This is a genomic window from Mesorhizobium sp. B2-5-4, assembly GCF_006441095.1.
GTDB lineage: Bacteria > Pseudomonadota > Alphaproteobacteria > Rhizobiales > Rhizobiaceae > Mesorhizobium > Mesorhizobium salmacidum.
In genome coordinates, this window is record NZ_VFUR01000001.1 from 115,344 (window position 1) to 227,338 (window position 111,995).

The 111,995-nt window shown below is 62.0% G+C and carries 113 protein-coding genes, 5 tRNA genes and 1 pseudogene (2 of these 119 cut by a window edge); 76 read left to right on the forward strand and 43 right to left on the reverse strand.

What is annotated here, in order from left to right; translation table 11 throughout:
- Positions 1-273: the end of a PopZ family protein gene (locus tag FJ492_RS00535; protein WP_140508711.1), read on the forward strand. The gene continues 558 nt to the left of window position 1, outside the view; 273 of the gene's 831 nt are visible here — the last part of the coding sequence; its start codon lies beyond the left edge, outside the window; it ends in the stop codon at positions 271-273.
- 50 nt (positions 274-323) lie between these two features.
- Here the strand turns inward: FJ492_RS00535 and FJ492_RS00540 are convergent, their stop codons facing one another.
- Entirely contained in the window at positions 324-965 is a 642-nt protein-coding gene (locus tag FJ492_RS00540; RefSeq protein WP_140508879.1) for a VOC family protein, read from the reverse strand.
- A 378-nt stretch (positions 966-1,343) separates the two neighbouring features.
- Here FJ492_RS00540 and FJ492_RS00545 point away from each other — a divergent pair, with 378 nt between their 5' ends.
- From FJ492_RS00545 to FJ492_RS00560, 4 genes are all read left to right on the forward strand, one after another.
- On the forward strand, positions 1,344-4,127 hold the full coding sequence (locus FJ492_RS00545; protein ID WP_140768033.1) for a valine--tRNA ligase: 2,784 nt from the start codon (positions 1,344-1,346) through the stop codon (positions 4,125-4,127).
- 359 nt (positions 4,128-4,486) lie between these two features.
- A complete protein-coding gene (locus tag FJ492_RS00550) occupies positions 4,487-5,734 on the forward strand; it encodes an OmpP1/FadL family transporter (protein ID WP_140768035.1) in 1,248 nt (415 codons plus the stop codon).
- Between the two features lie 290 nt (positions 5,735-6,024).
- Positions 6,025-7,749 carry a dihydroxy-acid dehydratase gene (gene ilvD / locus FJ492_RS00555; RefSeq protein WP_140768037.1) on the forward strand — a complete coding sequence of 575 codons (1,725 nt, stop codon included), beginning with the start codon at positions 6,025-6,027 and terminating at the stop codon, positions 7,747-7,749.
- On the forward strand, positions 7,736-8,584 hold the full coding sequence (locus tag FJ492_RS00560) for a tetratricopeptide repeat protein (protein ID WP_027146788.1): 849 nt from the start codon (positions 7,736-7,738) through the stop codon (positions 8,582-8,584). Before ilvD ends, FJ492_RS00560 begins: the two co-directional genes overlap by 14 nt.
- Before the next feature lie 165 nt (positions 8,585-8,749).
- Here the strand turns inward: FJ492_RS00560 and FJ492_RS00565 are convergent, their stop codons facing one another.
- From FJ492_RS00565 to erpA, 4 genes are all read right to left on the reverse strand, one after another.
- Positions 8,750-9,067 (reverse strand): hypothetical protein, encoded by a 318-nt coding sequence (locus FJ492_RS00565; RefSeq protein WP_181166552.1) that lies wholly within the window; start codon positions 9,065-9,067, stop codon positions 8,750-8,752.
- Between the two features lie 90 nt (positions 9,068-9,157).
- Positions 9,158-9,952 carry an exodeoxyribonuclease III gene (gene xth / locus FJ492_RS00570; RefSeq protein WP_140711439.1) on the reverse strand — a complete coding sequence of 265 codons (795 nt, stop codon included), beginning with the start codon at positions 9,950-9,952 and terminating at the stop codon, positions 9,158-9,160.
- A 7-nt stretch (positions 9,953-9,959) separates the two neighbouring features.
- Positions 9,960-10,352, reverse strand: coding sequence for a VOC family protein (locus tag FJ492_RS00575; protein ID WP_140768041.1), 393 nt, complete (start codon positions 10,350-10,352; stop codon positions 9,960-9,962).
- Between the two features lie 7 nt (positions 10,353-10,359).
- Positions 10,360-10,707: an iron-sulfur cluster insertion protein ErpA gene (gene erpA, locus FJ492_RS00580; protein ID WP_140508725.1), complete on the reverse strand. Its 348-nt coding sequence runs from the start codon at positions 10,705-10,707 to the stop codon at positions 10,360-10,362.
- Positions 10,708-10,783: 76 nt separating this feature from the next.
- Between erpA and FJ492_RS00585 the strand changes: the two genes are divergently transcribed.
- From FJ492_RS00585 to FJ492_RS00645, 13 genes are all read left to right on the forward strand, one after another.
- Positions 10,784-11,998, forward strand: coding sequence for a deoxyguanosinetriphosphate triphosphohydrolase (locus FJ492_RS00585; protein WP_140768043.1), 1,215 nt, complete (start codon positions 10,784-10,786; stop codon positions 11,996-11,998).
- A 61-nt stretch (positions 11,999-12,059) separates the two neighbouring features.
- A complete protein-coding gene (gene argS, locus FJ492_RS00590; protein ID WP_140768045.1) occupies positions 12,060-13,817 on the forward strand; it encodes an arginine--tRNA ligase in 1,758 nt (585 codons plus the stop codon).
- 103 nt (positions 13,818-13,920) lie between these two features.
- Complete coding sequence (locus FJ492_RS00595; RefSeq protein ID WP_140768046.1) at positions 13,921-17,340, forward strand: SPOR domain-containing protein; 3,420 nt, start codon at positions 13,921-13,923, stop codon at positions 17,338-17,340.
- Positions 17,341-17,504: 164 nt separating this feature from the next.
- A complete protein-coding gene (gene nagZ / locus FJ492_RS00600; protein ID WP_140768047.1) occupies positions 17,505-18,524 on the forward strand; it encodes a beta-N-acetylhexosaminidase in 1,020 nt (339 codons plus the stop codon).
- A gap of 61 nt (positions 18,525-18,585) precedes the next feature.
- Positions 18,586-19,389 carry a ScpA family protein gene (locus FJ492_RS00605; RefSeq protein WP_140508733.1) on the forward strand — a complete coding sequence of 268 codons (804 nt, stop codon included), beginning with the start codon at positions 18,586-18,588 and terminating at the stop codon, positions 19,387-19,389.
- Complete coding sequence (gene scpB, locus FJ492_RS00610; RefSeq protein ID WP_140751263.1) at positions 19,386-20,141, forward strand: SMC-Scp complex subunit ScpB; 756 nt, start codon at positions 19,386-19,388, stop codon at positions 20,139-20,141. Before FJ492_RS00605 ends, scpB begins: the two co-directional genes overlap by 4 nt.
- A gap of 179 nt (positions 20,142-20,320) precedes the next feature.
- Positions 20,321-20,542 carry a twin-arginine translocase TatA/TatE family subunit gene (locus FJ492_RS00615; RefSeq protein ID WP_015317533.1) on the forward strand — a complete coding sequence of 74 codons (222 nt, stop codon included), beginning with the start codon at positions 20,321-20,323 and terminating at the stop codon, positions 20,540-20,542.
- A 30-nt stretch (positions 20,543-20,572) separates the two neighbouring features.
- Complete coding sequence (tatB, locus tag FJ492_RS00620; RefSeq protein WP_140768049.1) at positions 20,573-21,349, forward strand: Sec-independent protein translocase protein TatB; 777 nt, start codon at positions 20,573-20,575, stop codon at positions 21,347-21,349.
- Entirely contained in the window at positions 21,346-22,221 is an 876-nt protein-coding gene (gene tatC, locus FJ492_RS00625) for a twin-arginine translocase subunit TatC (protein ID WP_140508738.1), read from the forward strand. The genes tatB and tatC overlap by 4 nt, the downstream gene beginning before the upstream one ends.
- A 105-nt stretch (positions 22,222-22,326) precedes the next feature.
- Complete coding sequence (gene serS, locus FJ492_RS00630; protein WP_140508740.1) at positions 22,327-23,631, forward strand: serine--tRNA ligase; 1,305 nt, start codon at positions 22,327-22,329, stop codon at positions 23,629-23,631.
- On the forward strand, positions 23,631-24,389 hold the full coding sequence (gene surE, locus FJ492_RS00635) for a 5'/3'-nucleotidase SurE (protein ID WP_140508741.1): 759 nt from the start codon (positions 23,631-23,633) through the stop codon (positions 24,387-24,389). The genes serS and surE overlap by 1 nt, the downstream gene beginning before the upstream one ends.
- Positions 24,386-25,045, forward strand: coding sequence for a protein-L-isoaspartate(D-aspartate) O-methyltransferase (locus FJ492_RS00640; RefSeq protein ID WP_140508743.1), 660 nt, complete (start codon positions 24,386-24,388; stop codon positions 25,043-25,045). Before surE ends, FJ492_RS00640 begins: the two co-directional genes overlap by 4 nt.
- Before the next feature lie 166 nt (positions 25,046-25,211).
- Positions 25,212-26,744, forward strand: coding sequence for a peptidoglycan DD-metalloendopeptidase family protein (locus FJ492_RS00645; RefSeq protein WP_140768051.1), 1,533 nt, complete (start codon positions 25,212-25,214; stop codon positions 26,742-26,744).
- A 112-nt stretch (positions 26,745-26,856) separates the two neighbouring features.
- On the opposite strand, the gene FJ492_RS00650 is transcribed toward FJ492_RS00645, so the two are convergent.
- Positions 26,857-27,747 carry an NAD-dependent epimerase/dehydratase family protein gene (locus FJ492_RS00650; RefSeq protein ID WP_140768053.1) on the reverse strand — a complete coding sequence of 297 codons (891 nt, stop codon included), beginning with the start codon at positions 27,745-27,747 and terminating at the stop codon, positions 26,857-26,859.
- Between the two features lie 98 nt (positions 27,748-27,845).
- Here FJ492_RS00650 and FJ492_RS00655 point away from each other — a divergent pair, with 98 nt between their 5' ends.
- Positions 27,846-28,682 (forward strand): AraC family transcriptional regulator, encoded by an 837-nt coding sequence (locus tag FJ492_RS00655; RefSeq protein ID WP_246675843.1) that lies wholly within the window; start codon positions 27,846-27,848, stop codon positions 28,680-28,682.
- A 39-nt stretch (positions 28,683-28,721) separates the two neighbouring features.
- Here the strand turns inward: FJ492_RS00655 and FJ492_RS00660 are convergent, their stop codons facing one another.
- Entirely contained in the window at positions 28,722-29,597 is an 876-nt protein-coding gene (locus FJ492_RS00660; protein WP_140508750.1) for an ATP-binding protein, read from the reverse strand.
- Positions 29,598-29,881: 284 nt separating this feature from the next.
- Between FJ492_RS00660 and yajC the strand changes: the two genes are divergently transcribed.
- The 7 genes from yajC to FJ492_RS00695 all read left to right on the forward strand — a co-directional run bounded on the left by yajC (position 29,882) and on the right by FJ492_RS00695 (position 35,934).
- Positions 29,882-30,223 (forward strand): preprotein translocase subunit YajC, encoded by a 342-nt coding sequence (gene yajC / locus FJ492_RS00665; protein ID WP_010909882.1) that lies wholly within the window; start codon positions 29,882-29,884, stop codon positions 30,221-30,223.
- A gap of 51 nt (positions 30,224-30,274) precedes the next feature.
- A complete protein-coding gene (secDF, locus tag FJ492_RS00670) occupies positions 30,275-32,824 on the forward strand; it encodes a protein translocase subunit SecDF (RefSeq protein WP_140768055.1) in 2,550 nt (849 codons plus the stop codon).
- Positions 32,825-32,849: 25 nt separating this feature from the next.
- Positions 32,850-33,245 carry an Mth938-like domain-containing protein gene (locus tag FJ492_RS00675; protein WP_181166553.1) on the forward strand — a complete coding sequence of 132 codons (396 nt, stop codon included), beginning with the start codon at positions 32,850-32,852 and terminating at the stop codon, positions 33,243-33,245.
- A 1-nt stretch (position 33,246) separates the two neighbouring features.
- Positions 33,247-34,095 (forward strand): phytoene/squalene synthase family protein, encoded by an 849-nt coding sequence (locus FJ492_RS00680; protein ID WP_181166554.1) that lies wholly within the window; start codon positions 33,247-33,249, stop codon positions 34,093-34,095.
- Positions 34,096-34,167: 72 nt separating this feature from the next.
- Entirely contained in the window at positions 34,168-34,602 is a 435-nt protein-coding gene (locus tag FJ492_RS00685; protein WP_140768057.1) for a hypothetical protein, read from the forward strand.
- Positions 34,602-35,552: a sterol desaturase family protein gene (locus FJ492_RS00690; protein WP_181166560.1), complete on the forward strand. Its 951-nt coding sequence runs from the start codon at positions 34,602-34,604 to the stop codon at positions 35,550-35,552. Before FJ492_RS00685 ends, FJ492_RS00690 begins: the two co-directional genes overlap by 1 nt.
- 67 nt (positions 35,553-35,619) lie before the next feature.
- Entirely contained in the window at positions 35,620-35,934 is a 315-nt protein-coding gene (locus tag FJ492_RS00695; RefSeq protein WP_140768061.1) for a hypothetical protein, read from the forward strand.
- A gap of 153 nt (positions 35,935-36,087) precedes the next feature.
- Here FJ492_RS00695 and FJ492_RS29030 read toward each other — a convergent pair whose 3' ends face one another.
- The 4 genes from FJ492_RS29030 to FJ492_RS00715 form a co-directional block, all read right to left on the reverse strand.
- Complete coding sequence (locus FJ492_RS29030) at positions 36,088-36,441, reverse strand: type II toxin-antitoxin system ParD family antitoxin (RefSeq protein WP_140768063.1); 354 nt, start codon at positions 36,439-36,441, stop codon at positions 36,088-36,090.
- A gap of 38 nt (positions 36,442-36,479) precedes the next feature.
- The gene (gene trmFO / locus FJ492_RS00705) at positions 36,480-37,892 is read right to left on the reverse strand and encodes a methylenetetrahydrofolate--tRNA-(uracil(54)-C(5))-methyltransferase (FADH(2)-oxidizing) TrmFO (protein ID WP_140768065.1); all 1,413 of its coding nucleotides are present in this window, start codon (positions 37,890-37,892) and stop codon (positions 36,480-36,482) included.
- 567 nt (positions 37,893-38,459) lie between these two features.
- Positions 38,460-38,600, reverse strand: coding sequence for a DUF1127 domain-containing protein (locus FJ492_RS00710; RefSeq protein ID WP_019858543.1), 141 nt, complete (start codon positions 38,598-38,600; stop codon positions 38,460-38,462).
- 49 nt (positions 38,601-38,649) lie between these two features.
- Positions 38,650-38,790 (reverse strand): DUF1127 domain-containing protein, encoded by a 141-nt coding sequence (locus FJ492_RS00715; protein WP_013531315.1) that lies wholly within the window; start codon positions 38,788-38,790, stop codon positions 38,650-38,652.
- Positions 38,791-39,024: 234 nt separating this feature from the next.
- Here FJ492_RS00715 and FJ492_RS00720 point away from each other — a divergent pair, with 234 nt between their 5' ends.
- Positions 39,025-40,143, forward strand: a complete 1,119-nt coding sequence (locus tag FJ492_RS00720) for a DUF2157 domain-containing protein (protein ID WP_140768067.1) — start codon at positions 39,025-39,027, stop codon at positions 40,141-40,143.
- Complete coding sequence (locus tag FJ492_RS00725) at positions 40,140-40,724, forward strand: GDYXXLXY domain-containing protein (protein ID WP_140768069.1); 585 nt, start codon at positions 40,140-40,142, stop codon at positions 40,722-40,724. The genes FJ492_RS00720 and FJ492_RS00725 overlap by 4 nt, the downstream gene beginning before the upstream one ends.
- Before the next feature lie 25 nt (positions 40,725-40,749).
- Here FJ492_RS00725 and FJ492_RS00730 read toward each other — a convergent pair whose 3' ends face one another.
- Both FJ492_RS00730 and FJ492_RS00735 read right to left on the reverse strand, forming a co-directional pair.
- On the reverse strand, positions 40,750-41,454 hold the full coding sequence (locus FJ492_RS00730; RefSeq protein ID WP_140508764.1) for a class I SAM-dependent methyltransferase: 705 nt from the start codon (positions 41,452-41,454) through the stop codon (positions 40,750-40,752).
- A 143-nt stretch (positions 41,455-41,597) separates the two neighbouring features.
- Positions 41,598-41,682 (reverse strand) — tRNA-Leu (locus tag FJ492_RS00735).
- Positions 41,683-42,042: 360 nt separating this feature from the next.
- Between FJ492_RS00735 and tig the strand changes: the two genes are divergently transcribed.
- Together tig and FJ492_RS00745 are read left to right on the forward strand one after the other, a co-directional pair.
- Positions 42,043-43,518 (forward strand): trigger factor, encoded by a 1,476-nt coding sequence (gene tig, locus FJ492_RS00740; protein ID WP_027146817.1) that lies wholly within the window; start codon positions 42,043-42,045, stop codon positions 43,516-43,518.
- Between the two features lie 169 nt (positions 43,519-43,687).
- Entirely contained in the window at positions 43,688-44,188 is a 501-nt protein-coding gene (locus FJ492_RS00745) for a hypothetical protein (protein ID WP_246675844.1), read from the forward strand.
- 157 nt (positions 44,189-44,345) lie between these two features.
- Here FJ492_RS00745 and radC read toward each other — a convergent pair.
- Both radC and map read right to left on the reverse strand, forming a co-directional pair.
- Positions 44,346-45,108 (reverse strand): annotated as a pseudogene (gene radC, locus FJ492_RS00750) (DNA repair protein RadC).
- Positions 45,109-45,751: 643 nt separating this feature from the next.
- Positions 45,752-46,579 (reverse strand): type I methionyl aminopeptidase, encoded by an 828-nt coding sequence (map, locus tag FJ492_RS00755; RefSeq protein ID WP_027146820.1) that lies wholly within the window; start codon positions 46,577-46,579, stop codon positions 45,752-45,754.
- 358 nt (positions 46,580-46,937) lie between these two features.
- On the opposite strand from map, the gene FJ492_RS00760 reads away from it, so the two are divergent.
- The 6 genes from FJ492_RS00760 to FJ492_RS00785 all read left to right on the forward strand — a co-directional run bounded on the left by FJ492_RS00760 (position 46,938) and on the right by FJ492_RS00785 (position 50,263).
- Positions 46,938-47,234 carry a DUF982 domain-containing protein gene (locus tag FJ492_RS00760; RefSeq protein WP_140508771.1) on the forward strand — a complete coding sequence of 99 codons (297 nt, stop codon included), beginning with the start codon at positions 46,938-46,940 and terminating at the stop codon, positions 47,232-47,234.
- Positions 47,235-47,419: 185 nt separating this feature from the next.
- Positions 47,420-47,695, forward strand: a complete 276-nt coding sequence (locus FJ492_RS00765; RefSeq protein WP_246675845.1) for a DUF6074 family protein — start codon at positions 47,420-47,422, stop codon at positions 47,693-47,695.
- A gap of 196 nt (positions 47,696-47,891) precedes the next feature.
- Entirely contained in the window at positions 47,892-49,130 is a 1,239-nt protein-coding gene (locus tag FJ492_RS00770; protein WP_181166061.1) for a pilus assembly protein TadG-related protein, read from the forward strand.
- Positions 49,127-49,576: a TadE/TadG family type IV pilus assembly protein gene (locus tag FJ492_RS00775; protein WP_140508775.1), complete on the forward strand. Its 450-nt coding sequence runs from the start codon at positions 49,127-49,129 to the stop codon at positions 49,574-49,576. The genes FJ492_RS00770 and FJ492_RS00775 overlap by 4 nt, the downstream gene beginning before the upstream one ends.
- Entirely contained in the window at positions 49,566-49,970 is a 405-nt protein-coding gene (locus FJ492_RS00780; protein ID WP_140508776.1) for a TadE/TadG family type IV pilus assembly protein, read from the forward strand. The genes FJ492_RS00775 and FJ492_RS00780 overlap by 11 nt, the downstream gene beginning before the upstream one ends.
- Positions 49,971-50,187: 217 nt before the next feature.
- Positions 50,188-50,263 (forward strand) — tRNA-Cys (locus tag FJ492_RS00785).
- 102 nt (positions 50,264-50,365) lie between these two features.
- Here FJ492_RS00785 and FJ492_RS00790 read toward each other — a convergent pair.
- From FJ492_RS00790 to phaC, 4 genes are all read right to left on the reverse strand, one after another.
- Complete coding sequence (locus FJ492_RS00790; protein WP_140768073.1) at positions 50,366-51,505, reverse strand: hypothetical protein; 1,140 nt, start codon at positions 51,503-51,505, stop codon at positions 50,366-50,368.
- Between the two features lie 213 nt (positions 51,506-51,718).
- A tRNA-Glu gene (locus FJ492_RS00795) sits at positions 51,719-51,793 on the reverse strand.
- Positions 51,794-52,167: 374 nt separating this feature from the next.
- Positions 52,168-53,415, reverse strand: a complete 1,248-nt coding sequence (locus FJ492_RS00800) for a YcbK family protein (RefSeq protein WP_140711463.1) — start codon at positions 53,413-53,415, stop codon at positions 52,168-52,170.
- Positions 53,416-53,630: 215 nt separating this feature from the next.
- A complete protein-coding gene (gene phaC / locus FJ492_RS00805; RefSeq protein WP_140768075.1) occupies positions 53,631-55,466 on the reverse strand; it encodes a class I poly(R)-hydroxyalkanoic acid synthase in 1,836 nt (611 codons plus the stop codon).
- 98 nt (positions 55,467-55,564) lie between these two features.
- Between phaC and FJ492_RS00810 the strand changes: the two genes are divergently transcribed.
- The 8 genes from FJ492_RS00810 to recJ all read left to right on the forward strand — a co-directional run bounded on the left by FJ492_RS00810 (position 55,565) and on the right by recJ (position 62,670).
- Positions 55,565-55,957 carry a hypothetical protein gene (locus FJ492_RS00810; RefSeq protein WP_140768077.1) on the forward strand — a complete coding sequence of 131 codons (393 nt, stop codon included), beginning with the start codon at positions 55,565-55,567 and terminating at the stop codon, positions 55,955-55,957.
- Between the two features lie 44 nt (positions 55,958-56,001).
- Positions 56,002-57,219, forward strand: coding sequence for an LL-diaminopimelate aminotransferase (locus tag FJ492_RS00815; protein WP_015317568.1), 1,218 nt, complete (start codon positions 56,002-56,004; stop codon positions 57,217-57,219).
- Between the two features lie 37 nt (positions 57,220-57,256).
- The gene (locus FJ492_RS00820; protein WP_140711466.1) at positions 57,257-58,570 is read left to right on the forward strand and encodes a homoserine dehydrogenase; all 1,314 of its coding nucleotides are present in this window, start codon (positions 57,257-57,259) and stop codon (positions 58,568-58,570) included.
- 126 nt (positions 58,571-58,696) lie between these two features.
- On the forward strand, positions 58,697-59,056 hold the full coding sequence (locus tag FJ492_RS00825; RefSeq protein WP_140768079.1) for a hypothetical protein: 360 nt from the start codon (positions 58,697-58,699) through the stop codon (positions 59,054-59,056).
- A 75-nt stretch (positions 59,057-59,131) separates the two neighbouring features.
- Positions 59,132-59,299 (forward strand): Thivi_2564 family membrane protein, encoded by a 168-nt coding sequence (locus tag FJ492_RS00830; RefSeq protein WP_084637105.1) that lies wholly within the window; start codon positions 59,132-59,134, stop codon positions 59,297-59,299.
- Between the two features lie 201 nt (positions 59,300-59,500).
- Positions 59,501-60,484: a class II fructose-bisphosphatase gene (glpX, locus tag FJ492_RS00835; RefSeq protein ID WP_140711468.1), complete on the forward strand. Its 984-nt coding sequence runs from the start codon at positions 59,501-59,503 to the stop codon at positions 60,482-60,484.
- A 72-nt stretch (positions 60,485-60,556) separates the two neighbouring features.
- Entirely contained in the window at positions 60,557-60,781 is a 225-nt protein-coding gene (locus tag FJ492_RS00840) for a DUF6434 domain-containing protein (RefSeq protein WP_140508790.1), read from the forward strand.
- 107 nt (positions 60,782-60,888) lie between these two features.
- The gene (gene recJ, locus FJ492_RS00845) at positions 60,889-62,670 is read left to right on the forward strand and encodes a single-stranded-DNA-specific exonuclease RecJ (protein WP_140768318.1); all 1,782 of its coding nucleotides are present in this window, start codon (positions 60,889-60,891) and stop codon (positions 62,668-62,670) included.
- 23 nt (positions 62,671-62,693) lie between these two features.
- Here the strand turns inward: recJ and FJ492_RS29035 are convergent, their stop codons facing one another.
- The 5 genes from FJ492_RS29035 to folE form a co-directional block, all read right to left on the reverse strand.
- Positions 62,694-62,999, reverse strand: a complete 306-nt coding sequence (locus tag FJ492_RS29035) for a dihydrofolate reductase family protein (RefSeq protein WP_246675863.1) — start codon at positions 62,997-62,999, stop codon at positions 62,694-62,696.
- A gap of 128 nt (positions 63,000-63,127) precedes the next feature.
- Positions 63,128-63,250 carry a hypothetical protein gene (locus tag FJ492_RS29410; RefSeq protein WP_281408063.1) on the reverse strand — a complete coding sequence of 41 codons (123 nt, stop codon included), beginning with the start codon at positions 63,248-63,250 and terminating at the stop codon, positions 63,128-63,130.
- Between the two features lie 91 nt (positions 63,251-63,341).
- Entirely contained in the window at positions 63,342-64,313 is a 972-nt protein-coding gene (locus FJ492_RS00855; RefSeq protein ID WP_140711471.1) for a patatin family protein, read from the reverse strand.
- An 83-nt stretch (positions 64,314-64,396) separates the two neighbouring features.
- Positions 64,397-64,858 (reverse strand): phosphoribosyl-AMP cyclohydrolase, encoded by a 462-nt coding sequence (hisI, locus tag FJ492_RS00860; RefSeq protein WP_140768081.1) that lies wholly within the window; start codon positions 64,856-64,858, stop codon positions 64,397-64,399.
- A gap of 42 nt (positions 64,859-64,900) precedes the next feature.
- Entirely contained in the window at positions 64,901-65,536 is a 636-nt protein-coding gene (gene folE, locus FJ492_RS00865) for a GTP cyclohydrolase I FolE (protein WP_140768083.1), read from the reverse strand.
- Between the two features lie 240 nt (positions 65,537-65,776).
- Between folE and FJ492_RS00870 the strand changes: the two genes are divergently transcribed.
- Together FJ492_RS00870 and FJ492_RS28635 are read left to right on the forward strand one after the other, a co-directional pair.
- The gene (locus tag FJ492_RS00870) at positions 65,777-66,223 is read left to right on the forward strand and encodes an iron-sulfur cluster assembly scaffold protein (RefSeq protein ID WP_015317578.1); all 447 of its coding nucleotides are present in this window, start codon (positions 65,777-65,779) and stop codon (positions 66,221-66,223) included.
- Positions 66,224-66,265: 42 nt separating this feature from the next.
- A complete protein-coding gene (locus tag FJ492_RS28635) occupies positions 66,266-66,424 on the forward strand; it encodes a hypothetical protein (RefSeq protein ID WP_181166555.1) in 159 nt (52 codons plus the stop codon).
- Positions 66,425-66,474: 50 nt separating this feature from the next.
- Here FJ492_RS28635 and panC read toward each other — a convergent pair whose 3' ends face one another.
- Positions 66,475-67,326 carry a pantoate--beta-alanine ligase gene (gene panC / locus FJ492_RS00875; protein WP_140508797.1) on the reverse strand — a complete coding sequence of 284 codons (852 nt, stop codon included), beginning with the start codon at positions 67,324-67,326 and terminating at the stop codon, positions 66,475-66,477.
- Entirely contained in the window at positions 67,323-68,165 is an 843-nt protein-coding gene (gene panB / locus FJ492_RS00880; RefSeq protein ID WP_140508798.1) for a 3-methyl-2-oxobutanoate hydroxymethyltransferase, read from the reverse strand. The genes panC and panB overlap by 4 nt, the downstream gene beginning before the upstream one ends.
- Positions 68,166-68,391: 226 nt before the next feature.
- On the opposite strand from panB, the gene FJ492_RS00885 reads away from it, so the two are divergent.
- The 3 genes from FJ492_RS00885 (at position 68,392) to FJ492_RS00895 (ending at position 69,993) form a co-directional block, all read left to right on the forward strand.
- Positions 68,392-68,790 (forward strand): NADH:ubiquinone oxidoreductase subunit NDUFA12, encoded by a 399-nt coding sequence (locus tag FJ492_RS00885; RefSeq protein WP_140508800.1) that lies wholly within the window; start codon positions 68,392-68,394, stop codon positions 68,788-68,790.
- 138 nt (positions 68,791-68,928) lie between these two features.
- Positions 68,929-69,546 carry a DUF2155 domain-containing protein gene (locus FJ492_RS00890; protein WP_140508802.1) on the forward strand — a complete coding sequence of 206 codons (618 nt, stop codon included), beginning with the start codon at positions 68,929-68,931 and terminating at the stop codon, positions 69,544-69,546.
- A gap of 63 nt (positions 69,547-69,609) precedes the next feature.
- Complete coding sequence (locus FJ492_RS00895) at positions 69,610-69,993, forward strand: hypothetical protein (RefSeq protein ID WP_140768320.1); 384 nt, start codon at positions 69,610-69,612, stop codon at positions 69,991-69,993.
- Between the two features lie 10 nt (positions 69,994-70,003).
- On the opposite strand, the gene aat is transcribed toward FJ492_RS00895, so the two are convergent.
- The 6 genes from aat to FJ492_RS00925 form a co-directional block, all read right to left on the reverse strand.
- The gene (gene aat, locus FJ492_RS00900; protein WP_140508804.1) at positions 70,004-70,621 is read right to left on the reverse strand and encodes a leucyl/phenylalanyl-tRNA--protein transferase; all 618 of its coding nucleotides are present in this window, start codon (positions 70,619-70,621) and stop codon (positions 70,004-70,006) included.
- Positions 70,622-70,647: 26 nt separating this feature from the next.
- Entirely contained in the window at positions 70,648-71,991 is a 1,344-nt protein-coding gene (accC, locus tag FJ492_RS00905) for an acetyl-CoA carboxylase biotin carboxylase subunit (RefSeq protein WP_140768085.1), read from the reverse strand.
- A gap of 10 nt (positions 71,992-72,001) precedes the next feature.
- Positions 72,002-72,463: an acetyl-CoA carboxylase biotin carboxyl carrier protein gene (gene accB, locus FJ492_RS00910; protein WP_140508805.1), complete on the reverse strand. Its 462-nt coding sequence runs from the start codon at positions 72,461-72,463 to the stop codon at positions 72,002-72,004.
- 26 nt (positions 72,464-72,489) lie between these two features.
- Positions 72,490-72,924: a type II 3-dehydroquinate dehydratase gene (gene aroQ / locus FJ492_RS00915; RefSeq protein ID WP_140508807.1), complete on the reverse strand. Its 435-nt coding sequence runs from the start codon at positions 72,922-72,924 to the stop codon at positions 72,490-72,492.
- Positions 72,925-73,069: 145 nt separating this feature from the next.
- Positions 73,070-73,927, reverse strand: coding sequence for a DsbA family protein (locus FJ492_RS00920; RefSeq protein ID WP_140711476.1), 858 nt, complete (start codon positions 73,925-73,927; stop codon positions 73,070-73,072).
- A gap of 63 nt (positions 73,928-73,990) precedes the next feature.
- Positions 73,991-75,385: a M48 family metalloprotease gene (locus tag FJ492_RS00925; RefSeq protein WP_140768087.1), complete on the reverse strand. Its 1,395-nt coding sequence runs from the start codon at positions 75,383-75,385 to the stop codon at positions 73,991-73,993.
- 147 nt (positions 75,386-75,532) lie between these two features.
- On the opposite strand from FJ492_RS00925, the gene FJ492_RS00930 reads away from it, so the two are divergent.
- Both FJ492_RS00930 and FJ492_RS00935 read left to right on the forward strand, forming a co-directional pair.
- Positions 75,533-76,681 (forward strand): aminotransferase class I/II-fold pyridoxal phosphate-dependent enzyme, encoded by a 1,149-nt coding sequence (locus tag FJ492_RS00930; protein WP_140751218.1) that lies wholly within the window; start codon positions 75,533-75,535, stop codon positions 76,679-76,681.
- Between the two features lie 4 nt (positions 76,682-76,685).
- Positions 76,686-77,612: a glutaminase gene (locus tag FJ492_RS00935; RefSeq protein ID WP_140508812.1), complete on the forward strand. Its 927-nt coding sequence runs from the start codon at positions 76,686-76,688 to the stop codon at positions 77,610-77,612.
- Between the two features lie 97 nt (positions 77,613-77,709).
- Here FJ492_RS00935 and FJ492_RS00940 read toward each other — a convergent pair whose 3' ends face one another.
- Positions 77,710-80,640 (reverse strand): ribonuclease E/G, encoded by a 2,931-nt coding sequence (locus FJ492_RS00940; RefSeq protein WP_140768089.1) that lies wholly within the window; start codon positions 80,638-80,640, stop codon positions 77,710-77,712.
- A gap of 653 nt (positions 80,641-81,293) precedes the next feature.
- Between FJ492_RS00940 and FJ492_RS00945 the strand changes: the two genes are divergently transcribed.
- The 7 genes from FJ492_RS00945 (at position 81,294) to FJ492_RS00975 (ending at position 89,594) form a co-directional block, all read left to right on the forward strand.
- A complete protein-coding gene (locus tag FJ492_RS00945) occupies positions 81,294-82,556 on the forward strand; it encodes an N-acetylmuramoyl-L-alanine amidase (protein ID WP_140508816.1) in 1,263 nt (420 codons plus the stop codon).
- A 214-nt stretch (positions 82,557-82,770) separates the two neighbouring features.
- Positions 82,771-85,215, forward strand: a complete 2,445-nt coding sequence (locus FJ492_RS00950; protein WP_140711480.1) for a penicillin-binding protein 1A — start codon at positions 82,771-82,773, stop codon at positions 85,213-85,215.
- Between the two features lie 123 nt (positions 85,216-85,338).
- A protein-coding gene (prfB, locus tag FJ492_RS00955; protein ID WP_140508819.1) for a peptide chain release factor 2 occupies positions 85,339-86,470 on the forward strand; the annotation gives its coding sequence in 2 pieces (ribosomal slippage) (positions 85,339-85,404 and positions 85,406-86,470; 1,131 coding nt in all).
- A gap of 603 nt (positions 86,471-87,073) precedes the next feature.
- Positions 87,074-87,451, forward strand: coding sequence for a hypothetical protein (locus tag FJ492_RS00960; protein ID WP_140508820.1), 378 nt, complete (start codon positions 87,074-87,076; stop codon positions 87,449-87,451).
- Between the two features lie 116 nt (positions 87,452-87,567).
- Positions 87,568-87,936 (forward strand): GFA family protein, encoded by a 369-nt coding sequence (locus FJ492_RS00965; RefSeq protein ID WP_027146857.1) that lies wholly within the window; start codon positions 87,568-87,570, stop codon positions 87,934-87,936.
- Positions 87,937-88,087: 151 nt separating this feature from the next.
- Positions 88,088-88,738, forward strand: coding sequence for an OmpA family protein (locus tag FJ492_RS00970; RefSeq protein WP_015318025.1), 651 nt, complete (start codon positions 88,088-88,090; stop codon positions 88,736-88,738).
- Positions 88,739-88,988: 250 nt separating this feature from the next.
- Complete coding sequence (locus FJ492_RS00975) at positions 88,989-89,594, forward strand: hypothetical protein (RefSeq protein ID WP_140768091.1); 606 nt, start codon at positions 88,989-88,991, stop codon at positions 89,592-89,594.
- A 159-nt stretch (positions 89,595-89,753) separates the two neighbouring features.
- On the opposite strand, the gene FJ492_RS00980 is transcribed toward FJ492_RS00975, so the two are convergent.
- Both FJ492_RS00980 and FJ492_RS00985 read right to left on the reverse strand, forming a co-directional pair.
- Positions 89,754-91,331: a DEAD/DEAH box helicase gene (locus FJ492_RS00980; protein WP_181166054.1), complete on the reverse strand. Its 1,578-nt coding sequence runs from the start codon at positions 91,329-91,331 to the stop codon at positions 89,754-89,756.
- 192 nt (positions 91,332-91,523) lie between these two features.
- The gene (locus tag FJ492_RS00985) at positions 91,524-92,294 is read right to left on the reverse strand and encodes an NAD kinase (protein WP_140751212.1); all 771 of its coding nucleotides are present in this window, start codon (positions 92,292-92,294) and stop codon (positions 91,524-91,526) included.
- Positions 92,295-92,599: 305 nt separating this feature from the next.
- Here FJ492_RS00985 and FJ492_RS00990 point away from each other — a divergent pair, with 305 nt between their 5' ends.
- Both FJ492_RS00990 and FJ492_RS00995 read left to right on the forward strand, forming a co-directional pair.
- Positions 92,600-92,821: a hypothetical protein gene (locus FJ492_RS00990; RefSeq protein WP_246675846.1), complete on the forward strand. Its 222-nt coding sequence runs from the start codon at positions 92,600-92,602 to the stop codon at positions 92,819-92,821.
- 262 nt (positions 92,822-93,083) lie between these two features.
- The gene (locus FJ492_RS00995) at positions 93,084-93,653 is read left to right on the forward strand and encodes a DUF2569 family protein (protein ID WP_140751210.1); all 570 of its coding nucleotides are present in this window, start codon (positions 93,084-93,086) and stop codon (positions 93,651-93,653) included.
- Positions 93,654-93,752: 99 nt separating this feature from the next.
- On the opposite strand, the gene FJ492_RS01000 is transcribed toward FJ492_RS00995, so the two are convergent.
- A tRNA-Thr gene (locus tag FJ492_RS01000) sits at positions 93,753-93,828 on the reverse strand.
- 156 nt (positions 93,829-93,984) lie between these two features.
- Here FJ492_RS01000 and FJ492_RS01005 point away from each other — a divergent pair.
- From FJ492_RS01005 to FJ492_RS01015, 3 genes are all read left to right on the forward strand, one after another.
- Entirely contained in the window at positions 93,985-94,152 is a 168-nt protein-coding gene (locus FJ492_RS01005) for a hypothetical protein (protein ID WP_140508825.1), read from the forward strand.
- A 160-nt stretch (positions 94,153-94,312) separates the two neighbouring features.
- A complete protein-coding gene (locus FJ492_RS01010) occupies positions 94,313-94,534 on the forward strand; it encodes a hypothetical protein (RefSeq protein WP_140508827.1) in 222 nt (73 codons plus the stop codon).
- A gap of 285 nt (positions 94,535-94,819) precedes the next feature.
- On the forward strand, positions 94,820-95,125 hold the full coding sequence (locus tag FJ492_RS01015; RefSeq protein ID WP_140508829.1) for a BA14K family protein: 306 nt from the start codon (positions 94,820-94,822) through the stop codon (positions 95,123-95,125).
- 89 nt (positions 95,126-95,214) lie between these two features.
- Here FJ492_RS01015 and FJ492_RS01020 read toward each other — a convergent pair whose 3' ends face one another.
- Together FJ492_RS01020 and bhcR are read right to left on the reverse strand one after the other, a co-directional pair.
- The gene (locus FJ492_RS01020; RefSeq protein ID WP_246672579.1) at positions 95,215-95,634 is read right to left on the reverse strand and encodes a hypothetical protein; all 420 of its coding nucleotides are present in this window, start codon (positions 95,632-95,634) and stop codon (positions 95,215-95,217) included.
- A gap of 116 nt (positions 95,635-95,750) precedes the next feature.
- Positions 95,751-96,572 carry an HTH-type transcriptional regulator BhcR gene (gene bhcR, locus FJ492_RS01025; RefSeq protein WP_140508833.1) on the reverse strand — a complete coding sequence of 274 codons (822 nt, stop codon included), beginning with the start codon at positions 96,570-96,572 and terminating at the stop codon, positions 95,751-95,753.
- 208 nt (positions 96,573-96,780) lie between these two features.
- Between bhcR and gcl the strand changes: the two genes are divergently transcribed.
- The 3 genes from gcl (at position 96,781) to FJ492_RS01040 (ending at position 100,400) form a co-directional block, all read left to right on the forward strand.
- Positions 96,781-98,562 (forward strand): glyoxylate carboligase, encoded by a 1,782-nt coding sequence (gene gcl / locus FJ492_RS01030; RefSeq protein WP_140768093.1) that lies wholly within the window; start codon positions 96,781-96,783, stop codon positions 98,560-98,562.
- 72 nt (positions 98,563-98,634) lie between these two features.
- A complete protein-coding gene (gene otnI / locus FJ492_RS01035; protein ID WP_140768095.1) occupies positions 98,635-99,432 on the forward strand; it encodes a 2-oxo-tetronate isomerase in 798 nt (265 codons plus the stop codon).
- A gap of 50 nt (positions 99,433-99,482) precedes the next feature.
- Positions 99,483-100,400 (forward strand): 2-hydroxy-3-oxopropionate reductase, encoded by a 918-nt coding sequence (locus tag FJ492_RS01040; RefSeq protein WP_140768097.1) that lies wholly within the window; start codon positions 99,483-99,485, stop codon positions 100,398-100,400.
- Between the two features lie 120 nt (positions 100,401-100,520).
- On the opposite strand, the gene FJ492_RS01045 is transcribed toward FJ492_RS01040, so the two are convergent.
- Positions 100,521-101,369, reverse strand: a complete 849-nt coding sequence (locus tag FJ492_RS01045) for an RNA methyltransferase (RefSeq protein WP_140508841.1) — start codon at positions 101,367-101,369, stop codon at positions 100,521-100,523.
- A gap of 199 nt (positions 101,370-101,568) precedes the next feature.
- Between FJ492_RS01045 and FJ492_RS01050 the strand changes: the two genes are divergently transcribed.
- Together FJ492_RS01050 and FJ492_RS01055 are read left to right on the forward strand one after the other, a co-directional pair.
- Positions 101,569-101,653: transfer RNA gene (locus tag FJ492_RS01050), tRNA-Tyr, on the forward strand.
- Between the two features lie 196 nt (positions 101,654-101,849).
- Positions 101,850-102,062, forward strand: a complete 213-nt coding sequence (locus tag FJ492_RS01055; protein ID WP_181166063.1) for a hypothetical protein — start codon at positions 101,850-101,852, stop codon at positions 102,060-102,062.
- 105 nt (positions 102,063-102,167) lie between these two features.
- Here the strand turns inward: FJ492_RS01055 and FJ492_RS01060 are convergent, their stop codons facing one another.
- Positions 102,168-104,042, reverse strand: a complete 1,875-nt coding sequence (locus tag FJ492_RS01060) for a DUF4396 domain-containing protein (RefSeq protein ID WP_140751199.1) — start codon at positions 104,040-104,042, stop codon at positions 102,168-102,170.
- A gap of 195 nt (positions 104,043-104,237) precedes the next feature.
- Here FJ492_RS01060 and FJ492_RS01065 point away from each other — a divergent pair, with 195 nt between their 5' ends.
- From FJ492_RS01065 to FJ492_RS01090, 6 genes are all read left to right on the forward strand, one after another.
- Positions 104,238-104,669 carry a hypothetical protein gene (locus tag FJ492_RS01065; protein WP_140711492.1) on the forward strand — a complete coding sequence of 144 codons (432 nt, stop codon included), beginning with the start codon at positions 104,238-104,240 and terminating at the stop codon, positions 104,667-104,669.
- 205 nt (positions 104,670-104,874) lie between these two features.
- Entirely contained in the window at positions 104,875-105,369 is a 495-nt protein-coding gene (locus FJ492_RS01070; RefSeq protein ID WP_140508847.1) for a DUF1772 domain-containing protein, read from the forward strand.
- A 79-nt stretch (positions 105,370-105,448) separates the two neighbouring features.
- Positions 105,449-105,634: a hypothetical protein gene (locus tag FJ492_RS01075; RefSeq protein WP_140768100.1), complete on the forward strand. Its 186-nt coding sequence runs from the start codon at positions 105,449-105,451 to the stop codon at positions 105,632-105,634.
- A complete protein-coding gene (locus FJ492_RS01080; protein WP_140768102.1) occupies positions 105,631-106,527 on the forward strand; it encodes an alpha/beta hydrolase in 897 nt (298 codons plus the stop codon). Before FJ492_RS01075 ends, FJ492_RS01080 begins: the two co-directional genes overlap by 4 nt.
- Before the next feature lie 146 nt (positions 106,528-106,673).
- Positions 106,674-107,066 carry a DUF427 domain-containing protein gene (locus FJ492_RS01085; protein WP_246675865.1) on the forward strand — a complete coding sequence of 131 codons (393 nt, stop codon included), beginning with the start codon at positions 106,674-106,676 and terminating at the stop codon, positions 107,064-107,066.
- An 11-nt stretch (positions 107,067-107,077) separates the two neighbouring features.
- Positions 107,078-107,686: an isochorismatase family cysteine hydrolase gene (locus tag FJ492_RS01090; protein ID WP_140508853.1), complete on the forward strand. Its 609-nt coding sequence runs from the start codon at positions 107,078-107,080 to the stop codon at positions 107,684-107,686.
- Positions 107,687-107,784: 98 nt separating this feature from the next.
- Here FJ492_RS01090 and FJ492_RS01095 read toward each other — a convergent pair whose 3' ends face one another.
- From FJ492_RS01095 to FJ492_RS01105, 3 genes are read right to left on the reverse strand one after another with little or no spacing between them, the layout of a single operon-like run.
- Positions 107,785-109,386, reverse strand: coding sequence for a DHA2 family efflux MFS transporter permease subunit (locus FJ492_RS01095; RefSeq protein WP_181166556.1), 1,602 nt, complete (start codon positions 109,384-109,386; stop codon positions 107,785-107,787).
- The gene (locus tag FJ492_RS01100; protein ID WP_140508855.1) at positions 109,383-110,669 is read right to left on the reverse strand and encodes an HlyD family secretion protein; all 1,287 of its coding nucleotides are present in this window, start codon (positions 110,667-110,669) and stop codon (positions 109,383-109,385) included. Before FJ492_RS01100 ends, FJ492_RS01095 begins: the two co-directional genes overlap by 4 nt.
- Before the next feature lie 25 nt (positions 110,670-110,694).
- Positions 110,695-110,877 (reverse strand): hypothetical protein, encoded by a 183-nt coding sequence (locus FJ492_RS01105; protein ID WP_140508857.1) that lies wholly within the window; start codon positions 110,875-110,877, stop codon positions 110,695-110,697.
- Positions 110,878-111,042: 165 nt separating this feature from the next.
- Here FJ492_RS01105 and FJ492_RS01110 point away from each other — a divergent pair, with 165 nt between their 5' ends.
- Positions 111,043-111,660: a (2Fe-2S)-binding protein gene (locus tag FJ492_RS01110; protein ID WP_140508859.1), complete on the forward strand. Its 618-nt coding sequence runs from the start codon at positions 111,043-111,045 to the stop codon at positions 111,658-111,660.
- Positions 111,661-111,995, forward strand: partial view of a xanthine dehydrogenase family protein subunit M gene (locus FJ492_RS01115; protein ID WP_140768106.1) — the beginning only. Its footprint extends 688 nt past the window's final position; 335 of the gene's 1,023 nt are visible here — the first part of the coding sequence; it begins with the start codon at positions 111,661-111,663; its stop codon lies off the right edge, out of view. It abuts the gene before it with no gap.

The window sequence follows — 111,995 nt, forward strand, 5'->3', positions numbered from 1 at the left end:
GATGCTCCGGGCACGGCTCAGGCGCGCGCGGCGGCAAACGAAGCGCATGCGGTGCGTCCCGCGATTCTTTCCGAACATACGGGCCGGCAGGTTGCTGCCGCCTTCGGCGAGCTGTCCGACGCCTTTGCAAGCCGCAGCAAGAAGACATTCGACGAGATGGCCGAAGAAATGCTGCGGCCGATGCTGCAGGACTGGCTCGACAACAATCTGCCGACGCTGGTCGAAAGGCTGGTGCGCGAAGAAATCGAGCGCGTGGCACGCGGGGCGCAGTAAGGCTCGCGTCGGGATCAAAGTGCCGCCCTGAGCCCCCGCTTTTGTCAGGCTCAGCTCTCCGCCGATGTTGCGAACGCGAGCAGATTGCCGTCGGGATCGCCGACAATGAAGGTGCGGGCGCCCCAAGGCTCCGCGCGCAGCGTTTGATGGAAGCTGGCGCCCGCCGCTTGATACTCAAGAAACAACCGTTTGATCGCCTCGACGACGATCGTTGCCGAGAGCAGGTCCTCCTTCGCTCGTAGACCCACGTCGACAAGAGGCTGGTCGACATGGCGCAGGTTGAGCCGCGCACCGTCCCGAAACACCTGCGCGTAGAAGGGCGGTTCGCCATAGGTGAAGCGCGTCTTGAAGCCGAGTTTGTGTTCGTAGAATGAACAGGCGGCTTTGATGTCGGAAACGAAAAGCTGAGGCTCGGCCACGGCGAGAAACGGCTGCGAGGCATCGGCTGTGGTGCTGTCGATCATGGTCTGAAGGCCTTTCTTCAGCGCCTGCCAAGTCTCGAAACCCGCCTTCTTAGCGACCAGTTCCTGGGCGTCAGTGAGCTTGAAGCTGTGATCCAGGATCTGGCTGTCGGTCAGATGACGGAAGCGCGGCAACAGCGAGCCGATTGCATCGGCGACGGGATAATACCGCTGGCGATGCCATCTCAGGTAGAGTTTCGCCTGTTTCTTATGGTGCTCGAGTGTGGGCATGGGCGCGTTGATGTTGAGGGTAGCGTAGGCGGGCAATGCCCCTCCGGCCGGAAGCCGATGCGCTCTACAGCAGCGCTGGCAACTTACGCGCCGCTGCCATACGCGGTCAAGCTGCGGTACGCCGGATGCCGCTGCTGGCAAGGGCATTGGCCAGCGACGGCGCGCGTCGCGGGATGATGTCCGGCACCGTTGCCCCCGCTCCTCGCAGCCGCACCTGAACGAAATGCGCGGCAGCCGCTGACGCCATTGCCCGCGACCTGGAGGCCGTCTATCTCTAGGCCGGCGAGTGCCCGCCAGCCGTCCTCGCGGTTGACTTGGCCAGGACCTTCCGATTTACACCGAACCAGCAAAATTCCCGACAGCGCGGACCGTTTTCCCATGCTTGAAAAGACCTACGACGCAAAAACCGTCGAGCCGAAGATCGCCAGGGTGTGGGAGGAAGCCGACGCGTTTCGCGCCGGCGCTGGGGCGGAGGAGGGGACCGAGGCCTTCACCATCGTCATTCCGCCGCCCAATGTCACTGGCTCGCTGCATATGGGCCATGCGCTCAACAACACGCTGCAGGACATCCTGGTGCGCTTCGAGCGCATGCGTGGCAAGAACGTCCTGTGGCAGCCCGGCATGGACCATGCCGGCATCGCCACGCAGATGGTGGTCGAGCGCCGGCTGATGGAAAACCAGATCCATCGCCGCGATCTCACCCGCGAAGAATTCATCGAGAAGGTGTGGGAATGGAAGGCCGAATCGGGTGGGTTGATCTTCAACCAGCTGAAACGTCTCGGTGCCTCCGCCGACTGGTCGCGCGAACGCTTCACGATGGACGAGGGCCTGTCCAAGGCCGTGCTCGAAGTGTTCGTTACGCTCTATAAGGAAGGGCTGATCTACAAGGACAAGCGCCTTGTGAACTGGGACCCGAAACTGTTGACCGCAATCTCCGATCTCGAGGTCGAGCAGCAGGAGGTCAACGGCAATCTCTGGCATTTCCGCTATCCGGTCGAAGGCGTGGCCTTCGATCCGGAAAACCCGAAAACCTTCATCATCGTGGCGACGACTCGTCCCGAGACGATGCTAGGCGACACGGCTGTCGCGGTGAATCCCGACGACGAGCGGTTCCAGCATCTCATCGGCAAGAACGTCGTCCTGCCGATCGTCGGGCGCAAGATACCTGTCGTGGCCGACGAGTATTCCGATCCGGAAAAGGGGTCCGGAGCGGTCAAGATCACGCCGGCGCATGATTTCAACGACTTCGAGGTCGGCAAGCGCCACAAGTTGCCGGCGATCAACATCCTCACCGTCGAAGCCGCCATCAAGCTCAGGGATAATGAGGACTTCCTCGCCGGCCTCGAGGTGACGCCGGAGCGTCAGGCGGTATGGGACGAACTCGACGGCCTCGACCGTTTCGTCGCGCGCAAGAAGATCGTCGAACTGATGGAGGCCGGCGGCTTCCTCGACAAGGTCGAGCCGCATCGCCACGCGGTGCCGCATGGCGACCGCGGCGGCGTGCCGATCGAACCGTTCCTCACCGAACAGTGGTATGCCGATGCGGCCGAGCTCGCCAAGCCGGCGATCGCCTCGGTGCGCGAAGGTCGTACCAACTTCGTCCCGAAAAATTGGGAAAAAACCTATTTCGACTGGATGGAGAACATCCAGCCCTGGTGCATTTCACGCCAGTTGTGGTGGGGACATCAGATTCCGGCCTGGTATGGGCCGGACGGGCGCGTCTTCGTCGAGAAGACCGAGGAAGAGGCGCTGAGTGCGGCGATCGAATATTATTTGGCTCTGGAAGGGCCATGGAAGGCCTGGGTCGAGGACAAGCTCGAGAACTTCAAGCCGGGCGAGATACTGATCCGCGACGAGGATGTGCTCGACACCTGGTTTTCGTCGGCGTTGTGGCCGTTCTCGACGCTTGGCTGGCCGGACCAGACACCGGAACTGAAAACCTATTACCAGACCGACGTGCTGGTCACCGGCTTCGACATCATCTTCTTCTGGGTTGCCCGCATGATGATGATGGGCCTGCACTTCATGGACGAGGAACCGTTCCACACCGTCTATGTCCATGCGCTGGTGCGCGACAAGAACGGCGCCAAGATGTCGAAGTCGAAAGGCAACGTCATCGACCCGCTCGATCTCATCGACGAATATGGCGCCGACGCATTGCGCTTCACCCTGACCGTGATGGCGGCGCAGGGGCGCGACGTGAAGCTCGACCCGGCGCGCATCGCCGGCTACCGCAATTTCGGCACCAAGCTGTGGAACGCGACGCGCTTTGCCGAGATGAACGAAGTCGCGCGCAATGACGATTTCTGGCTGAACGACGCCAAGCTGGCGGTCAACCGCTGGATCCTGACCGAGTTGACGCGCGCCGCGCGCGAGATCACCGACGGCATCACCTCGTACCGCTTCAACGAGGCGGCTGGAGCGGCCTACCGCTTCGTCTGGAACCTGTTCTGCGACTGGTATCTGGAACTGCTGAAGCCGGTGTTCATGGGCACGGACGAGGCGGCCAAGGCTGAAAGCCGCGCCTGCGTCGCCTTCGTGCTCGACGAGATCTACAAGCTGCTTCATCCGATGATGCCGTTCATGACCGAAGAGTTGTGGGCGCAGACGGCGGGCGAAGGCAGGGAACGGGCCTCGCTGCTGTGCCACGCCGCATGGCCGTCGCCGGATTTCGAGGACGCGGAAGCAGCCGCCGACATCAATTGGCTGGTCGATCTCGTCTCCGGCATCCGCTCGGTGCGCTCTGAGATGAACGTGCCGCCGGCGGCCATTGCGCCGCTCGTGGTGGTCGGCGCCAACGACGTGACGCGCGAACGACTGATTCGCGAGGAGTCCGCGATCAAGCGGCTGGCGCGCGTCGGCGACATCTCGCTCGCCGATGCGGCACCCAAGGGGTCGGCGCAGATCGTGCTCAACGAGGCGACGATCTGCCTGCCGCTTGGCAGCCTGATCGACCTCACGGCGGAGGCCGTGCGGCTGCAAAAGGAACTGGTCAAGGTGACCGAGGAAATCGCGCGCCTGCACAAGAAGCTGTCGAATGAGAAATTCGTCGCCAGCGCGCCGGCGGAGATCGTCGAAGGCGAACGAGAAAAGCTCGCAGAATATCGCGACGCGCAGGACAAGCTTTCGGTGGCGCTGACCAGGGTTCGTGACGCCGGCTGAAGGGCAGATTCGCGGTCTCTTTGGGACGGCTCAATCGGGTTCTTTTGGCCTCGAAAACAGGCATTCCGTTGCGTTAATGTTGACGTAAACGGAAACTTTTCGCCCTATTGTTGCCTTAATGTAACAATGGGGCGTCTGATCCCTCAGAACTGGCTATTTTGAGCCCTTTTGCATGATTTCTGCTGCTTTTTGGGGCGAGATACGCCTGACGGGCCGTTTTTTAGCCTCGTGGCAGCGGTTTGCATTTTGTCCAAAATGCGTCCGGCGAACATGTACATGTACACCCCGAGAATTCGTTGTTGCACCGTTAACCTGAATTGGTTCTAGCTTCACGCACTCGAATTCGGGGAGGGACATCCGTGAACAATTTGCGTCTGAAAGCACTGCTGGTGGCAGGGTGCTTTTCGCTGGCTTTAATCGGAACGGCGACGAACCCGGCGCACGCCGGGGGCATTGAGCGCGGCGGCTACGATATCGACCTGCTGTTCGATCCGGCGCCGTTCGCCACGGAAGCGGAAGCGACTTACGTCATGCCGCAACGCAAGCTCAAGAATGCGGTGGATACAGATCCAAAAGACGGAAACGTCACGTTCTTGGGCAGCACAGCGAATGACAGCGAGAACTATTGGGTGCCGCGCATCGGCGTCAAGGCGCAGGTCGTCCAGGGCATCGACTGTATGTTCGACTATTCCCAGCCTTGGGGTGCACACACCAATCCGGGTCTGTGGGCCGGTGCCGAGTCCAATATGGAAACCGAGATCAAGAGCAACAACTATGCTGGTACTTGCTCTTACAAAATGGACGCCGGCAAGGGCCAGATCCGCTTCATCGGAGGTGTCTTCTATCAGGAAGTCTATGGCTTCAAGCAAGATCTGGTGTCGCCGCTGGTGCCTGGTTTTCAGGGCACCGGCCGTGTTGATCTCAAAGGCACCGGCTGGGGCTGGCGCGCTGGCTTGGCTTATGAAATTCCTGAGATCGCGCTGCGCGCGAGCCTCGTGTACAATTCGCGGGTCAAGCTCGACAACATCTCGGGCACGCTGGATTTGACGCATGTTGGCAGTGTCGTGCTTCCGATCTACGGCGCGACCGAGTACATGCCGGACACGGTAGAATTGAAGTTGCAGTCAGGCATAGCGCCCGGCTGGCTTGCCTTTGGGTCGCTCAAGTGGGTCAACTGGAGCCTGCTGCAGAGTGTTCCGATTTGCGTTCAAGGTACTCCCGCCGCGGCATGCGTTACAGGTGATGCTCTGCATTCAGGCCAGATCACCTCGCTGGATCTGATGTATCGTGACGGCTGGACGGTCACGGGCGGCCTCGGCCATAAGTTCAACGATGACTGGAGCGCGGCCGGTCAGCTTTCCTGGGATCGCGGCACCTCGCACGGCTATGGTTCGCAAACCGATACCTGGACGCTGGGCGGCGGCGTCGCCTACACGCCCAAGCCCAACATCGAAGTTCGTCTGGCTGGTGCGATCGGCGTCCTGACCAGCGGCCATTCGGGCACAGTGGCGGGTGAGAACGGCTACGTTGCCGGCAAAGAGGTCAGCTACGACTTCGGCAACGACCTGGTTACCGCGATTTCGGGCGGCCTCAAGATCAAGTTCTAAGCCTCCTGGAAGTTATAATAAAAGGCCGGGCTCAGCCCGGCCTTTTTGTCTGATCCGGCATTTTCGGCAACCCCGTTATGCAACCTGCGTTGCATATAGGCCGCACTGTTGCCACCTGATGCGATTGTGACGTTTTGGCAACAGTTTGCGAGCAACCCCTGCGCCAGAAGTCCGGCCGAGGAAATTGCCTATTTCCCGCCATAAACCCGGCGCACCTCGATCTTGTCCCGGGACATGCTCCAAAAGGCTCGGCGATGGGACAGGCCGCACCGCCCGCGGCAAGGATGAGAATGGACGCCAAGGTCATTTCAAAGGCTAAGCTCCCTAGCCGCCATGTGACTGTCGGTCCGGCGCGTGCGCCGCACCGGTCCTATCTCTATGCCATGGGCCTGTCGGCGGCCGAGATCGCGCAGCCGCTGGTCGGCGTCGCGTCCTGCTGGAACGAAGCAGCACCCTGCAACATCTCGCTGATGCGCCAGGCGCAGGTGGTCAAGAAGGGCGTCGCAGCCGCCAATGGCACGCCGCGCGAGTTCTGCACCATCACCGTCACCGATGGCATCGCCATGGGCCACCAAGGCATGAAGTCGTCCCTGGTGTCGCGCGAGGTCATCGCCGATTCGGTCGAGCTCACGATGCGCGGCCATTGCTACGATGCGCTGGTCGGCCTCGCCGGCTGCGACAAGTCGCTGCCCGGCATGATGATGGCCATGGTGCGGCTCAACGTGCCGTCGGTCTTCATCTATGGCGGTTCGATCCTGCCCGGCAGCTATCGCGGCCGCCAGATCACCGTGCAGGATGTGTTCGAGGCGGTCGGCCAGCACTCGGTCGGCACGATCGACGATGCCGAGCTGCTTGAAATCGAGCAGGCCGCCTGTCCGTCGGCCGGTTCCTGCGGCGCCCAGTTCACCGCCAACACCATGGCCACCGTCGCGGAGGCAATTGGCCTCGCGCTGCCCTATTCCTGCGGCGCACCGGCGCCCTACGAAATGCGCGACCGTTTCAATTTCGCCTCGGGCGAAAAGATCATGGAGCTGATCGCGAAAAACATCCGCCCGCGCGACATCGTCACGCTGAAGGCGCTGGAAAACGCGGCGACCGTGGTTTCGGCCACCGGCGGCTCGACCAATGCGGCACTGCATCTGCCGGCGATCGCGCATGAGGCGGGGATCAAGTTCGACCTGTTCGACGTGGCGAAAATCTTCGAGAAGACGCCCTACATCGCCGACCTCAAGCCAGGCGGCAAATATGTCGCCAAGGACATGTTCGAGGCAGGCGGCATCCCGCTGCTGATGAAGACGCTGCTTGACCACGGCTATCTGCATGGCGATTGCCTGACGGTCACTGGCCGTACTTTGGCCGAAAATATGGAGCACGTTGCCTGGAATGAACACCAGGATGTGGTCCGCCCGGCCAACAGACCTATTACCCAAACCGGCGGTGTCGTGGGGTTGAAGGGAAACCTTGCCCCCGAAGGCGCGATCGTGAAGGTCGCGGGCATGGCGGAGTTGAAATTCTCCGGCCCGGCGCACTGCTTCGATTCGGAAGAGGAATGTTTTGAGGCGGTGACGAACCGCGCCTATCAGGAAGGCGAGGTTCTGGTCATCCGCTATGAAGGACCGCGCGGCGGCCCGGGCATGCGCGAGATGCTGTCGACGACGGCGGCACTCTACGGCCAGGGCATGGGCGGCAAGGTGGCGCTGATCACCGATGGCCGCTTCTCGGGCGCGACACGCGGCTTCTGCATCGGCCATGTCGGGCCGGAAGCGGCGGTGGGCGGCCCGATCGGTCTCATCAGGGATGGCGACGTGATCACGATCGACGCGGTGAACGGCACGATCGAGGTGGCGCTGTCCGAGAGCGAGCTGGCGGCGCGAGCGAAGACATGGAAGGAGCGCACGACTGACTATCAGTCTGGCGCGATATGGAAATACGCACAAACGGTAGGGTCCGCCAGGGATGGCGCGGTCACCCATCCGGGCGGTGCGAAAGAAACACACTGCTATGCGGATATCTGAGTTGTTGAAGTCAACACCAGAGTTGTTGAGGTCATCCGTCCTTTCGGCACTGGTCGCGGTCGCGATCTTTGGCGCCGTGGGCCAGGCCATGGCCTTCGACGACAAGGTGTTCGACGACAAGACCGGCGTGAAGCCGCAGTCGAGCCCCTGGGCGGTGTTCCAGTTCGGTTTCTCCGCCTACAAGAGTGGCCACAAGGAGCAGGCCGCCGAGGCCTATAAATACGCCGCCGAAAACGGCCAGATCGGCGCCACCTGGAAGCTTGCCCGCATGTATGCCGAAGGCGACGGCGTGGCCCGCGACGATTATGAGGCGTTCAAGTTCTTCTCGGAGATCGTCGACCAGGACGTCGAGCCCGGCTCTCCGGAAGAAAGCTACGTCTCCGACGCTCTGGTGGCGCTCGGTGACTATCTGCGCACGGGCATTCCCGGCAGCCCGGTCACCGAGAACGAGGTGGCGGCGCAGGAATACTACATGCGCGCCGCCGCCAACTACCGCAATCCGAACGCCCAGTTCGAGATGGGCCAGATGTTCCTGAAGGGCGAGGGCGGCGTGAAGGCCAGCGTCAAGCAGGCCGGGCGCTGGTTCCAGCTCGCCGCCGAGAAGGGCCATGCCGGCGCACAGGCGACGCTTGGCCACCTGTTGTTCCAGAGCGGCAAGATCGTGCGTGGCCTGGCGATGATGACCGCGGCCCTCGAGCGTGCGTCGCCGGCCGATCAGCCCTGGATCCGCGGCATGCAGGAAGAGGCGTTCGCCGCGGCCGGCGAAGCCGACCGCCGCACCGCGATCTCGCTGGCGGACGATATCCTGACCAAGGGCAACAACACCGATCAGTAGGCTCTTTCTCCCGTTACCATGCGACGAGCGGAGGAGCGATCCGTGTAGTGGACGAAAAGCCAACTGCTTGGCTTTTCGAGCGACAAACGCCAGCAAGGCACCGAGGGGCAGCGTCGGCCTATCAAGGCTCGTCTCGATCTGAAGGCGAGGCAATCCAGAAGAAAATCAGTTTTCGGTCGGTTCCGTCGGCACCATGCTTGGCGCGGGTGTCGAGATCGGCGTGACGTGCACGTGCGGCGCCATGGTGTTTGCGGGGCAGCTATCGCCAACCTTGGTCCAGGATGTGTTGTTGAGCACCATGTCGCAGCGAGCCAAATGACTCTGATCGGCGACCGTCAGGCAGGCGACCTGGCCGACCGGATAGGATTTTCCATTGGCAAGACATTCCTGCGCGGCGAGAGCCGGCACGATCGCGACCGTGGCGAATGCCACGCCGATCGGACAAAGAGCAAATCGAATGGTCATGGGAACCCCGGCCGCCATGATGATCTCCCATCATGCGTCGGAATGTGGCGATATGAGGTCCTCCGGTATCGGCGCGCCCGGCACTAGCCCGCAGCGGCAGGCCCCAGGTCAGGCCGGCAGCAAGGCGAGGTCGATGGCAACCGGGACGTGATCGGACGGTTTTTCCCAGGCGCGCACATGCTTTTCGATCGAGGCCGATGAGAACCTGTTCGCGGCTTCCGGCGACAACAGCAGATGGTCGATGCGGATGCCGTTGTTCTTCTGCCAGGCGCCGGCCTGATAGTCCCAGAAGGTGTAGGTGTCCGAGGCATCGGTGACCGCGCGCACCGCCTCGGTGAAGCCGAGGTTCAAAAGCCGCCGGAAGGCTTGCCGCGTCTGCGGCTGGAACAGCGCGTCGCCCAGCCAGTTCTCGGGAAATCGCGCGTCGACCGGCTCGGGGATGACGTTATAGTCCCCGGCCAGCACCAGCGCCTCTTCCAGCCTCAGGCGCTCCTGTGCCCAGCGCTCCAGCCGCGCCATCCAGGACAGCTTATAGGGAAATTTCTTCTCGTCATCGATCGGGTTGCCGTTCGGCAGATAGAGCGAGGCGACGCGAAGCGCCCCCTTGTCGGTCGAGAACACGCCTTCGATGAAACGCGCCTGTTCGTCGGCATCGTCGCCCGGCAGGCCTTTGATAACTTCGTCGAAGCGCAGCTTCGACAGCAGCGCGACACCGTTGAAGCCCTTCTGGCCGTGAATTTCGACATTGTAGCCAAGCGCCTCGATCTCGGCGCGCGGGAACTGCTCGTCGACCGTCTTGATCTCCTGCAGGCAGACGATGTCGGGCGCGCTTTCGGTCAGCCAATGGGTCAGGTTGCCGATGCGGGCGCGCACGCCATTGATGTTCCAAGTGACGATTTTCATGACGGTCTCATTGTTCCTGCGACGGAAGGCGTTCGACGAGTCCGATCGTATTGCCTGCCGGGTCCTTTATAAAGGCCATCCATTCGCTTTCCCCCGCCGGACCGAACTGCCCCTCGGTGTCGCGATGGACCAGCGTCGGCGGCGCGGTGAAGGGAATACCGGCTGCCCTTGCCTCGGCGTGGAAGGCTTCGAGGCCAACACTATCGAGATAGATGGTGCCGGCCGAGATGCCATCGGTGAACAACAGCCTGACATCGCCGACCATGATGAAGGCGATGCCGGGCGGATCGTAGCGGGCATGAACGCTCATGCCGAGGACATCGCGCCAAAAGGCCAACGTCGCGTCGAGGTCGCGACCGGCGGAGAGCGCAACCTGACGAACCGCGCCGGTTGCGGGCATCTCGGTCCTAGATGGAGAAGCTGGTGCCGCAGCCGCAGGAGGCGACCGCATTCGGGTTCCTGATCTGGAACGACTGGCCCATCAAATCGTCGACGAAGTCGATGACCGAACCGCCCATATAGACCAGGGACAGATCGTCGATCAGCACCGTGGCACCGTCCTTTTCGATAGCGACGTCGTCGTCGTTGCGTGTGTCGACCAGGTCGAACTTGTAGGAAAAGCCGGAGCAGCCGCCGCCTTCGACCGAAACGCGCAGCGCTGTCTTGCCGGCTTCGGCCGAAACAATCCTGGCGATCCGCTTGGCGGCAGCCTCGGTCATCTCGACTTTCATGGCGGTCTTGGCATCCGCGCCCATAGGCGTCACCTTGCTTTCGGTTTCACATGATAGGTATGAAGCGCGACGGGGCAAGTCAACTGCGGCAGCATCAGCCATGACAAATGAGCTTGGCGACATCGGATTCGGCTATCGGCCACGCGCGGCCTATGCCACGGATCCGGCCCGCTCGCGCGGCCGGCTGTTCGATGAGGTGGAAAGTCCGACCCGCACGCCGTTCCAGCGCGACCGCGACCGGATCATCCATTCGACGGCGTTTCGGCGGCTCAAACACAAGACGCAGGTCTTCATCGCCCATGAAGGCGACCACTACCGCACAAGGCTGACCCATTCGATCGAAGTGGCGCAGATCGCGCGTGCGCTGGCGCGGGCGCTGCGCGGCGACGAGGATCTCGCCGAGGCGGTGGCGCTGGTGCATGATTTCGGCCACACGCCATTTGGCCACACAGGCGAGGACGCGCTGAACGAAAAGATGGCGGTTTGGGGCGGCTTCGACCACAACGCACAATCGCTGCGCATCGTGACCAGGCTGGAGGCTCGCTACGCCGAATTCGATGGGCTCAATCTGAGCTGGGAAACGCTGGAAGGCCTGGTCAAGCACAATGGTCCGCTCACCGACAGCAGCGGCCAGGGCCTGAAAGGGCCGGTACCGCAGGCGATCCGCGACTACTCGCAATTGCAGGATCTCGAACTTGACCGGTTCGCCGGCATCGAAGCGCAGTGCGCGGCGATTGCCGATGACATCGCCTACAACACGCATGATATCGACGATGGGCTGCGGTCAGGGCTTTTGACGCTGGACATGCTGAAGGCCGTTTCGCTGCCCGGAACGATCCTGAAGAGTGTGCGTGAGCGCTATCCCAGGCTTGATGACGTGCGCACCGGCCACGAATTGATGCGGCGGCAGATCACGGCCATGGTCGAGGATGTGATCAAGTCGACGACCGCCAATCTGGAGCGGATCAGGCCGCCGAGTGCCGACGCGGTAAGGGCGGCGGGGGAGACGATGGTGACCTTTTCGGCCGAGATGGCGGAAGCCGAGAAGGAACTGAAGGCCTTCCTCTACAAGCACCTCTACCGGCACGAGGAGGTCATGCGGGTGCGCGCGGACGCCGAGCAGATCGTCAGGGACCTGTTCGATGTCTATTTTGCCGATCCGCGCGCCATGCCGGACGGCTGGCGCGAAGGGCTGGACCGCGCGCAGGATCGCATCAAGGCGCGCAGTGTCGCCGATTTCCTGGCCGGCATGACCGACACCTACGCGCTCAAGGAACACAGGCGTTTGTTTGACCGCACCCCGGATTTGAGCTAGGGCGGGCTCGATTTGCCGGCCAACGGGCCGGATTCGTCACAAAGCCGCCAGAGCATACACCATGAACATCTTCGCCGATTTCACCGCGCGAGTCGTAAAAGCTGTCGAAGCGCTTGACCTGAAAGACAAGGACGGCGTTTCGCCTGATCTGTCGCGTATCGCCGTCGAGCCGCCGCGCGACGCCACACACGGCGATCTCGCGACCAACGCGGCAATGGTGCTGGCCAAGCCGACCGGACAAAACCCGCGCGCGCTGGCCGAGAAACTGGCGGAAGCGCTACGGGCCGACAGGGACGTCGCCGCCGCCGAGGTCGCCGGTCCGGGTTTCGTCAATCTGCGGCTCAAGGACGGTTTCTGGCAGGCGCATCTGTCGGCGCTTCTGGGCGAAGGGCGCAATTATGGCCGTTCGACGATCGGCGCCGGCCACAAAACCAACGTCGAATATGTCTCGGCCAACCCGACCGGGCCGATGCATGTCGGCCATTGCCGGGGTGCCGTCGTCGGTGATGCGCTCGCCAACCTGATGGCGTTCGCCGGCTACGACGTGACCAAGGAATATGTCATCAACGACGCCGGTGGGCAGATCGACGTGCTCGGCCGCTCGGTCATACTGCGCTACCGCGAGGCGCTCGGTGACGACATCGGCGAGATACCACCAGGGCTTTATCCGGGCGACTATCTCGTCCCTCTTGGCCAGGCGCTAGCCAAGGAATTTGGCCGGGGCCTGCTGCAGATGCCGGACGAGGAGGCTCTGGCTATCGTCAAGGATCGCGCCATCGATGCGATGATGGCGATGATCCGCGAGGACTTGGCGCTGCTCAACGTCCACCACGACGTGTTTTTCTCCGAACGCACGCTGCATGCAGACAATGCCCGGAAGATCCGCTCTGCGATCAACGACCTGACGCTGAAGGGCCATATCTACAAGGGCAAGCTGCCGCCGCCCAAGGGCGAGAAGCCGGACGACTGGGAAGACCGCGAACAGACGCTGTTCCGCTCGACCGCCGTCGGCGACGACATGGACCGGGCGCTGGTCAAGTCCGATGGCTCGTTCACCTATTTCGCCGCCGATGTGGCGTATCTGAAGGACAAGGTCGATCGCGGCTTCGTCGACCTGATCTATGTTCTCGGTGCCGACCATGGCGGCTACGTCAAGCGCCTGGAAGCCTTGGCGCGGGCGATTGCCGGCGACGACGTCAAGCTCACCGTCCTCTTGTGCAATCTGGTCAAGCTGTTTCGCGATGGCGAGCCGGTGCGTATGTCGAAGCGGTCCGGCGACTTCGTGACGCTGCGCGAGGTGGTGGAGGAAGTCGGACGCGATCCGATCCGCTTCATGATGCTCTATCGCAAGAACGATGCGCCGCTCGATTTCGACTTCGCCAAGGTGACCGAGCAGTCCAAGGACAATCCGGTGTTCTACGTGCAGTATGCCTCGGCGCGCTGCCATTCGGTGTTCCGGCAAGCGAGCGAACAGTTGGGGGAGGCGAATTTCGATCGCAACGGCCTGGCGGCCGCGGTAACGTCGCTGACCGACGAAGGTGAAATCGGCCTGATCCGAAAACTCGCTGAATATCCGCGTCTGATCGAGTCCGCCTCTCTTGCGCTCGAGCCGCATCGGCTGGCATTTTATCTCTATGATCTGGCTTCCAGTTTCCATGGACACTGGAACCGTGGCACGGATAATCCGGACTTACGTTTTGTTAAGGTTAACGACCGACAATTGACGCATGCCAGACTAGGGCTGGTGCAGGCTGTTTCGGATGTTCTGACGTCCGGCCTGACGTTGATCGGAGCCGCCGCGCCCACCGAAATGCGTTAGGTTTGACTAAAAAACCTGTCACCTTTTGCCCACATTGCGCTGGTAAGGGCCAACCCTGCGCGACGTCCAAGGCGTCCGAATGAGTGCGAGTTCGGGAACAATAATGGCAGACAGAACCCAGCTGAGAGTAGCCGACAACAACGATATCGGCGAGGATGATCCGTTCGCGGAACTGACCAGGATCATGGGATTCGACCCACGCCAGCCGGTCAAGCCGGCCGAGCCGAAAGCCGCTGTCGCCGATGGGGCTGCGCGAGAGGGCGATTTCGACATCGATCTCGAGAAGGAACTGATGGGCGAGTTCGACGCTGTCGATAGCGTTGCTGCTCCAGTTGTCGAAGCTCGTGAGCCGGCATTCGAGCCGATGGCCGTCGATGTGGCTGACGACGATCTTGCGCTGTCGCTCGATGACGATTTCCACCTGGACATGGCTGAAGTCGATGACCAGACGGTCGCCGCCAGCCATGCGAACCCTGGCGCCTCGGAAGCCGTGCTGTCCGTCGAGCCTGCCTTGGACGCCGCTTTCGACAGTGCCGTCGCCAGTTCTCTCGAAGACGTTTCGTCCTTCGACGACGATCTGCCAATGGAGGACAAGCTTGCCGCCTCGCTCGACCAGGATTTCCATATCGAGGACGAGGCAGCCGAGACCCGGTATGCCGTTGAATCGCCGGTTGCCGAAGTGCCGGTGGCCGTCGAGCCGGCCTCCAATCATGAAGTCGACGATGCGGTCGCGATCTCGCTCGAAGACGAGCTGATGCTCGACGACCATCAGCGCCAAGAGGCTGCTGTCGAATATCCAGAACCTGTACTGGCCGCCGCGAGTGAGACCCAGGCGATCTCCGAAGAGGATTTCGTGGGTCACTTCGAAGACGCCATGGCAGATGTCGACGTGGATTTTGACGTTCAGGCGGATGAGCCAGAGGCTTTTGACGACACGCAAGCGCACCAGTTGCTGGCCGATGCGGTCGACACGACGGACGAGATTCCAGGTGTTGAAGCCATTTCGGACCACTCTTTCGACCTGAATTTGGACGAGGCGTTTGCCCTACCCGGCGAAGAGCCCGTCGCTGAAATCGCCGCGGCTCCGGCGCAGTCGGCAGCGCCCGTGGCAACCATTGTGCCGCCAGTGCAAGCCCCCATCGCGGACGAACGAAGCCTCGAAGACGAGTTGAACGCGCTTCTTGGCGCCATGACCGCGCGCACGCCGCCATCGGCCAAGGAGCCGGTCATGGCTCAGCCTGTCGTGAACCAGCCGGCCGCGGTACCCGTTCAGCCGCCTCTCGGCGCGACAGCAAAGGTCGCGGAGGAACCCGCCGATCTTGCTGGTGATCTCGACTGGGATCTCGATGAAGCAGTATCCGAGGATGTGCATCACGCCGGATCCGCCCAGGCCGCCGGCGCCAACCTCGACGACCTGTTGCTCGATGAACTTCAGGACCAGGATTTCGGTTCGGATGGCGCTGAACTGGGCGATGTCGATCTCGACAATGATGCCTTGGATGCCGCCCTGGCCAAAAGCATCGATTCGCATGACGAAACAGCGTCCCGGCGGGATCAGGCCGATTCGCTCGATTGGCTGGCGGATCGCTCCGCACAGTCGGAGCCTGCCCGTTCTTGGAGCCGCGTGACACCGGTCCCCCAACAGCCGGCATTTGCCGCGCAGCCTGTCGCCTCGACGGCGGCCAGGACGGCAGCGCCGGAAGTGGCCACGGTGCCTTCCTACCGTTCGGCCGAGCCGGCTGCAGTTGCTCCCTATTTGGCTCCGGTGTCGGCACCGCAGGCGCCGCAGTCCTCAAGCTATGAAGAGATGCCCGACGTCGAGACGGTCGATGTGCCGGAGCGTGTCGTGGCGCTGGCTGACGATCTAGACATTCCAGAGTTGCATTTCGAGGAAGATCAGCCGGCAGCGTCCGGTTATGACGATCTCGACGCCGAATTCGCCAGTCTTCTGACTGAGATGAATTCCGTGGAGGTCGCGCCTGCCGACGCCAGCGCCGCCGCTTATGCCGACGAATCCTACAATGCCGGGTACAATCCGGGATATGTCGGCGTCAATCTGGGATATGACAGGGTCAATCCGGGCTATGACAGCGTCAATCCCAGATATGGTGCGGCCAATCCGGGATCCGAAGAGCCCAGGCAAGCCTATCAGCCGGAGGCGCGGACCTATGCGGCACGGCCGGCGGAAATGGCTGCCCGCGCGTCGGCGGCTTCGGCCTATGCCGATGCTGCCGAAGGCTTCGATCTCGACAATCTGCCCGGCAGCCAGCCGGTCTCGCAGGCGGACGATTTTACCGTCGATGAACTCGACTACGATCCCGAACTGGACGAAGCGATGTCGGTTCCGGGCCTCGGCGAGCGGGAAGCCGCCAGGTCGTCGGGCCGGCGCGGCCTGTTCATTGCCGCGATTGTCGGTGCCGTGGCGGTCGCTGGCGGTCTTGGCGCCTTCGCGCTGTCTTTTGGCGGCAAGGGCGGCAGCGAAGCTCCGGTGATCGTCAAGGCCGACAATTCGCCGATCAAGATCAAGCCGGAAAATCCGGGCGGCACCGTGGTGCCGAACCAGGACAACAAGGTCTATGACGCGGTGGTCAAGGGTGCGAAGCCCGCCGAGCCGGTCCAGCAGAAGCTTGTCACCAACGTCGAGGAACCGGTGAACGTGCAGGCGAAGGACGCGGCCCGCGCCGTCGATCTTTCCCCCGACCAGAACGCCGCCGCCGGCACGGATAGTGGTGGCGATGTTTCGACCGCCGGCGCGGCCTCGGCCGACAATGCGACGCCCTCGCCGAAGTCGGAGGATCGCATCGCCCAGGTCCTGCAGGACGCCGACAAGGGCACCAACAATAATGTCGTTGCCGTTGCGCCGCGCAAGGTCAGGACCATGGTGGTCAAATCCGACGGCTCACTGGTGGCGCGCGAAGACCCGGCACCGGCGGCACCTCAGGTGGCCGCGGCGGAGCCGACCGATCCGGCGCCTCAGCATGTGGCGCCTGCCGGTCAGGCCGAGGCCGACCAGACTGGCACTGACCAGACTGGCACTAACCAGACTGGCACTGACCAGACCGGCACCGTGGCGCCCGCCGCCGCGCGGGCCGACGACGAGCCGGCTCTGAAGCCCGCCGCCAAGCCTGCCAAGGCTGAGGCCAAGACGCAGTCGGCCAATACGCCAGCCAAGGTTGCGATCGCGCCGCAGCGTCCGTCCGACCAGCCGGTCGACGTGGTCGGCGAGGTCAAGCCCGATCAGGTCGCTTCCATCGATCCGGCCTCGACCGCGACCGGCAGCGGTTCGTGGTCGATACAGATCGCTTCGCAGCCGACGGTGGACAGCGCCCAATCGACCTACCAGGATCTGCAGCGCCGCTATGGCAGCGTGCTTTCCGGCCGCACGGCCAACATCGTCAAGGCCGAGATTGCCGGCAAGGGCACGTTCTACCGCGTCCGCGTTCCGGCCCAGTCGCGCAACGATGCCATCAATTTGTGCACCAGCTACAAGGCTGCGGGCGGCAACTGCTTCGTCTCGCGCTAGACCTCGATCCATCTCCCAAAGCCGGCGCGGCCCAAGGCCACGCCGGCTTTTTCATATGGCGACCTTCATATGCCTGACTTTTTCATGTGGAAGCATGTCTTGCAGTCCGCCGCATGCGGTCAGGCATGATTCCCTTTGATCGCGCGAAGCCCTAGACTTCTGAAATGACCGAATCAAAATCCATGATCCTCGGCTGTGCCGGGAAATCGCTCACCCGCGAAGAAATCAATTTCTATCGCAACGAATGCCCGTGGGCCTTCATCCTGTTTGCCCGCAATATCGGCGAGGCCGAGCAGATCCGCGATCTGGTCGCCGAAATGCGCGACTGTATCGGACGCCCCGACGCGCTGGTGTTCATCGACCAGGAAGGCGGCAGGGTACAACGCCTGCGGCCGCCGCTGGCGCCGAACTATCCGGCCGGTGGCGCGCTTGGGGCGCTGTGGCGCGATGACCACAACGCCGGTGCCCGCGCCGCCTGGCTGATGGCGCGACTGCATGCCTTCGACCTGCTGCGCTACGGCATATCGGCGGATTGCCTGCCGGTGCTCGACGTGCCGATCGAAGGAGCCAGCGATGTCATCGGCGCGCGCGCCTATGGCAAGGATCCGCGTCCGGTCATCGAACTCGGCCGCGCCGCGGCCGAGGGCCTGATGTCGGGTGGCGTGCTGCCCGTGATGAAGCATATTCCGGGGCACGGCCGGGCCTTTGCCGACACGCATTTCGAACTGCCTGTCGTCGACGCCTCGCTCAGCGATCTGCAGCGGCACGACTTTGCTCCGTTCCGCGAGCTCAACCATCTGCCGATGGCAATGACCGCGCATGTCGTCTACAGCGCGATCGACCCCAAGAACCCGGCGACGACTTCCGGCAAGGTCATCGACGAGATCATTCGACGCGAGATCGGCTTCGATGGACTGCTGATGAGCGACGACACATCGATGAAGGCACTTTCTGGGGATTTCCCGACAAAGGCGGCCTCGATCCTTGCGGCGGGCTGCGATCTGGTCCTTCACTGCAACGGTGTTTTTGAGGAGATGGCTGGCATCGCATCGCGCACCACGGGGCTTGAAGGCAAGTCGCTGGAGCGCGCCAAGCGGGCGATGACTTATATAAGCAAGCGCGACGCGGCCGAAGAAACCGAGATCCGTGCCGAATTCGCCACCTATTTCGACGCGGTGGCCTAGCAAGAGGACGTGACAGGCAGTGGCGGAAGCATTGGAGAGCAAGGCCGCGAAGGCTGCACCGATGGACCGTCTGTGGGCCGAGAACGATGAGTCACGGTTGACGGGCGACCCGGCGCTGGTCGTCGACGTGGCCGGCTTCGAAGGCCCGCTGGATCTTCTCTTGCATCTTGCCCGCACCCAGAAGGTCGACCTGGCGCGCATTTCGATCCTGGCGCTGGTCGAGCAATATTTGACCTTTGTCGAGACAGCGAGGGCGCTGCGGCTCGAACTTGCCGCCGATTATCTGGTGATGGCGGCGTGGCTGGCGTTTCTCAAATCGAAGCTCCTGATCCCCAAGCAGCCGGGCGAAGAGGGCGAAAGCGGCGAGGAACTGGCGGCGGTGCTGCAATTCCGGTTGAAGCGGCTCGAAGCTATGCGCGACGCGTCGGCGCGGCTGGTCAACCGCAACCGGCTCGGCCGCGACGTGTTCGCGCGCGGCATGCCGGAAATGGTCATCATCGAGAAGCGCAACACTTATTCGGCTTCGCTCTACGATCTCTTGACCGCCTATGCCCAGCAGCGGCAGAAGCAGGCGATCACCAATGTGACGATCGCCAGGCGCGGCGTCTGGTCACTCAAGGATGCTCGCGACATCCTGACCCGGCTGATCGGCTCGTTGCGCGACTGGACGACACTCGACAGCTTCCTCATCCAATATCTGACCAGCCCGCAAGAGCGGCGCACCGCGATCGCCAGTTCGTTCGCGGCCACACTGGAACTGGTGCGCGAGCGCAAGATGGATATGCGGCAGGACGAGGTGTTCGCACCGATCTATCTGCGCGACCACCGCGCACAGACAATCAAGGCAGTCGAGGTGGCATCATGAGCGAACGCGCCAACGCTTCGGTCATTCCTTTCAAGATGGACGATGAGCCGGAAGTGGGTGAGATCGACCAGGCTTCGGTACAGAATCCGGCCGAGCGGCTGCATATGGCGGAAGCCGTGCGCATGGCCGAGGCGATCGTGTTCGCCAGCGCCGAGCCCGTCAGCGAAAAGCAGCTCGCCGCACGGCTTCCCGATGGCATCAACGTCGCCCTCGCCATGACAGAGCTGCAGCAGATCTACGCCCGGCGCGGCGTCAATCTGGTGCGGGTCGGCGACGCCTGGGCGTTCCGCACCGCCGGCGACCTGGCCTTCCTGATGAGCCGCGATACGGTGCAGCAGCGAAAACTGTCGCGGGCGGCGCTCGAGGTGCTGGCGATCATTGCCTATCACCAGCCGGTGACGCGCGCCGAGATCGAGGACATCAGAGGCGTCGAGACCTCGAAGGGGACGCTGGATACGCTGCTCGAGACGGAATGGGTGCGCATGCGCGGCCGGCGCAAAACGCCCGGCCGTCCCGTCACCTATGGCACCACCGAAACCTTCCTCGACCATTTCGCGCTCGAGGAGATCCGCGATCTTCCGGGTATGGAGGAACTGAAGGGCGCTGGTCTGCTCTCAGGCCGCATGCCATCGAACTTCTCCATACCGCAGCCGCCCGCCGATCCCGACGTGCTGACGGAGGACGAGGATCCGTTGACCGATATCGATCTCGAGGAGCTCGGTCTGCTGACGCCGCGCGTCACGGAAGATTGACCACGAGCGCCTATCAAAAGCCGCTTTACGCCTTTACATGCGCCGTTTGGTAGCGGGCCGCTTCGCTGAAAATGCGTGACATCCGACACCCTTTCATAAACTCTGTCGCGGTTGTGTTTGAATCCCAACGCGAAAACGCATAGATCATCGCCAGGGAAACTATTCGAGAGAGATTTGCTATGGGTTCATTTTCGATTTGGCACTGGATGATCGTGCTGGTCATCGTGCTTCTGGTGTTCGGCCGCGGCAAGATCCCCGAGCTGATGGGCGACATGGCCAAGGGCATCAAGAGCTTCAAGAAGGGCATGGCCGACGACGACGTCGCCGACGACAAGCGCACCGTCGAACACCGTGCCGATGAGACCGTTTCGGCCGCGAAGGAAAAGGCCAGCAAGAGCTGAGCCAAAGAGTTCTAGTCGGAACAGATTGCCATGTTTGAAGTCGGCTGGACCGAAATGCTGGTGATCGCGATCGTCATGATCGTGGTCGTCGGGCCAAAGGATTTGCCCAACATGCTGCGCACCTTTGGCCGCACGGCGGCGAAGCTGCGCGCTATGGCGGGCGACTTCCAGAAGCAGTTCAACGAGGCGTTGAAGGAAGCCGAGCTCGACGACGTCAAGAAGTCGGTCGACGAGCTCAGGGGCCTGAGCCCGGTTGCCGAGATCAAGAAGCAGCTTAATCCGTTCGAGCAGGCTGCGGCCGATGTGCGCGCCGGCGTCGACGCCGTGATGAAGCCGAAACCAGCGGCCGATCCGTCGGCCCCCGCCGCTTCGACGCCACAGGCGGCCGAGCCGTTGAAGAACGGTGCAACGACCATGCCTGGCGTCAACGGGCCTGAAGCCACGACACCAGCCCCGATTTTGCCGGCGATGACCGATGAATCGGTGGTGGCGGCATCCACGGAATCTGCCGTTGCGCCGAAGGCAGCTAAGGAAACCGCGAAGACGGCACCGGCTGCGAAGGCGCCGTCCAAGGCCTCGACGTCCGCGAAGGCCGTGACGGCAAAAGCCGCACCCGCGCCGACGGCAAAAGCCGTACCCCCGCCCAAGGCGCCGACGAAGGCCACGACAGCGACAACGCCTGCAGCCGCGGCCGTGACGAAGCCTGCCGCCAAGTCGACCGCCGCCAAGGCTGGGACGAAAGCCGAACCGAAGCCTGCTCCGGCGAAGAAGCAGGCGACCAAAAAGACGGCTGGAGCCGCCAAGTGAGCGTTTCGGACAAGGAAAAGGACGAGATCGAAAAATCGTCGGCGCCGCTGATGGAGCACCTGATCGAGTTGCGCAGGCGGTTGATCTGGTCGCTCGGTGGCTTCTTCGTAGCCTTCCTGGTCTGCTTCTTCTTCGCCAAGAGGCTGTTCAACATTTTGGTCGTCCCCTTCAAATGGGCGACGAAATGGGCGGGGCTCGACCCGCACAAGGTCGAGTTGATCTACACCGCGCCGCAAGAGTTCTTTTTCACCCAGGTCAAGCTCGCCATGTTCGGCGGCATGGTCATCGCCTTTCCGTTGATCGCCACGCAGATCTACAAATTCATCGCGCCCGGCCTCTACAAGAACGAGCGCAATGCCTTCCTGCCGTTCCTGATCGCATCGCCCATCCTGTTCCTGATGGGCGCCTCGCTGGTCTATTTCTTCTTCACGCCGATGGTGATGTGGTTCTTCCTCGCCATGCAGCAGGTCGGCACGGACGACCAGGTACAGATTTCCCTGCTGCCGAAAGTGTCGGAATATCTCAGCCTCATCATGACGCTGATCTTCTCCTTCGGCCTGGTGTTCCAGCTGCCGGTGGTGACCAGCTTGATGACGCGTGTCGGCATGCTGTCGTCCAAAGCGCTGGCGGAAAAGCGCAAATGGGCGATCGTCATCGCCTTCATCGTGGCCGCGGTGCTGACACCTCCAGATCCGATGAGCCAGATCGGTCTGGCCATTCCGACCATCCTTCTCTACGAGGTCTCCATCTGGGCCGCGCGATGGATCGAGCGGGATCAGGAAAAACAGCGGCTTGCCCGCGAGAAGCAGGAAGCCGGCCAGACCGTGGCGGACAAGGCGCCGGACGAGCCGCCAGCGCCAGCTGCTTCGTAGGACAACAGGGGCTGCGACAGCAGCGGAAAACAGCAATCAGCCCATCTTGCATCGATCAAGGATGCGGTTTACGCCCCTCAAGCCTAGTTTGAGGACGGATAGACCATGCTTGACATAAAATGGATTCGCGACAACCCGAAGGCCCTTGTCGAGGCGCTGGTCAAGCGCTCGTGGTCGCCCGAGGAGGCGCAGTCCACGGTCGACGAGCTAATCGCCAAGGACGAGGCGCGGCGGGAGCACGTCACTGAACTGCAGACCAAGCAGGAGCGCCGCAACGCCGCCTCGAAGGAGATCGGCAACGCCATGCGTTCGGGCGATGCCGCACTCGCTGAAAAACTCAAGGCCGAAGTCGGCGAGATCAAGACCTTCATCCAGAACGGCGAGGCGCGCGAGCGCGAGCTCGACAAGGCGCTGAACGACGCGCTGGCGGTGCTGCCCAATGTGCCGTTCGACGATGTGCCGGTCGGCAAGGACGAGCATGACAATGTCGTCAGGCATGTCGTTGGCAAGGCGCCGACGCGGCCCAACTGGGTGAAGGAGCATTTCGAGATCGGCGAAGCTCTCGGCATGATGGATTTCGAGCGCGCGGCAAAGCTGTCGGGCTCGCGCTTCACCGTGCTCAAGAGCGGCCTGGCGCGGATGGAACGCGCGATCGGCCAATTCATGCTCGACCTGCACACGACCGAGCACGGCTATGAGGAGATCATCCCGCCGCTGATGGTGAAGGACGACGTTCTGTTCGGCACCAACCAGTTGCCAAAATTCGAGGAGGATCTGTTCTTCACGCCGCACGGGGAGGGCAGGCTTGGCCTGATCCCAACCGCCGAAGTGCCGCTCACCAACCTCGTGCGCGAGGAGATCACCGCGCATGAGAAACTGCCGCTGCGCTACACCGCGCTTACGCCCTGCTTCCGTTCGGAGGCAGGCTCGGCCGGCCGCGACACGCGGGGCATGCTGCGTCAGCATCAGTTCTACAAGGTCGAGCTGGTGTCGATCACCGACCAGGAATCCTCGCTGGCCGAGCACGAGCGGATGACGCAATGCGCCGAGGAGGTCTTGAAGCGGCTCGGCCTGCCGTTCCGCACCATGGTGCTGTGCACCGGCGACATGGGCTTTGGCGCGCGCAAGACCTATGACATCGAGGTCTGGCTGCCCGGCCAGAACGCCTATCGCGAAATCTCGTCCTGTTCGGTCTGCGGCGATTTCCAGGCGCGCCGCATGGACGCCCGCTACAAGGACAAGGACGGCAAGGGCAACCGCTTCGTCCATACGCTCAACGGTTCGGGCACCGCTGTCGGCCGCGCGCTTATTGCTGTCATCGAAAACTACCAGAATGAGGATGGCAGCGTAACCATTCCTGAAGTGCTGCGGCCTTACATGGGCGGTCTGGAAAAGATCGAATCGAAATAATGCGCATTCTTCTGACCAACGACGACGGCATTCATGCCGAGGGCCTGGCGTCGCTCGAGCGCGTCGCCCGCACACTGTCCGACGATGTCTGGGTGGTGGCGCCGGAGCAGGACCAGTCGGGTTATGCCCATTCGCTGTCGATCTCGGAGCCGCTGCGGTTGCGAAAAATCGGCGAGAAGCATTTTGCCGTGCGCGGCACGCCGACCGATTGCGTCATCATGGGCGTCAGAAAGATCCTGCCCGATGCCCCCGACCTGATCCTGTCCGGCATCAATTCGGGCGCCAACATCGCCGATGATGTGACCTATTCGGGCACCGTCGCCGGTGCCATGGAAGGCGCGCTGCTCGGCATCAGGTCGATCGCTCTCAGCCAGGGCTACAGCTATGTCGGCGAGGACCGTGTCGTCCCTTACGAGACGACCGAAGCGCTGGCGCCGGCGCTGCTGAAGAAGCTCGTCGCGGCGCCGCTGCCCGATGGCGTCCTGCTCAACGTCAATTTCCCCAACTGCCTTCCCGAGGAGGTGGCCGGCACTGTGGTCACCACGCAGGGCAAGCTGGTGCACAGCCTGTGGGTCGACGAGCGCCGCGACGGCCGTGGCCTGCCTTATTACTGGCTGCGCTTCGGCCGCGAGCCGGTCGAAGGCAAGCAGGGAACCGATCTCTTTGCCCTACGCAACCGGCTGGTGTCGGTGACGCCGTTGCAGCTTGACCTTACCGCGCATGAGACCCGTGACCAATTGAGCAAGGCGCTTGCATGAACCAAGGCTTTCCAATCGACGATCGCGAAGGATTTGCCGCTTTCTTGCTGCGCCTGCGCGGCAGGGGAACGGTGCCGAAGGCGCTGGTCGCGGCTTTCGAGGCGACACCGCGGCGCGGCTTCTTGGCGGCGCAGTTCCACCCGATCGCCTGGTCGGATCGCATGCTGCCGATCGAATGCGGCGAAGCGATCGAAGGGGCTGACATGCAGGCGGCGGTGATCGCCGCACTCGCCATCGAAGCGGGAAACCGCGTGCTCGAAATCGGCACCGGCTCAGGTTACACGGCGGCTGTCATGTCGCGGCTGGCGGCGCGCGTCGTGACCGTCGATCGCTACAAGACGCTGGTCGAGCAAGCCCGGCAGCGTTTCGAGGCGCTCGGCATCGGCAATGCCATCGTGCGCCAGGCCGATGGTTCCAACGGATTGCCCAATGAGGGGCCGTTTGACCGCATCGTGGCCTGGGCGGCGTTCGACAGCCTGCCGCGCTTCCTGCTCGACCAGTTGTCGAGCGGCGGGATCGTCATCGCGCCGATCGGGCCGGAGGAGGGCGAGCAGGTGCTGGCCAAGCTCACCAAGGTCGGCAGCCGTTTCGAACGCGAGGATATCGGCATGGTGCGGCTGCAACCAATTCTGCGCAGCCTGGCAGCGGTTATCTAGTTTCAGGCCGGCTGCCAGATCCCTTTCGGGCCCGGCTATCGGCATCGCTGACCATCCTCAAATGTTTTAAGAAAATTTTCGTCAGATTCTAATGGGTTAACCGCCCAGTAACATTAACGCGCTTTAATCCTGTCCAGTTGGTGCAGCGTTTGTGCGGGTTAGTGCGATGCAACTCAGTGTTTTGAAGGCAAATAGTCGCAATCTGGCGCGGGGCTGCGCTGTTCTGATGATTGCGGGCGCGGCGGCCGGGTGCAGTTCCCAGGCTTCGCGTTTCAACAGTGTCGATGACGTCTTCACCTCCTCGACAAACAATCAGCGCGCCATCATCAACAAGCAGGATGCGGTGCAGCCCTATCCGGGCGATGTCTCGGCAGCTCCGCTCGACGGCAGCCATACGCAGTCGGTCAGTCGCTCCAGTCTCGAACCGGTTTCCAGCCGGCCATTGCCGCCGCCGGCTTCCGCGCAGGCGCAGCCGGCTCCAGCGCTCGCGCCCGCCGCCAATCCGGTGCGCGTCGCATCGGCGCCGGCCCTGGTTCGGCCCGCTCCTCATGTCGACAGGACGACGACAGGTGCTGTCGCGCCGGCCGCCAAGCCTTTCAAGAATGCCCAGCCCGACGAGCCGAGGATGGCCCAGGCAGGCACACCGCACGCGACAGAAATCGTCGTCAGGGACGGCGAGACCATTTCCGGCCTGGCTGCGCATTACAAGGTGCCGGCCGATGTCATCAAGAAGGTGAACGGCCTGAGCCCAACCAAGGGGCTGAAGACCGGCCAGAAGATCGTCATCCCGGCCTATGGCTATTCAAGCAAGGGCGAGCCGAAGGTTGCCGACGCAAAGCCGGCGAAAGACGGCAAGCACGATCTGCCGGCCACCGCGCCGGACAAGGTCGCCGTGCTGCCGCAGCAGCCTAAGCTCAAGGAGGGTAAGTCCACGGCTCAGGTCGATGCGTCGGCCGCCGCGAGCCAGCCCAAGGAGCCCAAGCCGGCGCAGCTGGCCAAGGCAACAGGCTCCGCGGGCACCTATACGGTCCAGTCGGGAGACACGATGTCTTCGATTGCCAGGAAGACCGGCGTCGGCGTCGTCGCGCTGAAGCAGGCCAATGGCATGAAGGATGGCTTGCTCAAAATCGGCCAGACCCTGAAGGTGCCGGCGGACGGAACAGCGACAGTAGCCAGCGCCAAGCCGGCCAAGGTCGATCCGGTGACCACGGCAACGACGCAAGCTCCGGCAAAGACCACGCCGTCGGAAACGCTGGCATCCTACACGCCGCCGAAGAAGGACGCGAAGGTCATCCAGCAGGCCGAGGACGACGACGCGGTGGCGCCGGGTGCCACTGGGATCGGCAAGATGCGCTGGCCGGTTCGCGGCCGGGTGATTTCCGGTTTCGGATCCGGCAAGGACGGCGTCGACATCGCCGTGCCAGCAGGAACGCCGGTCAAGGCGGCCGAGAACGGCGTCGTCATCTATGCCGGCGACGGGCTGAAGGAATTCGGCAACACGGTGCTGGTGCGTCACGAGAATGGTCTGGTCACCGTCTATGGGCATGCCAGCTCGATCGAGGTGCAGCGCGGCCAGAAGGTCAAGCGCGGCCAGGAAATCGCACTCTCGGGTATGAGCGGCACGACGGATTCGCCGAAGCTGCACTTCGAAGTGCGCAAGAACTCGGCTCCGGTCAATCCGTCAGGCTATCTCGAATAGAATAAAAAAAGCGATTTGCGGGCCGTCTGACCTCCAGTCCGGCCCGCCGGCTCAGGCCCGCCCCGAAAGGAGCGGGCTTTTTCAGTTTTGTCGGATGCCTTCTTCTCAAGGCTCAAAGATGATCGCGTAGCGTGTCGGCGATCATAACCTCAAGGCTGCTGGCCTTGATACCGAGAAGCATCTCGGCGTCGGAAGAATCGACCAGCAAGGGGTTCTCGAAAAGATAGCTCATCTCGATGAGTTCATGCATGCCCGATGCCTCCATCTCGGCAGTGGAATAGGATCGGATTTCTGAAACCTCTCGTCGAAGCATCGCAGCGGTTTTCTGGATGAGCTGCCTGGGTGAGGCGTATTGCGAGGGGACGTGAAACGCGCGCCCCCATTCGCCCGCGTAACGGGAGGCCGCGACAAGCGTCCTGGCGACGTCCTTGGTGAAGGTCCACGCATGCGTCGCATCGAGGTCTCCAATGAAAGCGGTGGGCTTTCCCTCGATGATGGAGGGCAGAGCGACCAGCGAGAAGTAGCTGATGGCGCCATGCCCGAGATAGTCGCTCGACCGCACTTCGATCGCCGGTACGTCGGCACGGACCGCCCGCTGCCACATGATTGTCCTCGCGGTTCCTTTCTTTGAAGTCGGGTCCAGAGGAAGGTCGGAGCGAAGCGGGCTGTCGGCATTTTCCCCATAGCCATACAGGTTTCCCAGCACGATGAGCTTCGCGCCGACCGCTTCCGCCGCGCGCACGGTGCCGTCGATGATGGGGAAAAAATCGGTCGGCCACCTGTGATAGGTGGCCATGGCGCACATGAAGATGGCATCGGCGCCTTGGCAGACACGCGCGAGTTCCGACGCATCGGTGGCGTCGGCCTGTACGACCCGTACATTCCGCAATGCGTTCGAACCGACACTCCGGCTGGTGAGGACGACATCATCTCTTTCCTCGCCAAGAAGGCGAGCGGTTTCGCGACCGACCGGGCCGGCTCCGACAACAACATAGAAACTCATGGCATAACCTCTCGTCTAAGTTTGATGGCGAGGCGTGAGTACAGGTCCAAGGCATTGAAAATCGCGCGGGAATTGCCAAATCTTGAACAGGTTTTGCCATGAATCGAGAGAGCATGCGTTCGCAATACGCTCCGGCCCAAGTCGCGTCCGACGTAACAATAGCCTCCTGGCATATCGAAGCCGGCGTCCACCGCCTGTCCCGGGCGCCACACCATCGCATCATGGTGCATGCCAGCGCTGCGACGCGCTCCTACTGCAATCAGGTCGGACGATATTTCGTCAGGCGCGCCGGCGATATTGATCTGGTGCCGGCCGGTCAGGAGGGGGGCTTCGAGGCCGAAACCTCGTTCGACACGATCGAGATCGCGTTGCAGCCAGCCTTGATGGAAAGGGTGGCGGCGGAGCTTGGCGGCAAGGCGCAAGCATTGCGGCTCGACACGCGTCACCTGCTTCGTGACCAGCGCATCGAACATCTCGCTCGAGCGCTCGAGAGTGAGCTGAACGCAAATTCGCCGAGCGATCCTTTGTTTGCCGACAGTATTGGCGCCGCACTGGCGGTGAGGCTGCTTGGCCTCGGTGAACCTGATATCGATCGAACGAACCGATTATCGAATGCCCAGCTCCAGCGCGTGCTGGAACACATCGAGGCGGCTCTCCACGAGCCGCTTTCGATCCATCAACTAAGCCGTGTTGCCGGCGCGAGCAGCTCGCATTTGCGGATATGGTTCAAGGTGGCGACGGGCGTCACCCTGCACCGCTATGTGTTGCGACGTCGCGTCGAACGCGCACGTGTTCTGCTGCAGCGAGGCGATCTCAGCACAAGCGAAGTGGCTGAAATGACGGGCTTCGCGCACCAGTCACATCTGGCGCACTGGATGCGCCGCGAGATCGGCCAAACGCCGCGCGACCTGCGACGGGCGCAGCCGCCCAAATGACATTGGCGTTTGATCGCGTTGGCGACGCGATCAAACGCCTCAATCCTTCAATGGCTTGCCAAGCCGGCCGGCCAGGTCCTGCGTGAACTGCCAGGCGACGCGGCCGGAGCGGCTGCCGCGCGTCGTTGCCCATTCCAGCGCCTCTGCCCGTAGCTGCTCGGGGTCGATGTCGAGGCCGTGGTGGCTGGCATAGCCATTGATCATGTCGAGATATTCGTCCTGCGAACATTTGTGGAAGCCGAGCCACAGGCCGAAACGATCGGACAGCGAGACCTTTTCCTCGACCGCTTCGGACGGGTTGATGGCGGTCGAGCGCTCATTGTCGATCATGTCGCGCGGCAACAGGTGGCGGCGGTTCGAGGTGGCGTAGAAGATGACGTTGGCCGGGCGGCCCTCGACGCCGCCTTCGAGCGCTGCCTTCAGCGACTTGTAGGACGTGTCGTCATGATCGAAGGAGAGGTCGTCGCAAAACAGGATGACACGGAAGGGAGCCGTCTTCAGCAGGCTCATCAGCTTGGGCAACGTATCGATATCCTCGCGGTGGATTTCGATCAGCTTCAGCGGCAGGCCGGAGTGGGTCTTGGCATTGATTTGCGCATGCACGGCCTTGACCAGCGACGATTTGCCCATGCCGCGCGCGCCCCACAACAGGACGTTGTTGGCAGCGAAGCCTGCGGCGAAGCGCTCGGTATTGTCGACGAGGATGTCGCGGACGCGGTCGACGCCGCGGATCAGGCCAATGTCGACGCGGTTTACCTTGCCCACCGGCTCCAGATAACCGGGATCGGCCTGCCAGACGAAGCAATCGGCTACGTTGAGGTCGGTTTCAGGCACCGGCGGCGGAGCGAGGCGGCTGACGGCCTCGATCAGGCGGTCCAGTTTCTGGTTCAGGGCGTCGATGCTGGTATCGGTCATATCAGGTCTTTTTGCTTTGGTTCTGGCAGGCGGACCCAGTTCGATTCCGGCGGTTTCGAAACCGGTTGCAACCATTTGTTCGAACGTGATCTTTTCCGAAAACCGGGTGTCGGTTTTCGTGATCCTGCTCTAACACGGCTAAACAGGCCGGAAAAGCAGCGGATTTGCCCGGCCGCGCAGTTGCATTGGCAACTTTACCGACTATATTCCGGCCAAATTTCGCGGGGCCGCCAAATCTCGCTTAACTGTTTGGCGGCTGCTTTTCAAAATTCAGGAGTACCTCGATGTTCGTGACACCGGCATACGCCCAAGGCATCGGCGGCGCCTCTCCCGATATGTTCATCAGCATTTTGCCGTTTGTCCTGATTTTCGTGATCATGTATTTTCTGATCATCCGCCCGCAGCGCACGCAGCTGAAGAAGCGCGGCGAGATGCTGGCGGCGGTTCGTCGCGGCGACACCGTCGTCACCGGCGGCGGTTTCGTCGGCAAGGTGACGAAGGTGATCGACGACAACGAGCTCGAGATCGATCTTGGCGGCGGCACCAAGGTGACGGCACTGCGCTCGACGATCGCCGACGTGCGCGTCAAGGGCGAACCGGTCGCTAACCAGAACGCCAAGAAATAACCAAATTCCAGGCGGAGCGATCCGCGGACACGCTCTGACGGACGACGCCATATGCTTTATTTTTCGCGCTTCAAGATGATCCTGATCTGGCTGGCCGTGGCCGCCACAGTGATCCTCGCCGCGCCCAATCTGTTCCCCGCCAGCACGCTGGCCCAACTCCCCAGCTGGGTGCCGAAGCGGCAGATGACGCTCGGCCTCGATCTGCAGGGCGGTTCGCACATCCTGCTGGAGATGAATCAGAACGATCTGATCAAGGATCGGCTCGAGACGACGCGCGATGAAATCCGTACACTGCTACGCGATGCCAAGATCGGCTATACCGGCTTGGGCGGCACGGGACGCACCTTGCAGGTCCGCATCACCGATCCTGCTCAGCTCGATGCCGCCAAGAAGGCGTTGAAGACCCTGACCGATCCTGTGGCTGCCGGCCTGTTCACCGGCGGTTCCATCCAAGAAATGTCGCTCGACGATTCCGAGCCGGGCCTGCTCAAGTTCACCGTCACCGATGCCGGCATTAAATACCGCACTTCGACCGCATTGGCGCAGTCGATCGAAGTGGTCGAGCGCCGCGTCAACGAACTCGGCACGACCGAGCCTATCGTGCAGCGGCAAGGCGACGACCGCATCCTCGTCCAGGTGCCTGGCTTGCAGGATCCGCAGCGGCTGAAGGAAATCCTCGGCCAGACCGCGAAGCTGACCTTCCAGATGGTCGACCAGTCGATGCCGGTGCAGGACGCGCTCAAGGGGCGCCCGCCCGCCGGCTCTTCGGTGCTCTATTCGCAGGACGATCCGCCGGTTCCCTACCTGATCGAGAACCGCGTCATCGTATCGGGTGAAAACCTCGTCGACGCACAGGCGACATACAATTCGCAGAACAACGAGCCGGTGGTTTCGTTCCGCTTCGATTCGAAGGGCGCCGCACGCTTCGGCCAGGCCACCGCGCAGAACGTCGGCAAGCTGTTTGCCATCATCCTCGACAACCAGGTGATCTCGGCGCCCCAGATCCGCGAGCCGATCCTCGGCGGCACGGGTCAGATCTCCGGCAATTTCACCGCCCAGAGCGCCAATGATCTGGCCGTGCTTTTGCGCGCCGGTGCGCTGCCGGCGACGCTGACCGTCATCGAGGAACGCACCGTGGGTCCGGGCCTTGGCCAGGATTCGATCCATGCAGGCAAGGTCGCCGGCATCATCGGTTCGATCCTCGTCGTGGCGTTCATGTTCGTCGCCTACGGTTTCCTCGGCTTCCTCGCCAACATCGCCCTGGCGGTGCACGTGGCGATGATCGTCGGGCTGCTGTCGCTGCTTGGCGCGACACTGACCTTGCCGGGTATTGCCGGTATCGTGCTGACCATCGGTATGGCGGTCGATTCCAACGTGCTGATCTACGAGCGTATCCGCGAGGAGCGACGCGCCGGTCGCTCGGTAATCCAGGCGATCGACACCGGCTTCTCGAAGGCGCTGGCGACCATCGTCGATTCCAACGTCACGTCGCTGATTGCGACCGTGGTGCTGTTCTATCTCGGAACCGGACCGGTGAAGGGCTTTGCCATCACCTATGCCATCGGCATCCTGACCACGGTCTTCACCGCTTTCACCTTCACCCGCCTGCTGGTCTCGATCTGGCTGCGGCGTGCCCGTCCGAAGGAATTGCCGAAAGCACCGGTGACCTTCGTTCCACCGGGCACGAAAATTCCGTTCATGGGTATCCGCCGGTGGACGTTCGGGCTGTCGAGCACATTGTCGATACTGTCCGTGGTGCTGTTCATGAGTGTCGGCATCAATTACGGCATCGATTTCAAGGGCGGCTCGCTGATCGAGGTACAATCCAAGTCGGGCACTGCCGATCTCGCCGACATCCGCGGCAGATTGACGGAACTGAACATCGGCGAAGTGCAGGTGCAGCAGTTCGGTGCGCCCAACGACGTGTTGATCCGCGTCGGCACGCAAGACGCGGGTGAAAATGCCGAGCAGACCGTGATCGACAAGGTGCGCGGCGAGTTGCAGGACCAGTATAATTTCCGCCGCGTCGAAGTGGTTGGCCCGACGGTTTCGGGCGAACTGGCCAAGCAAGGAACGATAGCCATGATCGTCGCGCTGGTCGGCATCCTGGTCTATGTCTGGTTCCGTTTCGAATGGCAGTTCGCGGTCGGCGCCATTGTCGCGACGGTGCACGATGTGGTCATGACGCTCGGGTTCTTCGTCATCAGCGGGCTCGAATTCAACCAGTCGTCCCTTGCGGCGATCCTGACCATCATCGGGTATTCGCTGAACGACACGATCGTCGTCTATGACCGCGTCCGAGAGGATCTGCGAAAATACAAGCGAATGCCGTTGCCGCAACTGTTGAACAACGCCATCAACGAGACGTTGTCGAGAACGACGCTGACGTCCGTGACGACCAGCTTGGCGCTGCTGGCGCTGGTGCTGTTCGGCGGCGAAGTGATCCGCTCCTTCACGCTGGCGATGCTGTTCGGCGTCGTGTTCGGCACGTATTCGTCGATCTTCATCGCGGCGCCGCTGCTGATCCTGTTCAAGCTGCGGCCGCAGGCTTCAGCCGATGAGGAAAAGCCGGTCAACGGTGGCAAGGCGGTCGCGACCTGACGCGCGGGCCCGAAGGGGTGACAGAGTGGTGACCGGCAAAGGCATCGTCATCCGCGAGGCGCATTTCCCTGGCCGCGCCCCGATCGAGGCTTATGGGAATGGCGGCTTCCGCTTTGCCGACATGTCGCATCGCGGCTCGCTCATGTGCCTGCCGTCCGGCATCCACGGCTGGGAGCCGGCAAACCCCCTGGCGCTGACGGTTGCGGATTTCGACCGGCTTCTGGCCGAGGCCGGCAAGGTCGAGATCCTGCTGGTGGGCATGGGCAGGGATCTGCAGCCGTTGCCGGCGGCACTGCGGGGGGCATTGAAGGATGCAGGCATAGCCTTCGACCCGATGTCGACCGGGGCAGCAGTGCGGACCTACAACGTCCTTCTGGCGGAAAACCGCGCCGTGGCTGCCGCGCTCATCGCCGTCGACTGATATGTCGCAGAATGCCAAAATCGTCATGGAGGCGGTGCGCGCCGCCGACCATGACCGGTATCTCACCGGCCTCTACGCGCCTGCCGACAAGCGCGACGCGCTGTTTTCGCTTTACGCTTTCAATGCCGAGATCGCCGGCATCCGTGACCGCATCCATGAGGCGTTGCCCGGCGAGGTGCGGCTGCAATGGTGGCGCGATGTCATTGACGCCGGCGGCGAGGCGGGCGCTGGTCATCCGGTTGCCGAAGCCTTGAACGCCACCATTGCAGCATTCAAGCTGCCGAAACTGGCCTTCGAGAACATGCTCGAGGCACGTATCTTCGATCTCTATGATGACCCGATGCCATCGCGCACCGATCTGGAGGGCTATTGCGGCGAGACGGCGGCCGCGCTCATTCAACTCGCGGCGATGGTGCTCGATTCCGCCGAGGCGCCAGGATTTGCCGAACTGGCGGGCAGGGCGGGCTGCGCCCAGACAATGACGGGGCTGTTGCTTCTGCTGCCGCTGCACCGCAGGCGCGGGCAGTGTTTTATCCCGGCTGACATCCTGGCGGCGGCGGGCTCGTCGCCGGAAGAATTTGTTGCCGGTGACGGCGGGTCTGGCGCCCAGCGTGCGGTGGCCGCGATGATCGCGCTGGCGCGCGAACATCTTTCGGCCTTCGAGCGGGGTGCCGCCGCGCTGCCGGGGTCATTGCGTCCGGCATTCCTGCCGCTGGCGCTGTCACGCGCTTATCTCGACAAGATGGAAGGCCCGCGCCACGCACCGCTCGGCGGCGTGGCACGGCTGTCGGCATTGCGCCGGCATTGGTTGCTGCTGCGTCGTGCAGGCAAGGGCTGGCCGACACTTTGACGTAAATCGTGTTAAGGAGTCGGCCTGCCGAGAACTGTTGCCGAAGACGACAGGCTGGCCAGGAGGAAATCCATGAGCTTGCCCGTGCTGGTCGCGATCGTCGTGCTAGGCATTGCGCTGTCGGTTGCCGCCGTGCATTTCACCGGCGGCAGCAAGGAAGCAACGCTGGCTGGCGTGGACCAGGTGTTGAGCCGTTTCGCGGAAGATTTTCCGGACGAGATGGCCGTCACAGTCTGCCTAACGACAGATGCCAAGACGGCGTTTCTGGATATCGGGCGAGGGCGCATCGGTATCGTTCATGGCATCGGCGACTGTTTCTTGACGCGTATCGTCACTGCTGCGGACGCCGCGGTGTCCGAACCTGACGAGACGAACACAATTCTGATGCGGCTGACGGACTTCACCTGGAAGGGCGGCCGCTTCCGCTTCGCCAATACCGCCGACGCGCGGGCCTTGCTGAACGCCCTCGAGCCGCGAGACACGAGTTCCGCCAGGGAGGCCGCGTGATCGACAGCTACGATTTTCCGCAGGTCACCCAACTGGCTATTCCGTTTTTCGTCGCCGCGATCCTGATCGAGCTATGGCTGGTGCGCACAGGTCGCGCGAAGGGCTCGTTCGAGACGCGCGACACGTTGACCAGCCTGATGATGGGCACCGGCAATGTCGTTGCCGGGCTGCTGCTTGGCGTCGTCTCCTACTGGGCGCTGCTCTGGCTCTGGCAGTTCCGTATCTTCAATCTCGGCCTATCGGTCTGGGTATTCTTGGCCTCCTTCCTGCTCGATGACCTGCGCTACTACGTCTATCACCGTATTGCGCACCGGGTGCGTTGGGTGTGGGCGGAGCACGTCAATCACCATTCCAGCCAGCACTACAATTTGTCGACGGCGCTCAGGCAGAGTTGGACCGGGCTGTTCACCTTCATGTTCGTGCTGCAGGCGCCGCTGGTGCTGCTCGGCTTTCACCCGGCGGTGATTGCCTTCACCTTCGGCTTCAACCTGGTCTGGCAGTTCTGGATCCACACCGAGACGATCGACAAGATGTGGAGCTGGTTTGAATTCGTCTTCAACACGCCCTCGCACCACCGCGTCCATCACGCCACCAATCCGCGCTATCTCGACGCCAACTATGCCGGCACGCTGATCATCTGGGACCGCATGTTCGGCACCTTCGTCGAAGAGCTGGAGGAGGACCGGCCGCGCTACGGCATCGTCAGGAATCTCGGCACCTTCAATCCGCTGAAAGTGGCGTTCCACGAGTGGATCGGCATGTTCAGGGATGCGTTTGCACCGGGGCTTACACTCAGCGATCGCCTGAACTACCTGATCAAGCCGCCCGGCTGGAGCCATGACGGCTCCCGTGAAACTTCGGAAAGCCTGAAGGCCGCCTATGTCAGGCGGAATCCCAGCGAAGGGGGGAAGCCGGGATTGCCGAGGGTAGGTGCCGACCCGGCCGAGTAGCGTTACGCGCCTAATCGATCACCTTGAGCCGTACCCTTGAGCCGTCGGACAATTCGCTCAGCCGGCGATGAATATCGGCCATCCCTACGAACTGCTCACTCACGGGGACCACAAACATGTTTTCGACATCGAATTTGCCCTCGGCAAAGGCGGGCAAGATGGTGAAGCCGTAGCATTCTCAAACGTTCGGCTTCTTGCCTGCGGCGTGAAGGCGTTCGACAAGCGGCGGAAGGAACCACTCATTAACCAGATCAGGAGCAGTCCTGATCATCTCCTCAAAGTCCGTCCTGCTGTGAGCTACCTGCTCGGCCAAGCCCGTTCCCGTGTCCAGGCAATGAACCGCGTTGTTCGGTCGCTCGACAAACATGCCTCCCACCATTGAGCAGACAAGCGGGGTCCACGGCTCTGGCAAAAGCCATGACCACGCTCTCGCTGCCGCCCCTGCGCGATATCCGGTTCAAGTTGGAAAGCGATCTCCCGCCACCTGATGCCCATTGGAGCCTCCGCCATGAAGTAGAGCCAGTGTGGTTTTTCGCTAAGAACGACGACGAGATGCTGGATCATTGTCTTGTGCCAGCTGCGAAATCCGGCTCTTTACCCGGTCGATTGCTTCGTCGAGCGGAACGGCAGGCCTCGTGTCCCCCATCGACGCCCTCACCAGTGCCCGGATCGATGCCATCAGCTTTGCATGCTCTTCCTCTTCGCGCTGGAAGGCGCGGAGCGCCGCGCGCATTTCGTACAACCAACCTTCGCCGCCATGGGGTTGGCCGATCAGCGCCTCGAGCGCCGGTATGTGAACCGCGCGTAGCTTTTGCAGGTTGTTGCATCTGATGTAGATGCTCCAGATAACCTCATAGTCTCCGGTGAAAGCTTCATCGCTTGTCGGCAAACCGGCGGCAAGACTTGGGGCAGCCTGTCAGCCATAAATTATTCTGCTGCTTCGGCCGTTTGTGCCGGCAAACCCAGCCATTGCCGGCAATCGGCCTGCGCACGCGACGTGATGGCATGCCTCTTGGCTACGGTCTTGTCCTTGCCGCGTAGGCGCTTGCCTTCGACTTTCTGCGCTTCAACTGGCGGGAACAGGCCGAAATTGACGTTCATCGGCTGGAACGAGCGTTTGCCGGGCTCGTCGTCGGAGACGATATGGCCGCCGGTGATGTGGTTGAGCAGCGCACCGAAGGCGGTGGTGAGCGGCGGCAGCGATGACGCATGGCCAAGTCGCTCGGCGGCGGCGAAGCGTCCGGCGAGCAGGCCGATCGCGGCGCTCTCGACATAACCTTCGCAGCCGGTGATCTGGCCGGCAAAGCGCAGGCCGGGACGCGATTTCAGCTGCAGCGAGCCGTCGAGCAAGATCGGAGAATTGATGTAGGTGTTGCGGTGCAGGCCGCCCAGGCGGGCGAAGTCGGCGTTTTCCAGGCCCGGAATGGTGCGGAACACGCGCACCTGCTCGGCGTGCTTCAATTTGGTCTGGAAACCGACCATGTTGTAGAGCGTGCCCAGCGCGTTGTCCTGGCGCAGCTGGACGACCGCATAGGCCTTCACCGTCGGGTTGTGCGCGTTGGTCAGGCCCATCGGCTTCATCGGTCCGTAGCGCAGCGTCTCCACGCCGCGTTCGGCCATGATCTCGATCGGCAGGCAACCGTCGAAATAGGGCGTGCCTTCCCATTGCTTGAATTCGGTCTTCTGGCCGTCGACCAGCGCCTGGACGAAGGCGAGATACTGCTCCTTGTCCATCGGACAGTTGATGTAGTCCTTGCCGGTGCCGCCCGGGCCGACCTTGTCGTAGCGCGACTGGAACCAGCAGGTATCCATGTCGATCGTGTCGAAATGGACGATCGGCGCGATGGCGTCGAAGAAGGCGAGCGCATGGGCGCCGGTCGCCTCCGCGATCGACTGGGCCAGCGATGGGGCGGTGAGCGGTCCCGTGGCGATGATCGCCTGATCCCAGTCCGCCGGCGGCAGGCCGGGAACTTCCTCGCGCTGGATGGTGATTAGCGGGTGCGCCTCGAGTTTTTTCGTCACGGCCTCGGAGAAGCCGTCGCGATCGACGGCCAGTGCGCCGCCGGCCGGCACCTGGTTGGCGTCGCCGGCGCTCATGATCAGCGAGCCGGCCAGTCGCATCTCGGCGTGCAGCAGGCCGACCGCGTTGTTCTCGGCGTCGTCGGAGCGGAAGGAATTGGAACAGACGAGTTCGGCCAGGCCATCGGTCTTGTGCGCGTCCGTGCCGCGAACCGGGCGCATCTCATGCAGCACGACGGGAACACCGGCCTGCGCGGCCTGCCATGCGGCTTCGGAACCGGCGAGACCGCCGCCGATTATGTGTATGGGATTTTTGCTCATGAGCGCCGGAATAATCGCTTGGGGCGGTGATTGCAATTGCCGTGCTTGGTGCGGGCAAACCGCAGATGGTGAACCGGGCGCCGAAAACAACAACACCCGCCGGGGGAGGAGGTCCGGCGGGTGTCGTTTTGGGGGTCGATCCTCGGGAGGAGGTGAAGATCGACCGTATTCGTCATCGCCGGGGAGGAGGTCGGCTCTGACGAAATCTCTTTCGCGTTTTGAAAAGGGGCGAAACCCTTTGGAGCAGAATTCATTTTGCCCCGGGGAAACAACGCCCGCCGCGGGAGGAGGTGCGGCGGGCGCCGTTTGGTTGGCCAACCCTCGGGAGGAGGTGAAGGTTGGACCTATTCGTCATTGCCGGGGAGGAGGTCGGCTTTGACGAAATCTCTTTTGCCATCTTTTAAAAGGGGCAAAACCCTTTGGAGCAAAATTCATTTGCCCCGGGAACAGCGCCCGCCGCGGGAGGAGGTGCGGCGGGCGCCGTTTTGGTGGTCAACCCTCGGGAGGAGGATAAGGGCTGACCGTTCGCTGAAGGTCGGGGAGGAGGTCGACCCCAGCGAAATTCCGTTAGATCGCCCGGCGGGCGATGATCTTGATTTCGTCGCGGACGATACCGAGATCATGCAGCTGGCGGTTCGAAAGGCGACCCAGCTCGGTAACTGTCTCGCGATATACGCGCCAGTTACGATAGTTGCGGATCAGGTTCATTGTCGTTCTCTTTTCAGAAACTTGTTCGGACCATTCGCGGTCCGAAGAATTAGACCGCCTTGCGAGCGACGTAAGGAATGTCGCTGCGGCTGATGCCGAGGTCGGTCAGTTCGCGGTTGCTCAGGCGGCTCAGCTCGGACACGGTGTCCCTGTAGCGGCGCCAGTTGCGATAGTTGCGGATCAGGTTCATGGTAGTTCTCGTTTCGTCTTTCTTGCGGATCATTCCGTTTGTGTACGAACCATAAATAGGCGGGCTCATATCGATTTAAAAGCGCTATGGCTGCATGGCAGCAATGCAAATTGTGCAATGCAACATTAATGCGCCTTCACGGACCTGACACAAAGAAGCCAGAATCGGAAAGTGCCGTGACGTCAACGGTTTGGCTGGTTCGGCTAAAAAACGATCTAACGGGGGATGCAGGACATGGCGGGCTATTCGACACGGGTCAGATCCGACATTGCCCGGTGGCTCCAGGCAGGCCTGATCGACGCCGCGACGGCCGACGCCCTGACGCGTGACGTCGAGGCGAATACGCGCAAGTCGCTGAGCTTCGGTTCGATCCTGGCCATGATGGCAGCCCTGCTCTTTGGAGCGGCCGTCCTTATCTTCGTCGCCGCCAATTGGGAAACGATCCCGCGGCTGGCGCGGGTGGCCGCGCTTTTTGCCATCATCATCGGCGGCTATGTCGGCGGCGCGGTGCTGAAGACGCGCGACCACGCGGCGATCGCCGAAGCCCTGTGGATCGTGGCGGCGGCTGCCTTTGGCGGTTCGATCGCGCTGATCGGCCAGATGTACCATCTGTCCGGCGACGAGGCTTCCGCGCTGGTCACCTGGGGCGCCGGAACGGCGCTGGCGGCGGTCGCGCTGCGGTCGAACCCGCTGACCGTCGCTTCGGTCGGCATCGCCGACGCCTGGCTATTCCTGAAGGGGTTCGACTATTACAGCCGCGGTGGGTTTCCGCATGCCTTCGTCGTCATGGCCATCGTGCTGTTTGCCGTCTCGTTCTGGACCCGCAGCCAGCCGGCGCGGCACCTGATCATCCTGTCGCTGCTCTTCTATCTCGTATTGCTGGCGATGGACCATGCGACCCTGCCAGTGGCGATCCCGCTGGTCATTGTCTCCGCCGTGCTCTTCGCGGCTTCTGTCTTCGCACCGGAACCGGTTGACAGGATCGTGCAGCTCGGCGGCCTCTTGCCCCTGCATGCGCTGCTCGGCTTTCTTACCGGACTGGCCATCATCCAGTTCGAACTGGCCGACGAAAGCACTTACAACAGCGGTTTCGTCATTGCCTCGGTCGTCGCGCTGGCCGGCATCGTCGCCGCCATCGTGCTGGCGGGACGGGAGAGCCGTGGCCTGCGCTGGCTTGCCTATCTCGGCTTCGCCTTCGAACTCGCCATGATCTATGTCGTGACCTTGCAGTCGATGCTCGACACGGCCGGCTTCTTCCTTGCCGCCGCGGTGCTGCTCGGCATCCTGGCGATCATCATCATCCGCGTCGAAAAACGCATGAAGGGTCCGGCAACGGGGGGAGCCACCGCATGATGACCGGAAAGAGGCTTGTTATCTCGGCGCTGGTGCTGGCGCTCGTCCAGATCGGGTTCCTGAGCTGGATCATCGCCGGCCGGGCGGCGATCCTGCGCAACGGCAAGGAAGTGCTGCTGAAGATCGAACCCGTCGATCCGCGCGATCTCTTGCGCGGCGACTATATCATCCTCGGCTATGACATTTCGCGCATACCGGTGAAAATGATCGCCAACATCCCCGAGGGCAAATTCTCGAGCGACGACACGCCGATCGTTGTCCGGCTGAAGAAGGGCGCCGATGGGTACTGGACACCGACCACAGCCTGGTTCGGCAAGGCGCCAGGCCCGGCCGCTGTCGACGAAGCCGACATTTCGGGCCATGTCACCGCGGGTTGGGACCTTCGCGGCGAAGGCATGACGATCGCGCCAGATTACGGCATCGAACGGTTCTACCTGCCCGAAGGCGAGGGGCTGGCGATTCAGAGCGACATGCGGGTACGGCCATTCGGGATCAAGCTGGCGCTCGCCGCCGATGGCACGGCGCAGATCAAGGCGCTGGTGGATGGCGACAAGACGCTGTTCGAGGAGCCGCTTTATTGATGTCCATCGCGCCCATAATGTGATTTCAGAGAAGTTTTCGGCGAAGCAGTCGAAAGTCGACAATGCGGAGGAGTCTGATTTTGTCGGTCACGAATCTGTCGAATGCCGCGTCGAAATCATTCCCTATCGCTCGCCATTCGTCTCTCAACGCGCGAACGCGCCGTGCGCGCAGCCAGTTCTTTACCTTGGCGACGGCCCCCTTGGGTTTCAGGATGACGCCACAGCCGTAGTCGGCATCCACAGTGAAATAGTCGAGATCCGGATTGCCCAGAACGAAATCAATAAATGCCTTGTAGGTCACGCCGCACCACTCACCGCGGAAAAAGGAGGGATTGGCCGCGGTCCGGTTTGGGGGCAGGCAGTCATGCACCACCACGGCACCCCCGGGCGAGACCATGCGGAAGGCTTCCCGGATATCGCGCGCCGAGCATTCGTATGTGTGGTGCGGATCAACGAACACAATGTCGAATGTCTGCCCCTTTAGGCGCACGTCATTGAGACATGCCGCAATATCCTCGTCTGTGGAGGTGAAATCTACGGGGAGGCCATCGACTGGCGGCTCAGTTGCCCGATACACCAGGCGCATGCAGGGCTGAAAACCCAATTGTGCCGCTTCTATATACCTGAAGCCAGTAGTGCTCGTGTTGATCTCCAGGTAACTCGTGAGCCCGAAGCGCACCGAGAGCAGCCCACAGATGTGGGCCTTGTTCCAGTATTCAAGCATCATCATTGTCCCGCCATTCCCGACAATGAGTTGACCTCATTATCGGCAATCTCTCAAGCGATCGATCGGTAGGACTTTTCACAGGGTTTCGGCCGCGGAACGATGGCAACAGATCCGGGATGAGGCGGAGCCAAACGGTCATGTGGGGTTGGTGCGGATGAAGGGACTCGAACCCCCACGCCTTTCGGCACTGGAACCTAAATCCAGGGCGTCTACCAGTTCCGCCACATCCGCATGACCCGGCAATCCCATGTAGCCATCATTCTGTCAATGTCGGAGACAAGATATCGGGTCAGGGCCGAAATGTTGGTTATTCGCCTAAACGCGAAGACTGTTGAAAATTAGGCTCGCCTGTGACAAAAGGCGTGTCAAATGTGACGGGACGCGACGATCCGCTTCTACAAGATGTGATAAGAAGTAGGAAAAACAAGAACTTATTCACATTTTGGAACGCAGTTTGGGAGAGTTTGAGCCGTATTTCCGGTCAAATCGCCAGGTTCCGTACCAAAAGCCATTCCCGGCAAGAATTACCGGCAGGCTGTGAACGGCAGGGAGCCGTTTGGCAGCCTCATTGGTGAAAACAAAGGTTTTACGATGCAGGTCACCGAAACACTCAATTCCGGTCTCAAGCGCGAGATCAAGATCACCGTGCCGGCCGGTGATATGGAAGCCAAGCTGATGGCGCGGCTGTCGGACGCCCGCGACAAGGTTCGCATCAACGGCTTCCGTCCGGGCAAGGTGCCGGTGCAGCACCTGCGCAAGGTTTATGGCAAGTCGTTCATGGCCGAGGTGGTCAACGAGATCCTCAACGACTCGACCCGTTCGATCATCACCGGGCGCGGCGAAAAGGCCGCCATGCAGCCCGAGGTCATCATGACCGAGGACGAGAAGGAAGCCGAGAAGATCCTGGCCGGCGGCGCCGACTTCGAATTCCGCCTCAACTATGAGGTCATTCCGGCGATCGAGATCAAGGATTTCTCCGACATCAAGGTAACGCGCCAGGTGTTCGACGTTCCGGATTCGGAGATCGACGACCAGGTCAAGCGCGTCGCTGAATCGGCGCGCAGCTACGAGCCGAAGACCGGCAAGGCCGCCGAAGGTGACCGCGTCTCGATCGACTATGTCGGCAAGATCGCCGGCGAGGCTTTCGCAGGCGGCGCCGGCAATGATCAGCCGCTGGTGCTGGGCTCCAAGGAGTTCATTCCGGGCTTCGAGGAACAGCTGATCGGCACCAAGGCCGGCGACGAGAAGCAGGTCACCGTGACCTTCCCGGACAACTACCAGGCAGCGCATCTGGCTGGCAAGGAAGCGACCTTCGACGTCACTGTCAAGGAAGTGTCGAAGCCCGGCGAACTGGAAATCAACGACGAGACCGCCAAGAACCTTGGCCTGGAGTCGCTCGAGCGCCTGCGTGACATCGTGCGCGGCCAGATCGAGAACCAGTTCGGCTCGATGACGCGCCAGAAGGTGAAGCGCCAGCTGCTGGATCAACTCGATGCAGCCTATTCGTTCGAAGCGCCGTCGAAGCTCGTCGAGGCGGAATTCAACAATATCTGGGCACAGGTCAACCGCGACCTGGAAGCCGCCGGTCGCACCTTCGCCGACGAAGAGACGACCGAGGAAGAGGCACGCGCCGAATACATGCGCCTTGCCGAGCGCCGCGTGCGCCTTGGCCTGGTGCTGGCCGAGATCGGCGAGAAGGCCGGTGTCACCGTGTCGGACGAGGAACTGCAGCGCGGCCTGTTCGAGCAGGTTCGCCGCTTCCCGGCCAACCAGCAGCAGGAAGCCTTCGAGTTCTACCGCAGCAACCCCGAGGCGCTGAACGCGCTCAGGGCGCCGATGTTCGAGGAGAAGGTTGTCGACCACCTGCTCGAACAGATCTCGGTCACCGACGTCAAGGTCAGCAAGGAAGAGCTGATGGCCGACGACGAGGAGGCCGAAACCGCGACCAAGGCGAAGCCGGCGAAGAAGGCCGCCGCGAAGAAGGCTGACGACAAGAAAGCCGACGACGCGGAAGAGCCGAAGAAGAAGGCCGCACCGAAGAAAAAAGCGGCCAAGGACGCCGAGTAGAGCGCACGTTCCGACGAATTCCGAAAGGCCGCCTCCGGGCGGCCTTTTTCGTTGCGAAACTGCAACATCGAATTGGCTCGTGATGGGCGCCAGTGGCGATACGAAGCCTTGATCATTATCTGATTGGTTGGAAGGCCAGAGGTAATTGGTGATGTCGCTGGGGGTGGAAATGAGGCGCGCTGCCGCCATGGTGTTTTTCCTGGCCTTGGCCTGCGGCGCTGCCGGGGCCGGCACGGACAATTGGCGTTTCGACACCGGCAATGACGGCCTCGTCACCGCATCGGTCTATGCCACCAACAAGCTAATCACCGGGGGCGGCGCGTTGAGCTACAGCCCGGTGCTGACCATTGCCTGCCGGGCAGACGGCGAGCCGGTCTGGACCGAATGGCTGCAATTGAACGACGCGGTCTCCGCCAGCCGGAAAATCACCATGTCGGTCACCATCGACGGCGACAGCAAATTCGATGAGAGCTGGTCCGTCGGCACGCGCGGCAGGCTGCTGATGCGCGACGGGGCCGATGGCATCAAGCGCCTCGTTCCGGCAAACCGCCTGCTGCTGTCGTGGCGCTTCGGGCTGCTGTCCGGGCGCGGTCAGGCCGATTTCGACCTGGCCGGCTTCGGTGAGGCGGTCAGCCAGATTGCCGGCAACTGCAAGACCGATCCGCCTTGATTTCGAAAAGTGGCGGTCGTTTGGGCTGTCGTCACCTGGAAGATTGATCCGCGAACTGCGTGGTATCAGCATCATTCTTTCCACGATTGAATGATTTCAAATTCCGGCCAGGATAATCGCCAGCGCAGTGGCGGTGCTGCCTCGCGGGATTTTGGACCTAGATCAGCAGCAGGCCTTTCATGCTGGCGTATCCTTTCCGCCCGATGATGATGTGATCGTGCACGGAAATACCCAGCCGCTTGGCGGCTTCGATGATCTCTTTCGTCATCTCGATATCGGCACGCGACGGCGTCGGGTCGCCGGAGGGATGATTGTGGACCAGGATGATCGCGGTGGCCGACAGTTCGAGCGCGCGCTTGACCACTTCCCTGGGATAGACCGGCGTGTGGTCGACCGTTCCGGTCTGCTGCACTTCGTCGGCGATCAGCGCGTTCTTCTTGTCGAGGAACAGGATGCGGAACTGCTCGCGCGCTTCGAACGCCATGGCCGAGCGGCAATAGTCGAGAAGCTGTTGCCATGAAGGCCAGGACTTCGCGGCCATGGACCTCGCCGCGCGCCATGCGCTGCGCGGTCGCCGCGACGACCTTCAGCTCGAGCGCCACGGCCGGGCCGATGCCCTTGACCTCCTGCAACAGGCCGATGGGCGCGCCGAGCACTTCGGCCAAGGTGCCGAAGCGGGCCAGCAGCGCCTTGGCGACCGGCTTGGTGTCGGCGCGCGGGATCAGGCGGAAGAGCAGGAGTTCCAGAAGTTCATAGTCGGGCAAGGCATCCGGACCGGCCGAGGCAAAGCGCTCGCGCAGACGATCGCGATGGCCGAGATAATGCAGCTTTTCATCGACTGCCGCCTTGGCTCTCGCCGCCGGCCGCACCGGCACCTCGGAGAAGAAGCTCCGTTCGTCGTCGTCGCCTTGTGTCGCCATGTGCCGCCCATATCCAGTCGCAGCTGAGCAATGATCGCTGATCCCCGCGAAATACTAGGACGGCGGGCAGGGGCGGTCGAGGTTTTTTCGGTGGCAAGGAATGAGTAAGCCTCCGACTTCTACGCAATGTTGCGGCAATGGCAGTCGCGCAGGCTCTCGGTGTCATCATCGATGACGCCCCATTCGGAGACAACCAAGATGCCCAGGCCCATTCGTATCCTGCTGCCCGCCGGGCTGCTTCTGAGCTTCAGTCCTGCAATGGCTGCCCCGGTGATCGATGCCGTACCCGGCCGGTGGCCGCGCTGATCGGAACCCGATCCATTTCATCCAATATGATGATCCTTGCACGGACGGCCGTTACAGCGACCGGAGGCCGCACAATTGCCGCGAGATCCTGCGCATGCTGGATCGCCGGGGGCGTTATCGGGAAAGGCACGACTATTACCCGTACCCGCGCGAACGCTACGATCCATGCACCGATGGCAGGGTCAGCGATGGCCGTCCGCGCAGTTGCCGCGAAATATGGCCGTCCGAGCAGTTGCCGCGAAATAATGCGCTGGTTACGAGACCAGGACGAGGACGAAGACTGGCGGCCACGCAAACACTGGAAATAGGCCGGCATCCAAGACCTCGCCACGGCCTCCTAAACCGGCAAGCCAGGGCGGTCGAGCTTTTTGGGCGACAGCGTGAAAATCTCGCAGCCGGTGTCGGTCACGCCGATCGTGTGCTCGTATTGCGCCGACAGCGAGCGGTCGCGTGTCACCGCCGTCCAGCCATCCGACAGCACCTTCACATGCGGCCGGCCGAGATTGATCATCGGCTCGATGGTGAAGATCATGCCGGGGCGCATTTCCACGCCTTCATTGGCATTGCCGTAGTGCAGGATGTTGGGGGCGTCGTGGAAAAGCTGGCCGACGCCGTGGCCGCAGAAATCGCGCACCACCGAGCAGCGCTCGGCTTCGGCGTAGGTCTGGATGGCGGCGCCGATGACACCGGTGCGCGCGCCCGGCCTGACGGCGGCGATGCCGCGCATCAGGCATTCGTGGGTGACCTCGAGCAGGCGTTCGGCTGCCCGCTTGATCGTGCCGACCGGATACATGCGCGAGGAATCGCCGTGCCAGCCGTCGAGGATGTAGGTCACGTCGATGTTGACGATATCGCCATCCTTCAGCGGCTTGTTGTCGGGAATGCCGTGACAGACGACATGGTTGATCGAGGTGCAGGACGATTTCGTGTAGCCGCGATAGTTGAGCGTGGCCGGCAGTGCGCCGTGGTCCATGCCGAACTCGAAGACGAAACGGTCGATGGTGTCGGTGGTGACGCCGGGACCGACCATCGGCACCAGCTCGTCCAGGCAGCGCGCGGTGAGGTCGCATGCCTTGCGCATGCCGGCAAAGCCTTCCTCGCCATAAAGGCGGATTTGGCCGGTGTTTCTGAGCGGTGCCGTGGCGGCGTCGAGATAGGTGACCATTTTGCCCATATAGAAGGTGGCGCGCCGCAGGAGCGCGGGCGCGGAGATGTCACCAGATTTGGCACCTGAGGGCGAAAGGTTCAAGGACGAACTGCCTGATGCGGCCCCTACGGCCCGGATATTCGCTTGCCCCGCCGGTCAGGCGCACGGCCTTCGACGCGGAGACCGACCCGGCCAACCAGTAATCGCCGCCGCCGGCAAGGTCTGCCGGCCGCTCGAAGCCGGCAGACCTTCCCTTGCCAGATGCAGCAAAGGAGACAGTTTTCCGCAGTGACGACACATTTCCATGGCACACCGCACAAAGCAACTTTTGACGATGAGCGGCGTTGCTTGGGCGATGCCGGTCGGGAGGTGTCGGATGGACAGATTGCAATTCGAGGTGCCGGTGCGCATCGCACCAGGCCCCGGCTTGCCCGTCGAGGAAATCTACAGCGTCGAGCAGGCGCTCGATTTTCTGCAGGACTGGCCGGCGCGCCGGCAGGGACCGGTGTATCAGAAAGCCTTCAATGCCTGTTTCGGTGCCACGGTCGATGTGGTCGAGACCGAAGACGCCTGCCGGGCGTTCATGGCGTTCTGCCGCGTCGCCGGACTGATGGCCGGCGACATGATGGCGCCGCGCAAGCGCGGCGGCGAGGCGAGAGCGCTGCAGGCCTGAGGGCGTCATCGAGTGGGGGGAACCAGTTCAGCTTGAGTGTGCATGACGATTCGCCTGCGTTCAGCTTGAGTGTGCATGACGATTCGCCTGCGGCGATGCATTGGCCGGCGCTGTTAAGCTTCCGTTTCCACCTTCGCGGTTAGCCATTGATTGTTCGGCAATGGTTGATTCGTTGCGTCAGTTTCATGGGTCGGAAGATGTCCTCAGAAAAAGTCCGTGCGTTCCCGATCGATCGTCAGCTGTTCTTGGTCAGGGAAGTTGCCGCCAAGCTCGGCAATCTGCATGGCGAGACCGCCACCTCGTTCTGGAAGACAAAGGCGGCGGAATTGCTCGATCTCATTGTCGGGACGGGCAGAGACAGAACGGCAGCCGGTGACGAAGTGCGCAGGTTCTTCCTTGCCGTTCAAAGAGAGTTATTGACTGGTGCGACCGTGGAAGAGGTCCCGATCCTTACCGCCTGAAGTAAATCCTGCCCGCAAGCAGGCTGCACGCTTGGCGACGCCGGAAATGCGTCATTTGCCCTCCATGGCATGCCGAGAAGGTGCGCGTACCGAGGCCGGCTGTTGGAGCCAATGGCTGCTGGCCAATGGTTGTCTCGTAGAAAGTGAATCGAACTTTTTAGCCGTTCATTCATACATGCGTGCTTTCTAATTGATCATGCTGTTCAACTGCTTCACCCGGATTCGGCTCGTGGCGGCCGGTATGCGCCGCAGCAGAGCTGCGAACGTCGCCACCATCTTTGCCCTTACCCTGCCGATCGTTGTCGGTGCGGCGGGTTTTGGCGTTGAAACCTCCTATTGGTACTACAACAGCTTGAGATTGCAGGCCACGGCGGATGCCGCGGCCTATGCCGGCGCGCTGGAGAAGATCGCGGGTTCCGACACGCCGACGATCGTCGCGGCCGCGACCCAGTCGGCGACCGACAACGGCCTCGGGAACGGCACCATCGTCGTCAATACGCCGCCGACGTCAGGGCCGAACATTGCCAAAAAGGCCGTCGAGGTGGTCCTCGGCCAGAATCTCGACCGGATGTTCACCTTGATCTTCACTCAGAGCCAGGTTCCAGAAAAGGCGAGGGCGGTGGCGCTCATCACCGACGCCTCCAAGGCTTGCCTCCGGGCGCTCAATCCGTCGGCACCGCAGTCGGTGCTCTTCTCCGGCAGCACCAGCATGACGCTCAACGGCTGCGTCATCATGACGAATTCGATCGCCAGCGACGCCATCAAGGTGCAGGGATCGGCGGCTCTCACGGCCGACTGCCTGATCTCGGCGGGCGGCGTCGTGCTGAACAATCCGGTGACCACGATCTGCAAGGCGCCGATCACCCAGGCCTTGCCCGTACCCGATCCTTTCGCCAGCGTGCCGGCGCCCGCCGCCAGCAACCCATGCCAGAATGTCAACGGAGGCAAGTCGACCCAAACGATCCAGCCCGGGACCTATTGCAGTGGCATGAGCCTCAACGGCAATGTCACGCTTTCTCCCGGCGTCTATGTTGTCCAGGGCAATTTGAAAATCAACGCGGGCGCGGTCATCCAGGGCGACGGCGTGACCATCTTCATGGCGGGCAGCAGCACCGTCAGCATGAACGGGAACGCGACCGTGACGCTCAGCGCGCCGCAGTCGGGCACCTATTCCGGCATGCTGTTCTACGGTGACAGGACAGGCACGGCGGCGCAGAGTACCTTCAACGGTACGGCAACATCCTTGCTGACCGGCGCCATCTATTTCTCCAAGCAGCAAGTGAACTACCTGGGCAACTTCTCAGGCAACAATGGCTGCACGCAGATTGTGGCCGACACTATCCAGTGGTCCGGCAATTCCACGATCAACCAGGACTGCTCGAGCCTGGGAATGAAGGACATCCCCGCGGCGGCGTCGGTCGCGATTGTCGAATGAAGCGCGTGGCCTATCGATTGATCCCAGCCATTCGCGAAGACGCGGGTGCAGCCGCGGTTGAGTTCGCGATGGTCCTGCCCATCCTTTGCCTGGTACTGCTCGGCATCGCCGACGGCTGGTCATACGTCACGAGTTCGCTGTCTATGCGCGCCGGCGTGAAGACGGCGGCGAACATGGTCTTGGCGGGCTCCGCCGACGACAGCGCGACACGGGCCGCGGCAATGGCGAACTGGGAGAGGATGCCGGACGACGGTCAGGTCACGCTGAGCCGGATTTACAAATGCGGCACGACCGTGGTCGACGCTTCGACCTTGTGCAGCGGGCCGAAGGCACCGTCGGTCTTTGTCCAGATCGACGCATCGGCGACGTGGACTCCGCCCTTTACGTTCGGCGTGTTTTCCGCCCCCAGCGCGATCGGCCAGCAGGAGCTGATCCGTGTTCGGTAATACGGGAGGCTTCAGGGACAATCGATCGGGCGGAGCCGCGCTCGAATTCGCGCTGATCGCACCGTTCCTTATCATGCTGCTATTCGGAATCTTCGCCTTCGGCTGGTCGATGAATACGGCCTCCAGCGTTCGCTACACGCTGGAGGCGTCCGCACGGTCCCTGCAGCTTAACAACACGCTGACCCAGGCCGACATCCAGGCGATCGCGACGCAGAAACTGCTTGCGCTGGGTCTGAAGAATGTGAACGTCACGATCGCCACCGACCCGGCGACCGGCGGCTTTCGCATGGCGCACCTGACCGCTGCCTATGCGTTCGTCATAGATTTCCCATATTTCAACGCCTACCCGATCAATTACGCGACGACCGTTGCCGTGCCGCTGGTCGGCGGTTAGCCACGTAGTCCGCCAGACCGCGAATCTGCTGGCCTCGAGCCCTGCGGCCGGGCTGTATGAGTTCCCCTCGTTGACGAGCATGCAATTCAAGTCTGGTAAAGGAGTCATGGGTCGGCGCTTTCTGGCGTGACGGGCTCTTTTTCACAGTGGGGCGTAGCCGAATTTTATCCAAGACATCAAGGATCTTTAAACTTCTGCCCGTTACCAGAGCACGTATGGCCTCGTGGCGGAGCGGCTACGCTAGAGACTGCAAATCTCGGAAGCCTCGGTTCGATTCCGAGGCGAGGCCTCCAAAATTCCGAAGCTGATGGACTGGTGGATCGGGCGGGAGTGGATCCATCCCTGCTCCATTTCCGCATTACGCCAAGCGTTTCCGCTTGAGCGCAAAAAAAGTTCTAACGGAACAGATATTTCGACACTTCGGGGTTGCCGCGGCGCCACATCATATTGTCGAGGAAGTAATGGTGCACGTTGATGAAGATCAACACGATGAAGAAGAACAGCGACGATCCCAGGACTTCCCGGTCATAGGGGACAAGGGCCGTCAGCACGGTCGGCACCAGCCAGAAACCCAGACCGCCGAGGAGAAGGCCAGCACTGATGAACTCCAGAAGCCGCACCCTGTAAGCCGAACCAAGGACGGACAGGATTCTGGATGGCGGAACTTTCTCGGCATCGCGCCCGTCACGCTCGACATTGCTCTGGTAACGCCAGACCACCGCCAGGTACTGCAAGGAATGGAGCGCCGGCACCACAAGCAGCCAGAGCGGATTTGTCCTTACGATCAGAATCCAGAGATATAGGGATGCGATGTAGGCGATGACGCCGTTATACGGCAGGCTGCCGCCATTCCTGCTCCAACGATTGATCAGCATCACGGCAGTGGCGGCCGTGGAAGCGGCCGCGGCCGCCACCGCAATCGCGTTGAGCCATGCAGGGGTGGCAAACGTATAATATTCCAGCCCCAGGTATTTTCCCTGGCTGACCGCCGTGTTCGTCTGAAGCCATGCGAACAGCCAAACGGCATAGCTGTTGATCAGCAGGATTTTCTTGTCCGGATCGGTGAAGAACCTGCGCTTCAGGACGGCATCCACCATCAACATACCGTAGCCTTGCTTGACATAGTGCCAGCCCACGAAAAAGAACATCGCGTTGGTTGCGTTGCCCAGCAGCCGGGCGTTCGCCGTTATCGAGCCGTAGGCAAAAAATGCACCCATGAGTAGGGGAACGATGATGCCGGCGACGATGTAGCGGATCTGGAGGTTCCTGTCGTAGCCGCCGCCGCGCAGCTTCCGCCCAAAATTGCGGTAGAAGAGTTGGTATGAGTGGGCGAAGTGCGGATAGTTGATCAGATAAGCCAGGAAAAGCATCGTCGCCGCCACGAGACCTTCGTATCTCAGTGGCACGAAGTACAGCGCCGGCAAGATCAGGAATGCGCCGCCGCCGAGCATCAGAAAGTCCGCGAGCGGACCAAAGAGATATCTTGGCGGCGTTGCCGCGGGAGCGCGTATATCCGCCGAAAGGTGAACTGTCATATGAGCGCTCCCTTCGTATTCCATTTAACCACTGGCCCGTCTGATCGACAAGACAGAGGAGCTGGGCGCTAGACTAGCGCGAAAGGCATGGGGTATCGGCTGCAACGGATGCCGTAACCCGCAATGTTGTCGACGCGATGCGCCCCTGCCAAATTGCATCGGCCAGGCGTTCGCTGCGTAGAATCGGAAGAGGGACTGGAGGTCCGGAAGATCTGGTACGCCCAAGGGGAATCGAACCCCTGTTACCGCCGTGAAAGGGCGGTGTCCTAACCGCTAGACGATGGGCGCGCTCAGACGAAGCGGCTTATACTGGCGTTGCGCGTAACCGGCAACCCGTTAGGTGCCGCCTTGGACAACTTTTTTCCAGCCTGCCAAATCAGCGATTTCGCGAGGGGTCGGCAGGGCTTGGCGATCAGCGGTGACATTAGTCGCTTCGCCATCCACGGGCGGAGCAAGGAGCGTAGCGAAGCGGCGCAGACCCGAGAATCATGCCGCGACTTCAACGCGTTGCCGTGGTGCAGAATTCTGCTCCCGTTGCGATCTTTGCCAGGGTCACGGCATGGATTTCGGGTCTTCGCGACGGAGCTTCGCTCCTGCTTAGCCAAGGGTGACGACATGGGAACGACTCGGGCCTGCTGAGGTTCCGGTCCGTCAAATCGCTGCTAGCCGTCGTCACCGCCGCTGCGCCGGCGGCAGCGCCAGTTCCAGTCGCGCTCGGGGCCGACATCGACATGGACCGATTCGGTGTGGCAGTAGGTGCCGACGCCGCCGCGGCCGGGCATGGTCCTGATGTAGCTCGCAAGCTCCCATTTGGAGACGCCGGGCACCTGGATGTCGGCGGCGGCGCAATACATGTGCAACGAATTCTTGGCGCCGTTGGCACGGCGGTTGCGGGCCGGGTCGCGATAGCCCGAGGTCACCATCATCTTGCGGCCGTAGTGGCCTTCGATCGTCTTCAGCACGCGCACCAGCGATGGCTTCAGGCAGGCGACGTCCACGCTCTCATTCTGCTTCAGCAGTCCGTTGGGCGCCAGGCGCGCCATGCCGGCCGCAGACGCAACCTGATAGCTGCCGCCCGAGCCTTCGTCCTCATTGAGGTCGACGTCGCTTTCGTCGTCGAGGCCGGATTTGCGTTTGATCTCGAACAGGGCTGTCTGGCGCACGCCAGGCAGGGCATCGCTACCCGTAATGTGACCGGCATCGTCCCCGGTCGAAGCCAACTGTATCGGCTTTGCCGTGGAATCGGCCGAGGCCAGTGTGATGATCGGCTTTGCTGCCGCCGGGGCAGGCTTGGCCTGCGCGGCAGGCTGTTCGCCCGATCGTGTGTTGACCAGCGGAGCGGGTGTTGCCGAAGCGGGGGTGGCGCCAAACATCGAGGCCAGGAAGCCTTTTTTCTTCGGCGCCTCGGCTTGCGGCGCGTCGCCAGCGGTCACATAAACCGGATTGTTCATTACCGGTGCCGCGGCCGGCTTCGGCGCCGTCGCGGCAGCATCGGCGGCGGCGATCTTCTGGGCGACCGCGTCGGTCTGCTGCGCCGTCTGTACCTGCTGCTGCAAGGACTGCGGCGTCTGACCCGCGATCGTTTCCGCGCTGGCTGGTATGGTGAGCGGGAAAGTGGCCCCAGGCTTGGCCATCGGTAGGTAGGCAACCTTTTCGGGGAGTGCCGTGTCGCTTTCGCTCATCACCGTCGTCTGCTCCGTCGCTACCTGCGACGACGAATCGGCGGCGAGGGGCTTGCCCGTGGAGGCGGCGTGGATGTCGGATGCGGAAGCATTGTAGCCGGGCATTCCGACCGACATTGTCGGATCGCCGGCCGATGTGCAGGAGGCCAGAAGCATCGAGCAGAACGCTGCCACGATGACGCGGCGTTCTCCCTTTGCGAGGCTCCATCCTGCTGATTTCAAAGTCAAATTCCCCCTCGATGTCCGGTCGGTGTATCCTTGGCGCTGACTGGTATGTCTGCGTCAGGGTGACCCTTGTCTCCGATCCGGAAACGAGACCTGTGTCAAATCAGCAAGCCTGTAAGTATTTTTGCAGCGAATGCCGAATTGCGGCTGCTTAATGGTTGACGACACCATTTCGCCCGCTTTTGCGGGGGCGTCAACTCACCAGACATTACAGTCCGTTACACACGTACCTTGACATAGGTGCCGGGAGCATCGCCCAAGGTTTTCATATGCTTGCCGGGTTTGCGGGCAGGTACGCGGGTGTTGTCCTTGGCCTCTATCCAACTTTGCCAGTGTGGCCACCAGGACCCGGGATGGTCCGTGGCGCTTTCTATCCACTGGTCGAAGTCGCCTTTCGGCGGGCCGCCAGTCCAGTACTGATATTTGTTGGATGCGGGCGGATTGACGACGCCCGCGATATGCCCCGATCCCGCCATCACGTACTCGACCTTGCCGCCGAAATATTTCGAGCCGAGGAAGACGGACAGCGCCGGCGCGATGTGATCTTCCCGCGAGGCGAGGTTGTAGACCGGGATGGTGACATCGCCGAGCGAGACCGTGTGGCCCGCAAGTTCCATCGTGCCGCGCGAGAGGTTGTTCTCGAGATAGCAGTTGCGCAGGTAGAACGAGTGGTTGGCCGCCGCCATGCGGGTCGAATCAGCGTTCCAGTAGAGCAGGTCGAAGGGCAGAGGATCCTTGCCGCGCATGTAGTTGTTGACGACATAGGGCCAGATCAGGTCGCCCGAGCGCAGCATGTTGAAGGCGGTGGCCATCTTTGTGCCGTCGAGGTAGCCCTTTTCGTTCATCGCCTTTTCCACCGCCGCGACCTGTTCCTCGTCGACGAACACTTTCAGGTCGCCGGCATGGGTGAAGTCGACCTGTGTGGTGAAGAAGGTCGCCGACTTGATGCGGTCGTCGCCTTCTCCAGCCATCAGCGCCAGTGCCGCCGCTAGCAACGTGCCTCCGACGCAGTAACCTATGGCGTTGACGTCGCGCTCGCCGGTCGCCTTCTCGATCGTGTCGAGGCCGTATTGCAGGCCTTCCCGGATGTAGGCTTCCCAGTTCTTGGCGCCATGACGTTCGTCCGGATTGATCCAGGAGATGACGAAAACGGTGTGGCCTTGCTCGATGGCCCAGCGGATGAAGGATTTCTGCGGGTTGAGGTCGAGGATGTAGAACTTGTTGATCCAGGGCGGGCAGATCAGCAGCGGGCGTTTCAACACTGTCTCGGTTGCCGGATCATACTGGATAATCTCGGCGACGTCGCTGCGGCCGACCACCTTGCCGGGCGTCGTGGCGATGTTCTTGCCGATCTCGAAGGGCGAATAATCGGCCTGGCGCAATTTCAGGTCGCCCTTGCCGGCGGCGATGTCCTCGGCCAGCATCTTCATGCCGCGCACCAGGTTTTCGCCGTTGGAGGCGACGGTTTCGCGAAACAATTCCGGATTGGTCAGGATGAAATTGGATGGCGAGATGGCGTTGGATACCTGCTTGACGTAGAAGCTCGCCTTATGGCGGGTATGCTCGTCCAGGCCTTCGGCGTGCTCGACCAGTTCGGACGCCCAGCGCGAGGTGACGAGATAGGCCTGCTTGAGGAAATCGAAGAAGGCGTTGCGGCCCCATTCCGGATCCTGGAAGCGCTTGTCGCCGCGCTCCGGCTTGACGGCATCGTCGGCACCCTCGGCGTTCGGGCTGACGCGCTGGATGGCGTTCGCCCAAACCGTCATATAGCCGGCGAACAGCCGCGTCTGCGCTTCGAGCGCACGCTGCGGATCGGCAAGCCAGTATTCGCTGAGCTTCGAGAAGGTCTTGACCATGTCGACGACCGGCTCGGCGACGTGGTCGCGCACCTCACCCTTTTCGCGCGGTTCGGCCCAGGCGGACGCCGCCTTGCCGGCCTGCTCGATCATCCGCGCCATGTTCAGCGCAAAGCGTTCCGGGTCCTTCACCAGATATTGCTCGACCGTCGAAGGTCCGCCATCTTCCGCTTTGCCCGAATCGGGTGTTTTGGACATGGTTCGCGGGGTTCCTCCGGAAGCGTTTTCTTGACATATTAACATGGGACATCCGACAGGGTCCAATCTCGCTCTACCCCGGCTGCCAAGGAAACAATATGACGATTAAGTTTGGCGAGACTGTTTTTTTCGGTGCCGGCCACTTTTGCCGCATCGGCGCGACAATCATGCTCCTGGGCGTTGCCGGATGCTCGAGCACAAATACCGGCGGTCCGGTGCCGATGGCCACCGACGCGGGTCCGAAGGACACCGGTACCTTTCCGAACCTGAACATCCCGCCGCAAGTGGCGGCGAAACAATTCACCGAGACCGAGAAGAACGCCAAGCTCGCCCAACTGAAGGCCGACGAGAACGGGCAAGGCGCCAAGAGCGGCGGCGTGGCCGTCACCAACCAGGCGGCGCTGACCGATCTCGCCAAGAAACATGGCCCGCAGACGCTGAAGCAGATCGAAGGCAAATGCGACCCCGCCCTCGACCCTACCTGCAAATGAGTATATAGCGCGCGCCCAACGCTCCCTTGCTGTCTGGAACTGCCATGGAAGAATTTCACAAGGTCCGCCGGCTTCCGCCTTACGTGTTCGAGCAGGTCAACCGGCTCAAGGCCAGCGCCCGTTCGCGCGGTGCCGATATCGTCGACCTCGGCATGGGCAATCCGGACCTGCCGACGCCCAAGGCCATCGTCGACAAATTGTGCGAGGTGGTGCGCGATCCGCGGACGCACCGCTATTCCTCATCGCGCGGCATTCCCGGCCTGCGCCGCGCCCAGGCAAACTACTATGCCCGCCGCTTCGGCGTGAAGCTCAACCCCGACACCCAGGTGGTCGCCACGCTTGGCTCGAAGGAAGGTTTCGCCAACATGGCGCAGGCGATCACCGCGCCGGGCGACGTGATCCTGTGCCCCAACCCGACCTATCCGATCCACGCTTTCGGCTTCATCATGTCGGGCGGCGTCATCCGCTCGCTGCAGGTCGAGCCAGATGATGGCTTCATTCCCGCGCTCGAGCGCGGCGTCCGCCATTCGATCCCGAAGCCGCTGGCGCTGATCCTCAACTATCCGTCGAACCCGACGGCGCTGGTCGCCTCGCTCGATTTCTACAAGGACGTGGTGGCCTTCGCCAAGAAGAACGACATCATCATCCTGTCCGACCTTGCCTATTCCGAAATCTACTTCGACGGCAATCCGCCACCCTCGGTACTGCAGGTGCCGGGCGCCATCGATGTCTGCGTCGAGTTCACCTCGATGTCGAAAACCTTTTCCATGCCCGGCTGGCGCATGGGCTTCGCCGTGGGCAATGAACGGCTGATCTCGGCGCTGACCCGGGTCAAATCCTATCTCGATTACGGTGCCTTCACGCCGATCCAGGTGGCGGCCGCGCACGCGCTCAATGGCGACGGCGCCGACATCGCCGAAGTGCGTGACATCTATCACAAGCGCCGCGACGTGATGGTCGATGCGTTCGGCCGCGCCGGATGGACCATTCCGGCACCGGCAGCCTCGATGTTCGCCTGGGCGCCGATCCCGGAGCCGTTCCGGCATCTGGGATCCCTCGAATTCTCCAAGCTGCTCATCGAGCATGCCGACGTCGCGGTGGCGCCCGGTGTCGGCTTCGGCGAGCATGGCGACGATTTCGTGCGCGTGGCGCTGGTCGAGAACGAGCACCGGATCCGCCAGGCGGCGCGCAACATCAAGCGCTTCCTGTCTGCCAGCGCCAAGCAGCCCAACAATGTGGTGCCGCTTTCCGCCCACCGGTAAATACAAATTCGATCTGATTTGAGGGGCGCCGCCTTCCATGGCTGAAGCACTGCGTGTTGGAATTGCCGGACTTGGCACGGTCGGTGCATCGGTGGCGCGCGTGTTGCGCGACAAGGCGGCGGAGTTGACCCGCCAATGCGGGCGCGACATCATCGTGTCGGCGGTTTCGGCACGCGACCGGAAACGCGACCGTGGTACCGATCTGAGCTCCGCGAACTGGTTCGACGATCCGGTGAAGATGGCACAGACCGCTGAGATCGACGTTTTCGTCGAGCTGATCGGCGGCGATGAGGGGCCGGCGCGTGCCTCTGTGAAGGCGGCGCTCGAAGCCGGCTGCCATGTCGTCACCGCCAATAAGGCGCTGCTTGCCAAGCATGGCGTGGCGCTTGCCGAAATCGCCGAGAAGAAGGGCGTGCTGCTCAACTACGAGGCCGCGGTGGCAGGTGGCATTCCCGTCATCAAGACGATGCGCGAAGCGATGGCCGGCAACTCGGTCAGCCGTGTGTTCGGCATTCTCAACGGCACCTGCAACTATATCCTGACGCGCATGGAGGCCGAGGGCGTTTCCTTCGACGTCGTGCTGAAGGACGCGCAACGGCTGGGTTATGCCGAAGCCGATCCGACCTTCGACATCGAGGGCCATGACACCGCGCACAAGCTGTCGATCCTGACCAGCCTTGCTTTCGGCACCAGGATTGCCGCCAACGACATCTACATGGAAGGCATTTCCAACATCACCCAGGCCGACATCCGTGCGGCAGGCGATCTTGGCTACCGGATCAAGCTGCTCGGCGTCGCCCAGCGTACCGAAAGCGGCATCGAGCAGCGCGTGCATCCGACCATGGTGCCGACGGCTTCCGTCATCGCGCAGGTGCATGGCGTCACCAATGCGGTGGCGATCGAGACCGACATTTTGGGCGAATTGCTGCTCTCCGGTCCCGGCGCCGGCGGCAACGCCACCGCCTCGGCGGTCATCGGCGACGTCGCCGACATCGCCAAGAGCCGGCCAGGCTTTCAGCATGGTCCTGTCTTCGGCCTGCCGGCGAAGGAGCTGAAACCGTATAAGAAGGCGCAGATGCGCAGCCACGCCGGCGGCTACTTCATCCGGCTGACCGTGCATGACCGCATCGGCGTGTTCGCAGCAATCGCCAAGCGCATGGCCGACAATGATATTTCGCTGGAATCGATCGTCCAGCACGCGGTCAGCGGTGAGGCGGCGGCGCAGAAGACGGTGATCCTCGTCACCCACGAGACCACCGAGGCCGCCGTGCGCAAGGCCGTCGACGGCATCACCAAAGACGGCCATCTGACCGACAAGCCGCAGGTCATCCGCATCGAGCGAGCAGGGTAGCAGCGGCCTCGTCGTCGCGGGCATAACCACCGGCGGCGCATTTCCGTTCTGTGAGGATACCACTGCCGCCCGGAACGAATTGGCGTCGGCACCGTTCTCTTGGTCAGCAACCAAGGGAGCCGCTTCATGGCTGATACCAACAAATCCGGCCCTCCTGACATCGAGGACATCCAGAAGACGCTGGAAAAGCAGATCGCCGACCTGCGCAAGGAGATCACCAAGATCAACAAGAGCATTTCGGCGCGCAGCGCGGAAGTGCTCGATGACGCCAGCGAACAGGCATCGGATTTCTACGATACAGCTGCTTCCCGCGCCTCGCGGACAGCGCAGCAGTTGCGCAGCCAGGCTCAGTCCGTTTCAGAAGCCGCGCGCGAAAATCCGGGCACGACGACCGCAGTGGTTGGGGTGATCGGCTTACTTGGCTTCTTGGCCGGCCTCGCGATCGGCCAGTCGATGAACGACACGCCGCGCCGCTGGTACCATTAGCCGCAAGGGCGGCCAGCTTGGCCGGCCGCACCATCTCGCTACGTTTTTCAACACGGCCGTCTCGGGGAGGGTATCATGGCGTCGTCCATGCTGATCGGCATTCTCATTACATTCCTGGTCATTATCCTGGTTCTGTATCTCGTCCAGCGACTGCCGCTCGACGCCAGAATGAGACAGATCGTGCAGATCATCGTCATCATCATCGGCATTGTTTCGCTGCTCAAATACCTCGCGGTTTTCTAGGCTGCGAGGAACGGGAATTTTCCGCTTCGTATTGGCCCGGGTCGTCTCGAACCGGTGGGCATTGTTTCAGGAATGCGGTTCAATCGATTGATATTGCTGTCCTTTCGATAAAGCTGCCGGTAGGTCTTGCCGTTGTCATGCTCGTTTGACAAAACAGGCGCGCCTCCGGCGGGAGGCGGCATCAAACGAGGATTTGCCGAAATGAATGTGGCCCAGAACATCGTCGCCGGCCTTGACCGGATACTCACCATGGAACTGGTGCGCGTCACCGAACGGGCCGCCGTCGCGGCCGCCCGGCTGCGCGGCCGCGGCGACGAAAAAGCTGCCGACCAGGTCGCCGTCGACGCCATGCGCGAGGAACTCAACCGCCTCGCCATCAAGGGCACGGTGGTGATCGGCGAGGGCGAGCGAGACGAGGCGCCGATGCTCTATATCGGCGAGGAGGTCGGGACCGGCAAAGGCCCGGCGGTCGATATCGCGCTCGATCCGCTCGAAGGCACGACAATCTGCGCCAAGAACCTGCCGAACGCGCTTGCCGTGATCGCGATCGCCGAGAAGGGCAGCCTGCTGTTCGCGCCCGACGTCTACATGGACAAGATCGCGGTCGGTCCGGGTTACGCCGAAGGCGTCATCGACATCGATGCCACGCCGGCCGAGAACATCGCCAGCCTCGCCCGGGCGAAGGGCGTCGCTGTGTCCGATATCACGGCCTGCATCCTCGACCGGCCGCGCCACGCCAAGCTGATCGACGCCGTGCGTGCCACCGGCGCCGCGATCCGGCTGATCGGCGACGGCGACGTCGCCGGCGTCATCCACACCACCGACCCGGAAGAAACCGGAATCGACATCTATCTCGGCACCGGAGGCGCACCGGAAGGCGTTCTGGCCGCGGCCGCCCTGCGCTGCACCGGCGGCCAGATGCTGGGCCGGCTGATCCTCGATACGCCCGAGAAGGTCGCCCGCGCGGCCAATATGGGGATTGCCGATCCGAAGCGGGTTTATCGGGCCGAGGACATGGCGCGCGGCGATGTGCTGTTCGCGGCCACCGGCGTCACCGACGGCAACATGCTGGCCGGCGTCAAGTTCGGCCGAACCTACATCACCACGCATACGATCGTGCTGCGCTCCTCGTCGCGTACCGTGCGGGAGATCAAGGCCCGGCACCAGGATCTGGATAAGTTCTAGACCTGCTTGCGAAGCCGGGCCGCAGTTGTTAGCCATTGGCTGCATCTGAAGCTGGCCGCGCAAGGACTAACGATGACGGTGTTCGACTGGCACGCGGATCCGATTTCGCGTGCCACTCCTGTGACGAAATCCTACCGCAACACCCAGAACGTGCGCCGCTTTCTTACCCGCGAATGCGGCGACACGTTTAGGTTCGATCGACCCTTCATGGCATGGCTCAAGGACGGTCGGGAAAAAACGATGGGAGATGCAGCCGACGAGTGGGTCCGGCGCCAGGCTGAAAAGCGGAAAGCGTAGTTTTTCTTGAATTCTTCTGCGACGCCTGCATGTCATTATCTCAAAACCGCTGCACACTTTTGGGCGACATGCATTATCCTGCCGCCAACCATGAGTTGGCAAAGCGCATGATGGGCGACAGGCGCCTCTTCCTCGATGTCAGGCAGTCGGCGACCGGTCTCTCCTGGGAGCACCGGCTGACCGAACGGCAGGACATGATCGCGCTTGCCATCGCGCAGGGTCATGGCGTGCCCGACATCGTCGCGCGCGTTCTTGCCGGACGCGGCGTTGCCGTCGATGAGACCGAACGGTTTCTCGACCCGACGATCCGTGACCTGTTGCCGAATCCGGCCTCGCTGACCGACATGGACAAGGCTGCTATCCGCATCGCCGCCGCCGTCATTGCCCGGGAGAAAATAGCGATCTTCGGCGATTACGACGTCGATGGCGCGGCCTCCTCGGCCTTGCTGAAGCGGTTTCTCATGCATTTCTCGGTGCCGTCGGAAATCTATATCCCGGATCGTATTTTCGAGGGCTACGGTCCCAATCCCGACGCCATGCGCGAACTGGTCTCGCGCGGCGCGACGCTGATCGTCACCGTCGATTGCGGCACCAACAGCGCCGCCTCCGTCGAGGCCGCCAAGGAGGCGGGCGCCGATGTGGTGGTGCTGGACCACCACCAGGTTGGCGGCGCGCTGCCGGCGGCGCATGCCGTCGTCAATCCAAACCGCGACGACGACCTTTCCGGACAGGGTCATCTCTGTGCCGCCGGCGTGGTCTTTCTCGCTCTGGTGCAAACCGCGAAGGTGCTGCGCGCGATGACCGACGCCACGCCGCCGGATCTGCTTTCGCTGCTCGATCTCGTCGCGCTTGCCACCGTCTGCGACGTGGTGCCGCTCACGGGCGTCAATCGCGCCTTCGTCGTCAAGGGCCTGCAAGTGGCGCGGCAGCAGAAGAATGAGGGGATGGCTGCCCTTGCGCGGGTGTCACGCATCGGCGAGCCGATCAGCACCTTCCATCTCGCCTATCTGATCGGCCCGCGCATCAATGCGGGCGGGCGCATCGGCGATGCGGCGCTCGGCAGCCGGCTGCTTGCAACGGACGATCCGGTCGAGGCGCAGAGCATCGCCGAGACGCTCGACCGGCTGAACCAGGAACGGCAGCTGATGGAGCAGGAGATGCTCGCCGCCGCGCGCGCCGAGGCCGATGCCGAGCTCGCGGGCGGCAGCGGCCCGGCAATCGTCGTCACCGCCAGCAACAACTGGCACCCCGGCATTGTCGGCCTGCTTGCCTCACGACTGAAGGATCACGCTCGGCGGCCGGCCTTCGCCATCGCCTTCAACGCCAGCGGCACCGGCACCGGCTCGGGCCGGTCGGTGTCGGGTTTCGACCTTGGCCGGCTGGTGCGCGAAGCCGCCAATGCCGGGCTCATCGTCAAGGGCGGCGGCCATGGTATGGCTGCTGGCATCACAGTCGAGCGCGCAAGGCTGGGCGAGCTCAGGGCCTTCTTCGAGGAGCGGGCGGCCGCCGACGTTTTCCGGTTGCAGGATGAGGAAACCCTGGCCATCGATGGCGCGCTTGCCGCGGAAGGCGCGACGCTAGGCCTGCTCGACGCCCTGGAGAAGGCGGGCCCTTTCGGCGCCGGGCATATCGCGCCGGTTTTCGCTTTGCCGCGCCATCGGCTCGTCGATATCAGGCCGGTCGGCACCAATCATATTCGCGCCGACTTACAGTCGGAGAGCGGCGGCCGCATCCAGGCGATCGCCTTTCGCGCCGTCGACACGGTGCTTGGCGAATTCCTGTTCAAGAACCGGGGCAAGACGATGCATGTCGCCGGCTCGCTGTCGGGCAATCACTGGAATGGCAACCGTACGGTGCAATTTCGCATTATCGATGCCGCACGGGCGTAGGCGCGCGGCGGAAACCGGGCAATTCAGCCGGCCGGCGCATAACGCAGCAACGTCACGCCCTGGGTAAGACTTTCCGTATCGAGCGGTTTCAGCGCCAGCGACAGGCCGGATTGGAAATAAGGCTTGCCGTCACCCAGCACCACAGGATGCATATAGAGCCGGTATTCGTCGATGAGACCGGCTCGCATCAGAGAGGCCGCAAGGTCGGCACCGCCGAGGATGACGAGGCCATCGGCATGCGCCTTGAGGGTTCGTACCGTGTTCTCGGCATCGTCATCCACCAAGCGGGCGTTGAACCCGACTTGCCGAAGCGTGGTCGAGAAAACGATCTTCGGCGTTTCGCGCCATGCCTGGGCAAAATCCCGCTCGACCTCGTCGGTCCGGTCTCGCGCTCAGGACTGTCCCAGAAGCGCATCGTTTCGTACATGCGCCGTCCCGCGAGTACGGCGGAGGCCTGTCACATGATGTCGTTGAAATGCTGGTGCAGCTCCGCTTCGGGCACCGGCAAGCCGATGTCCTCGTCCGATCGGGCGATATAGCCATCCAACGACGTCAGCATGGAATAGACAATCCTGGCCATCGGCATCTCCGCTTCGATCGGCCCAGATCACCATAACTAATTGCATTTGCAATCAGTTTATGCCGAAGCGAATAGAGCTTGATGAGATGATCTAGGCGAGAACCGTCTGCAGCCGCGTCAGTTCGCTGATCTGCGCCATCGTGGCCTGATAGCCGATCTGGATCGCCTCGTCGGCCCGGTGGAACTCGGTGAGGCCGATATGGCTGAGCTTGGGCTGCAGCGACATGTCGGGCGGATCGCCGGCAAGCCTCGCCCGTGAAATGCGGTCCTGGATGATGTTGAAGGCTTCCACCATCACGCCGGTGATGCCCAGACGCGTCTGGTGCGATTGGTGCTGGGAGTTGACCTGGCCGGGCCTTGGCGCATCCTTTTCGATAACCAGCTCGCCGGCACTGTGTTTGATCACGGCGGCGCGGCCGAACAGGTCGTAGTGGAGGTTGACCGCCACGACGAGCGGCTGCTCGTAGGCGCGGCAGACCGAAACGGGCACCGGATTGACCAGCGCTCCGTCGACCAGCACGCGGCCGTTGCAATCGACCGGCTCGAACACGCCCGGCAGCGCGTAGGATGCGCGCATGGCCGTGATCAGCGAGCCGCTCGACAGCCAGATCTCGTGGCCGGTGCGGATTTCCGACGCGACGCAGACAAATGGCTTGGGCAGATCGTCGAAGCGGATACCAGCCACGTGCTCGCGCAGGCGCGCGTCCAGCTTCATGCCGCCGAAGAGGCCGCTGCCGCGCAGGTTGAGATCGAGCAGGCCGAAGATGCGCCGCCTTGTGAGGCTCCGGGCGAACTCTTCCAGCTCATTCAGTTTGCCGGCGAGATAACAGCCGCCGACCAGGGCACCGATCGAGGTGCCGGCGATCATGGAAACTTCGATGCCGGCTTCATCGAGCGCCCGCAGCACGCCGATATGAGCCCAGCCTCTGGCGCAACCGCCGCCGAGCGCGAGCGAAATGCCGGTTTTCTTTGGAGATTTTGTCGCGGATGCGCCGCCGGCCGAGGACAGGCCGTTGGCCTCCCTGACATCTGGTCTGTTAGGCAATGACGCCCATTCGAGCATCATGATCTCCCTTGTCCCAGGCTACTATACGGATGGGCCGTATCGAAATGATGAATCTATGTGATCGCTGTGAGGCAGAAGGTTCAAGCTGATGGCTTTCGATAGGTGTTTTCCGCATCGAGCAGCGGCTTGCTGCCGTCGTCGGCAAGCGTCCCCTTGCCGTCGATCAGCCCCACCGTCCGATAAAAGCATGAACGCCGGCCAGTGTGACAAGTTGCGTCGTGGCCCAACACTTTGACGCGCAACCATATGGCGTCCTGGTCACAATCCGTGAGCATCTCGACGACATGCTGGAAATTGCCCGAGGTTTCGCCCTTCTTCCAGAGTGCGTTGCGCGAGCGCGACCAGTAATGGGCAATGCCGGTCTCCAGCGTCAGCGCCAGCGCCTGCGCATTCATATGCGCGACCATCAGCAGCATGCCGTCGGCGGCATCGGTTACGACGACGGTGACAAGACCAGCGGCATCGAAGCGCGGCGAGAACACCGTGCCTTCTTCCAGGATCTTCTTGTCCGAGGGAGCTTTCGGAAATTCCAGTGCCGACATTGCCGGTCCATTTTCCTGTTGACCGTGACGTCGGCAAGGGGCTTACGCCCTGCCGCCGCGCACCATGGTGACAAAACGAACCTGCTCTTCGGGCGTATCCTTGAAGACGCCGGTGAAGGTGGAGGTCAGCGTGATTGAGCCCTGCTTGCGGATGCCGCGCATGGCCATGCACATGTGCTCGGCCTCGATCATGACAGCGACGCCGCGCGGGTTGAGCACGTCCTGGATGACCCCGGCAATCTGCGCGGTCAGGGCTTCCTGCGTCTGCAGGCGATGGGCGAAGATATCGACGACGCGCGCGATCTTGGACAGGCCGACGACCTTGCCGTCAGGCAGATAGCCGACATGCGCCTTGCCGATGATCGGCACCATGTGGTGCTCGCAATGCGAATGGAACTGGATGTCCTTGACGATCACGAGATCGTCGTAGCCGGCGACCTCCTCGAAAGTACGGCCAAGCTCCTCGGCTGGGCACATATCATAGCCGCCGAACATTTCACGGAACGCCTTGGCCACCCGCTTGGGGGTATCGATCAAACCCTCGCGATCCGGGTTGTCGCCGGTCCAGCGCAGCAATGTGCGCACGGCGGCCTCGACTTCGGCCTCGCTCGGGCGGTCGGTGACCGGCTTTTCCATATAGGCCGACTGGGGCATGAGTTTCTTGATGACGGCATCCATAAAAGGCGTCTCCCGTAGTCCCTCTCTCAGGAGGAACGAGTTGAACGGACCACGACCTTTCGGTGTCGGAAACTCGCCCCGTTTCCAGCCCCGTAAGCGGCGTGAACTTCCCGGCAAGGACAGTGGCTCTCGCCGCCTTGTCGATACCGGACTGCAAGCATTATATATGGTCGTGCCGGGCGAATGAAAGACGCAACAACGGCAATCGCTGTTTGCTTGGCGGCGACGGATTGGAAAATAATGATCAACGACGTCTACAACGCGAAAATTCTCGGTTTTGCCGGAAACATCGCCCGCATCGGCCGGCTCGATCATCCCGACGCGACCGCGAAGGCGCATTCCAAGCTGTGCGGGTCGACCGTTACCGTCGACCTCAAGATGGAGGACGGCGTGGTCACCGACTTCGCCCACGACGTGAAAGCCTGCGCGCTCGGACAGGCATCGTCCTCGATCATGGCGCAACATGTCGTCGGCGCCAGTGCCGAGGAATTGCGCGCGGTGCGCGAGACCATGCTGAAGATGCTGAAGGAGAACGGCGCGCCACCCGAAGGACGCTTCGCCGACCTCGGCTATTTGGAGCCGGTGCGCGACTATAAGGCGCGCCATGCGTCAACCATGCTGACCTTCGACGCCGTGGTCGACGCCATCGGCCAGATCGAAAAGAAGCGCGCCGACGAAGCGGCCTGAGCGTGGGCTTTGACCTTACGGTTATTGCATAAGTGATCGGCCGTGCCCTGGCGGGACCCACCCGCCGTCGCCGCCCACTATGATTTGTGGCGCGACATCGTCGTCACATTCAACCCGGCAGACGATCCGGCGGCGGGACATCTGCCTCTGGACGTCAATGACCTCGATAAACTTCTCGAAAAATACAAGAAGGCAACGTAGCCGGATCCTGCCAGGCAGCGGCTCAGGCCGGAGCTTTCAGCGCGCGCCGATCAGGCGGTGGGAACTTCCACATTGTCGATCAGCCTGGTTTTTCCCAGCCAGGCGGCAGCGAGAACGCGGCCCGCTCGGTCATGCCGCCATGGCGTAAGTGTCAGGCTTTCGCGGGCCTTGACGTAATCGACCTTCTGGAAGCCGGCCGCGATCAGGGCGCGGCTTGCGTCTGCGATCGTTTCCTCTTGACCTGCGCCCGCCGCCAGCGCCGCCGCCGCCTTGCGCAGGATAAGGTTGAGCTGGCGCGCGATCCGGAGTTCGGCTTCATCGAGATAGGCGTTGCGCGACGACATGGCGAGGCCATGCGCATCGCGTATGGTCGGCGCGCCGATGACTTCGACAGGCAGGTCGAGGTCGCGGCAAAGCTGCCTGACGACGCAAAGCTGCTGATAATCCTTTTCGCCAAAGATGGCGACGTCGGGTGCAGCCTGCAGGAGAAGCTTGGCCACCACGGTGGCGACGCCGTCGAAAAAGGTGGGGCGAAAGTCCGTTTCGAGCCCGGCTGACGGGCCGCCGACCGAGATTCTCGTGGCAAAACCGGCGGGATACATCTCGCTGACATCAGGCGTGAAGGCAAGATCTGCCTTGGCCGTCGCCAGCATGTCGAGGTCGCGGGCCAACTGGCGCGGGTACTTGTCGAGATCCTCGCTCGGCGCGAACTGCGTCGGATTGACGAAGATCGACACCACGCAGCGATCCGCTCTTTCGAGCGCGATCTTGATCAGCGAAAGATGCCCGTCATGCAATGCCCCCATGGTCGGCACCAAGGCGATGCGCAGCCCATCGCGCCGCCAGTCGCTAATTCGCGCGCGAAGCGCGGCAACGCTGTCGACGACGTCGGGCCGGCTCATGATTCATCCCTGCCATTTGTTCTCGAGAAGACGTGGGTGGGGCCGGGGAAATCGCGGTCCCGCACCTCCGATGCGTAGCGCTCGGCGGCATGCTGGATCACACTGCGCAGGTCGGCATACTGCTTGACGAATTTAGGCACGCGATCGACTGTTAGCCCGACCATGTCGTCGATGACCAGGATCTGGCCGTCGCACTCGCCGCTGGCGCCGATGCCAATCGTTGGAATGGCGATGCGGCGGGTGATGTCCGCGGCGACCGTCTCTACCGTTCCTTCGATGACCAGGGAAAACGCACCGGCTTTCTCGACCGCGCTCGCGTCGGCGATCAGGGCGGCCACATTCTCGTCCGTGCGACCCTTGATCTTGTAGCCGCCATCCTTTTCCACCGATTGCGGCTGGAGGCCGATATGGCCCATGACCGGGATATCGGCGGCCACGATCGCCGCGATCTGAGCGGCCATGTCGACGCCTCCCTCGAGTTTCACTGCCTGGCAGCCGCACTCGCCGACGATGCGCCGCGCCGAGGCCACGGCCTGCGCGGCTGAATCCTCATAAGTACCGGCCGGCATGTCGACGACGACGCAGGCCTTGGCCGAGCCCCGCATCACGGCTTGGCCGTGCGCGATCATCATCTCCAGCGAGGCGCCCAGCGTCGTCTCATGGCCATGCAGGACCATGGCGACGCTGTCGCCGACCAGGAGCAGGTCGACATAGGGATCGAGCAGGCGGGCGATCGGGTAGGTGTAGGCGGTGAGGCAGACGATCGGCGTGCCGCCCTTGCGGCGGCGAATCAGGTCGGCGCCGATGCGGATATCGGTGGTCGGCAATTGCGTGGCCAATCGTCGCCTCCTTCTGCCCCCGGCCGGATAGATTTCCGCATGGGCGCGCAGAGCTTTAGAAAGAGCGGCAAGGCTTGGCAAGCGCGCATCCGGCCACCCCTTGGGATCACAGGCTTGTGTCGGGCCCTGGCGCGCCATTTGCCGCTCCCCGTGGCAAAACCCTTGCCTTCCCGAAGGCCTGACGCCATAAGCAGGAAACGGGCGCCGCCAGCGCGAGGGTTCTGAAATGAAGACTTTCCTGACGCAGTTTTTCACCTGGTGGAACAGCCAGACGCTGGGAACGCGCCTGCACACCTGGCGGCACGGCAAGGAAGTCGGCCAGGACGAGGCCGGCAATGTCTATTACGAAGGCGGCATCGATTCGGAAGGCCGCACACGTCGCTGGGTCATCTACCGCAACTATTCGGAAGCCTCGGCCATCCCGCCTGGCTGGCACGGCTGGATTCACCATCGGGTCGATGTCGCTCCCCCCAGCGATGACTACCGGCCGCGCGAATGGCAAAAGCCGCATCTACCAAATCTGACCGGCACGCCAGCGGCCTATCGTCCGAAGGGCTCGCTGCTGACCAATCAACATCGCCCGCAGGTCACCGGCGATTACGACGCATGGACGCCGGGGTCGTAACGGCGCGGGTTGTAACGGTAAGGTGCAGGCCGGTCCTTTATCGCCACAATTGGTGTTTAGCTGCTTGCTGATCAGAAAACGGCGACTAGCCTTGGCGATCGACGGAATCACCTGGGCGCGAACCACCGGTACCCCTGCATGAGCTTTTTCAACCTGATATCGACAGGCGGTCTGGCGCTAGCCGCCAGCCTCGCCGTCAGCACCGTCGCCTTTTCGGCTTCACCCGCACCTGCACCCGCCGCTCCGGCGCCGACGGCGCCCGCGGGATCGGATCGCATCACCAACCCGGTCGCCGAGTTCGCTGGCATCGACAAGATCACCGGCCGCATCATTACTTTCGATGTTTATATCGATGAGACTGTGCAGTTCGGCGCCCTGCAGGTTACGCCACGCGTCTGCTATTCCCGGCCGGAGAACGAAGAGCCGAAGACCGACTCCTTCGTCGAGGTGGACGAGATCACGCTCGACCGCAAGATCCGCCGCATCTTCACTGGCTGGATGTTCGCCGAAAGCCCGGGTCTCAATGCCGTCGAACATGCCGTCTATGACGTCTGGTTGAAGGCGTGCAAGCAGAAGTCGGATGTGCCGGCGCCCGACGCTGGCAAGAGTGGTGCGACCAAGGCCGACGGGGCGAAAACCGACGCTTCGAAGCCAGCCGCAACCCAGTCTGCCTCGGCCAAGCCAAAGCCCACGGTCAGTCCGGACGCGGCACAGCCCGACGACGCCGCGGAACCGGATACGACGGACACCAACTGATCTCTTGGAACCGCCATGGCTGGCGCGCGTTGGACAATCACCACGCGCGTGGAGGACACGCCAATGTCGGACAGCAAGCGGATCATGGCCAACAAGGCCGAGTTGCTGGAACTCGAAAAAGGGTTCTGGACGGGTGACGCCAGCTACTATGCTGCCAATGTTGATACCGAATGCCTGGTAGCGTTTCCGCAGATGGCACAGGCGATGGACAATGCCGATCTGGCCAAGACCGCAACCAAACTCAACCGCTGGCGCGACCTCGACATCGAGCTCAAGGGAATAATCGAACCCGGTAGCGATATTGTCATGCTGACTTACGAAGCGCGCGCGACGAGGGAGAATGGCGAGCCCTATGCAGCGCTGGTCAGCACCGGCTACGTCCATCGCGCCAACGGCTGGAAGATGATGTTCCATGCGCAGACGCCGCTGGCGGCCACCGCCAAATAGGCCTTGATCCCTACGGAAAAAAGACCGCTTCACCTTTCAGCGCGTCGGCCAGCATCTTTTCGTATTTGCCGCGCGGCACGTCGACGGCGCCGAAGCGCTTGAGGTGTTCGGTGGTGAACTGCGTATCGAGCAGCGCGAAGCCCCGAGCCTTCAGGCGCTCGACGAGATGCACCAGGCAGGTCTTCGACGCGTCCGTCTCCTTGGAAAACATGCTTTCGCCGAAAAACACCCGCCCCAGCGAGACTCCATAGAGCCCGCCGACCAGACGCCCCTCGCGCCAGGCCTCGACCGAATGGCAGTGCCCCATGCGGTGCAACTGCACGTAGGCCTCGCGGATCGGCGCATTGATCCAGGTCGAGCGGCGCTCTTCGCGCTTCTCGGCACAACCGTCGATCGTCGCCTCGAAATCGAAGTCGAAACGAATTTCGAATGCGTGCTTGCGGATCGTCTTCTTCAGGCTTCTGGGTATGTGAAAACCTGCGAGCGGGATGATGCCGCGCGTCTCCGGCCGCACCCAGAAGACCTCCGGATCACCAGCACTCTCGGCCATCGGAAAGACGCCCGAGGCGTATGCCTTGAGCAGAAGGTCGGTGGGAATGCGATAGCCTGGCGCGTAGGGTCGGGTCATCGCGTCATCATAGCGCTAAGTTGGGGCTATTCGCCCTTGGCCAGATATTTTTCCAGCCAATGGATGTCGTAGTCGCCATTGGCAATGTCGGCATTACCGACGAGATCGCGAAACAGCGGCAATGTCGTTTTGATCCCGTCGACGACGAATTCATCGAGCGCCCGCCGCAGCCGCATCATGCATTCGACGCGATTGCGTCCATGCACGATCAGCTTGCCGATCAGGCTGTCGTAGTAGGGCGGGATCTTGTAGCCGGAATAGACACCGGAATCGACGCGGATGCCGAGGCCGCCGGGCGTGTGGAAATGGGTGATCGTGCCGGGCGAGGGGGTGAAGGTGCGCGGATCCTCGGCGTTGATACGGCATTCGATGGCGTGGCCGTTGAACTTGATGTCTTCCTGCTTGACCGAAAGGCCGCCGCCGGAAGCGACGCGGATCTGTTCGTGGACCAGATCGATGCCGGTGATCGCTTCCGTCACCGGATGCTCGACCTGGAGGCGCGTATTCATCTCGATGAAATAGAACTCGCCATTCTCGTACAGGAACTCGATGGTGCCGGCGCCCGAATAGCCGAGATCGGCAATCGCCTTGGCGCAGATGCCGCCGATGCGCGACCGTTCCTCGGCGTTGAGCGCCGGCGAATTGGCCTCTTCCCAGACTTTCTGGTGGCGCCGTTGCAACGAACAGTCGCGCTCGCCGAAATGCACGCCGCCGCCGAAGCCGTCGCCGAACACCTGCACCTCGATGTGGCGCGGTTTCTCCAGATATTTCTCGATGTAGACCGCGTCGTCGCCGAAGGCCGCGCCGGCTTCCGAGCGCGCCGTCTGCAGGGCGATTTCGAGGTCTGCCTCGGTATGCGCCACCTTCATGCCGCGTCCGCCGCCGCCGGCCGACGCCTTGATGATAACGGGATAGCCGATCTCGGCAGCGATGCGCTTGGCTTCCTTTTCTTCGGTCACTGCGCCATCGGAGCCGGGCACCACCGGAATGCCGAGGCGCTTTGCCGTGCGTTTGGCCTCGATCTTGTCGCCCATGATGCGGATATGGTCGCCGGACGGGCCGATGAAGGTGATGTTGTGCGCCGCCAGGATGTCGGCGAACTTGGCGTTCTCCGACAGGAAGCCGTAGCCCGGATGCACGGCGTCGGCGCCGGTGATCTCGCACGCCGCGACGATCTGGTGAATGTTGAGATAGCTGTCGCGCGACGGCGGCGGACCGATGCACACGCTTTCGTCGGCGAGCCTGACATGCATGGCGTCAGCGTCGGCGGTCGAATGCACCACCACGGTCTGGATGCCGAGTTCCTTGCAGGCGCGCAGCACCCGGAGCGCGATTTCGCCGCGATTGGCGATGAGGATCTTCTGGAACATCAGGTCCGCTCTACTCGATCACGACGAGCGGCATGCCGTATTCGACCGGCGTCGCGTCCTCGAACAGGATCGCCGTGACAGTGCCGGCGCGCGGCGAGGGGATCTGGTTCATTGTCTTCATCGCCTCGATGATCAGCAGCGTCTGGCCTTCCTTGACCTTCTGGCCGATCTCGATGAACGGCTTTGCGTCAGGAGACGGCGCCAGGTAGGCGGTGCCGACCATGGGCGAAGGGACGGCGTTCTTCGACACGTCGACAGCGGCCGGGGCAGCCGCCGTTGCAGATTGGGCGGCCGCTGCCGGCGCATAGGCCGGTTGCGGTGCGGCGATCGCATGGACGGTGGGCGCCTGCCGTGACACCCGAACCTTCAGGTCGCCGAGTTCAACCTCGATCTCGGTCAGGTTGGTGTCGTTCAGTATGCCCGCCAGATCGCGGATCAGTTGCTGGTCAACACCGGTCTTCTTTATCGACATTTTCGAGCCTTCTGTTTGTTGGCCGGTCATAGGCGTGCGGCCAGCGCTTGCAGCGCCAGCGTGTAGCCGAGCGGCCCAAAGCCACAGATCATGCCGACAGCGACCGGCGCGACCATGGAGACGTGGCGGAACGGTTCCCGCGCGTGAATGTTGGAAAGGTGAACTTCAGCGACCGGCAGTGGCGCGATCGAGCGGATGGCGTCGTGGATGGCAATCGAGGTATGGCTGTAGGCGCCTGGGTTGATGACGATGCCGGCGGCCTTGTCGCCGGCTTCCTGGATCCAGTCGACAAGCTCCCCTTCATGGTTCGACTGGCGGAAATCGATCTCGATCCCAAGCGATTTGCCTGCCTGCTTGCAGTCGTCCGCGATGGCCGCGAGCGTCTTGCCGCCATAGATGCCCGGCTCGCGCTTGCCGAGCGCGTTGAGATTGGGACCGTTCAGGACGAAAACCGTTTTCAAGAAAGCCGACCTTTTCCGGCGCCGGCGTCAAGCCGGCGCGCTTGGCCTCTATACCGGGCATAGTCGCCTGCGGAAAGAGCGCAAGTGCGTTCTTTCACTGTCCACAACAGGCCGAAATGCGCCCGTGAAGAAAACCGCTCGCCGGTCAAAGCGCGGCTTTCGCCGCCTTGATCTTTTCGGCGAGCACTTCCTGCCCGAGTGCCCCGAACACGACCTCGTTGCCGACGACGTAGGAAGGGGTTCCGGTGATCTGCAGCTTATTGGCAAGATCGTAGGTCTTGGAGAAGGCCTCGGGGATTGACGCGTCCTTCATCTTCTCGCGCAGCGTCGCCTCGTCGGCGCCGAGCGAAAGCGCGATCTTGATCGCTGTTGCCTCGGTGGCGCGCCCCTGGCCGCCAAGCAGCGCATTGTGGAACTCGCCGTACTTCTCCGGCATCATCATGTGGAACGCCATCGAAACGACGCTGGCCTTCTGCGAATCCGGGCCGAGGATCGGGAATTCCTTGAGCACGAAGCGCAGATCCGGATCGGACTTGGTCAGGGCCCGCATGTCCTCGATGGCGCGTTTGCAGAAGCCGCAATTGTAGTCGTAGAACTCCACGATCGTGGCCTTGCCGTTCGGGTTGCCGACGACGCCGTCGAAGGTGGAGTTGAAGATCTGGTCCTTGGCGTTCTTGATGACGCCGAGCGCCGCGAGCCGCTGTTCCTCCTTCTGCTTGGCCTCGAGCGCGTCCTGCACTTCGAGCAGCACTTCCGGATTCTTCAGGAGATAGTCGCGGATGATTCCCTCGACCTCGGTGCGGTCGATTTTGGTGTCGGCCCCGGCCGTCTGGACAGGCTGAGCCGTCTGGACAGGCTGAGCCGTCTGGACAGGCTGAGCCGTCTGGACAGGCTGTGCCGTTCCGGCCTTCGCAATTTGCGGACTGCCGGCCACGAAACCGAAAGCCAGCATGGCAAGGGCGACCGCAACCCCCGTGGTGCCCAGCAGCAGTGCCTTTTTCATTGTTCTCGTTCCTTCTGCCTGTTTTCCGGTCTGTCGCAGCACGCGGCCGGAGGGTTCATGGGATTACTGGCTCTTGCCTGATGATTTGTAGTTTATGATGTCCTGGGCGCGTATCCAGCGTGGCTCACCGCGCTTCATCTGCTGTTGCGCCCGCATGGCGAAGATCTTCGCATCCTTGTAGTCGCCGGAATAGAAATGGCCTTCGGCGGTGGCAAGCTCGGCGCCCGGTATGTCTCCCAGCTCGCCGTAAGCCTGTGCCAGATAACGATAGCCGGTGGAATTTTCCTTGTCGCGCCCCAGGCCATTGTTGATCTGCACGACAGCTTTCTTGAGCGAGTCGGGCGTGCCGACCGCCATCAGCGCCTGGCCAAGTGAGACAGGCAGCAGGCCGGACCGTGCCGGATCGAGGCTGACCGCCTTGGCGTAGGCGTCGGCCGCATCCTTGGGCTTGTTCGCTTTCATCAATATATCGCCGCGCAGTTCCTGAAAGTAGGCATTCTTGGGCTGCGCCTTGATCAGGGCGTTGGTCTTGGCGAGCGCCGAGGCGAGATTGCCGTAGAGATAGGTCGACTGGGCATCGCCATAGAGCGCCGCCATGCTGCCCCGCATCTTTTGCATCAGCCGCGCCGCGGCGGCCTGGCCCTCCATGTAGACGGCAATCTTCACCCGCATCATGTCGTGGCGCTGCTGCAGCGTCGGCGGGTCGAGCTTGTCGACATTGGGGCTCTGCTTGACCAGCACTTCGAGGTTGGCGATGCGGTCCTGCGGCATGGGATGGCTGATCCGGTAGGGATCGACTTGCGCGCCCGACAGCGACAGCGCTGTCTGGAAGCGGTGGAAGGTCTTCAGCATGCCCATGCCGGACTGGCCGGTGGCGTTGAGGTAGGTGATGGCCGAGCGGTCGGCCGTGATTTCCTCGGTGCGCTGATAGGCGAGGATGCTGCGCTGCGCCATCTCGCCGCCGCCAGCCGCCACACCCATGCCGGCGCCGGCAAGGCCGCGGCTGTTGGTGGTCGCACCGGCAACCATGGCGCCGGCACCGAGCAAGGTGGCGATGATGGCCATTGTCTTGGCGCGTTCGAGCTGTTCGCGCAGTTTCTGCTGGTGGCCGCCGGCGATGTGGCCTGCTTCGTGCGCGATGACGCCGATGATTTCGTTCGGCGTCTCAGCCGTCATCAGTGCGCCGGTGTTGATGAACAGCCGGCGCCCGGTGACGAAGGCGTTGAAGCTGGAATCGTTGACCAGCACGATGTCGATGCCGTCATTCGCGAGCCCGGCCGCCTTGAAGATCGGCCGTGCATAATCGCGCACCAGAGCTTCGATCTCGGCGTCGCGTACGACTGGCACGCCCTGGGCGAAGGCGGCCACCGAACCGGCCACGGCAACTGCGGCGGTAAGCGAAATCGTCGCGAAGACACGCGCCGCGTTGGCAATCGTCGATCTGGGTCGGCTCAACATAATGTGTCCACTGGTAGACGAGCGGGCGAAAGATGAAAAGTCGGCGCCTGAAAAACTTCCTCAACTTGTGATCCTCACATCAATCGGGCATTTGTGCGGCGCATGCGTCAGGACCTGGCGCGCTCAATCCTCGGGACAGGGGTAAAAATGGTCGTTTCGCTCTCCCATCGCGGCAATGTCGAGCCGTTCCACGCCATGGATGTGCTGGCCGAAGCGAACCGGCTGAAGGCCCTAGGCATACCGGTGATCTCCATGGCGGTTGGCCAGCCATCCGATCCAGCGCCTGTACGGGTTCGCGCCGCCGCGGCCAAGGCACTGGAGGATGGACGCATAGGCTATACCGACACCTTGGGTCTGGCCTCGCTGCGCAAGGCGATTGCCGGGCACTGCGCGGATCATTATGGCCTCGATGTCGACCCCGGCCGGATCGCGGTGACCACCGGATCGTCGGCGGCCTTCAACCTTGCCTTCCTGGCGATGTTCGATCCAGGCGATCGGGTCGCCATCGCCGCTCCCGGCTACCCCGCCTATCGCAACATCATGGCAGCCCTCGGCATCGACGTGGTCGAAATCGAGCTCGGTGACGCGGCTTATCTGCATGCCGGCCATCTGGAGGCCGCGCATCGCGAGAAGCCGCTGAAGGGCGTGCTGTTTGCAAGTCCGGCCAATCCGACCGGCGCCGTCATACCGGCCGACGAGCTGGCGATCCTGGTCACCACGGCGGAGTCGCTCGGTATCGCCGTCATTTCCGATGAGATCTACCATCGGCTGGCCTATAGCGCCCCCGACACCACGGCTCTCGCCTTTAGCAACAGCGTGACTGTGATCAACTCTTTCTCGAAATACTACTGCATGACCGGCTGGCGCATCGGCTGGATGGTGTTGCCGGACGAACTCGTGCGCCCCGTCGAACGCATCGGCCAGAGCCTCTACATCTCGCCGCCGGAGCTGTCGCAGATCGCGGCGATCGAGGCCTTTGCCGCAACCGAGGAATTGGAGGCGGTAAAACGGCGCTATGCCTGGAATCGCGAGCTCTTGATGAAGCGTCTCCCGGAGCTGGGTTTTCCCCTGGCGGCACCCATGGATGGCGCCTTCTATGCCTTTTGCGATGTCACCCGGCACAGCAATGACAGCATGGCCTTTGCCCGCAAGATGCTGGCCGAGGCGCATGTGGCGGCGACGCCCGGCCGCGACTTCGACACTCGGGCGGGGCACCGCACGATGCGGTTTTCCTATGCCGGCAGCCACGACGACATGGTCGAGGCGATGGCGCGCATCGAACGCTGGTTGAGGTAACGCCATGCCGCTCGAACAGGCGCTGGCGGAAGTCGCGGCGGAAATGGCTGAACGCACCGATCGCGGCGATGTCGCGACCTATATTCCCCAATTGGGCAAGGTCGATCCGAAGAAATTCGGCATCGCGGCCGTTACCAATGACGGCCGCACGTTGGTGGCCGGCGATGCCGACCAGGCTTTTTCGATCCAGAGCATCTCGAAGGTGTTCACCCTGACGCTGGCGCTCGGCAATGTCGGCGACGCACTGTGGAAGCGGGTGGGGCGCGAGCCCTCCGGCAACCCGTTCAACTCGATTGTCCAGCTCGAGCATGAGAACGGCATTCCGCGCAACCCGTTCATCAATGCCGGCGCCATCGTCATTTCCGACATCCTGCTTGCAGGCCACCAGCCGCGCGAGGCGATCGGCGAGATTCTGCGCTTCATCCAGTTCCTCTGCGACGATGAGACAATCATCATCGACCGCGAGGTCGCGGCGTCGGAACGCGCCACCGGCTACCGCAACTTTGCGCTCGCCAATTATATGAAATCCTTCGGCAATCTCCATCATGCGCCGGAACTGGCGCTGGGTGTCTATTTCCACCATTGCGCTATCGCCATGAGCTGCCGACAGTTGGCGATGGCCGGCCGCTTTCTCGCCAATGGCGGCAAGAACCCGGCAACCGGACATTCCGTGGTGTCGGCGGAGCGGGCGCGGCGCATCGGCGCCATGATGCTGACCTGCGGCCACTATGACGGCTCCGGCGATTTCGCCTTCCGTGTCGGTATCCCCGGCAAGAGCGGCGTCGGCGGCGGCATATTGGGTATTGTGCCGGGTGTCGCTTCGCTCGCCGTCTGGTCGCCCGGCCTCAACGCCAACGGCAATTCCAAGCTGGGTTCGCTCGCGCTGGAAAAGCTCGCCAGGATGATGAACTGGTCGATCTTCGCGCCATAGGGATCACGACCTGCCGGATATGAAAAATCCCGCGCCGTTCGTTTCGATCGGCGCGGGATTGTTTTTGTTAGAAAACCAATTCAAGCACTTGAAAAGCTTAGAAAAAGCCTTTCCGCTGCCACCAGCCGGCACGCTTGGGCTTTTCTTCGGTCTTGGCTTCCGGCTCATCGGCGACGGTCGAGGAAACCACCGGTACGACAGGTGTATCGGCGGCTGCCGCCTTGCGGCGTGATGGCCGGGCTTTCGGTGTCTCTCCGGCGACCGCCGCCTCGTCCGATGCCGTGGCTGGCGTTTCGGCGAGTGCCACTTCCGCGGTCGGCTCCCCGGCGACGGCCTCGGCTGCTGCCTTCTTCGGCTTGGCTGCGCGGCGTGGCTTCTTGGGCTTCTCGGTGCTTGGCACCTCATCGCTGACTGGAGCCGCCGGTTCTTCGACGGCAGCGGCAGCCACCGGCTCGATCGCCGCAGGCTCGCTCAGGGAAGCGTCAGCTTCGGCAGGCTCGGTCGTTTCGCCTGCCGCCGCCTCAGTCTCGCCTTCACCGTCTTCGCGACGATTGCGCTTGCCACCGCGCTTGCCGCGCCGGCGCTTCTTGCCCTGGCCATCGTCGGATGCTTCCGCCGTTTCGACGGTCTCGCTTGCGGCGACCGCAGCCTCGTCGTCTGCCTCGGCATCGTCATGGTCCGCCGCGCCTTCCGACGCGGTGAAGCCGTCATCCGACGTGGAGAGGGACGCGCCGTCCGTCGGGGCGCCATGCTCGCGTTCGCGATCCTTGCCGCCGCGCCGCCTGCGACGCTTGCGGCGCTTGCGGTCGCGGCCTTCGCCTTCCTCGCCGGATCTGGGCTGCTGATGCTGTGACGGCTGGGCGTGCCGTGGTTGCTCGGCCGGTACCGGTGCTTCGTCATCTTCCTCGACAACGACAATCTCGTCCTCGGGCTCTTCCGGCTCGACATAGGCCGGCAGGCTGCGCGCCTCGACGAAGCCTTCCGGCTTTTCGGCCAGCGCGCCGCGGAAGATCGCGTAGTGCTGGGCACCGACCGCATCGTCGGCCTCGATGGTGACGGTCAGGCCGAAGCGGCTTTCCAGTTCCACCAGCGTGCCGCGCTTGTGGTTAAGCACGTAGAGCGCGGTCGCGGCCGGCGTGCGCACGGTGATGTGGCTGCGCGAATCCTTGAGCAGGAACTCCTCGATCGCCCGCACCACCATCAGCGCCACCGACGAATCGGAGCGCACATGGCCGGTGCCGCCGCAATGCGGGCACGGCTTCATGGTCGATTCCAGCACGCTGGCGCGGATGCGCTGACGCGACATCTCCATCAGGCCGAAATGCGAGATGCGGCCGACCTGAATGCGGGCGCGGTCGTTCTTGAGGTGATCCTTAAGCCGCTTTTCGACGGAGCGGTTGTTGCGGTTCTCCTCCATATCGATGAAGTCGATGACGATCAGGCCGGCAAGGTCGCGCAGCCGGAGCTGGCGGGCGACTTCCTCGGCCGCTTCCAGATTGGTGTGGAGCGCGGTGTCCTCGATCGAGTGCTCCTTGGTGGAGCGTCCCGAATTGACGTCGATGGCGACCAGCGCTTCGGTCTGGTTGATGATGATGTAGCCGCCGCTCTTTAGCGTCACTTGCGGCTGCAGCATGCGGTCGAGCTGCGCCTCGATACCGTTGCGCACGAAGATCGGCGTCGTGTCACGGAACGGCTGAACCACCTTGGCGTGGCTCGGCATCAGCATGCGCATGAAGTCCTTGGCTTCGCGATAGCCCTCTTCGCCGGAAACCAGGATCTCGTCGATATCCTTGTTGTAGAGATCGCGCACTGAGCGCTTGATCAGGCTGCCTTCCTCATAGACGAGGGCAGGGGCCGTGGACTGCAGCGTGAGACTGCGCACGTTCTCCCACAGCCGCATCAGATATTCATAGTCGCGCTTGATCTCGGCCTTGGTGCGGCTCTCGCCGGCGGTGCGCAGGATGACGCCCATGCCTTGCGGCACTTCGAGATCGGCAACGACTTCCTTGAGGCGCTTGCGGTCGACCGCGCTGGTGATCTTGCGCGAAATTCCGCCGCCGCGCGCTGTGTTCGGCATCAACACCGAATAGCGGCCGGCAAGAGACAGGTAGGTGGTGAGCGCCGCCCCCTTGTTGCCACGCTCTTCCTTGACGACCTGCACCAGCAGGATCTGCCGGCGCTTGATCACTTCCTGGATCTTGTACTGGCGGCGCACCGGCTTGCGGCGGTTGCGCACTTCCTCGAGCGCGTCCTCGGCGCCGACCGATTCGATCTCATGATCGTCTGGATGGGAAGAGGATACCTCCTCGAGCATCCCGCGATCATTATCGGAGGAAGTGGCCTCGCTGCCCTGTTCCGCCTGCGGGACGGGTTCGGAAATCACATCGCCTTCGACGGAGGCGGCGATCGACTTGGGGCCTCCCTCGCTGGCCTCGTTTTCATCCTGTTCGGAAGAACCCCCGTCATGTTCGGATGCGCCGGCGTCTTCCGAGGCATCGGACGCGTATTCCGCGGTCCCTGAAACGTCGGACATGTCCTCGGTTACGGCATCCGGGCCATTGTCGTTGTTTTCGTCTGTTTCGCCGGCGGCTTCGTTTGCCTCGCCGGAATCGGCCGTGCCGGCATCGCGTCTGTTTTCACCACGGTCGCGGGTCTTGCCGCCGCGCCGGCGACCGCGCCGTCCACGATCCCGGCTCTGGCGATCGTCTCCTTCGCCGTCCTCGTTCTCCTCGTCCTCGGCCTCCTGCGCTTCCGCGCGCAGCAGTGCCTGACGGTCGGCGACCGGAATCTGGTAGTAATCGGGGTGTATTTCACTGAAGGCGAGAAAACCGTGACGGTTGCCGCCATATTCGACAAAGGCTGCCTGAAGAGAGGGTTCGACGCGCGTTACGCGGGCGAGGTAAATGTTTCCTTTGAGCTGCTTCTTGTCCTGGGATTCAAAGTCGAATTCTTCGATACGGTTACCGCGTACGACGACTACGCGTGTTTCCTCCGGGTGGGAGGCGTCTATCAGCATTTTGTTGGGCATTATTTCGTTTCCCCCCGGCAGCCGTCAGCCGCAGCTGGCGGGGCAAAGCCCGCTGCTGTGTGTCTGGATGAGAGTGGGTGCCGGATAATTGAACGTCCGCCGGACGCTGCCTGCGTGTCATGGCGGTGCCGCCCGCAGCCATATTGGCGCGGTTTGATGCGGACCTTTCCATGATTGCGCTTGAAGCCATCGTCACCAGCAGAACCTTTTGAACCAAAGCCCGGAAACCGGACCAGCTTGTTTGCTCATACAGAGCCGGCGCGGGAACAAACCCGGCCGTTTTCCTCACGCAGGCGATTCCCCCGCCACGGGAGCACACCTGCGAAATTCGTCGCAATCACCTGAAGCCTTTTCGCGTGAAGCGAAAGGAGCCGCCTTTCATCTGACCCTGTAGCAGGAAGCTGCGGAGGAGGGCGGTTCCAGGATTGCAGTGATCCACCATCGCTTTTATGATTTGGCGGGTTGGAAGGCAACCCCGATTTCCGATGCCGGCAAAAAGCAGTTCCGTAGCGTAAGCCTGGTTCCGATCCTTGCGTGAAAAGGCTTGGTTAACCTTCTCTGGATACCAATCGTTAATCGAGTTCGCGGCCTATCCGGAACTTCGACTAAACGAGCCGGCGCCTGGCGCCAAAGCGGGAGCGACTAGAAGAGAGATGGGACTGGCGGACTTCACAGACAAGGGATGTCGTGTTGGCGGCCAGATTCTCCGTGCCTTCTGTCTCGTGTTGCTGGTGGTGTTTTCGTCCGCCTTTTCCACGATTGCCAGTGCCGCCGACGCGCCGCTTGTGGCGAAGGGCTACAAAATGGCCGGCGATGCCACCAAGATGCGCATCGTCATGGATTTCGATCGCGAGCCTGACATCAAATGGTTCCTGCTGCGCGGACCCAACCGCCTTGTCATCGATCTTGCGAACACCCGATTTGCCATCGATGCCAAGGATTTGAAGCCGCGTGGCCTGGTCAAGGGCGTGCGGCTCGGCGAACTCGGCGAGGGCGTTTCGCGACTGATCCTGACAGGCAAGGGACCGTTCGCCGTCGACAAGCTCGATGTGCTCAAGAACGAGGACGGAACCGGCTACCGCATTGCCATCGACATGTCGGCGGCGTCCGAACGTGAGTTTGACGCCGCGCTTGCCAATCAGGCGCTGACCACCGGTTCCACGGTTTCGACCGATAAAGGCGGCCGGGTCGGCACGGGACCTGTCTCCAATCCCGGCCACAGGTTCACCGTCGTCATCGACCCCGGCCATGGCGGCGTGGACGGCGGCGCCGAAGGCCTGAACGGCACCATCGAGAAGAACGTCACACTGGCCTTTGCCACTGAGCTGCGCGACAAGCTCGCGGCCGTCGGCAGATACGATGTCTTCATGACCCGTGATACCGATGAATATCTGCGCCTGGACGACCGCGTCCGCATTGCGCGCCAGCATGAGGCCGATCTGCTTATTTCGATCCATGCCGACACGATCAGCGTCAAGGGCATCCGCGGCGCCACTGTCTATACGGTCTCCGACAAGGCTTCCGACCCTCAAGCACAGGCGCTTGCCGACCGTGAAAACCTGTCGGACCAGTTCGCCGGCATGGTCATCAAGGACGACAACAAGGAAGTGACCGACATCCTGATCGACCTGATCCGCCGCGAGACGCACAATTTCTCGATGAGTTTTGCCCACACCTTGGTCGGTCAGCTCTCGACCAGCGTCGGCCTTATCAACAATCCGCAGCGTTCGGCCGGATTCAAGGTGCTGAAGGCCCCGGACGTGCCGTCCGTGCTGGTCGAGCTCGGCTATCTCTCCAACGCCAAGGACGAGGCGCAACTGCTCGACACCGAGTGGCGCGGTAAGGCAGCGCAAAGCATCACCAACGCCGTCGCGTTGTTCGCTTCCGCCCGTGCCGGGGCCCGAACCGGAGGTTGACAATGCCCGGCAGCGCCTGCAACCAGAGGCGGCGTTGCGGGATGACAACACTCGCCGCTTTTATTTCCGGCTTGCGGCCGCGAAACGCGGCCCTGCCGTATTTTGTCCACATGGTGGCGACATGGGTTTTCGATTACGGGTTGGGACCGGCTCGAAAGCTTGCGTGGAAGGCGGCTTCGTTTAGGAAATTCCCGAACCAAGGACTGGAGCGGGTATGATTCGTCTCATTGGCTATTTCTTCGGCATCGGCACGACGCTGGCCCTCCTGGCCGCGGCGGGCGTTGCCCTTTACATCGGCCATGTGGCAAAGGATCTGCCAGACTACGAAGTGCTGGCCAAGTACGAGCCTCCGGTGACCACCCGTATCCATGCCTCGGATGGCGCGCTGATGGCGGAGTATGCACGGGAACGGCGCCTTTATTTGCCGATCCAGGCCATCCCGGATCGCGTCAAGGCTGCCTTCCTGTCCGCGGAGGACAAGAATTTCTACAGCCACCCTGGTGTCGACATAACGGGGTTGGGCAGAGCGGTGATGACTTACGTTTCGGGTGGCCCCATGCAGGGCGGCTCGACGATCACCCAACAGGTTGCCAAGAACTTCCTGCTGACCAACGAGCGCTCCCTGGAACGCAAGGTCAAGGAAGCCATCCTTTCGTTCCGCATCGAGCAGGCCTATTCCAAGGATCGTATCCTCGAGCTCTATCTCAATGAGATTTTCTTCGGCTTCAATGCCTATGGCGTTGCCGGTGCCGCACTGACCTACTTCGATAAATCGGTGAACGAACTGACCGTGGCCGAGGCCGCTTATCTGGCATCGCTCCCGAAAGGTCCGGCCAACTACAATCCTTTCAAGCACGCCGACCGGGCAATTGAACGGCGAAACTGGGTGATCGGCCAGATGGTCGAAAACGGTTACGTTACGCCCGAAGAGGGCGCGAAAGCGAAGGCCGAGCCGCTTGGCGTTGCTCCGCGCCGCACCGGCTCCTACCTTTTCGCCGGCGAGTATTTCACGGAAGAGGTTCGTCGGCAGATCATCGCCCGCTACGGCGAGAACGCCCTCTATGAGGGCGGGCTGTCGATTCGCACCACCCTTGACCCGAAGGTCCAGCTCATTGCCCGCAAGGCGATGCAGAATGGGTTGATGAAATACGATACTTTGCGCGGCTATCGCGGGCCGGTGAAGACGATCGACGTCTCCGGCGACTGGGGTGTGCCATTGGGTGCCGTCAAGGGACTGGAAGACGTTCCCGAGTGGTCGCTGGCCGTCGTGCTCGACAGTTCGGCGTCCGGGCTGTCGATCGGCCTTCAGCCCGCACGCCAGGCGTCGGGCGATATCGTGAAGGAACGCGTCGAAGGCACCGTCAGCAAGGAAGACATGGGCTTTGCCATGCGTCATGTGGTCGACGGCAAGACGGTCAAGGCCAGGTCGCCGGCCGACGTGCTGAAGCCGGGCGACGTCATCTTCGTCCAGAAGAACGACGGTTCCGACAATACCTACAGCTTGCGCCAGGTTCCCGAGGTGGCAGGCGGCCTGATCGCGATGGATCCGCACACCGGCCGCGTGCTGGCCATGGTCGGCGGTTTCTCTTATTCGCAATCCGAATTCAACCGTGCCACCCAGGCGATGCGCCAGCCGGGCTCGTCGTTCAAGCCGATCGTCTATTCGGCCGCGCTCGACAATGGTTATACCCCGGCCTCCGTAATCATGGACGGACCGATCACCATCCAGAGCGGCAACACAACCTGGACGCCGAAGAACTATGACGGCACGGTCGCCGGCCCGGCAACGCTGCGTTCCGGCATCGAGAAGTCGCGCAACCTTATGACGGTGCGGCTTGCCAATGACATGGGCATGAAGCTGGTCGTCGAATATGCCGAGCGCTTCGGCGTCTATGATCATCTGGCGCCATACCTGCCGATGGCGCTGGGTTCGGGCGAGACGACCGTCATGCGCATGGTTTCGGCCTATTCGATCATGGCCAATGGCGGCAAGTCGATCAAACCGACGCTGATCGACCGCATCCAGGACCGCTACGGCAAGACGGTGTTCAAGCAGGATGAGCGTGGCTGCGAAGGCTGCAACGCGCCTGAATGGAAAAACCAGCCGGAGCCGGAACTGGTCGACAATTCCGAGCAGGTGCTCGATCCGATGACCGCCTACCAGATCACCTCGATGATGGAAGGTGTCGTCCAGCGCGGCACAGGCGCCACCATCGGCGAGCTTGGCCGCCACATCGCCGGCAAGACCGGCACCACCAATGACGAGAAGGACGCCTGGTTCATCGGCTATACGCCGAACCTCGTGGTTGGTCTCTACATGGGCTACGACACGCCGCGCGGCCTTGGCCATGGCGCCACCGGTGGCGGCCTTGCCGCCCCGATCTTCAAGGATTTCATGCGCGTGGCGCTGGACGGCACGCCCAATGTCGACTTCAAGGTGCCTGACGGCATGAATCTGATCGCCATCAACCGCAAGACCGGCATGCGCGCCTCCTCGGGCGATCCCGGCACCATCATCGAGGCCTTCAAGCCGGGCACCGGCCCCGCCGACAGCTACTGGGTGATCGGCATGGGCGCCGATGGCTCCAACGCTTCCGGCGGCGCACTGTCGCCGCAGGCCAACCAGGCCATCCAGGACGGCGGCGGCGGCCTTTACTGACGAATTCGAACGTCCGAACGGGCCAGCCTGAGGCTGGCCCATTTCGCTTTACACATGGCGGCACCCTCCCTATGTATCGCGCCGACCGAAGCGTCATTCAGCAACAGGACAAAATATCAGGCCATGCGCGCGGAAACGCAGAATATTGTCGATGAGATCAGGCAGGCGATTACCCTGCTGAGGAGGCATCTTTGACTGGGATCAGGCCATAAAGCGGCTTGAATACCTGAACGTGCGGGCCGAGGACGCAAGCCTCTGGAACGAACCGCTGGAAGCGCAGAAGCTGATGCGCGAACGCCAGGGCCTCGAGGAAGGCATCGCGGCGGTCAAGGGCCTGACCCAGGCGCTGGAAGACAATATCGGCCTGATCGAGCTTGGCGAGGAAGAGGGCGACGAAGGCGTCATCGCCGAGGCCGAGGCCGCGATCCGCTCGATGCAGGGGGAGGCAAAGGCCCGCCAGGTCGAGACGTTGCTCTCGGGCGAGGCCGACGCCAACGACACCTATCTCGAAATCCATGCCGGCGCCGGCGGTACCGAAAGCCAGGACTGGGCCTCGATGCTGTTGCGCATGTACACGCGCTGGGCCGAGCGCCGCCGCTTCAAGGTCGAGGTGCTGGAAGTGCATGACGGCGAAGAGGCCGGCATCAAGTCCGCCACCTTGCTGATCAAGGGTCACAATGCCTATGGCTGGATGAAGACCGAATCCGGCGTCCACCGCCTGGTGCGCATCTCACCCTATGACAGCAATGCGCGCCGTCATACGTCCTTCTCCAGCGTCTGGGTCTATCCCGTCGTCGACGACAGGATAGAGATCGACGTCTCCGAATCCGACGTGCGCATCGATACCTATCGTTCGTCCGGCTCGGGCGGCCAGCACGTCAACACCACCGATTCGGCCGTGCGCATCACCCATATCGCCACCGGCATCGCGGTCGCCTGCCAGGCCGAACGCTCGCAGCACAAGAACAAGGCCAAGGCTTGGGAAATGCTGCGCTCGCGACTCTACGAGGAAGAGCTTAAGAAGCGCGAAGCGGTCGCCAACGCGACCGAGGCGTCGAAGAGCGATATCGGCTGGGGCCACCAGATCCGTTCCTACGTGCTGCAGCCCTATCAGTTGGTGAAGGATCTGCGCACCGGCGTCGAAAGCACCAACCCGTCTAGCGTGCTCGATGGCGATCTCGACGACTTCATGGAAGCCTCGCTGTCGCAACGCATCGAGGGCGGCGCTGGCGAAGTGGTAGCCGACCTGGATTAGGCTGCTCATGCGGGCAATGACGGCGAGCTCGTCGCAAAAGCGGACGTATCGCCGTGCGGTGAGCGGTTGACCACACGCTTTCCGCCGGTGCCAGCAACAAGCGCGCCGGCTATCGCAAGGTTTCTGGTTCGGCGTATTGCTCTCGTGCGGGAAGAGGGTCTTTTCCTGTCCCCAAAACGGGCGCGTCGCATGTTTGTCATTCGTCCGGCTGCCCACATCTTCGTGGCTGCAGGGCGGCTGGTTCTCCATCGCGGACGATCTGCGGCAATGTCACCAGTGATCAAGAGCATGTGATTGCCCGCATCTGACGATCGGCCGGCTGGAACCACTCCGGATCAATCCCGTTGTTTGCATGCCCCGCCTGCCGGGAACAAACCTGGCCTGAATCTCGTCAGCGGTAGCAGTATGTCATGCGCTTGCGCCCATATCCGGGCGCTGCGGCTTCTTGCGCCGACCAAGGAATCAGCCCAGCATCCAAGCGCTGGGAGACAAAAAGCATTTATGGCCGGACGCGGCATATCTGCGACCTGACGATCCGGCCACTGGGAAGAAACGTTCCGGGAACGGGCAGGCGAAATGCTTGACGCTCGAAAGGAACGTCCTATGTCCGCTGCCACTCCCAGATCGGCCCGAGCCGTTCAACCGGTCGGCCGACTTATGTTTTCCCTGTTCGCCGTCGGCGTGATCGCGATGTGCGCGCCAGCTGCCTTTGCTCATGACGCCACGCCCACGGCGGCAAAGCCGCAGGGTTGGAGCTATCCATTCGCCTGCTGCGCCAACTATGACTGTCGTGCCACGCATACCGGCGAGGTGCTGGAGAAACCCGAGGGCTACGTGATCGCCGGCACCGGCGAGGTGGTTCCCATGACGGACAAGCGCATCAAGGACAGCCCTGACGGCGAGTTTCACTGGTGCGCTCATCAGGCCGGTCTCGACGCCGGCAAGACGATATGCCTGTTCGTGCCGCCGCGCTCTTTTTGATGCTGCGCCGGCGGCCAACGCCATTCGGCAGACGCATCTGCTGACGGACGGTTGTCAGGATCGCTTCTTTATGGTGCCTTGCCGCTTGGGCGACGGACAATGGAGAGGTGATGTTCATGGCCATCAAGGGAAGCTGCCACTGCAAGGCGACGATATTCGAGGTGTCGGAGGCACCGCGGACGGTGACACAATGCACCTGTTCGTTCTGCTCGAAACGCGGCTCGCTCTGGGCCTATTACACCCCCTCCCAGTTCAAGCTCATCACGCCGCTGAAGAACGTTTCCTTCTACCAATGGGGCTCGAAGACCGTAAAGCATGGTTTTTGCGCAACCTGCGGCTGCGGCACCTTCACCGAAACGCCGGACTGGTCGACCGGCGAGCCGGATTTCGACAATCCGAAGATCAGCGTCAACTCGCGGCTGTTCGATGACTTCGACCTCGACAAGGTCGAAGTGGTGGTCATTGACGGCAAGAATCTCTGGTAGCCCGCAAAGTGCTTCGATGCGCAACGGGCCCGGGGGAAAAGCCGCGACGGCCACTTTTCCCGTTCCGTTTTTCGCCGCATTTCGTGGTACAAGTCGCGACAAGGGCTGATTTGGCGCCATCGTAAGGCGTGACTTGGAGAGGGACCATCCTATGAAGAAGACCGTGCTCGTCGTTATGGCGACGGCTCTGCTCGTGACCGCGTGCACCACCACCGATCCGTATACGGGCGACCAGAAGATTTCCAACACGGCCGCAGGGGCGGGTCTTGGCGCCCTGGCAGGCGCCAGCCTTGGTCTGCTTGCCGGCGGCAATGACCGCCGCAATGCGCTGATCGGCGCCGGCATCGGCGCGCTGGCAGGCGGCGCCATCGGCGCCACCATGGACCAGAACGAGGCTGAATTGCGCCGGCAGCTCGAGGGCACCGGCGTCAGTGTCACCCGTAGCGGCGACCAGATCATCCTCAACATGCCGTCCGACATCACCTTCAACACCGACCAGGACGCGGTGAAGCCCGGCTTCTACCAGGTGCTGAATTCGGTGGCGCTGGTGCTGAAGAAGTTCAAGCAGACCACGGTCGACGTTTTCGGCCATACCGATTCGACCGGTGGCGACCAGCACAATTTCGATCTGTCGCAGCGCCGTGCGCTGGCGGTCGCGAATTATCTGTCCGGCCAGGGCGTCGATCAGCGCCGCTTCGCCGTCACCGGATTTGGCAAGACGCGGCCCGTCGCCTCCAATGCCACTGCCGAGGGCCGGGCCCAGAACCGACGCGTCGAGATCCAGCTGTCGCCGCTCACCTGAGCAGAATGGCGTCTCATGCGAAAAACGGCCCCCAACGGGGCCGTTTTTTATCCAGGCGTATTTTGGCGCCCGGTTTCATGACGGCGATCAAATAAAATTAGCAATATCTAATAAGTGCTTTTCCGCAGCCGTGGAAAGGATTAGCATTGACGCTGTTCCAGAGGGGATGGGGCGGTTTAATCGGCCGCGCAATCAACATCTTTGCCGCCTCGGTCTTGCACGGCCAGATCATGAAATCTGGGAGGAATGCATGACAAGAACAGCCAGTCTTGGGCGCTGCGGCGTCCTCGCTTTGACAAGCGTTGTAGGTGCATGGTTAGGCCTCGCTACGGCTCATGCCGAGGACGCCAACAAGGCCGACATCGACGCGTTGAAGAAATCGCTCGCCAAATATCAGGACTACACCGCCGCCGTCCGCGATCTCTACCTGTCGACAGTCGGCTGCGTCTATTACAGCGGAGAAAAGATACCCGGCTCCATGGATTATCCGAAGGGCGCCATGGGCATCCATTTCGTCAACGTTCCAAGTGTCGGCCAGAAACTAGATCCGATGCATCCCAATGTGTTGATCTACGAACCAACGAAAAAAGGCCTGCATTTGGTTGGGGTGGAGTGGCTGGTGCCGCTGACGCCGGACGTCAAGGAGCCACCAAAGCTGTTTGGTCAAACCTTCATGGGCCCGATGGAGGGGCACTATCCGCTCATCCCGAAGGAGTTCGTCCACTACGATCTTCACGCCTGGCTCGATGACAATCCGAACGGCATGTTCAGTCCGACGAATCCGAAGGTGAAATGCAACAAGGCCGAGTTTCCGATGCTGGAGAAACCGACCAAGATGATGCCCGGACCGATGTGACCTGGAGCGGACCAGCGTCCAATAGAATTGCCGAACCGCGCCAATGCTTCGTTTCCACGCAATTCCGGACGGAAAAGCGCTAGGCGGCTTTTCCTCGAATTGCTCTTGGCGGCAGGGCAAAAAAGGAGGCAAGCCGGGTAGCCGGCTTGCTGGTTGGAATCAGACCTTGGCGACGATGCGCATGAAGGCCGGCATGTCGTCGCCGAAGCCGACTGTGGTGTCGTTGTCTTCCTGATGGTGGCGGGCAGGGCGGTTGTTGCTGCGCTGCGGCCTGGTGTCACCACGCTCAGGTGCGCGCGGCTCATTGCGGTCGGATGATTTGCGTTCGGTGTTTTCCGAACGGATTGCATCCTTGCGCGCGCGCCGTTCGACAATATCGGCCGTCTCGGCCACATCGGGCTGCGGTTGAGCAACCGCGGTCGCGGCATCTTCCTCGCTGTGTCTGCCGCGACGCTCGCCGCCCTTCTTGCGTCCGCCCCTGTCGCTGCGGTCCTCGTCCTTGCGGCCGGCGCGGCGCGGCGCGCCTTTGCCGCGGCGCGGAGCATCGTCCTCGCCTTCGCTGGCAACCACCGTCGACAGGTCGCCGTCATGCCATTCGATCTTGGTGCCGATCAGCCGTTCGATGGCGTCGATATACTTGGTGTCGGACTTGGTCGCGATGGTGAAGGACTTGCCCGAGCGCCCGGCGCGGCCTGTGCGGCCGATGCGGTGGACATAGTCCTCGGCATGGATCGGCACGTCGTAGTTGAAGACATGGCTGACATCGGGAATGTCGAGGCCGCGCGCGGCGACGTCCGAGGCGACGAGATAGCGCAGCTTGCCGTCGCGGAAATTGGCCAGCATCTGCATGCGCGCGCGCTGGTCCATGTCGCCATGCAGCGCACCGGCGTCGAAGTCATATTTCAGCAGCGAGCGGAACAGCTCCGAAACCTCGATCTTGCGATTACAGAAGATGATCGCGTTCTTCAGCTCCGCGTCCTCGGCCTTGATCAGGTTGCGCAGTGTTTCGCGCTTGTCCCAAGGCTTCGAGCCCGATTTGACCAGCCGCTGGGTGATGTTGGTAGCCGCCGACGCGGCCTTGGAGACCTCGACGCGCACCGGTGCATGCAGGAATTTTTCCGTCAGCTTGGTGATCTCTGGCGGCATGGTCGCCGAGAAGAACAGCGTCTGCCGGGTGAAAGGGATCATCTCGCAGATACGCTCGATGTCGGGAATGAAACCCATGTCGAGCATACGGTCGGCCTCGTCTATGACCAGGATCTCGACACCGTTGAGCAACAGCTTGCCGCGCTCGCGGTGGTCGAGCAGACGGCCTGGCGTAGCGATCAGCACGTCGGCGCCGCGCTCCAGCTTCTTGTCCTGCTCGTCAAACGACACGCCGCCGATCAGCAGCGCGATGTTGAGCTTGTGGTTCTTGCCGTATTTGACGAAGTTCTCTTCGACCTGCGCGGCAAGCTCACGCGTCGGCTCCAGGATCAGCGTGCGCGGCATGCGGGCGCGGGCGCGGCCCTTTTCGAGCCGGGTCAGCATCGGCAGCACGAAGGAGGCGGTCTTGCCGGTGCCGGTCTGGGCAATGCCCAGCACGTCCTTGCCGAGCAAGGCGTGCGGGATCGCGCCAGCTTGGATCGGGGTCGGCTGGGTGTAGCCGGCATCGGTGACTGCGGAAAGCACCTTCGGCGATAGGCCGAGGTCTGAAAAGGTCAACGCTTCTTGAGCGATCGTCGTGTCTGAGGACAAGTGTTGCTGTCTTTGGCTGGTTCGGGGAAGCGCAACGTCATTCGTCGCGGCAAGCGCCACGCGCCTGCAAGATTGGTATTGCGATTAGGCGCAAGCCCACGATTTGTCAACAGAAACGGGCAGGATTGGCGCGATTGTGAAGTTGTAACCTTAATCGCGATGCTTAATCCGGCCGCTTGTCTCTGTGCCGGCTCAGTAACGGAACTGTTCGGCCAGGATGCGTTCGTTCCAGGAGTGGTTGGGATCGAATAGCAAAGTCGCGGTGGCAGTCGGCGATTCCCGTACCGTGACCGAGGTCACCGCCTTGACCTCCGTGTGGTCGGCGGCTGCGTTCACCGGCCGCTTTTCCGACTCCAGAATGTCGAAGCGCACGGTCGCCTTGTTGGAAAGCAATGCGCCGCGCCAGCGTCGCGGACGAAACGGGCTGACCGGCGTGAGAGCCAAAAGGGGCGCGTCGAGCGGAAGGATAGGGCCGTGCGCGGAAAGATTATATGCGGTCGATCCGGCTGGCGTCGCGATCATGACGCCATCGCAGTTCAGTTCCTCGAGCCGTATCTGGTCATCGACGCTGATGCGGATCTTGGCCGTCTGATAGGATTGACGCCACAGCGCAACTTCGTTGATCGCGAGCGCCGTGACTTGTTCGCCATCCGAGGTGGTTGCCAGCATCTCCAGCGGGCGGATCGTTTCGGCGACAGCGGCCGCGATGCGCTCGGTGAGTCCTCCCGACCGGTACTCATTCATCAGGAAGCCGATTGTGCCACGGTTCATACCGTAGACTTTTTTTCCCGTACCCATCGTGTCGCGCAAGGTCTGCAACAGGAAGCCGTCGCCACCCAGCGCCACCACAACAGTCGCCTCGGCGACCGAACATTGGCCATAGCGCGCCGACAGGCTCTCCAGCGCCGCCTTGGCGTCTGTTGTCTCGGACGAGACGAAAGCGATGCTGTTGGCTGTGCTCATGGCTTCCCGATCGCGACCGATTGGCGCCGGCAGGTTCCGGCCGCGCCAGCGCCGGGGTAGCATGAGGCGGGCGGGTCTGCAAAGAGAGCCTCTGCCGGTTCACGGAGCGACGGTGCGGCAGTGCCGCCGCATGGGGCGGTCGCGGTTGATGTCGTGGCGCGACCGAATGTGATGGTTAATGCCAGGCTTAAGGTCTCGTAAAGCCGGACCGATCATGTTAGCCGGCATGGGTGGCGTGGGGCGCCCGCAGCATCTACCTTATCCTTCAGGACGCAAGGGCGCTGCGGCACGTTAGATTTGTGCGCGTGATCCCGCGGATCCTGATGCCGGGGGACATGCGCCAGCCAGACGAGGCCGACATATTGCCGGTAGCACGCCTGATCATCGTCTTTGTCATGTTGGGAAGTTTTGCGCTTGTCTTCGCCGAACTGGTGCGCCAGTCGGAACAAATGAGCGCCAGGCCGATCCCCACGGCCTCACGCTGCGGTGATGCCGCCGGGATGCCTTGCCCGCAAAGAGCGCTGTAGGCCGCCAAAATAGGCTCATCGATCCTGCACCAACCAAGTCTTCGCCGACGCCCGGCGGCGCTAGCGGTTTCTCAGGAGTGTTCCCGCAGATGGCAGCCTGCCGCTTCCGGGACAGAGCAGGATATTGGCGGCGGCGATCGGGGTGTGAGGGAGCAGGCAGGAGAAATCGTCGCTTCGGTATCGTTGTCTACGAAAAATTCAGCTCTTGAGTTTAACTTGAAATATGATACAACTTATAAGGGTATTAAAAAGGGGGGAATAAATGGGAACGTTTTCCATCTGGCATTGGGTGATCGTGCTGCTGCTGATCGGCGTGCCTGTTTTCTTTGCTGTCCGGTCAGCCGCGAAGCCGTCACAGAATCCTGAGGCTCTTGTGGGCTTCGGTGGCTGGCTGATGCTGCTGGCGATCGGTCAGACATTGTCACCGCTGCGCACGCTCGCCGACTTCGCCAATTCGACCGACGGCTACCGGCAACTCATGACTCTCCCAAATGGGCCGCTGGCGGTGTATGGGGAGGTTGCCCTCAATCTCGCATTTCTGGCGCTTCAGCTGGTTGTGCTGGTTTCGATGCTGCGGCGAAGCCGCCGGTTCCCGCAACTGTTTCTGCTTCAGTGCCTTGCGATCCCTGTCGTTTTTGTCCTGGATACGATCTGGACTTCGTCAATTCTGGGCGTTCCGGTGAACCAGGTGCTCGCAGGCGATGCGCTGGTGGCACCCCTCGCGTCTTTCGTGGGGGTCGGCATCTGGGCTGCTTATGTCTACAAGTCTGTGAGGGTGAGGAATACGTTCACCAGGACGAACGTGTCGGCCCAAATCGCGAGCGCCTCATAGAGAGTGGCGGCGCTCGTAATCGCTCTACACCGGGGTTTCGGAGGACCTGCTTCTAAGGGCTTGGGGTGGCCCGCCACCCGGAGCTCGAAGAGCGAAGGCTGGTGCCCCCGGACGGAATCGAACCGCCGACCTTCGGTTTACAAAACCGCTGCTCTACCAGCTGAGCTACAAGGGCACGGCGCTCCGGTTAGCATATTTGTTGCGCCAGTAAAGACAAAACTCCGTTTTTGGGCGTCGGCCGTGGTGGATGACGCCATGGCCCGTGCTGAAATCCGCAAACGCGCTTCCTACATGAGGATGAGGGTGCAATCGCTTCGGATTGGAGTGTCGCATGATAAGGCTTGTCATCATTCTCCCTATCGTCATCGTGGCGTGGATGCTGCTGGTGAAGCTCATCAGCGATGTGAAGAAGGCCAATGTCGACTGGACGGGCGTCACAACGATCATCGGTTTCATCGCGCTTGCCTTCTGGCTTCGCCATATCACCGGCATGGGCTGAGCCCGTGGTGAGTAAAGTGGTCATGGCGCGAACTGCCTGCTCACTACACGCCCACCGTGTTTCAAAAAAATCTCTGGAACTGTCGAACCTTTCGCCGCGGCGCGCCGACTGATCCTTGGAGGCGAATGGTCGCCTCGATCAAAGGATCCAGGAGATCATTATGCTTAAACGCAGTCTTGTTTCCGGCCTCGTCGCCATCGTCGTTGCATCCGGCGCGCTCGCCGGCACCGTCCAGTCTTCGTCGGCTCATGGCATGCATCACCATCATCGTCATTTCGACGACTACCTCTACTATCAGGATTACCCGGACTACCCGGATTACTGGTGGATCTATGGCCATCATCATCACCGTCATCACCACCACCGCATCATCATCTACTGAGCGCAGCCTGACGGCGTGATTGAAAACCAATCCAGAAAAGGGCGGCTTCGGCCGCCCTTTTTGCATCGATCTGTCGCCGTCACGGCCGATGATGCGATTGAGCGCAAGGTGCCTGAAGCGCCGGAATCTGGATGATCAACGCCGGCGGGGCCGCCGCGCCTTCAGGCAGCGGATCCCAGCTTCCCCGAAAAAAAATCAAACCCCGTCGAACCTTTTTCAATGCCGCGGCGACAGATGATCAAGAGGCGGATGGATCGCCTCGGTTAACGAAGCAAGGAGATCATCATGTTCAAGCGCACACTCGTTTCCAGCCTCATCGCCACCACCGTCGCCGCCACCGCTTTGGTCGGCACCGTCCAGCCATCGGCGGCTCACTCGCATCACCACGACCTCGGCATCGGCATCGCCGCCGGCGTCGGCGGCTTCGTCCTCGGCAGCCTGCTTGCCCAGCAGCAACCGCGTACGGTCTATACCGACGAAGATGGCGGTTCCTGGCACGTCCGCCGCTGCTTCGACCGTTACGCGAGCTACGACCCGGATTCCGATACCTATATCGGCCATGACGGCTACAGCCATTACTGCCGACTCTGAGGGGAGGCGGGCGACAGGAAAGAGGGGAGGCGGGCGACAGGAAAGAGGGGTTGCGAGGCAGCCCCTCTTCGTCGTTTGGAGGCCGTCTTCTAGAGGTGCGTCTTCGGGTCGAGGATCGGCAAACCGGCCGCGCGGCAGGAGCCGCCAATTTGAAGCCGGGCAGCCTCCGTATCGTCGCCCATCGCGACCAGTTCAAAGCTGCTTGCGGCTTGCGGATAGACTTTGGCGATGAATGGCTTGTCGCCGCCATCGACGCCAGGCGAGGTCTTGGCGTTAACGGTGCCGCAGACCACGATCTCCTGGCGGCCGTCAAGCGTTCGCTCGCCGGCGAGCATGGTCCCGAATCTGGCGGAAGCCGAATCCAGCAGGCGCTGGCGGATACCGGTCGTGATGATCTCTTCCAGCGCGAGTGAGATCGGGATGGGATTGACCCGCTGGCCGCCGGTATCGGGTCGTGGCGTCGTCGCCACGCATCCGCAAAGCGAAGCGGCGAGCAGAAGCTGAACCATTTTCCTCATTCGCGCCCTGTCGCATGCATTCGGGCGCCACGGCAAGACGGCCAATTTTATTCAGCGCGCGCCATGTCGGACATGCGGCTCCAAACACCTTGCCATGCGCTTGGTGATCAACTGACCGTCACGCCGCCTATCATCTTGGTCACCTGGATCGCGGCGTCGCGCACAAGCGGGCCGATCTCGGCCAGTCGGTCGGGCGTGACCCGCACCGTCGGTCCGGAAACGGAAACGCCGCCGATCGGTTCGCCATACTCGTTGAAAATGGCGGCGGCGACACAACGCATGCCGGGGTGGCGCTCCTCGTCGTCTACCGACCAGCCGCGATGCTTGGTGGCCGCCAGATCATGGGCGAGGGAGGAGATGTCGGAAAGGGTCTTGTCCGTATAGCGCTGCAGGCCCACCTTGCGCAGGATGGCTCCGACGCGCTCCGGTTCGAGATGCGCCAGCACCGCCTTGCCGATGCCCGAGGCATGGAAGGGACTGCGCGTTCCCGGCCGAAAGAAGGCGCGGATCGCCTGGTGTGTTTCGACTTGGCTGACGAAAACCACGCAGTCGTCCTCGGCGACGCCGAGATTGGCGGTCTCGCCGGTCTTCTCCATCAGTTCCTGCATGACGATGCGGGCACGATCCACAAGCTTGCGGCGGCGCAGGAACGCCGCGCCCATGCGGTAGGTCTCGACACCGATCGACCAGAGCTGGTCTGATGTATCGAACTCGACCATGCCGTGGTTTTCGAGCGTCGTCAGCATGCGGTAGGCGGTGGAGGCGGCGAGCCCGCTTTGCGCCGATATCTCGCTCAGCGACAGACCGCTGCCTTCCGCGACAATGGCCAGAATGCGCAAGGCACGGTCGAGCGACTGCACCGAGGCAGCTTCGGCCGGACCATTGAAGGAGCGCGGACGCCCGCGCTGACGTTTTTCGTTCGTTTCCATGGCCGGCATTCTCGGGCGTTTCTTCCAAGATGCAATGAAAAAGTTTTTCAGGAATTCCCGAGCGCAAATCCCTGGAAAAGAGAAAAGTCAATGAAATCAGTGAATAGTCATCGTTTTCTCAAAATGAAAAAATATTCTGGAAAAATTGAAAAATAGCCGGCCCGGTGACATCCTTAGCCATCCAACAATCATCTCGTGGAGGCTGGAAATGGCAAGGATGCGCGCTGTCGATGCCGCTGTTCTCGTTCTCGAAAAGGAAGGCATTTCCTGTGCCTTCGGCGTGCCGGGCGCGGCGATCAATCCGCTGTATTCGGCGATGAAGGCGAGGGGCACCATCCGCCATGTCCTTGCCCGCCACGTCGAGGGCGCCTCGCATATGGCCGAAGGCTATACCCGCGCCAAGGCAAGCAATATCGGTCTCTGTATTGGCACTTCGGGGCCGGCCGGCACCGATATGATCACCGGGCTCTATTCGGCCGCGGCCGATTCCATTCCGATCCTGTGCATCACCGGACAGGCGCCGCGCGCGCGCCTCAACAAGGAGGATTTCCAGGCTGTCGACATCGCCGCCATCGCCGCGCCCGTCGCCAAATGGGCGGTGACGGTCATGGAGCCCTATCTGGTGCCGATGGCGCTGCAGAAGGCGTTCCATCTGATGCGCTCGTCGCGGCCGGGTCCGGTGCTGATCGACCTGCCGGTCGACGTCCAGCTGGCCGAGATCGAGTTCGACATCGATGCCTATGAGCCGCTGGCTCCATTCAAGCCGGCGATGACACGCGCCCAAGCCGAAAAGGCGCTGGCGATGCTCAACGCGGCCGAGAAGCCGCTGATCGTCGCCGGCGGCGGCATCATCAATGCCGACGCCTCCGACCTGCTGATCGAATTTGCCGAGATCACGGGCGTTCCGGTGATCCCGACGCTGATGGGCTGGGGCACGATCCCCGACGATCACCGGCTGATGGCCGGTATGTGCGGGCTGCAGACTTCGCACCGCTACGGCAACGCCACCATGTTGGAAGCCGATTTCGTTTTCGGCATCGGCAACCGCTGGGCCAACCGCCACACCGGCTCAGTCGACGTCTACACCAACGGCAGGAAATTCATCCATGTCGACATCGAACCCACTCAAATAGGCCGTGTCTTCGCGCCCGATCTCGGCGTCGTCTCCGATGCGGGCGCGGCGCTGAAGATGCTGCTCGACGTTGCCACCGAGTGGAAGACGGCGGGCAGGCTGCGCGACTGGTCGGACTGGGCCAAGGAATGCCAGGGCCGCAAGAAGACGATGAAGCGCAAGACGCATTTCGACCAGGTGCCGCTGAAGCCGCAGCGTGTCTATGAGGAGATGAACAAGGCGTTCGGCCGTGACGTTACCTATGTCACCACAATCGGCCTGTCGCAGATTGCCGGGGCGCAGTTCCTGCATGTCTACAAGCCGCGCAACTGGATCAATTGCGGCCAGGCCGGTCCGCTCGGCTGGACACTGCCGGCAGCACTTGGCGTCCGCGCCGCCGATCCAGACCGCACCATCGTCGCGCTGTCGGGCGACTATGATTTCCAGTTCATGATCGAGGAACTGGCGGTCGGCGCGCAGCACAAGCTGCCCTACATCCACGTCGTCGTGAACAATGCTTATCTCGGCCTGATCCGCCAGGCCCAGCGCGGTTTCTCGATGGATTATGAGGTCAGCCTCGCCTTCGAGAACATCAACCGTACCGGCGATCCCGAGGCCGGCTACGGCGTCGACCATGTCGCCGTCGCCGAGGCGATGGGCTGCAAGGCGATCAGGGTGCGCAAGCCGGAGGAATTCGCCGGCGCTTTCAAACAAGCGGAGCGATTGATGAGGGAACACCAGGTTCCGGTCGTGCTCGAATTCATTCTCGAACGGGTCACCAACATCTCGATGGGCACCGAGATCGACAAGATCACCGAATTCGAGGACCTTGCCGAACGTCAGGAAGACGCGCCGACCGCGATCGTGATGCTCGACTAATTTTTGTTTGAACATCGGATTATCCCAAAACCGGTTTCCACTTTTGAGTCCGATGCCCCAGGGAGAAAAGGAATGCCGCGGTTTTCAGCCAATCTGTCGATGCTCTTTGGCGAGCATGATTTCCTCGACCGTTTCGATGCCGCCGCCCGCGCCGGCTTCAAGGGCGTCGAATATGTCGGCCCTTATGATCACGCGCCCGATGTGGTGGCCGCACGACTGAAGAAGAACGACCTGACGCAAGTGCTGTTCAACCTGCCGGCGGGTGACTGGGCCAAGGGCGAGCGCGGCATCGCCGTGCTGCCGGATCGGGTGCCGGAATTCCGCCAGGGCATTGCCAAGGCGATCACCTATGCGCAGGCGCTTGGCTGCGGGCAGGTCAACTGCCTCGCCGGCATCGCGCCGCAGGGCATTGCACGGGATACGCTTGGAAATGTCTTTGCCGAAAATCTCGCCTTCGCGGCGGAGAAGCTGGAGCAGGCCGGCATCAAGCTGCTGATCGAACCAATCAATACGCGCGATATTCCCGGCTTCTTCCTGAACTATTCCGACCAGGCGCTGGCCCTGATCGACCGCGTCGGCTCGAAGAACCTGTACCTGCAATACGACATCTATCACATGCAGATCATGGAGGGGGATCTCGCCCGTAAAATCGAGGCAAACCTCGGCCGCATCGCGCATATCCAGCTTGCGGACAATCCCGGTCGTCACGAGCCGGGGACGGGCGAGATCAATTATCCTTTCCTTTACGACCATATCGATCGGATTGGCTATTCCGGCTGGGTGGGGGCGGAATACAAGCCGAAGGCGGGGACGGAAACCGGACTGGGTTGGTTCAGGGAACTGACCGGGCGGGGAAGCGCGGCGGCGTAGTGGGAATTTCGCGCCACGGCACGCTGCCCTGACAGAGACGGAGAGAAACAATGGAAATTATCGGCTTTATCGGCCTCGGCATCATGGGCGCGCCTATGGCGGGGCATCTGCTCGACGCCGGCTACAGCGTCATCGCCAGCGACCACCGCTCCAAGCCGCCGGCCGATCTCATTGCCAAGGGCCTGAAGACGGTTGCCGGCCATGCCGCCGTGGCCAAGGCCGCCGAGATCATCATCACCATGGTGCCGGATACCCCACAGGTGGCCGAGGTGCTGTTCGGTCAGAATGGCGTCGCGTCCGGCCTGACCAAGGGCAAACTCGTCATCGACATGAGTTCGATCTCGCCGATCGAGACAAAGGAATTCGCAAAAAGGATCAACGATCTCGGTTGCGCCTATCTCGATGCGCCGGTTTCGGGCGGTGAGGTCGGCGCCAAGGCAGCATCCCTCAGCATCATGGTCGGCGGCGACGAAAAGATCTTCGAGCGTGCGAAACCGGTTTTCGAAAAGATGGGCAAGAACATCACGCTGGTCGGGCCGAACGGTGTCGGCCAGACCACCAAGGTCGCCAACCAGATCGTCGTCGCGCTAACCATTGAAGCCGTCGCCGAAGCACTTGTTTTTGCATCGAAAGCCGGCGCCGATCCGGCCAAAGTCAGGCAGGCGCTGATGGGCGGGCTGGCAGCGTCACGCATCCTCGAAGTGCATGGCGAGCGCATGGTCAAGCGCACCTTCGCTCCGGGTTTCCGCATCGAACTGCACCAGAAGGATCTCAACCTGGCAATGGAGGGTGCGAAGGCGCTCGGTGTGTCACTGCCCAACACCTCGACCACCCAGCAGCTGTTCAATTCCTGTGCGGCCAATGGCGGCGCGAAGGAAGATCATTCCGCGCTGGTGAGGGCGCTGGAGCGGATGGCGAATTTCGAGATCGGTGGCGAGCCAGCCGAAGTGAAAGGCAAAGCGGCATAGGTCGGGAGAGGGCGGCATAACGTTCCCAAGCCGTCACCTTTTGTCCTCACCCAGGAACGGGTTCCGGCAAGCGTCGCCGGAACCCGTTTTGGTTCCTGGCGAGAGGCTTGCCGCTCCCAGTCAGCCGCGCTTCAGAAATGCCCGCGCTGCATAAAGGCTGACCGCCGCTGCGTTCGACACGTTGAGCGAGCGGATAGCGCCGGGCATGTCGAGGCGGGCCAACGTCGTCACGGTCTCGCGCGTCTTCTGGCGCAGGCCCTTGCCTTCGGCGCCGAGCACCAGCGCTATCCGGTCTCCGGCAAAGCTGATTTCGAGTTCCGCCGGCCCGTCCGAATCAAGCCCGATGGTCTGGAAGCCGGCCTCGTGCAACTGGCCCAGCGCATCGGCGAGGTTCTTGACCTCGATCTGATCGATATGCTCCAGCGCGCCGGAGGCGGATTTTGCCAGCACGCCGGATTCCTGCGGACTATGGCGGGCCGTGGTGATCAACGCGCCGGCGCCGAAAGCCACCGCCGAACGCAGGATGGCGCCGACATTGTGCGGATCGGTGACCTGGTCGAGCACCAGCACCAGCCTGGTGTCGCCGAGTGCGTCGAGGCGCTTGGGCTTCAGCGGCTCCGCCTCGATCAGTACGCCCTGATGCACGGCGTCCGAGCCGGTGACTTTGTCGATGTCCCTGGGTTCGACCAGTTCCGCCTTGAAGGGCAAGGCGGCGAGATCGGCTATCTCAAGGCGCTCGGCCGCATTGCGCGTCACCAGCATTTTCTTGATCCGGCGGCGCGGATTGTCGAGTGCCGCACGCACCGTATGCAGGCCGTAGAGCCGCACCAGCCCGTCGGCCGCGTTTTCGCCTGGTGGCACGGGTTGCCGGGGCTTGAACGCCGGCGCGCCGCCGCTTTTCTCGTCGCGAAAGGCGCGGCGCAGCTTGGCGTAGTGGGTGTCTTTCGGGGTATTGGAATTGTTGCTCATGGCCGGCTTCTATAGCCGTCTCCTCCCGCCAAGGATATGCCCTGTCGCCGCAGCCGGCGAACAACATCGAAAAACCCTTCCTGCGCGGTTGACACCCACTGGCCTTGCCGCCATAAGGCGCTTCGCTGGTTTCGGAGAAGACACAACTCGGGTCCGAAATTGGCGCGAATGCCTCGTTGCATGGCTGCGGCGGCAGATTGGAGAGGTGCCCGAGTGGTTAAAGGGGACGGACTGTAAATCCGTTAGCTTAGCTTACGTTGGTTCGAATCCAACCCTCTCCACCACTGCCGGCCCGGAAGCCCTGAACGCGAAAAACATCGGACCGACGTCAGCTTGCCGTCTGAGCCGCTCGCACGGAAACGTGCCATCGCTTGATCCGCATGTTGGACCGGATCAAAACGAAGCAGAGGGTGATCGCAGGCACCGCTCTGTACGAAATCGACAATTGGCTCCTGTGTGGAAATGCGCGATCATTGGAAAATGGCACGCAAATTGGACGACAAACTCGATTGCAAGACTTGTGGGACGATCCAGATGGACATTCCCGACGACGCCACGGAGTCGACGCCAATTTATTGCAGCAATTGCGGTGCTTTTCTCGGCGAGTGGGGTGAATTGCAGGACGATTTCTACCGCCAGGCTCGCGACGCCGAGGCATTCGACCTGCGCGACGGCAACATTATCAAGAAGTAGGATGCGATGAACGCAACCTCCGGATTGCCGCGGGGGTGCCGGGTCGCCATGGGACCGCTCCTCTGTCGGCAGAGCGCACCTGTTCGGCTATCGGCTCAGTCTCGATTAGCTGACGTCGATGATGACCATCAACCCGCCGCCGCCCTTTTCCTCGACATTGTTGTTCGTCGTGTGATGCGGAATGTGGCAGTGGATCAGCCATTTGCCGCGCTGTCGCGCTTTCCAAACGACGTCGTAGCGTTGCCCCGGCCCAACGTTGATCGTATCGGCCAGGAAACGCGCCGGCGGGGCAAGTGTTTCGCCATCGCGGGCAACGACCTCGAAGGGGCCGCCATGGATATGCATTGGATGGATAAAGCCATTATTGGTGCCGATGAAACGCACTTTCAGCGTCTCGCCGAGCTTCATGTGGATCGTATCGGTTGAGGGATAGGCCCTGCCGTTGATGGTGAAAAAATTCGGCATGCCGCCTTCCATCGGCATCGAGGGATAGGTCAGCCCATCGCGCACCAGCCATTCCTGTAGTTCGAGCGCGTAGTCATGGTCGGCCTGAACCTCATCGGCGGGGTTGGAGGGGTCGATGATCAGCGCGCCATAGAGGCCGAGCGCCTGGGTGCGGTCGGGCTTGGCGTGCGGATGATAGAAATAGGTCCCATGCTGGGTGGCGGTGAATTCATAGGAATAGGATTGCCCGGGCTCGATCGGCGCCTGGGTAATCTCGGCGGGGCCGTCCATCTGGTTCGGCAGGATCATGCCGTGCCAATGCACCGTGGTTTCCTCCGGTAGGTCATTGGTGACATTGATGCGGACCCTGTCGCCCTGTCTGATGTGGATGCGCGGCCCGGGAATCTGTCCGTTATAGGCATAGGCATCGACCGCGACGTCGGGCAATATCTGCCAACGGATCACCGACGGCCTGAGCTCGAACACCTTGATGCCGTTCTCCAGGCGAAACGGCAGTTCCTGGTCGCCTCTGGCAGCGAGATCGTAGGACGCTGTCACCCGACGCGGATCGGTTGCCGCCATGTCACGCATGGCCTCGGCCGGCGTTTCGCGATCCATGATCATGCCTTGCGGCATGATCACCCCACCGACGTCACGCGCCGATAGCGTCAAGTTCAGCCAGTTCGCCGGCGCGGCCATGCCGACCGCCAGCGTGATCAAGGACACCAGGCCAAGGGCCGCGATCTGCGTGGTCGTAGCGTCCGAATTCATCTGGTGGCCACTGCTTTTGGCCCCGTGGGAGGTTTTGTCGTGGTGTCGTCCTTGCCGTTGGTGCGCAGACGGTTCTCGGCTGCTCGTTCCGGTGGTCTGCGGGTGCAGCGTCATCAGCCCATGCTTCAATCCGCGCGCCACCAGCCAGACATTGGCGGGATAGGCGAGCGTGAAGCCGGCGATAACGCCGATCGACATCACGCCCCAGAACAGAAGTTCCGTCGGCTCCATCGCGCGCATGTCACGTCCCATCATCAAGAAGCTCATGACAGGTGCCATTCCTGCCATCATGAAATTCATCGAGATGAACTCAGGCAGGAAGCTCTTGCGCACATTCTGCCAATAGGTGCCGCCCATCATCGACTTCATGAACAGCGACTGGAAGATGAACAGGCCGAAGGCGAAGCCGGAGACATATTCGACGACGAGATCGAGCCACATCGGCAAGCCGAGCATCGCCGTGATGACGGCGGCCAGAATGATGCCTGTCGCATCCCCGGCAACGCAGTGAATGGTCGAGCCGACGCCCTGCTTCCACAGCGGCCGTGTAAAGTCCTCGTGCTCGCCCGGTCGTGGTTCCTTGTCGGCCAACACATAGAGCAGCAGGCCGATTGGGCCCATATAGAGGGTCACCAGGATGAAGCCCCACTTCATCACCACCGGTTCGGGATTGTTGCGGTACTGGTCGAAGCCGACATAGAGAGTGGAGGCAGCGGCAACAGAGAACCAGATGGCAAGGAAATAGTCGATCGGCTGGATGAGCATGGATGCATCCTGATCCTGGATCAGTGGCTTATGGAAAGGCCCTCCATTCGGTGAACGCTGTCAGCGCGTTTATGATCCGCCCAGCCGCATTTTGGTGGGGCCGAATTCTCCGGTTTTGCGCCCTTGTCGAAGCACCGCCGCGCGATAATTCCCTTGAAGGCGTGGGCACTTCTCCCTCCACGACAGGAGCTGACCATGAAACACCAGACACTCGATCAACTGCAGGCCGTCGCCAGGATTGAACCCTCGGCGCCACATACGGAAATGACGCGAGATGAGCGCATCGCGCGATGGGCTGAACTTCTCGATCAGAATCCCGAGCGATGCCTTGGCGCGTTTACAGGCACCGAACACATGCATCCGGAAGCACGCGCCATGGCACGCGGCGAAGGGTCGGCAATAACTGTTGCCTTCGAAGACCCGATGCTGCGCGCGTCGGGTCTAAGGGATGACACCTATGGCGAGGCCAAGCGCTTCTTCGAACTGAACGACTGGCAACTGCATGACATCGTTTGCGATTGTCACGTAGGCGCTACCATGAAAGCGCGGTGGGCTGCGGCTCGGGTCCGCGCGACAATTGGCGGCAACAGGTTTCTTACCTGGTTGAGGCAAAGGATCATGTTCTGACGCGCCGGGCGGCTTAGGTGAGGATCGTCTCCTGTTCGCAACCGCGCGCGGTGCGACCCCACCTGACCCGTCTTGTCGATCAATCCCTGTGCTCGTGGCATAGCCGAACGGCTGCACGATGACTTCCCTGCGTTCTGCCGGCTACGGCGGCGGCTAACCGTCTCCCTATGCCGATTGCGAAAGGGCACGGTTAAAGAGTAACAGCATGCGCGTCTTGATGGTTTTCACGCTCCTGCTGGTTGCAATCGCAACAGCGCTCTCGCTGGCACATGCGTTGGAGCTACCGGGCAAAATACGCCTGAAAGAGGCGACCTACAAGGCAGTGCAGACGATCTACTATCCCGGCTTCACGATCGGCGGTTTTGCCGAAATCGGAGGCATCCTCGCGCTCGCCATCCTGCTCTATTTGACGCCTTCTGCAAGTACTCGTTTCTGGTGGACGCTCGCGTCGCTATTCTTCCTGGCCGCGCAACACGCGACCTATTGGTTGCTCACACACCCCGTCAATAATTTCTGGGTGCAGGACGTCGCCATGCCGAGATCGGGCGTGGCGTTTTTCTCGATGTTCGCTCGGAAGCAAGATGGTGATTGGAGAGATTTCCGGAATATGTGGGAGATGTCGCACGTCATCAGAGCGTTCCTTGCAATGACGAGCCTGACCTCAATCGCCGTTGCGGCAACGCTTTTTGCGGATGGCTGATCGGCGGGCGCCCGAGCGGCAAACCGGGCAACCAAATTCGCAGAGCCTCGTTGTCGAACATCGGCCAGAGGAGGTTTCGATGAAGAAATCCTTGTCGCTTCTAGTGTTGGCTGCTGCCCTCGCGCTCGGTGCCTGTGATGACAGCACCGAACCGACGAAAGCCAACACCGAGGCCATCAACAAGAATCCGCAGGTTGACCAGGATGCCAGACCCAAGTCGACGACTGGCGGCGACCAGCCGGTAACAGCGCCGGAGAGCAAATGAACCCTGTCTCATTTTGCGATACGCCACTGCTGCGCATCGCCTATCTCGATGGTGGCCCGCAAGACGGTCCGCCGGTCGTCCTGCTGCATGGCTGGCCGGACGACGCGACCACTTACGCGCGCATTTCGCCGGTCCTTCACGAGGCCGGCTTTCGGACGTTTTCGCCGTGGCTGCGAGGTTTTGGACAGACGTCGTTCCTGTCGAAAGAAACCATGCGATCCGGCGAAATTGCCGCAATGGCGCAGGACGTGCTGGACTTTGCCGATGCGCTTGGCCTCAGCCGCTTTGCGATCGTCGGTCACGACTGGGGAGCACGGATCGCCTACCTCCTGGCCTCGATCTTTCCCGATCGCATCAGTTGCTGCGCTGCGCTATCGCTTGGCTGGCAACCCGGCAAACCGGCAACGCCGGCGCCTGAACAGGCGAAAGCGTTTTGGTATCAATGGTTCATGGCAACAGCGCGCGGCGCCGAGTTCGTGCGAAAGAACCGCAAGGAATTTGCCAGATTCCAATGGGACAGCTGGAGCCCGTTGGGGTGGTTCGACGACACCATTTTCGATAAAGTGGCCGTATCCTTCGACAACCCGGATTGGCCGGACGTGACGTTGCATTCCTATCGGGTTCGCTGGGGTGAGGCGGAGCCCGATCCGTGCTACGCGGAGCTGGCCCGCCGGCAAACATCGGTCAAGATCATCACGGTTCCGACCTTGACGCTTCATGGTGGCGACGACCGTGTTGTACTGCCCCCATCGTCGGAAGGACTGGAGGAGCATTTCACGGCGCCCTACAAACGAGTGGTCCTGGACGCGGTCGGGCACTTCCCGACACGTGAGGCTTCACACGAGGTTTCGCGGCTGTTGGCGAGCTTTCTCGACAGTTTCGGTAGCCGATAATCGCTTGGCTAGGCGGTCCATTTGGCTTCACCGCACAAGCTGGAACCTGATGCATCGCCGCGCATTTCGTTTTCATTGATGGATCGAAACGCAGTCTGACGATCAAACGATAGCCAGGGAGAATTCGGATGCAAACTTCAGTTGCAATGTCAGAACACGACTTTCGTCCACTGACCATAGAGCCGTTTGCCGGAACGGTGACCGTGCGATTTTCCGATGCTGTGGTCGCAGCCACGGAGCGCGCGAAGCTAGTCAGGGAAGAGGGACAGGAGCCGATGTTCTTTATCCCTTTCGAGGACATCTATTTCGAGCTTTTCGAAAAGACCAACACCACAAGCAGCTCACCGCTCAAGGGAACCGCGAGCTATTGGCGGGTCCATGCCGTCGGTAGCTCGGCCGACGACTTCATGTGGGCATACGAGACGCCCGATACGGCAGCGCGGGCCATCGCAGGTCATGGCACCTTCGATCCGCAAAAGGCGCGCATCGATGTCGACCCGGTGGAGGACAAACGGCACACCCCGCATGTCATGGAATAGGACTATCTTCGATGTCGATGTCGGGCTTGGCATATGGTCCGTTGGGGCATCGATGCATGCATGTCTGTGTCGATATGCAAAAGCTGTTTGCCGAGCCGTCGCAGTGGGCGACCCCCTGGATCACCCGTGTCCTTCCTCATATCGAAAGGTTGGTCGAAAGACGAGCGCCACAGACCGTCTTCACGCGCTTCCTGCCCGCGCAAAAGCCGGGGCAGGGCGTTGGTACATGGAAGCGCTATTATGAGCGCTGGGCCTCGATGGCGATCGAAAATATTGGTCCCGAAATGGTCGCCCTGTTGCCGGCATTAGCCGCTTACTGCCCGCCAGCGGCCATCATCGACAAGCACATATACTCGCCTTGGTTCGAAGGTCACCTCCGGGCTTTTCTGAACGAACGCGACATCGATACGTTGGTCATCACCGGCGGCGAAACCGACGTGTGCGTTCTGGCTACGGTGCTCGGAGCGATCGATTTCGGCTATCGCGTGGTTCTCGTTACGGATGCGCTGTGCAGTTCTTCCGACGCAACGCATGACGCGCTGCTGACCGTTTATCACCAACGGTTCGCGCAGCAGGTGGAGACCGTCGAGATGGAGACGGTTCTCTCGAACTGGATCTGACGTTGCCGGTCATTCGCCACATTCAATGCCGGCGACGTGCAATAAGTGCCGGGAAAACGCAGGCGGCAGAAGTTCTGCAAGAGGTCGGCGGGGCGCGGTTATTTCGGCTGGCGCTTGTCGGGTTTTGGAGACCGCAGCAGCAAGGCGAGGGGAACAAACAGTGCCGTCGCGATGGCGCAGTAGCGAAAAACGTCGATATAGGCGAGCAGCGAGGCCTGGCGCGCGATCAACTGCCCGAGCCAGCCGACGGCTTGCTGCTTGGCCTCAAGCATGTTCGAGCCCTGGGCGACAAAGTGATCCGTCACCTGACGCAGCAACTGCTGATAGGCGGGTGACGATTGCGCGGTATGGCTGACAAGGTTCGATTGATGCAGCTGCGCGTTTTGCGCGATCACGGTGTTCGACAATGACACGCCGATGCTCCCGCCGATGTTGCGGGCGACGTTGATCAGCGCCGACGCCTGGTTGGTCTTCCGCGGAGCGAGGCCGACATAGGCCGCTGTCGAAATGGGAATGAACAGGAACGGCAGGCCGATCATCAGGAAGACGCGCGCGAAGGCAAAGAAGCGGAAGCTGGCATCGGGGGTGAGTGACGTCATGTGCCACAAGGCGACCACGACAACGGACATGCCCATCACAATCAGATATTTGGGCTGCACCAATCCGGCGGCAAATCCGGAAATCGGCATCAGGATCAGCATGGCGATGCCGCCGGGCATCATGGAAAGGCCCGACAGGGTGGCCGTATAGTCGAAGGCGGTCTGTTGCAGCTGCGGCATCAACTGCGTGGTGCTGAACAACACGGCGCCGACCGCCATCATTACCAGGAACGACGTACCGAACTGGCGGCTGAAGAGCAGGCGTATATCGACGATCGGATCGCGGTGACTAAACTCCCATGGGATGAGCAGCAGGAACGAGATCGCCGAAATCACGGCAAAAGTCGTGATGAAACCCGATGCGAACCAGTCGTTGCGCTGACCCTCATCGAGGAAGATTTCCAGGCAGCCAAGAGCGGTGGCGACCAGGATGAACCCGACCCAATCTATTCTGAGGCCGCCCTTCAGCCGCTCCTGACGTTCGCGCTCGATCACGTCCGGCTCGACAAGCAGCCACTGCACCAAGGCAAGCGACATGATGCCGAACGGCACGTTGATGAAGAATATCCAGTGCCAGGAGAAATGGTCGGTCAGCCAGCCGCCGAGGGTCGGCCCGACTGTCGGTGCGACAATGACGGCGACGCCATAAAGGGCAAAAGCCTGGGAACGCTTCTCGGGCGGAAAGGTATCGGCAAGGATGGACTGTTCGCTCGGCGCCATGCCGCCGCCGCCGAGACCCTGCAGGATCCTGAAGAAAATAAGCATTTCCAGATTGGGCGCGAGGCCGCACAACAGCGATGCGATGGTGAACGTTGCCACGCAAAGCATGTAGTAGCGCTTCCGCCCGATCACGCTGGCCAACCAGCCGCTGACCGGGATGATTACGGAATTCGCGACCAGATAGGTAGTGATCACCCAGGTGCTCTCGTCCATCCCGGCAGCCAGGCTGCCGGCGATGTTGCGCAGGGCCACATTGGCGATCGAGGTATCCAGCACCAGCATGAAGGTGGCGATGGAGACGACGATGGCGATCAGCCACGGGTTGCGCCCGCCGGCGGCCGACCGGCTTTCGCTTTGGTCGCCGGAGATTTCGCCAGTCATCGCACCTTGACCGTCGGCACCACCGACAGGCCCGGCCCCAGCAGCACGCCGGGCGCTTTGTCGAAGACGATCTTCACCGGGACGCGCTGCACCACCTTGACGAAGTTGCCGGTGGCGTTTTCGGCTGGCAGCAGGCTGAAGGCGGTGCCACTACCCGCCTGGATGCTGTCGACGCGGCCATGAAAAGATCTTTCCGGATAGGCGTCGATGTCGATGTCGACCGGCTGTCCCGGCCGCATCAGATCGAGCTGTGTCTCCTTGAAGTTGGCCTTCACCCAGACTTCGTCGGGAACAAACATCATCAGAACCTGGCCTGGCTGGGCATAGGTGCCGTTGGCGACCGAAATGCTGGTTGCCCGCCCGGCGACCGGTGCGGTGATGGTTGTGCGGGACAGCATCGTACTCGCCTGGTTCTGGCTGGCCCTGGCCTGATCGAGCTTGGCTTCGGCGCTCTTGGCCTGCGCCTGCAAAACAGCGATCTGGCTCTTGGCCGCAGCCACATTGGCTTGGGCGCTGTCGAGAGCAGCCTGATCCTGGCGCAGCGTGGAAGCGGCCTGCTGCGCCTGCTGCTGGGTGGCCGTGCCCTTGGCAAGAAGTTCACGGTTCCGCTGGTCCTCGGCTTTGGCAAAATCGAGGGCGGCCTGCGCTTGCGCCATCTGCTTCTGCGCTTCATCGATCTTTGCATTCTGAGCTGTGATCTGAGCCCCTACGTCGACAATGTCGGCCTGCGCCGAGGCTACCCCGGCATCGGCCTGCTTGAGGCTGGCCCGATAGTCGCTGTCATCGATGCGCAACAGGACGTCACCCGCCTTGACCGGCTGGTTGTCGGTCACCGCAAGGTCAGTGATCCGTCCTGATATCTCGGCGCTGACCGTTATCGTGCGGGCGTCGATAAAAGCGTCGTCGGTCGATTCATACTGGCGGGCATTCAGCCACCACATGACCAGCCCCACCGCGGCCAGCAGCAGCACGATCAGGATTGCAATGGACGCGTAAGGATGCTGCCGGGGGAAAGCTAGGAGGCTGGGCTTTTGTTCATCCGCCTCCTTGTCCCGCGTTTCGCGCTCCGGAGCGTTAGGCTGCGCCACATCGCCCATGCGTTTTAGCGACGCATCCGGTCCGGCCTTGCTCGAAGCGCCGCGTGCATTCCTGATTCTGTCTGGTTCTTCAGTCTCGGTTTTTGCGTCCACGGGGAGAACTTTCAAGGATGGCGCCAACCGCTTTAACGACCGACTAAACGACAGCTCTTCACAAAAGTTCCTGACGAACAGGCTGGGCGGCATTGGTCGGGATCAGCTCCAAAGCCACTCAACGGACGGCAAATCTGATCACCGCGATGAGGATCACGATGCCGACCAGTCCTGCGATGAAGATGATCCGGCGTGTGCGGGTGCGCAGGATGATCTCACCTTGCCGCGCCTGTTCAGCCGAAAAGACAGGGCCTTCGTCACCATTTCGATCGCTGCGCCGACCGCTCGGATCATTGCTCATGATCGCCTCCTTCCTGGAAACCTGTCGAGGACAACCACGGCCTTGCGGCTTAAGTTCCGCACGGCCGTCCTGCAAAAGAAACGATCACAGCGGTGTGAGGAGGGAACTTTGCCTCCCACGAGCAGTTTGGTCCGCTTGAGACTCCAGCCAGCCGGAAAGCCAGCCATGTCCAATTCCACAAATCCCAGCGGCCTGAGCAGACGCACCTTCATGACGGGTTCTGTTACGGCGGCAGCCGCAGTGCCTCTCATGGTCACCTCGACAAGAGCCGCCGAGCCATCGCCCGCCAGAGCGGTCGAACCGCGCGACCTGTCGACGATTTCGCTTCGGATCAACAAGCAGGCCTACACCCTAGCACTCGACAATCGAACGAGCCTGCTTGACGCCCTGCGTGATCATGTTGGTCTGACTGGTACCAAGAAGGGTTGCGACCACGGCCAGTGCGGCGCCTGCACCGTTCTTGTCGATGGGAAGCGGGTGCTATCCTGCCTGAGCTTCGCCGTCATGAACCAAGGACGCGAGGTCACGACTGTCGAAGGCCTGACTTCGGCCGACGGCGAACTGCACCCGGTACAGCAGGCGTTCGTCGATCATGACGCCTTTCAATGTGGCTACTGCACGCCGGGCCAGATCATGTCCGCCATCGGTTGCATCGATGAAGGCCATGCCGGTTCGGAGGATGACATCCGCGAATATATGAGCGGCAATCTGTGCCGGTGCGCGGCCTATCCGAACATCGTTGCGGCGATCATCCAAGCACGCGACGAGATCAGGAGAGCCTAGATGCGTCCCTTCCTCTATGAAAGACCAACGAGCGTCTCGGCGGCGATCGCCATAGCGTCTCATCTTGAGGACAGGCATGTTGCGCCAACACAGGCCAACACCCAGTTCATCGCCGGCGGCACCAATCTGGCTGACTACATGAAGCTGGGTGTCGCGCAGCCGGAGCGGTTGCTCGACCTTAACGAGCTTGCCGAGCCTGCTTTGCGGCAGATCGAAACGAACGACGACACCATCCGTTTCGGTGCGCTGGTTCGCATGGGTGAGGCAGCCGATAACAGTGACGTCAGGCGCCGCTGCCCGCTCCTTGCCGACAGTCTGAAATTCGCCGCCAGCGG

Excerpts from the sequence above, each read along its gene's own strand:
- FJ492_RS00540 (WP_140508879.1), bottom strand. The coding sequence starts at position 965 with ATGCCCACACTCGAGCACCATAAGAAACAGGCGAAACTCTACCTGAGA.
- FJ492_RS00545 (WP_140768033.1), top strand. The coding sequence starts at position 1,344 with ATGCTTGAAAAGACCTACGACGCAAAAACCGTCGAGCCGAAGATCGCC.
- ilvD (WP_140768037.1), top strand. The coding sequence starts at position 6,025 with ATGGACGCCAAGGTCATTTCAAAGGCTAAGCTCCCTAGCCGCCATGTG.
- FJ492_RS00560 (WP_027146788.1), top strand. The coding sequence starts at position 7,736 with ATGCGGATATCTGAGTTGTTGAAGTCAACACCAGAGTTGTTGAGGTCA.
- FJ492_RS00565 (WP_181166552.1), bottom strand. The coding sequence starts at position 9,067 with ATGGCGGCCGGGGTTCCCATGACCATTCGATTTGCTCTTTGTCCGATC.
- xth (WP_140711439.1), bottom strand. The coding sequence starts at position 9,952 with ATGAAAATCGTCACTTGGAACATCAATGGCGTGCGCGCCCGCATCGGC.
- FJ492_RS00575 (WP_140768041.1), bottom strand. The coding sequence starts at position 10,352 with ATGCCCGCAACCGGCGCGGTTCGTCAGGTTGCGCTCTCCGCCGGTCGC.
- erpA (WP_140508725.1), bottom strand. The coding sequence starts at position 10,707 with ATGGGCGCGGATGCCAAGACCGCCATGAAAGTCGAGATGACCGAGGCT.
- FJ492_RS00585 (WP_140768043.1), top strand. The coding sequence starts at position 10,784 with ATGACAAATGAGCTTGGCGACATCGGATTCGGCTATCGGCCACGCGCG.
- argS (WP_140768045.1), top strand. The coding sequence starts at position 12,060 with ATGAACATCTTCGCCGATTTCACCGCGCGAGTCGTAAAAGCTGTCGAA.
- FJ492_RS00595 (WP_140768046.1), top strand. The coding sequence starts at position 13,921 with ATGGCAGACAGAACCCAGCTGAGAGTAGCCGACAACAACGATATCGGC.
- nagZ (WP_140768047.1), top strand. The coding sequence starts at position 17,505 with ATGACCGAATCAAAATCCATGATCCTCGGCTGTGCCGGGAAATCGCTC.
- FJ492_RS00605 (WP_140508733.1), top strand. The coding sequence starts at position 18,586 with ATGGACCGTCTGTGGGCCGAGAACGATGAGTCACGGTTGACGGGCGAC.
- scpB (WP_140751263.1), top strand. The coding sequence starts at position 19,386 with ATGAGCGAACGCGCCAACGCTTCGGTCATTCCTTTCAAGATGGACGAT.
- FJ492_RS00615 (WP_015317533.1), top strand. The coding sequence starts at position 20,321 with ATGGGTTCATTTTCGATTTGGCACTGGATGATCGTGCTGGTCATCGTG.
- tatB (WP_140768049.1), top strand. The coding sequence starts at position 20,573 with ATGTTTGAAGTCGGCTGGACCGAAATGCTGGTGATCGCGATCGTCATG.
- serS (WP_140508740.1), top strand. The coding sequence starts at position 22,327 with ATGCTTGACATAAAATGGATTCGCGACAACCCGAAGGCCCTTGTCGAG.
- surE (WP_140508741.1), top strand. The coding sequence starts at position 23,631 with ATGCGCATTCTTCTGACCAACGACGACGGCATTCATGCCGAGGGCCTG.
- FJ492_RS00640 (WP_140508743.1), top strand. The coding sequence starts at position 24,386 with ATGAACCAAGGCTTTCCAATCGACGATCGCGAAGGATTTGCCGCTTTC.
- FJ492_RS00645 (WP_140768051.1), top strand. The coding sequence starts at position 25,212 with ATGCAACTCAGTGTTTTGAAGGCAAATAGTCGCAATCTGGCGCGGGGC.
- FJ492_RS00650 (WP_140768053.1), bottom strand. The coding sequence starts at position 27,747 with ATGAGTTTCTATGTTGTTGTCGGAGCCGGCCCGGTCGGTCGCGAAACC.
- FJ492_RS00655 (WP_246675843.1), top strand. The coding sequence starts at position 27,846 with ATGAATCGAGAGAGCATGCGTTCGCAATACGCTCCGGCCCAAGTCGCG.
- FJ492_RS00660 (WP_140508750.1), bottom strand. The coding sequence starts at position 29,597 with ATGACCGATACCAGCATCGACGCCCTGAACCAGAAACTGGACCGCCTG.
- yajC (WP_010909882.1), top strand. The coding sequence starts at position 29,882 with ATGTTCGTGACACCGGCATACGCCCAAGGCATCGGCGGCGCCTCTCCC.
- secDF (WP_140768055.1), top strand. The coding sequence starts at position 30,275 with ATGCTTTATTTTTCGCGCTTCAAGATGATCCTGATCTGGCTGGCCGTG.
- FJ492_RS00680 (WP_181166554.1), top strand. The coding sequence starts at position 33,247 with ATGTCGCAGAATGCCAAAATCGTCATGGAGGCGGTGCGCGCCGCCGAC.
- FJ492_RS00685 (WP_140768057.1), top strand. The coding sequence starts at position 34,168 with ATGAGCTTGCCCGTGCTGGTCGCGATCGTCGTGCTAGGCATTGCGCTG.
- FJ492_RS00695 (WP_140768061.1), top strand. The coding sequence starts at position 35,620 with ATGAATATCGGCCATCCCTACGAACTGCTCACTCACGGGGACCACAAA.
- trmFO (WP_140768065.1), bottom strand. The coding sequence starts at position 37,892 with ATGAGCAAAAATCCCATACACATAATCGGCGGCGGTCTCGCCGGTTCC.
- FJ492_RS00710 (WP_019858543.1), bottom strand. The coding sequence starts at position 38,600 with ATGAACCTGATCCGCAACTATCGTAACTGGCGCGTATATCGCGAGACA.
- FJ492_RS00715 (WP_013531315.1), bottom strand. The coding sequence starts at position 38,790 with ATGAACCTGATCCGCAACTATCGCAACTGGCGCCGCTACAGGGACACC.
- FJ492_RS00720 (WP_140768067.1), top strand. The coding sequence starts at position 39,025 with ATGGCGGGCTATTCGACACGGGTCAGATCCGACATTGCCCGGTGGCTC.
- FJ492_RS00725 (WP_140768069.1), top strand. The coding sequence starts at position 40,140 with ATGATGACCGGAAAGAGGCTTGTTATCTCGGCGCTGGTGCTGGCGCTC.
- FJ492_RS00730 (WP_140508764.1), bottom strand. The coding sequence starts at position 41,454 with ATGATGATGCTTGAATACTGGAACAAGGCCCACATCTGTGGGCTGCTC.
- tig (WP_027146817.1), top strand. The coding sequence starts at position 42,043 with ATGCAGGTCACCGAAACACTCAATTCCGGTCTCAAGCGCGAGATCAAG.
- FJ492_RS00745 (WP_246675844.1), top strand. The coding sequence starts at position 43,688 with ATGAGGCGCGCTGCCGCCATGGTGTTTTTCCTGGCCTTGGCCTGCGGC.
- map (WP_027146820.1), bottom strand. The coding sequence starts at position 46,579 with ATGGTCACCTATCTCGACGCCGCCACGGCACCGCTCAGAAACACCGGC.
- FJ492_RS00760 (WP_140508771.1), top strand. The coding sequence starts at position 46,938 with ATGGACAGATTGCAATTCGAGGTGCCGGTGCGCATCGCACCAGGCCCC.
- FJ492_RS00765 (WP_246675845.1), top strand. The coding sequence starts at position 47,420 with ATGGGTCGGAAGATGTCCTCAGAAAAAGTCCGTGCGTTCCCGATCGAT.
- FJ492_RS00770 (WP_181166061.1), top strand. The coding sequence starts at position 47,892 with ATGCTGTTCAACTGCTTCACCCGGATTCGGCTCGTGGCGGCCGGTATG.
- FJ492_RS00775 (WP_140508775.1), top strand. The coding sequence starts at position 49,127 with ATGAAGCGCGTGGCCTATCGATTGATCCCAGCCATTCGCGAAGACGCG.
- FJ492_RS00790 (WP_140768073.1), bottom strand. The coding sequence starts at position 51,505 with ATGACAGTTCACCTTTCGGCGGATATACGCGCTCCCGCGGCAACGCCG.
- phaC (WP_140768075.1), bottom strand. The coding sequence starts at position 55,466 with ATGTCCAAAACACCCGATTCGGGCAAAGCGGAAGATGGCGGACCTTCG.
- FJ492_RS00810 (WP_140768077.1), top strand. The coding sequence starts at position 55,565 with ATGACGATTAAGTTTGGCGAGACTGTTTTTTTCGGTGCCGGCCACTTT.
- FJ492_RS00815 (WP_015317568.1), top strand. The coding sequence starts at position 56,002 with ATGGAAGAATTTCACAAGGTCCGCCGGCTTCCGCCTTACGTGTTCGAG.
- FJ492_RS00820 (WP_140711466.1), top strand. The coding sequence starts at position 57,257 with ATGGCTGAAGCACTGCGTGTTGGAATTGCCGGACTTGGCACGGTCGGT.
- FJ492_RS00825 (WP_140768079.1), top strand. The coding sequence starts at position 58,697 with ATGGCTGATACCAACAAATCCGGCCCTCCTGACATCGAGGACATCCAG.
- FJ492_RS00830 (WP_084637105.1), top strand. The coding sequence starts at position 59,132 with ATGGCGTCGTCCATGCTGATCGGCATTCTCATTACATTCCTGGTCATT.
- glpX (WP_140711468.1), top strand. The coding sequence starts at position 59,501 with ATGAATGTGGCCCAGAACATCGTCGCCGGCCTTGACCGGATACTCACC.
- FJ492_RS00840 (WP_140508790.1), top strand. The coding sequence starts at position 60,557 with ATGACGGTGTTCGACTGGCACGCGGATCCGATTTCGCGTGCCACTCCT.
- recJ (WP_140768318.1), top strand. The coding sequence starts at position 60,889 with ATGATGGGCGACAGGCGCCTCTTCCTCGATGTCAGGCAGTCGGCGACC.
- FJ492_RS29410 (WP_281408063.1), bottom strand. The coding sequence starts at position 63,250 with ATGGCCAGGATTGTCTATTCCATGCTGACGTCGTTGGATGGCTATATC.
- FJ492_RS00855 (WP_140711471.1), bottom strand. The coding sequence starts at position 64,313 with ATGCTCGAATGGGCGTCATTGCCTAACAGACCAGATGTCAGGGAGGCC.
- hisI (WP_140768081.1), bottom strand. The coding sequence starts at position 64,858 with ATGTCGGCACTGGAATTTCCGAAAGCTCCCTCGGACAAGAAGATCCTG.
- folE (WP_140768083.1), bottom strand. The coding sequence starts at position 65,536 with ATGGATGCCGTCATCAAGAAACTCATGCCCCAGTCGGCCTATATGGAA.
- FJ492_RS00870 (WP_015317578.1), top strand. The coding sequence starts at position 65,777 with ATGATCAACGACGTCTACAACGCGAAAATTCTCGGTTTTGCCGGAAAC.
- panC (WP_140508797.1), bottom strand. The coding sequence starts at position 67,326 with ATGAGCCGGCCCGACGTCGTCGACAGCGTTGCCGCGCTTCGCGCGCGA.
- FJ492_RS00885 (WP_140508800.1), top strand. The coding sequence starts at position 68,392 with ATGAAGACTTTCCTGACGCAGTTTTTCACCTGGTGGAACAGCCAGACG.
- FJ492_RS00890 (WP_140508802.1), top strand. The coding sequence starts at position 68,929 with ATGAGCTTTTTCAACCTGATATCGACAGGCGGTCTGGCGCTAGCCGCC.
- FJ492_RS00895 (WP_140768320.1), top strand. The coding sequence starts at position 69,610 with ATGTCGGACAGCAAGCGGATCATGGCCAACAAGGCCGAGTTGCTGGAA.
- aat (WP_140508804.1), bottom strand. The coding sequence starts at position 70,621 with ATGACCCGACCCTACGCGCCAGGCTATCGCATTCCCACCGACCTTCTG.
- accC (WP_140768085.1), bottom strand. The coding sequence starts at position 71,991 with ATGTTCCAGAAGATCCTCATCGCCAATCGCGGCGAAATCGCGCTCCGG.
- accB (WP_140508805.1), bottom strand. The coding sequence starts at position 72,463 with ATGTCGATAAAGAAGACCGGTGTTGACCAGCAACTGATCCGCGATCTG.
- FJ492_RS00920 (WP_140711476.1), bottom strand. The coding sequence starts at position 73,927 with ATGAAAAAGGCACTGCTGCTGGGCACCACGGGGGTTGCGGTCGCCCTT.
- FJ492_RS00925 (WP_140768087.1), bottom strand. The coding sequence starts at position 75,385 with ATGTTGAGCCGACCCAGATCGACGATTGCCAACGCGGCGCGTGTCTTC.
- FJ492_RS00930 (WP_140751218.1), top strand. The coding sequence starts at position 75,533 with ATGGTCGTTTCGCTCTCCCATCGCGGCAATGTCGAGCCGTTCCACGCC.
- FJ492_RS00935 (WP_140508812.1), top strand. The coding sequence starts at position 76,686 with ATGCCGCTCGAACAGGCGCTGGCGGAAGTCGCGGCGGAAATGGCTGAA.
- FJ492_RS00940 (WP_140768089.1), bottom strand. The coding sequence starts at position 80,640 with ATGCCCAACAAAATGCTGATAGACGCCTCCCACCCGGAGGAAACACGC.
- FJ492_RS00945 (WP_140508816.1), top strand. The coding sequence starts at position 81,294 with ATGGGACTGGCGGACTTCACAGACAAGGGATGTCGTGTTGGCGGCCAG.
- FJ492_RS00950 (WP_140711480.1), top strand. The coding sequence starts at position 82,771 with ATGATTCGTCTCATTGGCTATTTCTTCGGCATCGGCACGACGCTGGCC.
- FJ492_RS00960 (WP_140508820.1), top strand. The coding sequence starts at position 87,074 with ATGTCCGCTGCCACTCCCAGATCGGCCCGAGCCGTTCAACCGGTCGGC.
- FJ492_RS00965 (WP_027146857.1), top strand. The coding sequence starts at position 87,568 with ATGGCCATCAAGGGAAGCTGCCACTGCAAGGCGACGATATTCGAGGTG.
- FJ492_RS00970 (WP_015318025.1), top strand. The coding sequence starts at position 88,088 with ATGAAGAAGACCGTGCTCGTCGTTATGGCGACGGCTCTGCTCGTGACC.
- FJ492_RS00975 (WP_140768091.1), top strand. The coding sequence starts at position 88,989 with ATGACAAGAACAGCCAGTCTTGGGCGCTGCGGCGTCCTCGCTTTGACA.
- FJ492_RS00985 (WP_140751212.1), bottom strand. The coding sequence starts at position 92,294 with ATGAGCACAGCCAACAGCATCGCTTTCGTCTCGTCCGAGACAACAGAC.
- FJ492_RS00995 (WP_140751210.1), top strand. The coding sequence starts at position 93,084 with ATGGGAACGTTTTCCATCTGGCATTGGGTGATCGTGCTGCTGCTGATC.
- FJ492_RS01005 (WP_140508825.1), top strand. The coding sequence starts at position 93,985 with ATGATAAGGCTTGTCATCATTCTCCCTATCGTCATCGTGGCGTGGATG.
- FJ492_RS01010 (WP_140508827.1), top strand. The coding sequence starts at position 94,313 with ATGCTTAAACGCAGTCTTGTTTCCGGCCTCGTCGCCATCGTCGTTGCA.
- FJ492_RS01015 (WP_140508829.1), top strand. The coding sequence starts at position 94,820 with ATGTTCAAGCGCACACTCGTTTCCAGCCTCATCGCCACCACCGTCGCC.
- FJ492_RS01020 (WP_246672579.1), bottom strand. The coding sequence starts at position 95,634 with ATGGTTCAGCTTCTGCTCGCCGCTTCGCTTTGCGGATGCGTGGCGACG.
- bhcR (WP_140508833.1), bottom strand. The coding sequence starts at position 96,572 with ATGGAAACGAACGAAAAACGTCAGCGCGGGCGTCCGCGCTCCTTCAAT.
- gcl (WP_140768093.1), top strand. The coding sequence starts at position 96,781 with ATGGCAAGGATGCGCGCTGTCGATGCCGCTGTTCTCGTTCTCGAAAAG.
- otnI (WP_140768095.1), top strand. The coding sequence starts at position 98,635 with ATGCCGCGGTTTTCAGCCAATCTGTCGATGCTCTTTGGCGAGCATGAT.
- FJ492_RS01040 (WP_140768097.1), top strand. The coding sequence starts at position 99,483 with ATGGAAATTATCGGCTTTATCGGCCTCGGCATCATGGGCGCGCCTATG.
- FJ492_RS01045 (WP_140508841.1), bottom strand. The coding sequence starts at position 101,369 with ATGAGCAACAATTCCAATACCCCGAAAGACACCCACTACGCCAAGCTG.
- FJ492_RS01055 (WP_181166063.1), top strand. The coding sequence starts at position 101,850 with ATGGCACGCAAATTGGACGACAAACTCGATTGCAAGACTTGTGGGACG.
- FJ492_RS01060 (WP_140751199.1), bottom strand. The coding sequence starts at position 104,042 with ATGCTCATCCAGCCGATCGACTATTTCCTTGCCATCTGGTTCTCTGTT.
- FJ492_RS01065 (WP_140711492.1), top strand. The coding sequence starts at position 104,238 with ATGAAACACCAGACACTCGATCAACTGCAGGCCGTCGCCAGGATTGAA.
- FJ492_RS01070 (WP_140508847.1), top strand. The coding sequence starts at position 104,875 with ATGCGCGTCTTGATGGTTTTCACGCTCCTGCTGGTTGCAATCGCAACA.
- FJ492_RS01075 (WP_140768100.1), top strand. The coding sequence starts at position 105,449 with ATGAAGAAATCCTTGTCGCTTCTAGTGTTGGCTGCTGCCCTCGCGCTC.
- FJ492_RS01080 (WP_140768102.1), top strand. The coding sequence starts at position 105,631 with ATGAACCCTGTCTCATTTTGCGATACGCCACTGCTGCGCATCGCCTAT.
- FJ492_RS01085 (WP_246675865.1), top strand. The coding sequence starts at position 106,674 with ATGTCAGAACACGACTTTCGTCCACTGACCATAGAGCCGTTTGCCGGA.
- FJ492_RS01090 (WP_140508853.1), top strand. The coding sequence starts at position 107,078 with ATGTCGATGTCGGGCTTGGCATATGGTCCGTTGGGGCATCGATGCATG.
- FJ492_RS01095 (WP_181166556.1), bottom strand. The coding sequence starts at position 109,386 with ATGACTGGCGAAATCTCCGGCGACCAAAGCGAAAGCCGGTCGGCCGCC.
- FJ492_RS01100 (WP_140508855.1), bottom strand. The coding sequence starts at position 110,669 with ATGCCGCCCAGCCTGTTCGTCAGGAACTTTTGTGAAGAGCTGTCGTTT.
- FJ492_RS01105 (WP_140508857.1), bottom strand. The coding sequence starts at position 110,877 with ATGAGCAATGATCCGAGCGGTCGGCGCAGCGATCGAAATGGTGACGAA.
- FJ492_RS01110 (WP_140508859.1), top strand. The coding sequence starts at position 111,043 with ATGTCCAATTCCACAAATCCCAGCGGCCTGAGCAGACGCACCTTCATG.